Origin of the sequence: Staphylococcus sp. Marseille-Q1834, assembly GCF_916858875.1 — a bacterium.
GTDB classification, from domain to species: domain Bacteria; phylum Bacillota; class Bacilli; order Staphylococcales; family Staphylococcaceae; genus Staphylococcus; species Staphylococcus pragensis.
Genome location: NZ_CAKASN010000001.1, coordinates 1326444 through 1441786, shown reverse-complemented (window position 1 = coordinate 1441786; position 115343 = coordinate 1326444). Strand labels below are relative to the sequence as shown.

Annotated in this window: 97 protein-coding genes, 6 pseudogenes and 1 riboswitch (2 of these 104 cut by a window edge); of the genes and pseudogenes, 42 read left to right on the top strand and 61 right to left on the bottom strand. The window is 34.3% G+C overall.

The window, feature by feature from the left end:
* Positions 1–597 (bottom strand): annotated as a pseudogene (locus LIX58_RS07045) (2,3-diphosphoglycerate-dependent phosphoglycerate mutase); it reaches 90 nt to the left of the window's first position.
* Between the two features lie 381 nt (positions 598–978).
* On the opposite strand from LIX58_RS07045, the gene LIX58_RS07040 reads away from it, so the two are divergent.
* Positions 979–1410 carry a transglycosylase gene (locus LIX58_RS07040; protein ID WP_154837172.1) on the top strand — a complete coding sequence of 144 codons (432 nt, stop codon included), beginning with the start codon at positions 979–981 and terminating at the stop codon, positions 1408–1410.
* Between the two features lie 50 nt (positions 1411–1460).
* On the opposite strand, the gene LIX58_RS07035 is transcribed toward LIX58_RS07040, so the two are convergent.
* The 3 genes from LIX58_RS07035 to LIX58_RS07025 all read right to left on the bottom strand — a co-directional run bounded on the left by LIX58_RS07035 (position 1461) and on the right by LIX58_RS07025 (position 4412).
* Positions 1461–2330, bottom strand: a complete 870-nt coding sequence (locus LIX58_RS07035; protein WP_154837174.1) for a cation diffusion facilitator family transporter — start codon at positions 2328–2330, stop codon at positions 1461–1463.
* Between the two features lie 199 nt (positions 2331–2529).
* Positions 2530–2913, bottom strand: a complete 384-nt coding sequence (locus LIX58_RS07030) for a GtrA family protein (protein WP_154837176.1) — start codon at positions 2911–2913, stop codon at positions 2530–2532.
* 11 nt (positions 2914–2924) lie between these two features.
* The gene (locus tag LIX58_RS07025) at positions 2925–4412 is read right to left on the bottom strand and encodes a hypothetical protein (protein ID WP_154837177.1); all 1488 of its coding nucleotides are present in this window, start codon (positions 4410–4412) and stop codon (positions 2925–2927) included.
* A gap of 106 nt (positions 4413–4518) precedes the next feature.
* On the opposite strand from LIX58_RS07025, the gene LIX58_RS07020 reads away from it, so the two are divergent.
* Both LIX58_RS07020 and LIX58_RS07015 read left to right on the top strand, forming a co-directional pair.
* Positions 4519–5673: a glycerate kinase gene (locus tag LIX58_RS07020; RefSeq protein ID WP_154837179.1), complete on the top strand. Its 1155-nt coding sequence runs from the start codon at positions 4519–4521 to the stop codon at positions 5671–5673.
* Positions 5674–5693: 20 nt separating this feature from the next.
* Positions 5694–6470: a hypothetical protein gene (locus LIX58_RS07015; RefSeq protein ID WP_154837181.1), complete on the top strand. Its 777-nt coding sequence runs from the start codon at positions 5694–5696 to the stop codon at positions 6468–6470.
* Between the two features lie 180 nt (positions 6471–6650).
* Here LIX58_RS07015 and LIX58_RS07010 read toward each other — a convergent pair whose 3' ends face one another.
* On the bottom strand, positions 6651–6746 hold the full coding sequence (locus LIX58_RS07010; protein ID WP_115345419.1) for a type I toxin-antitoxin system Fst family toxin: 96 nt from the start codon (positions 6744–6746) through the stop codon (positions 6651–6653).
* 210 nt (positions 6747–6956) lie between these two features.
* Between LIX58_RS07010 and LIX58_RS07005 the strand changes: the two genes are divergently transcribed.
* The 3 genes from LIX58_RS07005 to LIX58_RS06995 all read left to right on the top strand — a co-directional run bounded on the left by LIX58_RS07005 (position 6957) and on the right by LIX58_RS06995 (position 9783).
* Positions 6957–8159, top strand: coding sequence for a multidrug effflux MFS transporter (locus tag LIX58_RS07005; protein WP_154837183.1), 1203 nt, complete (start codon positions 6957–6959; stop codon positions 8157–8159).
* Between the two features lie 164 nt (positions 8160–8323).
* Positions 8324–8995 (top strand): iron-sulfur cluster repair di-iron protein ScdA, encoded by a 672-nt coding sequence (gene scdA, locus LIX58_RS07000; RefSeq protein ID WP_154837185.1) that lies wholly within the window; start codon positions 8324–8326, stop codon positions 8993–8995.
* Between the two features lie 26 nt (positions 8996–9021).
* Positions 9022–9783: a class I SAM-dependent methyltransferase gene (locus LIX58_RS06995; protein ID WP_154837187.1), complete on the top strand. Its 762-nt coding sequence runs from the start codon at positions 9022–9024 to the stop codon at positions 9781–9783.
* Positions 9784–9855: 72 nt separating this feature from the next.
* Here the strand turns inward: LIX58_RS06995 and LIX58_RS06990 are convergent, their stop codons facing one another.
* A complete protein-coding gene (locus LIX58_RS06990) occupies positions 9856–10332 on the bottom strand; it encodes a GyrI-like domain-containing protein (protein ID WP_226386211.1) in 477 nt (158 codons plus the stop codon).
* 157 nt (positions 10333–10489) lie between these two features.
* Here LIX58_RS06990 and LIX58_RS06985 point away from each other — a divergent pair, with 157 nt between their 5' ends.
* Complete coding sequence (locus tag LIX58_RS06985) at positions 10490–11101, top strand: C39 family peptidase (protein WP_154837191.1); 612 nt, start codon at positions 10490–10492, stop codon at positions 11099–11101.
* A gap of 65 nt (positions 11102–11166) precedes the next feature.
* Here the strand turns inward: LIX58_RS06985 and LIX58_RS06980 are convergent, their stop codons facing one another.
* Positions 11167–11976 carry a metallophosphoesterase gene (locus LIX58_RS06980; RefSeq protein WP_154837193.1) on the bottom strand — a complete coding sequence of 270 codons (810 nt, stop codon included), beginning with the start codon at positions 11974–11976 and terminating at the stop codon, positions 11167–11169.
* A gap of 328 nt (positions 11977–12304) precedes the next feature.
* Between LIX58_RS06980 and LIX58_RS06975 the strand changes: the two genes are divergently transcribed.
* Entirely contained in the window at positions 12305–13705 is a 1401-nt protein-coding gene (locus LIX58_RS06975) for an amino acid permease (protein ID WP_226386210.1), read from the top strand.
* Positions 13706–13927: 222 nt separating this feature from the next.
* A pseudogene (locus LIX58_RS06970) lies at positions 13928–16132 on the top strand (cation:proton antiporter).
* A gap of 52 nt (positions 16133–16184) precedes the next feature.
* Here the strand turns inward: LIX58_RS06970 and LIX58_RS06965 are convergent.
* A complete protein-coding gene (locus LIX58_RS06965) occupies positions 16185–18011 on the bottom strand; it encodes an APC family permease (RefSeq protein WP_226386209.1) in 1827 nt (608 codons plus the stop codon).
* 286 nt (positions 18012–18297) lie between these two features.
* Here LIX58_RS06965 and LIX58_RS06960 point away from each other — a divergent pair, with 286 nt between their 5' ends.
* Both LIX58_RS06960 and yidC read left to right on the top strand, forming a co-directional pair.
* Entirely contained in the window at positions 18298–19437 is a 1140-nt protein-coding gene (locus LIX58_RS06960; RefSeq protein WP_226386208.1) for a serine hydrolase domain-containing protein, read from the top strand.
* Positions 19438–19894: 457 nt separating this feature from the next.
* Complete coding sequence (gene yidC, locus LIX58_RS06955; protein WP_154837197.1) at positions 19895–20752, top strand: membrane protein insertase YidC; 858 nt, start codon at positions 19895–19897, stop codon at positions 20750–20752.
* 58 nt (positions 20753–20810) lie between these two features.
* On the opposite strand, the gene LIX58_RS06950 is transcribed toward yidC, so the two are convergent.
* The 4 genes from LIX58_RS06950 to LIX58_RS06935 form a co-directional block, all read right to left on the bottom strand.
* Positions 20811–21662, bottom strand: coding sequence for an NAD-dependent epimerase/dehydratase family protein (locus LIX58_RS06950; RefSeq protein WP_226386207.1), 852 nt, complete (start codon positions 21660–21662; stop codon positions 20811–20813).
* A 56-nt stretch (positions 21663–21718) separates the two neighbouring features.
* Positions 21719–22192 (bottom strand): DUF1440 domain-containing protein, encoded by a 474-nt coding sequence (locus tag LIX58_RS06945; protein WP_154837201.1) that lies wholly within the window; start codon positions 22190–22192, stop codon positions 21719–21721.
* 141 nt (positions 22193–22333) lie between these two features.
* Positions 22334–23266, bottom strand: a complete 933-nt coding sequence (locus LIX58_RS06940; protein WP_126565572.1) for a 2-dehydropantoate 2-reductase — start codon at positions 23264–23266, stop codon at positions 22334–22336.
* Positions 23267–23450: 184 nt separating this feature from the next.
* A complete protein-coding gene (locus LIX58_RS06935; protein ID WP_154837203.1) occupies positions 23451–24851 on the bottom strand; it encodes an MFS transporter in 1401 nt (466 codons plus the stop codon).
* Positions 24852–25111: 260 nt separating this feature from the next.
* Between LIX58_RS06935 and LIX58_RS06930 the strand changes: the two genes are divergently transcribed.
* The 4 genes from LIX58_RS06930 to lrgB all read left to right on the top strand — a co-directional run bounded on the left by LIX58_RS06930 (position 25112) and on the right by lrgB (position 29090).
* Positions 25112–26866 carry a sensor histidine kinase gene (locus tag LIX58_RS06930; RefSeq protein ID WP_226386206.1) on the top strand — a complete coding sequence of 585 codons (1755 nt, stop codon included), beginning with the start codon at positions 25112–25114 and terminating at the stop codon, positions 26864–26866.
* Entirely contained in the window at positions 26867–27637 is a 771-nt protein-coding gene (locus LIX58_RS06925) for a response regulator transcription factor LytR (protein WP_154837207.1), read from the top strand.
* A gap of 296 nt (positions 27638–27933) precedes the next feature.
* Complete coding sequence (lrgA, locus tag LIX58_RS06920) at positions 27934–28389, top strand: antiholin-like murein hydrolase modulator LrgA (RefSeq protein WP_154837209.1); 456 nt, start codon at positions 27934–27936, stop codon at positions 28387–28389.
* Entirely contained in the window at positions 28389–29090 is a 702-nt protein-coding gene (gene lrgB, locus LIX58_RS06915) for an antiholin-like protein LrgB (RefSeq protein WP_154837211.1), read from the top strand. The genes lrgA and lrgB overlap by 1 nt, the downstream gene beginning before the upstream one ends.
* An 87-nt stretch (positions 29091–29177) precedes the next feature.
* On the opposite strand, the gene LIX58_RS06910 is transcribed toward lrgB, so the two are convergent.
* The 4 genes and pseudogenes from LIX58_RS06910 to LIX58_RS06895 form a co-directional block, all read right to left on the bottom strand.
* On the bottom strand, positions 29178–29861 hold the full coding sequence (locus tag LIX58_RS06910; RefSeq protein WP_226386205.1) for an ABC transporter permease: 684 nt from the start codon (positions 29859–29861) through the stop codon (positions 29178–29180).
* Positions 29861–30805, bottom strand: a complete 945-nt coding sequence (locus tag LIX58_RS06905) for an osmoprotectant ABC transporter substrate-binding protein (protein ID WP_154837215.1) — start codon at positions 30803–30805, stop codon at positions 29861–29863. The genes LIX58_RS06910 and LIX58_RS06905 overlap by 1 nt, the downstream gene beginning before the upstream one ends.
* A gap of 25 nt (positions 30806–30830) precedes the next feature.
* Positions 30831–31466 carry an ABC transporter permease gene (locus LIX58_RS06900; protein WP_154837217.1) on the bottom strand — a complete coding sequence of 212 codons (636 nt, stop codon included), beginning with the start codon at positions 31464–31466 and terminating at the stop codon, positions 30831–30833.
* A pseudogene (locus LIX58_RS06895) lies at positions 31466–32773 on the bottom strand (betaine/proline/choline family ABC transporter ATP-binding protein). The gene LIX58_RS06900 and the pseudogene LIX58_RS06895 overlap by 1 nt, the downstream one beginning before the upstream one ends.
* Before the next feature lie 473 nt (positions 32774–33246).
* On the opposite strand from LIX58_RS06895, the gene LIX58_RS06890 reads away from it, so the two are divergent.
* Positions 33247–34290, top strand: a complete 1044-nt coding sequence (locus tag LIX58_RS06890; RefSeq protein WP_154837219.1) for a 2,3-butanediol dehydrogenase — start codon at positions 33247–33249, stop codon at positions 34288–34290.
* A 755-nt stretch (positions 34291–35045) separates the two neighbouring features.
* Here the strand turns inward: LIX58_RS06890 and LIX58_RS06885 are convergent.
* The gene (locus LIX58_RS06885; RefSeq protein ID WP_154837221.1) at positions 35046–35645 is read right to left on the bottom strand and encodes a YdeI/OmpD-associated family protein; all 600 of its coding nucleotides are present in this window, start codon (positions 35643–35645) and stop codon (positions 35046–35048) included.
* A 188-nt stretch (positions 35646–35833) separates the two neighbouring features.
* Between LIX58_RS06885 and LIX58_RS06880 the strand changes: the two genes are divergently transcribed.
* Together LIX58_RS06880 and LIX58_RS06875 are read left to right on the top strand one after the other, a co-directional pair.
* Complete coding sequence (locus tag LIX58_RS06880; RefSeq protein WP_126565560.1) at positions 35834–37489, top strand: APC family permease; 1656 nt, start codon at positions 35834–35836, stop codon at positions 37487–37489.
* Between the two features lie 105 nt (positions 37490–37594).
* Positions 37595–38941, top strand: a complete 1347-nt coding sequence (locus tag LIX58_RS06875) for a carboxylesterase family protein (RefSeq protein ID WP_154837223.1) — start codon at positions 37595–37597, stop codon at positions 38939–38941.
* A gap of 34 nt (positions 38942–38975) precedes the next feature.
* Here LIX58_RS06875 and LIX58_RS06870 read toward each other — a convergent pair whose 3' ends face one another.
* Both LIX58_RS06870 and LIX58_RS06865 read right to left on the bottom strand, forming a co-directional pair.
* The gene (locus LIX58_RS06870; RefSeq protein WP_154837225.1) at positions 38976–40151 is read right to left on the bottom strand and encodes an MFS transporter; all 1176 of its coding nucleotides are present in this window, start codon (positions 40149–40151) and stop codon (positions 38976–38978) included.
* Positions 40152–40266: 115 nt separating this feature from the next.
* Entirely contained in the window at positions 40267–40497 is a 231-nt protein-coding gene (locus LIX58_RS06865) for a hypothetical protein (protein WP_126565557.1), read from the bottom strand.
* Between the two features lie 151 nt (positions 40498–40648).
* On the opposite strand from LIX58_RS06865, the gene LIX58_RS06860 reads away from it, so the two are divergent.
* Both LIX58_RS06860 and LIX58_RS06855 read left to right on the top strand, forming a co-directional pair.
* Positions 40649–41326 (top strand): response regulator transcription factor, encoded by a 678-nt coding sequence (locus tag LIX58_RS06860; RefSeq protein ID WP_226386204.1) that lies wholly within the window; start codon positions 40649–40651, stop codon positions 41324–41326.
* A complete protein-coding gene (locus tag LIX58_RS06855; protein WP_154837229.1) occupies positions 41319–42800 on the top strand; it encodes a sensor histidine kinase in 1482 nt (493 codons plus the stop codon). The genes LIX58_RS06860 and LIX58_RS06855 overlap by 8 nt, the downstream gene beginning before the upstream one ends.
* A 16-nt stretch (positions 42801–42816) precedes the next feature.
* Here LIX58_RS06855 and LIX58_RS06850 read toward each other — a convergent pair whose 3' ends face one another.
* From LIX58_RS06850 to lnsB, 4 genes are all read right to left on the bottom strand, one after another.
* A complete protein-coding gene (locus tag LIX58_RS06850; RefSeq protein WP_126565554.1) occupies positions 42817–43605 on the bottom strand; it encodes an ABC transporter permease in 789 nt (262 codons plus the stop codon).
* The gene (locus LIX58_RS06845; protein WP_226386203.1) at positions 43598–44260 is read right to left on the bottom strand and encodes an ATP-binding cassette domain-containing protein; all 663 of its coding nucleotides are present in this window, start codon (positions 44258–44260) and stop codon (positions 43598–43600) included. The genes LIX58_RS06850 and LIX58_RS06845 overlap by 8 nt, the downstream gene beginning before the upstream one ends.
* Before the next feature lie 174 nt (positions 44261–44434).
* A complete protein-coding gene (locus tag LIX58_RS06840; protein WP_154837231.1) occupies positions 44435–45241 on the bottom strand; it encodes a CPBP family intramembrane glutamic endopeptidase in 807 nt (268 codons plus the stop codon).
* A 56-nt stretch (positions 45242–45297) separates the two neighbouring features.
* Complete coding sequence (lnsB, locus tag LIX58_RS06835; RefSeq protein WP_154837233.1) at positions 45298–46077, bottom strand: CPBP family lipoprotein N-acylation protein LnsB; 780 nt, start codon at positions 46075–46077, stop codon at positions 45298–45300.
* 181 nt (positions 46078–46258) lie between these two features.
* Here lnsB and LIX58_RS06830 point away from each other — a divergent pair, with 181 nt between their 5' ends.
* Positions 46259–47839 (top strand): FMN-binding glutamate synthase family protein, encoded by a 1581-nt coding sequence (locus LIX58_RS06830; protein WP_226386202.1) that lies wholly within the window; start codon positions 46259–46261, stop codon positions 47837–47839.
* Positions 47840–48117: 278 nt separating this feature from the next.
* A complete protein-coding gene (locus LIX58_RS06825; protein ID WP_154837237.1) occupies positions 48118–49407 on the top strand; it encodes an O-acetylhomoserine aminocarboxypropyltransferase/cysteine synthase family protein in 1290 nt (429 codons plus the stop codon).
* A gap of 39 nt (positions 49408–49446) precedes the next feature.
* On the opposite strand, the gene LIX58_RS06820 is transcribed toward LIX58_RS06825, so the two are convergent.
* Complete coding sequence (locus LIX58_RS06820) at positions 49447–49905, bottom strand: DUF1307 domain-containing protein (RefSeq protein WP_226386201.1); 459 nt, start codon at positions 49903–49905, stop codon at positions 49447–49449.
* A gap of 172 nt (positions 49906–50077) precedes the next feature.
* On the opposite strand from LIX58_RS06820, the gene LIX58_RS06815 reads away from it, so the two are divergent.
* Positions 50078–51154, top strand: coding sequence for a M42 family metallopeptidase (locus LIX58_RS06815; RefSeq protein ID WP_154837241.1), 1077 nt, complete (start codon positions 50078–50080; stop codon positions 51152–51154).
* A 368-nt stretch (positions 51155–51522) separates the two neighbouring features.
* Here LIX58_RS06815 and LIX58_RS06810 read toward each other — a convergent pair whose 3' ends face one another.
* Complete coding sequence (locus LIX58_RS06810; RefSeq protein ID WP_154837243.1) at positions 51523–52341, bottom strand: SDR family oxidoreductase; 819 nt, start codon at positions 52339–52341, stop codon at positions 51523–51525.
* A gap of 263 nt (positions 52342–52604) precedes the next feature.
* On the opposite strand from LIX58_RS06810, the gene LIX58_RS06805 reads away from it, so the two are divergent.
* The 3 genes from LIX58_RS06805 to LIX58_RS06795 all read left to right on the top strand — a co-directional run bounded on the left by LIX58_RS06805 (position 52605) and on the right by LIX58_RS06795 (position 58245).
* The gene (locus LIX58_RS06805) at positions 52605–54149 is read left to right on the top strand and encodes an AbgT family transporter (RefSeq protein ID WP_226386200.1); all 1545 of its coding nucleotides are present in this window, start codon (positions 52605–52607) and stop codon (positions 54147–54149) included.
* Between the two features lie 290 nt (positions 54150–54439).
* Positions 54440–55981, top strand: a complete 1542-nt coding sequence (gene ppx, locus LIX58_RS06800; RefSeq protein WP_226386199.1) for an exopolyphosphatase — start codon at positions 54440–54442, stop codon at positions 55979–55981.
* A 98-nt stretch (positions 55982–56079) separates the two neighbouring features.
* Positions 56080–58245 (top strand): RNA degradosome polyphosphate kinase, encoded by a 2166-nt coding sequence (locus tag LIX58_RS06795; RefSeq protein ID WP_126565543.1) that lies wholly within the window; start codon positions 56080–56082, stop codon positions 58243–58245.
* Between the two features lie 472 nt (positions 58246–58717).
* On the opposite strand, the gene LIX58_RS06790 is transcribed toward LIX58_RS06795, so the two are convergent.
* Together LIX58_RS06790 and LIX58_RS06785 are read right to left on the bottom strand one after the other, a co-directional pair.
* Entirely contained in the window at positions 58718–59959 is a 1242-nt protein-coding gene (locus LIX58_RS06790; protein ID WP_226386198.1) for an acetylornithine deacetylase, read from the bottom strand.
* A 132-nt stretch (positions 59960–60091) separates the two neighbouring features.
* Complete coding sequence (locus LIX58_RS06785) at positions 60092–60787, bottom strand: SDR family oxidoreductase (RefSeq protein ID WP_154837251.1); 696 nt, start codon at positions 60785–60787, stop codon at positions 60092–60094.
* Between the two features lie 185 nt (positions 60788–60972).
* On the opposite strand from LIX58_RS06785, the gene LIX58_RS06780 reads away from it, so the two are divergent.
* On the top strand, positions 60973–61242 hold the full coding sequence (locus LIX58_RS06780) for a DUF1413 domain-containing protein (RefSeq protein WP_154837253.1): 270 nt from the start codon (positions 60973–60975) through the stop codon (positions 61240–61242).
* 157 nt (positions 61243–61399) lie between these two features.
* Here LIX58_RS06780 and LIX58_RS06775 read toward each other — a convergent pair whose 3' ends face one another.
* The gene (locus LIX58_RS06775) at positions 61400–61591 is read right to left on the bottom strand and encodes a hypothetical protein (RefSeq protein WP_126565539.1); all 192 of its coding nucleotides are present in this window, start codon (positions 61589–61591) and stop codon (positions 61400–61402) included.
* 457 nt (positions 61592–62048) lie between these two features.
* Between LIX58_RS06775 and LIX58_RS06770 the strand changes: the two genes are divergently transcribed.
* Positions 62049–63263 (top strand): LlaJI family restriction endonuclease, encoded by a 1215-nt coding sequence (locus LIX58_RS06770; RefSeq protein ID WP_226386197.1) that lies wholly within the window; start codon positions 62049–62051, stop codon positions 63261–63263.
* Between the two features lie 809 nt (positions 63264–64072).
* Here the strand turns inward: LIX58_RS06770 and galU are convergent.
* From galU to LIX58_RS06710, 12 genes are all read right to left on the bottom strand, one after another.
* Positions 64073–64939: a UTP--glucose-1-phosphate uridylyltransferase GalU gene (gene galU, locus LIX58_RS06765; protein ID WP_154837257.1), complete on the bottom strand. Its 867-nt coding sequence runs from the start codon at positions 64937–64939 to the stop codon at positions 64073–64075.
* Positions 64940–65165: 226 nt separating this feature from the next.
* Positions 65166–66524, bottom strand: a complete 1359-nt coding sequence (locus tag LIX58_RS06760) for a gluconate:H+ symporter (RefSeq protein WP_154837259.1) — start codon at positions 66522–66524, stop codon at positions 65166–65168.
* Positions 66525–66566: 42 nt separating this feature from the next.
* On the bottom strand, positions 66567–68105 hold the full coding sequence (gene gntK, locus LIX58_RS06755) for a gluconokinase (RefSeq protein WP_226386196.1): 1539 nt from the start codon (positions 68103–68105) through the stop codon (positions 66567–66569).
* Between the two features lie 22 nt (positions 68106–68127).
* Positions 68128–68808, bottom strand: a complete 681-nt coding sequence (locus LIX58_RS06750; RefSeq protein WP_154837262.1) for a GntR family transcriptional regulator — start codon at positions 68806–68808, stop codon at positions 68128–68130.
* A 138-nt stretch (positions 68809–68946) separates the two neighbouring features.
* Entirely contained in the window at positions 68947–69669 is a 723-nt protein-coding gene (locus tag LIX58_RS06745) for a MerR family transcriptional regulator (RefSeq protein ID WP_154837264.1), read from the bottom strand.
* A 96-nt stretch (positions 69670–69765) separates the two neighbouring features.
* Positions 69766–70638, bottom strand: coding sequence for an alpha/beta fold hydrolase (locus LIX58_RS06740; RefSeq protein WP_154837266.1), 873 nt, complete (start codon positions 70636–70638; stop codon positions 69766–69768).
* Positions 70639–70734: 96 nt separating this feature from the next.
* A complete protein-coding gene (locus LIX58_RS06735; protein ID WP_154837268.1) occupies positions 70735–71439 on the bottom strand; it encodes a GTP pyrophosphokinase family protein in 705 nt (234 codons plus the stop codon).
* Positions 71440–71682: 243 nt separating this feature from the next.
* Positions 71683–72096 (bottom strand): DUF2188 domain-containing protein, encoded by a 414-nt coding sequence (locus tag LIX58_RS06730; RefSeq protein WP_154837270.1) that lies wholly within the window; start codon positions 72094–72096, stop codon positions 71683–71685.
* 79 nt (positions 72097–72175) lie between these two features.
* Positions 72176–74059, bottom strand: coding sequence for an FUSC family protein (locus LIX58_RS06725; protein WP_413470816.1), 1884 nt, complete (start codon positions 74057–74059; stop codon positions 72176–72178).
* 179 nt (positions 74060–74238) lie between these two features.
* Positions 74239–74523, bottom strand: a complete 285-nt coding sequence (locus LIX58_RS06720) for a putative quinol monooxygenase (RefSeq protein ID WP_103329890.1) — start codon at positions 74521–74523, stop codon at positions 74239–74241.
* Positions 74524–74755: 232 nt separating this feature from the next.
* A complete protein-coding gene (locus LIX58_RS06715) occupies positions 74756–74851 on the bottom strand; it encodes a type I toxin-antitoxin system Fst family toxin (protein ID WP_126565520.1) in 96 nt (31 codons plus the stop codon).
* 388 nt (positions 74852–75239) lie between these two features.
* Positions 75240–76520, bottom strand: a complete 1281-nt coding sequence (locus LIX58_RS06710; RefSeq protein WP_226386279.1) for an MFS transporter — start codon at positions 76518–76520, stop codon at positions 75240–75242.
* Between the two features lie 328 nt (positions 76521–76848).
* A riboswitch (TPP riboswitch) is annotated at positions 76849–76958 on the top strand.
* Positions 76959–77020: 62 nt separating this feature from the next.
* On the opposite strand from LIX58_RS06710, the gene LIX58_RS06705 reads away from it, so the two are divergent.
* The 7 genes from LIX58_RS06705 (at position 77021) to LIX58_RS06675 (ending at position 83534) form a co-directional block, all read left to right on the top strand.
* Complete coding sequence (locus LIX58_RS06705; RefSeq protein WP_154837274.1) at positions 77021–77614, top strand: thiamine phosphate synthase; 594 nt, start codon at positions 77021–77023, stop codon at positions 77612–77614.
* A complete protein-coding gene (gene thiO / locus LIX58_RS06700; RefSeq protein ID WP_154837276.1) occupies positions 77607–78722 on the top strand; it encodes a glycine oxidase ThiO in 1116 nt (371 codons plus the stop codon). Before LIX58_RS06705 ends, thiO begins: the two co-directional genes overlap by 8 nt.
* Entirely contained in the window at positions 78706–78906 is a 201-nt protein-coding gene (gene thiS / locus LIX58_RS06695) for a sulfur carrier protein ThiS (protein WP_103297373.1), read from the top strand. The genes thiO and thiS overlap by 17 nt, the downstream gene beginning before the upstream one ends.
* Position 78907: 1 nt before the next feature.
* Entirely contained in the window at positions 78908–79675 is a 768-nt protein-coding gene (locus LIX58_RS06690) for a thiazole synthase (protein WP_226386195.1), read from the top strand.
* Entirely contained in the window at positions 79675–80673 is a 999-nt protein-coding gene (locus LIX58_RS06685; protein WP_154837280.1) for a ThiF family adenylyltransferase, read from the top strand. The genes LIX58_RS06690 and LIX58_RS06685 overlap by 1 nt, the downstream gene beginning before the upstream one ends.
* Before the next feature lie 112 nt (positions 80674–80785).
* Positions 80786–81400: a DedA family protein gene (locus tag LIX58_RS06680; protein ID WP_226386194.1), complete on the top strand. Its 615-nt coding sequence runs from the start codon at positions 80786–80788 to the stop codon at positions 81398–81400.
* A 169-nt stretch (positions 81401–81569) separates the two neighbouring features.
* Positions 81570–83534, top strand: coding sequence for a fructose-1,6-bisphosphatase (locus LIX58_RS06675; protein WP_154837283.1), 1965 nt, complete (start codon positions 81570–81572; stop codon positions 83532–83534).
* Between the two features lie 717 nt (positions 83535–84251).
* Here LIX58_RS06675 and uidA read toward each other — a convergent pair.
* The 9 genes and pseudogenes from uidA to LIX58_RS06630 all read right to left on the bottom strand — a co-directional run bounded on the left by uidA (position 84252) and on the right by LIX58_RS06630 (position 95968).
* Positions 84252–86045, bottom strand: a complete 1794-nt coding sequence (uidA, locus tag LIX58_RS06670) for a beta-glucuronidase (protein ID WP_226386193.1) — start codon at positions 86043–86045, stop codon at positions 84252–84254.
* 25 nt (positions 86046–86070) lie between these two features.
* Entirely contained in the window at positions 86071–86922 is an 852-nt protein-coding gene (locus LIX58_RS06665) for an SDR family oxidoreductase (protein ID WP_154837287.1), read from the bottom strand.
* Positions 86923–86935: 13 nt separating this feature from the next.
* Positions 86936–87979, bottom strand: a pseudogene (gene uxuA, locus LIX58_RS06660) (mannonate dehydratase).
* Between the two features lie 13 nt (positions 87980–87992).
* A complete protein-coding gene (gene uxaC / locus LIX58_RS06655; protein ID WP_154837291.1) occupies positions 87993–89399 on the bottom strand; it encodes a glucuronate isomerase in 1407 nt (468 codons plus the stop codon).
* An 18-nt stretch (positions 89400–89417) separates the two neighbouring features.
* Positions 89418–90833 carry an MFS transporter gene (locus tag LIX58_RS06650; protein ID WP_226386192.1) on the bottom strand — a complete coding sequence of 472 codons (1416 nt, stop codon included), beginning with the start codon at positions 90831–90833 and terminating at the stop codon, positions 89418–89420.
* Positions 90834–90856: 23 nt separating this feature from the next.
* Entirely contained in the window at positions 90857–91867 is a 1011-nt protein-coding gene (locus LIX58_RS06645) for a sugar kinase (protein WP_226386191.1), read from the bottom strand.
* A gap of 4 nt (positions 91868–91871) precedes the next feature.
* Positions 91872–92510 (bottom strand): bifunctional 2-keto-4-hydroxyglutarate aldolase/2-keto-3-deoxy-6-phosphogluconate aldolase, encoded by a 639-nt coding sequence (locus tag LIX58_RS06640; protein ID WP_154837295.1) that lies wholly within the window; start codon positions 92508–92510, stop codon positions 91872–91874.
* Between the two features lie 314 nt (positions 92511–92824).
* Complete coding sequence (locus tag LIX58_RS06635) at positions 92825–94042, bottom strand: AraC family transcriptional regulator (protein ID WP_154837297.1); 1218 nt, start codon at positions 94040–94042, stop codon at positions 92825–92827.
* A 141-nt stretch (positions 94043–94183) separates the two neighbouring features.
* Positions 94184–95968, bottom strand: a complete 1785-nt coding sequence (locus LIX58_RS06630) for a cation:proton antiporter (RefSeq protein ID WP_154837299.1) — start codon at positions 95966–95968, stop codon at positions 94184–94186.
* 259 nt (positions 95969–96227) lie between these two features.
* Here LIX58_RS06630 and LIX58_RS06625 point away from each other — a divergent pair, with 259 nt between their 5' ends.
* Positions 96228–97271 carry a hypothetical protein gene (locus LIX58_RS06625; RefSeq protein ID WP_413470815.1) on the top strand — a complete coding sequence of 348 codons (1044 nt, stop codon included), beginning with the start codon at positions 96228–96230 and terminating at the stop codon, positions 97269–97271.
* 57 nt (positions 97272–97328) lie between these two features.
* Here the strand turns inward: LIX58_RS06625 and mhqR are convergent, their stop codons facing one another.
* Positions 97329–97763 carry a MarR family transcriptional regulator MhqR gene (gene mhqR, locus LIX58_RS06620; protein WP_154837303.1) on the bottom strand — a complete coding sequence of 145 codons (435 nt, stop codon included), beginning with the start codon at positions 97761–97763 and terminating at the stop codon, positions 97329–97331.
* A 256-nt stretch (positions 97764–98019) separates the two neighbouring features.
* Between mhqR and aldA the strand changes: the two are divergent.
* Positions 98020–99447, top strand: a pseudogene (aldA, locus tag LIX58_RS06615) (aldehyde dehydrogenase).
* Positions 99448–99505: 58 nt separating this feature from the next.
* Here aldA and LIX58_RS06610 read toward each other — a convergent pair.
* A complete protein-coding gene (locus LIX58_RS06610; protein WP_413470814.1) occupies positions 99506–100429 on the bottom strand; it encodes a metal ABC transporter solute-binding protein, Zn/Mn family in 924 nt (307 codons plus the stop codon).
* Between the two features lie 218 nt (positions 100430–100647).
* Between LIX58_RS06610 and LIX58_RS06605 the strand changes: the two genes are divergently transcribed.
* Together LIX58_RS06605 and LIX58_RS06600 are read left to right on the top strand one after the other, a co-directional pair.
* A complete protein-coding gene (locus LIX58_RS06605; RefSeq protein WP_154837305.1) occupies positions 100648–100929 on the top strand; it encodes a GNAT family N-acetyltransferase in 282 nt (93 codons plus the stop codon).
* 168 nt (positions 100930–101097) lie between these two features.
* A pseudogene (locus tag LIX58_RS06600) lies at positions 101098–101904 on the top strand (VOC family protein).
* A 144-nt stretch (positions 101905–102048) separates the two neighbouring features.
* Here LIX58_RS06600 and LIX58_RS06595 read toward each other — a convergent pair.
* Positions 102049–102252, bottom strand: coding sequence for an NINE protein (locus LIX58_RS06595; RefSeq protein WP_226386190.1), 204 nt, complete (start codon positions 102250–102252; stop codon positions 102049–102051).
* 179 nt (positions 102253–102431) lie between these two features.
* Positions 102432–103925 (bottom strand): aldehyde dehydrogenase family protein, encoded by a 1494-nt coding sequence (locus tag LIX58_RS06590; RefSeq protein ID WP_226386189.1) that lies wholly within the window; start codon positions 103923–103925, stop codon positions 102432–102434.
* A 484-nt stretch (positions 103926–104409) separates the two neighbouring features.
* On the opposite strand from LIX58_RS06590, the gene LIX58_RS06585 reads away from it, so the two are divergent.
* Complete coding sequence (locus LIX58_RS06585; protein ID WP_226386188.1) at positions 104410–106419, top strand: YSIRK-type signal peptide-containing protein; 2010 nt, start codon at positions 104410–104412, stop codon at positions 106417–106419.
* 73 nt (positions 106420–106492) lie between these two features.
* Here LIX58_RS06585 and LIX58_RS06580 read toward each other — a convergent pair whose 3' ends face one another.
* Positions 106493–107152, bottom strand: a complete 660-nt coding sequence (locus LIX58_RS06580; RefSeq protein WP_154837317.1) for an NAD(P)H-dependent oxidoreductase — start codon at positions 107150–107152, stop codon at positions 106493–106495.
* A 319-nt stretch (positions 107153–107471) separates the two neighbouring features.
* On the opposite strand from LIX58_RS06580, the gene LIX58_RS06575 reads away from it, so the two are divergent.
* On the top strand, positions 107472–108464 hold the full coding sequence (locus LIX58_RS06575; protein ID WP_226386187.1) for a D-lactate dehydrogenase: 993 nt from the start codon (positions 107472–107474) through the stop codon (positions 108462–108464).
* A 65-nt stretch (positions 108465–108529) separates the two neighbouring features.
* Here the strand turns inward: LIX58_RS06575 and LIX58_RS06570 are convergent, their stop codons facing one another.
* On the bottom strand, positions 108530–109327 hold the full coding sequence (locus LIX58_RS06570; protein WP_154837321.1) for a Cof-type HAD-IIB family hydrolase: 798 nt from the start codon (positions 109325–109327) through the stop codon (positions 108530–108532).
* Positions 109328–109543: 216 nt separating this feature from the next.
* A complete protein-coding gene (srtA, locus tag LIX58_RS06565; protein WP_154837323.1) occupies positions 109544–110152 on the bottom strand; it encodes a class A sortase SrtA in 609 nt (202 codons plus the stop codon).
* Between the two features lie 166 nt (positions 110153–110318).
* On the opposite strand from srtA, the gene LIX58_RS06560 reads away from it, so the two are divergent.
* Positions 110319–110813: a GNAT family N-acetyltransferase gene (locus LIX58_RS06560; protein ID WP_226386186.1), complete on the top strand. Its 495-nt coding sequence runs from the start codon at positions 110319–110321 to the stop codon at positions 110811–110813.
* A gap of 42 nt (positions 110814–110855) precedes the next feature.
* Here the strand turns inward: LIX58_RS06560 and LIX58_RS06555 are convergent, their stop codons facing one another.
* From LIX58_RS06555 to LIX58_RS06535, 5 genes are all read right to left on the bottom strand, one after another.
* Positions 110856–111101: a hypothetical protein gene (locus tag LIX58_RS06555; RefSeq protein ID WP_154837327.1), complete on the bottom strand. Its 246-nt coding sequence runs from the start codon at positions 111099–111101 to the stop codon at positions 110856–110858.
* 186 nt (positions 111102–111287) lie between these two features.
* A complete protein-coding gene (sdaAA, locus tag LIX58_RS06550; RefSeq protein ID WP_154837328.1) occupies positions 111288–112184 on the bottom strand; it encodes an L-serine ammonia-lyase, iron-sulfur-dependent, subunit alpha in 897 nt (298 codons plus the stop codon).
* 13 nt (positions 112185–112197) lie between these two features.
* Positions 112198–112884, bottom strand: a complete 687-nt coding sequence (locus tag LIX58_RS06545; protein WP_154837330.1) for a serine dehydratase beta chain — start codon at positions 112882–112884, stop codon at positions 112198–112200.
* 2 nt (positions 112885–112886) lie between these two features.
* Positions 112887–113933, bottom strand: a complete 1047-nt coding sequence (locus tag LIX58_RS06540; RefSeq protein WP_154837332.1) for a PTS sugar transporter subunit IIC — start codon at positions 113931–113933, stop codon at positions 112887–112889.
* 560 nt (positions 113934–114493) lie between these two features.
* Positions 114494–115343: the 3' portion of a hypothetical protein gene (locus tag LIX58_RS06535; RefSeq protein ID WP_154837334.1), read on the bottom strand. 185 nt of this gene lie beyond the right edge of the window; the window shows 850 of its 1035 coding nt (coding positions 186–1035); the start codon falls outside the window, past its right edge; the stop codon is at positions 114494–114496.

Genomic DNA, 115343 nt, shown 5'->3' with positions numbered 1-115343 from the left:
TTCATCAGAAATATTATCTAAATATTTGATAAGCGCACGAATTGAATTACCGTGTGCGGCAACTAACACAGTTTCTCCATCTAATAAATGTTGTGAGATTCTATCAGTCCAAATCGGTACAACACGTTCAAGCGTCGTTTTTAAATTTTCAGAATATGGCATCATGCGGTGGTCTAAATGACGATAACGGCGGTCTTGTAAATATGATTCGCGTTGTTCTTCAGTTTCCGCTGGAGGTTTCACGTCATATGAACGACGTCATTGATGTACTTGTTCTTCACCAAATTCTTTACGCGCTTCGTCTTTATTTAAACCTTGTAATTTACCATAGTGTCGCTCATTCAAACGCCAACTTTTATGAACCGGAATCCATTGTTGGTCAGATTCAGCTAATAAATAATGCGTTGTTTCTAAGGCTCTTGTTAATAATGATGTATACGCCACATCAATTTCGATACCGCTCTCTTTTAATTTACGGCCAGATTTAATCGCTTCCTCTCGACCTTGATCAGATAATTGAACATCTTCCCAACCTGTAAATAAGTTTTTAGCATTCCATTCACTTTGTCCGTGACGGCATAAGATTAATTTTGGCATATAAAACACCTTCCTGTACTGGCTTCGTTATACTCTTTTGAAAAGTAAAACGAGGCTTGAAAATTTCTTCTTTGTGCTAAGTATCTGAGTGCCTCTTTCTCTAATAATTACATTATAAAACTATTTCAATATTTTTCATAATCTTAGCTTTTTATCATCACTTTGGCATATATGTCTTAAAACTGACATGTTTGTTACTTGGCTTACATCTCTGATAATTACTTTTGATATGGCAGTAACCTATGACATGTCTAAAGGTGTTAAAGTATAGTCACCGTAATCGACAGCAAGATAAATTGGGATACCGAGAAATGAGGCTGAGACATTTTATTTTGTCTCTCCTCCTCTTAACATTAACCGATTAACAAAGGAGTTTTTATTATGAAAAAAACAATATTTGCATTAATGACTATGGTCTCGTTAGGTGGGGCCGGTATAGAATCTGGACAAGCACATGCGAGTGAACTTACATCAACTCAATCACAACAACAAAATTATGAATATAATCAATCATCTTCGTCATCGGCTTCAACATCAAGTGTCAATACATCAAGCGAAAGTACGCAATCTGTTTATGAACAATTTATTGCAGCGGGGGGAACAGAAGCGCTTTGGGAAAGCATTGTTCTACCCGAATCTGGTGGTAATCCAAATGCTTCAAATGGCCAATATCATGGCTTAGGTCAAACGAACCAATCTTGGGGATACGGTTCAGTTGAAACACAAACTAAAGGCATGATTCAATACGCCAAAGAACGTTATGGTTCAATTGAAGCAACGATTAGCTTCAGACAAGCCAATGGTTGGTGGTAAAGATAAAAGGTTCACTGTTAAGCTCTCTGCTCAATAGTGAACCTTTTTATTTAATCTAATGTATCCGGTTCTGGATGAACATATACTGAAGAAATACCTACGCTATGTAAATGGGTCTCCACTCTATCGCAGATTTCATGCGCTTCTTGTAATGATAAATGTGCGTCTACCACTATTGTGACATCTAAAAAGATACTACTGCCATGATAACGGCCTTTTACATTTTTTACATCTTTCACATCTTTGACTTCTAATACCTCATTACGATAATCTTCTAAATCCTTTTCATTAAAACCATCGCTTAAAGCAAAGATAGACTCTTTGAAAATACCGAAACCAGTATAAATAATGAGTAAGCCTAATAGTGTGGCTAAAATAACATCGACAATAGATAATCCAAATTGAGTAAATACTAATCCAATTGCTGTCCCAATACTTACTAACCCATCAGACATATTGTCTTTTGCTGCTGAATCTAAAGAACTACTTTTTGTTTTTTTAGCTAAGCGATGGTTAATTGCATAAACACCAAGCATTATGATACCACTGATTAAGCTGATAACAATCGTAATGGCATTAGGTGTGTTATGTTCATGTGTAAATATGCGAGGGGCATTTTCAATTACAACTTGTATCCCTACAAACATAATAATAAATGATACTAATAATGTTGAAATATTCTCAGATTTCAAATGGCCATAAGGATGGTTCTTATCAGCCGGCTTGATAGAAATCTTAAGTCCTACAATCACCGCAATTGATACTATAATATCGGTCATATTATTTAAAGCGTCTGCCCTTACTGCTGCTGAATCGTATACAAAACCGGTAATATATTTAGAAATGGATAGAATAATATATACAACTAAACTTAGATACGCGCCTCTTTGAGCTAACTTTAGATTTTCACTTTGAGACATCTTTTACCCACCTTAAAAGCGTTAATATCAATAGTATGAGCCATGAATTTTTGAATTACAACGTTTTTTTATTTCTATAATTTTTGTATAAATATGCTAATTTATTTTTTAGCTAAGCCTAATTATTCAATTAACCACCGCTAAAAAACGCCCTCTAATGAATCTGTGTTTAGATCATTAAAAGGCGCATGAGTACAATTTATTTATCACGCAATAACCATTTTGATAATATAAATGCAATTGGTATGGTAACAATTAATCCTACAAACGGTGCGATTTCAGATGGAAAATTAAACCATCTTACAAAAACATATAAGAATAATGTTTGCATTCCCATATTCACAACTTGTGTTAAAGGGAAACTTAAAAACTTTTTCAAAGTTGGTTTTACATTATAAACAAAATAACAATTTAAATAGTAAGAAATAATAAAACTCACTACAAAACCTATAATATGACTCAGCATATAATGTACATTAAATAACTTTAATAATATTAAGTACACGAGATAATAATCAAGCGTATTAATCCCACCGACTATCACAAATTTTATAATTTCATAGTGCGTTTTTGTTAACTTCATAATAATTCTCCTTAGTCGTTTGTTTCTATAATTTCAAACGGCATTACTTTTATTTTTTTATTATTAGGAATGTGATGATATTCTTTGAAGTTGTCTTTATCAATTTCACTGGTTGGCGTCATACCACTAAAGTATGTTTCAAATGGTAAATGATGGATGACCAGTTCATTTTTATGCTTACCTATTTGTGTATGTATAGACTCTAATCGTTTATCATTTTCAATATAAAGCGTCGTACAAACAATCATATAAACTACCATTAATAATATATTTAATAATTTAAGTATGTTGAAAATAGTTGTGGTTAGTCTACCTAGTGTAGTTAGAAGAATAACGGCAAGTAGACACCATAAAGTATATATCATAAAGAAATATTGTGGCACTACTTTTCCAATTAAAAATACAGGAATCGCATTAAGAATAATTGAAATGCCTATACCTCCTATAACAACGCGCATATAATGATTTTTAACTATATGGAAACTCGCTATAAACACACTAATATAGAATATAAGGCAGATGATAATATTGACGAAGCCATAGCTATATAAGATAGCCAATTGTTTCAAGTTGAAAGGGTCATAAATCAATATTTTGTATATAGGTAATGCGCTAATCCCAAATATTAACACTAACCGTTTATATTTAGTCCACTCTTTGAAAGCGACATTATTTATCAATAATATAATTAAAACAATAGCAATTACACTTATTAAAAAGATATGATTGAAAAATATGTATTGAGGTAACTGTTCAAATAATGTCAGTTTTATTTTATGAAAGAATCCTAATTCATCTATCTGAGCGCGTAAATTCTCGATATTGATAAAGTAATGAATGTAGGTTTCATTACATAACATGATCAATGTACCACACAACGTTAACATAAAGCCTATTAATAGGTTATAGTTGAGCTTCCGCTTCCAAATGAAGTAAATGAATATTGCGCTCAACAATATCATGACATTATAGAAAGTGAGTGTTTCCGCAAACCATTGACCTATGACACAGGCTATCCAAAATAAACAGACATTCCCAAAGTTGAACTCATTTTCAACAATAAAAGTTGAAATTGCAAAATGTAAAATATAGAGTGCGATGCAAGTCCCAAATACATAACTATAAAATAATTCAAAATTGCCATAGCTTTGCGCAAAAATTGAATCGGGTATAATAAATATGAAGAGAATGATTAAAATGAATGTATTAGTTGAAAATGTATATGTCACGAATTTAAGCAACATTAGGACAAAAAGTATAGAAATGATGCCATATGAGACAACGCGCAATGTTACAGATTGTGTGATAGCAAATGCCAAGACATTACTTATATAATCACCATCAATATATTTAAAATGAGTAATCATAGCTTGCATCCCTTGATGACTGCCCCAAAACCAATCCAAACTATGTAGAGGCATCATCAATGCGATGTAACAGTAGAAGATTAATAAACCTATTAACCAGATGTATAATTCGTGTTGTTTTAATCTAAACATTTCTCTCTCCTTCTTATAACTTAGGAAGACTTATCTAATAAATTTTAATTTTAAATATTACTATATACCATTTTTATAAATTAACCATTATTTAAAGGGTGAGGATATGCCAATCAGTAAAATTGTAATTGCAACTGATTCATTTAAAGAAAGCATGTCAGCTAAAGAAGCTGGTTTAGCCATTCAATGTGGCTTTCAAAAAATATTTAATAAAACAATCAACTATGACATTATTCCTATGGCAGATGGTGGTGAAGGCACCACTGACGCATTAAGGGAAGCATTAAACGCTGAAACATATAAAGTTAAAGTTCATGACCCCCTACATCGGGAGATTGAAGCAAGTTACGCCCGCTCACAAGATAATAATGTAGCAATCATAGAAATGGCAGCCGCTTCTGGTTTAGATTTACTTAAACCTCATGAACGTAATCCATTAAAGACGTCGACCTTTGGTGTAGGAGAACTGATTAAAGATGCGATTGATCATGGCGTTTCAAAGATTATTTTAGGAATTGGTGGAAGTGCGACGAATGACGGTGGCAGTGGTATGCTTGCCGCCCTCGGTGTTCAATTTTTAGATGAAAATGAGGAAACATTACCTTTAGGTGGCGGTTATCTTTCACAACTAGCACATATTGATATCTCTCAATTTGATTCACGCCTAAATCATATACAGTTTGAAGTCGCTTGTGATGTGACTAATCCTTTATTAGGTGATAATGGCGCAACCGCTGTTTATGGTCCTCAAAAAGGTGCGACAGATAAGATGATACCAAAGTTGGATTCCGCCCTAACTACCTATCATGATATGATTGAAAGAGATATTGATAAAAATGTTAAAGATGTACCTGGTGCCGGCGCGGCTGGTGGTTTAGGTGCAGGTATTCTAGCATTTTTCTCAAATGCTTCCCTATCTAAAGGAATCGATATCGTTCTCAAGGAAACTCAATTTTCAAAGAGAGTAAAAGATGCAGGTTTAGTCATCACTGGAGAAGGCAAAATGGATGCACAAACCATTTATGGCAAGACGCCTATTGGTGTAGCACAAGCAGCAAAACAGTATGATATACCTGTCGTAGCGATTTGTGGTAGCTTAGGAGATGGCTATGAAGCAGTTTATGAGCATGGGATTGACAGTGCCTTTAGCATCATCGAACAACCTATGGAGATAGATGATTTATTAACTAATGGGAAACACAATATTCAACGTACCGCGGAAAATGTGGCACGATTACTCCAACAAATAATGAAAAAATAAATATTAATGAGGTGACCAACATGAAACGTACAGATAAATATAAAGAATCTTATAAATACGATGACCAATATCGTCAACCTTCTAAACACAATAAGGATGCACGTTACCGCCAAGAACGTAGACAAAATGATGACAGCTATCGCCAGCAAAATGGTCAACGTCGTCCCGAGTCAGAAGATCCAAGATATCGTGACGACTATGCGTCACGCGATGAATACCGTCGTGATGACTTCTATGATGACCGCGGCGATCGTTATTATAATGAACGTGATTTCCGTCGTGAACAACAATTAGAAGAAGAAAACGAAAAAAATCGAAAATCTAAAAAATGGTTAATTGCGATTATAGCGATTCTATTAGTGATTATTGCTATCTTTGCTACGAAAGCAATTGTTAATCATATGAGTGGCGAAGATGAAAAAGTTAGCAATGACCCTAATAAAGTTTCTAAAAACTATGAAAACCAAGTCAACGATCAAAAAGATATCATTCAAAGCCAAGTGGAAAAAGCTAAAAATGATATCAAAGACAAAATTGATAGCGATTCACGTATTTCACAAATTCAAGATGAGATTAACAAACTGAAGAATAATGAAGAAAATAATAATGATTCTAAATTGACTCAGTTTTATCAAGAGCAAGTTAATAAATTAAAAGAAGCTAACAATGCGCAACAAAACAATGAAAATCAAGGTAAAGTTGATAGCTTATTAAATGATGTGAATACGAAAGTAGACGACATTAAAAATAAATTAGATAGTCTAATTAATGGCGCTAAAGATGCAACCAATCAATAGTAATTTGTTAGACTAAAACCGCATTTCATCTTAACAGGGTACTAATTTTTGCATTCAAATCTACTATGATGTTAGAATACAAGTAACAAATATGATGCTAAGCATGACAAACACCGAGCCCGATAACTACTGCGAATAGTTATCGGGCTCTTTTGTTGTATTGACTATGTCGCCGTTTAATTATTTATCACGCTTATTCAGCCAATAAGAATATGACGTGAGTACAACTCCTACTACTATAGGAGCTATTACAGATACAAATATGATGCTGAACATGATGTCACCTCCTTCCATGCTAATTACAGCACAAAAGTAAAACAACGATTTATATATTATACTATCTCCGAATTTACGATGCCCCTACTTCCCCTACCTATGCAAACTTCAATTTTTTATTCCTCAATTTAATAAAACTATTTTTATAACTTACAAATGTTTAAAAAACAGATATAATGTAATTTACAAATCTTTTCAAGGAGATTCTATATGCAGAATACAACAAGCACGAAACTCCCCTTGTTTTTAATTATTGTTTTAGGTAGCATGACTGCCTTTGGTCCAATGATTATTGATATGTACTCACCTGCATTACCTACAGTGCAACATCACTTTGGTTCTTCTACTTCTGAAGTGCAACTGACTTTATCATTTGCAATGATTGGGTTAGCGTTAGGTCAATTTTTGTTAGGACCTTTAGCAGATGCGTTTGGATATAAAAAAACAGGTATTATCACTTTATGTATCTTTCTCTTAACCTCTGTAAGTTCTATCTTTGTAACGCACCTCTCGTCATTTATTATTATACGTTTGGTTCAAGGATTGACAGCAGGTGGTATTATCGTTATTGCTAAAGCTTTTGCAGGAGAAAAATATACAGGTGACTTACTTGCTAAATTTCTAGCTTCACTCATGGTGGTTAACGGTATTATAACGATTATTGCTCCCCTACTTGGTGGCTTATCATTAACACTAGGTTCATGGAGAATCATTTTCGTTATCCTAACTATTATTAGCCTCGTGATCCTAAGTGGCTTCGCGTTGAATATGCCTTCAACAGTTAAAGATGAAGCTCGTAGATTAAATTTCAAAGCCATTTTCTTAGATTTCGGGCAGTTGTTAAGAAAGCCAGGTTTCGTTATTCCTATGTTCTTACAAGGTTTAACTTACGTCATGTTGTTTAGCTTTTCATCTGCTTCACCATTCATCACTCAGAAGATTTATCATATGACACCTTTGCAATATAGTATAATGATTGCAATTAACGGCATAGGACTTATCGTTGTCAGCCAAAGTGTTGCTATATTAGTTACATATATTCATCGTTATCGTTTGTTTATATATTTAACTTTAATTCAAATTATTGGCGTTGTATTAATTACAATGACCCTTCTTTTACATGGTCCTTTATGGATATTACTAATTGCTTTCTTCTTAAATGTTTGTCCAGTAGCTTCTGTTGGTCCTCTCGGATTCTCTATGGCTATGGAAGAACGTACAGGTGGAAGTGGTAATGCTTCAAGTTTATTAGGGCTATCTCAATTTATCCTTGGCGGCATTATTTCTCCTATAGTTGGTTTAAAAGGGGAATATAATATTATGCCTTATGTTTTAGTTATTACAATCACAGCTATATTATTAATCGTTCTTCAAATGATTTATTTTAGACATCACAATCGAAAAAATATTTAGAATGAGTTTGGCAAAGTAATCTTGATTCAAGAGATTACTTTGCCATTTTTATTTATTCATTATTTTGTTATAACTTTTCGACAAATACATTACATCAAACTGTCTTCTCTCTTTAAAAAAACAATTATTTTATATAATAACTAATGTATAAAGGAGGAATTAAAATGATTAATAAAGATTCAATAGTAGCAAATATTGTCACTCAACAACCTTTAGCAGCGGATGTTTTTAGACAATATGGTATCGATTTCTGTTGTGGTGGCAACATTTCAATTGCGGAAGCAGTTCATAATAAAAAAGTAGATGCTGACACACTTCTAAATAAACTTAATGCTTTACCAGTTTCACAACCTGGAGGTATTAGTGTTGAATATCTCGATGCACCTTCATTAATTCAATATATTCAATCACGTTTCCATCAAACTATACGTGAAGAGTTTAAAAATCTTTCTCCTTACGTTACTAAAGTAGCAAGAGTCCATGGAGAAAGATTTCCATATCTATTAGAGTTACAAGATTTATATCGTCAATTTAGAGACGGTATGTTAGAACATATGGATGACGAAGATGAACAAGCTTTTCCACAATTAATCAAAATTTCAAAAGGACACGAGGTAGAAAACGCTGATCAGATTATTCAGAGCTTAGTGGATGATCATACAGAAACAGGTCAACTACTCCAATCTATGCGTGAATTAACGAATGATTATCAACCTCCACAAGAAGCATGTACGACATGGCGTTTAGTGTATGACCGTCTTGAGAATTTAGAACGTGAAACCCACGAACATGTACACCTTGAAAATCATGTCTTATTCAACAAATTTACAAGTTAACGAAAGCCTAAAGTGAGGTTATCAAAATGGGAAACAAAACATTATCCGGCCATACATTCTTAGCGACATTAGGTAAAAAAAGGTTACGTCCAGGTGGTAAAGTAGCTACAGATTGGCTTATTCAAAAGGGACATTTTTCAAAAGAAAAGAAAGTGCTAGAAGTAGCATGTAACATGTGCACAACGTCAATTGAACTCGCAACAACTTACCATTGTCACATAGAAGGTGTTGATTTAAATAACAGTGCCTTAGAGCAAGGTCGAAAAAATGTCGCAAAACATCATTTAGAACATTATATTCACTTAACACAAGCCAATGCTACGAAATTACCGTTTGAAGACAACAGCTTTGATATTATCTTGAACGAAGCAATGCTTACAATGTCGCCTTTAGCAATGAAAGAAAAAGTACTTCAAGAGTATTATCGTGTACTCAAACCAAGTGGCATTCTATTAACACATGATATTACGATAGTTAATCGTCCACTTAAAGAACAAGTCATCACTGAGCTTAGTAATGCCATCAATGTTAAAGTAACGCCTTTAACTACAGAGCATTGGTATCAACTTTATCAATCAGCAGGGTTTAGCACAATCGAGTCCCATACAGGCAAATTATCATTAATGTCGCCTCCTGGAATGATTAAAGACGAAGGCATTATGGGTACACTTAAGATTATTAAAAATGCCTTAAAACCTACCAATCGACCAATGTTTTTAAGAATGTTTAAAACAATGCGCAAACATAAAAACAACATGAACTATATCGTTCATGCTGTCCGTAAATAATTGATTCATTAATGATTCTATTGTGATGTATCTTTGTATATAAGCATGACAATGGAATCATTTTTTCAATGATTAGCGAGAAATAGGCATCCAAATTTCTGTAATATAATCATCACTTTGAGTATTTCCCGGTAAATAATGTTCAAAAAACGGTGCTCGTTTAACTGTGACATCAAGTTGTGGTAAGACGTGTTGATGAATTTGTGCAATTGACTCTTTAACAGCTTGAGGCACTTTGCCAATAGCGTCAAAAACAATATACGTTTGAGCATCTAACTCTATTAATTCATAAGTGCCCTCATCATCAACGTCTTCATTAGTAGGTACACCAATCATATATTCCATTTCTCCATTGTCTAGTGCACGACAAATACCTAATATTCCTGATAATTGATGGTTGCTTTTTCCAATGATGTCTTCAGTTAATTGTTGTTCGTTTACTTCTTGGCAAAATTCTGGAATGCCATGTTGCATCTCTTTTCCGTTACTGAATCTTCGTTTTATTCCGACAATCTTTAGTTTTTCTAAATTTTCAAAACGGTAGTCCATTTTGTCCTCCTTTTCAAAAAACGAAATTCAAATCCACTTTATTAACTATTATATACCCAGTTCAAATCAATATACGAAAGACCTGCGAGGGTATATAATGAATTTACTTTAAAAAGAACGCGCGCAACATGTTACGAGTGAATGAAGGAGAACCAATATGAAGAAAACCATCTTACCTGTAAAACCGATTAGCCAATTATTTCCTATTCCTATGGTGATGGGATGTGAAGGCGTTTCAGCAGCTATGTTACTTCAATATAATCATCATGACGTTAAGGCTACAGAAATTATGAAACGTTGGCCAACGCATCCGAATAATCCCCATAAAGGTTATGTCGGTCATCAACTATTGATTAAATTTGGACATCATCAAACCATCTTTCCAGATGCCTACGTTCCCTATTTACAAACATTTGATAACCGCTTCGTTGACGGTACAGGTACAGATTTAACTGAGTTAGAATCCATACTTGACCAAGGACAACCTGTTATTATGTATCATACGAGTCTTGGCGATGCACCTGACCGCAAAAAGTTTAAATTTGATAATATAACAACTGAGTTAGTTTCTAATATTCACGTAACGTTGTTAATTGGCTATGACGAGAACTATTACTATTATATTGATCCGTTATGGAGTCATGTATTTCGTAAATTTATCTTTCCTGCTATTGTTCCAAATCGCTTTCAAGTCATTAAGATTGGTAAAGCAACAATGGAACGTAGTTTTAATGAACCTGGTAAGAAGTGTATTTATCTTCAACCATAATAAATCCTCACTAAGTAGTTTTGAATAATTCTACTTAGTGAGGACTTTTTAAAACTTTAAATATGTTAAATATCGAAATCCACTAATGCATGATTCATTTCTGTATCTATATCATCTGTGCGCCATTCACGTCGATAGCCTAAGCAAGGACACATAAAGGTAATGCCTTTATCAACGATAGCTTTACGGAAATGGACGTGGCCCATAATACTATAATGAATAGGATACTTTTGATACAAATTATCAAAATCACGCGTGCCAATAAACGCATTGAAGAAGTCAAAAATTCGATGGGGCGTGGGCACGACAAATTGTGGATGTGTAACAATATGTGTCATTAAAATAATATGTTTATCACTTACGTTAGTTAGATCCTTTTCAGTTTGCAATGCGGCCCATTGAGAAAGCGTTCTATCATCTGTTTGCCAATCAATTTTCACCTTATCTTGCCATGTTGCCCCATAATATTTACCTCGCTTAATACGTTCAAGATCAAACTTATCATCGGCATAACTGTAATCGTACCAAGCTGTATGACCGACAATCGCCCACTCATCATTAATCACATAAGGCTTTCCAATGAGACATTCCGGTTGCTTAGCGTAGAATTCATAAATTTCTTTAGAGGTATTCACATCGTCCGGTGCCCAATAATCGTGATTGCCAGGCACAAATAATACTGGAATAGAAGTATTATGTTTTAAATCACGAATAAACTGATAGCTTTCTTGAAAATGATTTGAAATATCGCCCGCGATTAATAATATATCTATGTCTCGTTTTCTAATAATACGTGTGAGTGATTCCAAATAAGCATGCGCATCTAACTTCGGATGACGATCAATGTGCAAATCTGATATGGCTCCAATTTTCATATAATTGTCCCTCTTACTCTATTATTTATTAAGTTCCAATTATTATGTCATATAAACTTTTAAATTTAAATTATTCTGGTTATTTCATTTTAATAAATATATTTGTATTTCTAAAAATTAAGAGTATAATAAAAATAACTTTTAGCAATGACACATAATTTATTAAAATTAAAAATTAACACTTTTACAAATAACAGAATATTCAAACTAATACATACTACTGTTTATCTCGTTTTACGCTCATCTGTTAAAAGTGACCTTTAAATTACAAAAATAAGAAAGCGTTTTCAAAAAAACATGAACACCATGTATTCTGAGGAGGAAGTATATGGCAAGACAGTTAGAGAGAGAATTAAGTAACAGACACATCCAATTAATTGCGATTGGTGGCGCCATTGGTACAGGTTTATTCTTAGGTTCTGGGCAAACCATTTCATTAACAGGACCTTCATTACTAATTACTTACATGATTATTGGTATGGTACTCTTTGCGTTTATGCGTGCACTCGGGGAATTATTATTAAGTAATACACGTTTTAACTCATTTGTAGATATTGTGAATGAATATCTCGGACCTTTTGGGGGATTCGTTATCGGCTGGACGTATTGGCTTTCTTGGATTGCTTCAAGTATGTCTGATTTAACGGCCATGGGACAATATTTTAGTTTCTGGTTTCCACAAGTACCTCACTGGATTACGGTTCTATTTATTGTACTCATGCTTATTTCATTCAATATGCTTGGTGCTAAGTTATTCGGTGAATTAGAGTTTTGGTTCTCAATTATTAAAATCATCACTATCATTGCGATGATTATTATAGGTCTTGTAATGATCTTCTTCTCATTTAGAACATCATATGGACATGCCTCATTTGGTAACTTAGTCAATCATGGCGGTATCTTCCCTAATGGACCATTCGGTTTCTTAATGGCATTCCAAATCGCCGTTTATTCATTTATTGGGATTGAGTTAATTGGTGTTACAGCTGGAGAAACGAAAGATCCAAGAAACGTTATTCCTAAAGCAATTAATAACGTGCCTGTGCGTATCTTATTATTCTATGTGGGTGGTTTATTAGTTATCATGTCAGTCATTCCATGGAATAAAATTAATTCAGAAAGCAGTCCATTTGTTACGATGTTTAGGTTAATTGGATTACCTTTCGCAGCAGGATTAGTTAACTTTGTCGTTTTAACTGCTGCTGCTTCAGCAACCAACAGCGGTATTTATTCAAATAGCCGTATTTTATTTGGTTTATCTAAACAAGGTTTAGGTCCTAAAGTATTAAGTAAAACTAATCATAATAGCGTGCCATACTTATCTATGCTAGTTTCATCTGGTACATTACTAGCAGCCGCTTTACTGAACTTTATCTTTCCAGATGCCATGCAACTATTTATTTACGTTACAACATTATCAACCGTCCTCTTCTTAGTTGTATGGGCTATGATTATTATTTCTTACATCATCTATGTACGTAAAAATCCTGAAGAACATCGTAAGAATAAATTCAAATTATTTGGTGGACAAGCAATGGCATATGTTGTCCTAGCCTTCTTCTTCTTTGTCTTTATCTTATTGTTCTTTAGCGCAGATACAAGAATGGCAGTTTTCATTTCACCGTTCTGGTTCATTTTCTTATTCTTCTTATATAAAAAATATAAAAAGAATGCAGAAGCATTGGCCGAGCGTACACGTAAACAAGGACGTGAATCTATTAATTATTAAGATAGCGCCTTTATAATTTATCTTAGCGAAATACAATCTTTTCTTATTAGAATACGATTGTACTTCGCTTTTTTAGTTTAAGCCAATATTTTTCAAGGTAAAATATATAGAACAGAATAAATTAAATTAATCATTTTTTTGTATAATAGTTATACTTTTTTGATAGCCTATTTAACATCATGTAAAATAATACTATTATCAAAATTTAAAAAGGAGTTATATATGGAACTATTAGAAGCTTTTCTCTTATTTATTTGTGCAGTAATTATTAGTTCTATTATTTATAATAGGTTCCCTAAAATTCCTACTGCTTTTATTCAAATTGCGTTAGGTGTCTGCCTTTTTATTCTCCCTATTCCAATTCATTTTGAATTTGAATCTGAAGTATTTATGATGGCAGTGATTGCCCCATTATTATTTGTCGAAGGGACACATGTTTCCCGTACGAAACTATTAGAATATCGCAAACCCGTTATTCTAATGGCGATGGGACTGGTATTTACTACCGTTATTGGTGTAGGTTTCTTTATCCATTGGATTTGGCCTAGTTTACCTATGCCTGCAGCATTTGCTATTGCAGCCATTCTCTGTCCTACCGATGCCGTAGCAGTTTCAGCTATTACAAAGGGTAAAGTCTTACCCAAAGGTTCAATGTCCATTTTAGAAGGCGAATCTTTACTTAACGATGCTGCTGGTATCATTTCATTTAAAATTGCAGTGACAGCATTAGTTACTGGTAGTTTTTCAGCTTTTGATGCTATTGGCCAATTCATTCTTTCAACCATCCTTGGCATTTTAGTTGGTATTATTGGAGGCGCATTAGTAGTCCGACTAAGAATTTATTTAACTGCAAATAAAGGTTTGAAAGATAGTAATACATTAACATTTATCCAATTACTCACACCTTTTGCGATTTATTTTATCGGTGAAGAAGTCAATTATCGCTGTCGTTGTAGCTGGATTAATTCACGGCTTAGAGCGTGATCGTTTAATTCGCGCCCAAACTGAATTACAAATGAACTACAACCAAATTTGGAACACGTTAAGTTATGCATTAAATGGATTTGTCTTTGTCGTATTAGGCTTCATTGTACCGGAAGTATTTATGGAAATCGTTCATAAAGAACCTCAAAATATTACTTTCCTTATTATGGTTACATTATTATGGTTACATTACTGATTGCACTTGCGATTTATATCTTCAGATACATATGGGTATATTTATGGTTCAAAGATTTTTATTATCCTAAAAATGTCCAGTCTTACCTTGATGAAGAAGAAGATACGGGACCGCCTAAGCGTAGTCATTATGCTTTTATCATGACGATGTGTGGTATTCATGGTACTATCTCACTTTCTATGGCACTGACACTACCTTATATGATGAATGGTGAACAAGAATTTATTTATCGTAATGATTTATTATTTATTGCCTCTTTAATGGTATTAATTAGTTTAATCATGGCTCAAATTGTTTTACCTATCATCACCCCTTCTGAAAAGGTCTCAGACTTTAAAGGCATGACATATCAATCGGCTAAAATCTTTATGGTTCAAAACGTGCTTGATGCCTTTAAGACAAAAGCAAAAGATAATAAAAATGTAGATTATCGTCCAATTCTCAACCAGTATTTTAATGAATTATCATTCTTAATAAACATGGAACCTGATAATCAAAATACGAAAGAATTGCGTCGTTTACAGGAAATTGCCGAAAAAGAAGAAACTGAAACACTTGAGCGTCTAATTGATAAAGAACGTATTTCTAAAAAAGATTTAACTGACTATCGTAACGTGATGGAATTCAGCCAATCTTATCGTGAAATGTCATTTATACGTAAAGTAAGCCGTCTGTTCAAAATGCTCTTCCTACGCTTCAAAGCTAGAAAAGATTCACGTAAAGAAGCACACAAAGTTCATAAAGAAGATCGTGCACTTATGCGTGAAGAACATAAAGCCACTTCTAAAGAGGATCGCGCATCTATCAAAGAAAAACGTGAAGAGTATAAGCAAGAGCGTCATAAAGTTAAAGAAGAACGTAAAGCACAACGAAATGCCTATAAAAATAGCTTTAATAAAGTACAACAAATTATGCGTGTCGTGAATCACAACATTATTATGAGAATGCGCGAAGAACAAAATAGTTCAAACGTCCTTGAAGTAAGTTTAATTATTAACCAATATCACGCATTATCACATACAATTCGTCAAAATCAAAATAGAAGACAACAAAAAGAAGAAAACAAAGAGATTTACGCCTTAACAACGCAACAACAACATGAGGTTAAACTTGAAGCTTTATACATTCAACGTCAGTTACTTGATGAATTAATCGCTCGTAATAAAGTATCGAATGAAATTGCGACACAGTTGCGTGAAAATATCAACTATAACGAAATTGTGTTAGCACATGAAGCACAACATTAAACAATTAAAAAGCAGGAACGTGAAAAACAACATTTCAAGTTCCTGCTTTTTATTATTTCTGTAATTTAAATGGCACTGTCGCTAAAATGACATTTTTTTGATAGAATAAATGCATTTTCAAGCGAATACTAGTTTGGTTGTGCAAGAAATTGTGCCATGATTTTTTAGTAATAAACTGCGGTACTACTACAGTAATGACATAATTTTTATCATTTGCTTTTTTATTAATTTTATCAATAAAACGTGAAATCGGACGGATAACGCTACGGTATTCTGAATGCAAGATAACTAAACGCACATCTGGGAAATGGTTTTTCCACTTTTCAGCAAAACCTTTGTCCGCTTCTTCGCCAAATGAGACGTGCACAGCAATCACATCATCCGCAATCATCTGTGCATAATATACGGATTTATCAATCGCAGATGTAATTGTACTAACAGGTACAACAGCTAAGTTTTTATCAACAATCGGCATATCTTGTACCATTGCAGTTGATTTCAATTGTTTCGCAATATCTTTGTAGTGATTATTAATACGCAAGAATACATAAACTACAATTGGTAAAAAGATTAAGATTGGCCATACATGTGTAAATTTAGTAATCAAGAAAATCATAAATACGATGAAAGTGATGGTACCACCCACTGCATTTGCAATGAGTTTCGTAGTCCAACCTTTTTCACGTCCTCTAATCCATTTAAGCACCATACCGTATTGTGCTAATGTAAATGGAATGAACACACCTACCGCATATAACGGAATTAAGTTCTCAGTTTTACCTTTGAAAATAATAATTAATAAAATTGCACAAACGCCTAAAGTAATAATTGAATTTGAATAACCTAAGCGATCACCACGTACTCTAAACATACGAGGCATATACTTATCTTTCGCCATACTTGCCGCTAACATTGGGAAAGCTGTAAAACCTGTGTTGGCTGCTAATACAAGGATCATCACTGTAGTAGCTTGTACAAAGTAATAGCCAACATTATGTCCTAAAATATTTGCTGCTAATTGAGATAATACTGTCGTTTCAGTTTGTGGCATAATACCATACCAATAAGCTAAACCTACGATACCTACTAATAAGAAAGCTAAGATACCACCCATAGTCACTAAAGTTTTAACGGCATTTTTAGGACCTGGATCTTTAAAGTTTGTAACGGCATTGGAAATTGCTTCCACACCTGTGAGGGATGAAGCCCCTGATGAAAAGGCTTTTAATAACAGGAATAAGGTCACACCTGGCACGGCCGTACCTACACTTGCGTGCATATGAGGTGTCGCTTGACCTGTCGCAACTTTCCAAACACCAATAATAATCATAATAATTAACCCGATAATAAATAAATAAACTGGATATGATAATACAGTGGCTGATTCAGTTAAACCACGTAAATTCATAATCAAAATAAATAACACTAATAAACATGCAATCAATACTTTGTGATGATATAAAGATGGGAACGCTGCTACAAATGCATCAGCACCTGATGCAATACTAACTGCTACCGTTAATATATAATCGACAAGTAAAGAACCACCTGCAAGTAAGCCCCATTTTTCTCCTAAGTTTGTCTTAGACACCATGTAGGCGCCGCCACCTTTAGGATAGGCATAAATAATTTGGCGATACGATAGAATTAACGCAGCCAATAGAATTAATACCGCACAAGCAATAGGTAACGTATACCATGATGCAATTGCTCCCACAACAGATAATGTAATTAAAATTTGTTCAGGACCATATGCAACGGATGACAAGGCATCGGATGATAAAATGGCTAGCGCTTTGAAATTACTGATTTTCTCATTTTTCAAATCTCTATTTCGTTTAGGCTTACCAATTAAAAGTCTTTTAAATTGAGTGAACATTTAACCCTTACCTCTTTTATATTCAATTTCAATGGATAAAATATACTCCCATTTCTAATAAAAGTATAGCCACTAACATAAGATTTATTAGATATTTATACTCTTAAAGTTACTTTTTACCATTATATTTTTAGGTATATTTTTATAATATAGTCATCTCAAAAATGTTGCTAACAACGTATAAATCTCTTTGTTGAGCTATTTCAAAAAAATGTTGCTATACTTATCACAGTTATACATTTAGGTTGTTCACTATATAGAAAGTTATTTAAAGGGAAAAGAAAGAATGAAAAAGAAATTATTAGTAAGTGGTATTATTTTGCTCATTATTGTCGCTATTATTTCAATAGGTACTAAAATGAAGCCTAGTTATTCTATGTTTAGCCCTTCCTCTCAAATTTATATTGATAAAATGATTACCAATGAAATGAAGGATGATCATATCCCAGGTATGTCGGTGTTAATTATTAAACATAATAAAGTTTTTCTTAATAAAGGTTATGGCTACGCTAACATTGATAAGAAGGTTAAAGTTTCTCCGAAAACACGTTTCGAAATTGCATCTAACACAAAAGCATTTACTGGTTATGCCATTATGCAACTCGTAGAAGATGGCAAAATTAAATTAAACGATAAGATAAGTAAGTACATACCTGGATTTTATATGAAGTACAAAGGTAATAAAGAAGACATTACTGTTGATCAATTAATCGCTCAAACGAGTGGGATTCCTGGCGATATCACCGATAACGATAAAATCACTAAAAAGAATAATAATTTAGCTGGTATAGTCAACAGTATTAAAGGACGTACACTTGATTCTAAGCCTGGCAAACAATTCCAGTATTCCAATATGAACTATGATATGTTAGGTCTCATTGTACAAAATGTTTCTCTTGAATCCTATTCAAATTACATGAAGGACCACATTTTCAAACCATTAAATATGCATCACTCAACTACTAAAGAAAGTAATGAGAAAAAAGCAGATGACGCTCAAGGATATAAAGTGAAATACGGTAAGGCCTATGCTTATAATCCTGACTTCAATCTTGGTGATAACCCTGCTGCTTATATGATGACAGGGACGAAAGATTTAGAACCTTGGATTCGTTTTCAACTCAATGCACATTCTAAGCAAAGTGCATTAATTAAAGAAACACATCAACCTAAAGTGAAAACCGAGGAAAATTCATCGCCAACAAGTTACGGCACAGGTTGGTTCATAGATGAGAGTACTAAAGACACATTGGTGTATCATCCCGGTACATTAGAGAATTACTCATCATATATTATTTTGAATCCTAAAAAAGATTACGGCATCGTCGTGCTCGCAAATGCCTATTCTAAAAATGTCCCAAAACTTGCACATCATTTAGATACTCAGATGAGTGCGAATCAGCATATCACAACACTCAGAATTTAATTAATCAATGGCAAGGCATTATTATTGCGCTTACAGTCATCATAGGATTAGCTATTATTAGTGTTTTAGTGCTCATCTATCGTTTTATCATTGAACATCAACCTGTACAGTTCAGTTTTAGCTCACGCAATATCAAACTAAGCATTTTAATGCTATTAGTGGCTTTTGCGTTGACTTTAGGACTTATTCATTTATTGCCATCGATTATTTTAGCTAACACAGACTGGCAGTTTATTATGTCATGGTTACCTACTTCCGCTAAAGTAGCATTGATGAGCGTACTTATACTTTTAACAAGTTTATTTGCATTGATATTCTTGAACATTATAACTAACACTTCTTACTCAAAAAATAGTGAATAATCAACATAAAAGCGTATAAAATATGTCGATGTGTGTTAAGCTAAACATACTAAAGACTAAGATTATTAAAGACCTCAATGCATAGGAGTAGAGACATGAAAAAGAAATGGTCCTTATTCTTTATGAGTCTAATTGTCTTATTAGCTGGGTGCGATTATTCTCATAAAGAAGATCAACACGGATTCTTTTACACAGTATTCGTTAGACCAATGGATGCGTTACTACATTTCTTAGGACGCTCATTCCATGATAATTATGGTTTAGCAATTATCGTTATTGTGTTAATTATCCGTCTTGTGTTGATGCCTTTAATGTTTGTACAAGTTAAAAATATTCACGTCGTGCGTGGCAAAACAAAAGTAGTTAAACCTGAAATTGATAAAATTCAGGAAAAAATCAAACAAGCTAAGACACCAGAAGAAAGAAGCGCAGCAAATAAATTATTAATGAAGAAATATAATGACTACGGTATCAATCCATTTAAGAATTTAATTGGGACATTACCAATTTTAATTCAAATTCCTATCCTATTAGGGTTGTATACTTGCATTAAATATCCGACAAGTGGTGGCATTATCCAACATCCTCACTTCTTATGGTTTAACTTAATGCATACAGATATCGCTATGACTTGTATCGCTGCCTTCCTATACTTTATCCAACCGTTAGTGAACTCCATTCACTATCCTAAGAATGAACGCAGATCGTATTACGTTATGATGATTTTATCTCCATTATTTATCATTTACGCTTCTTTACAATCCGCTTCAGCATTGAGTTTATATTGGGCGGTCAGTGCAACATTCTTAATTATTCAAATGCATTTTGCACATAGTCATTATGCTAAAGTGGGTAAAGCTGAAGGTGAAAAGCTAAAACAACGTATTGAACGCCAACGTCGTGAATCAGATAAATCATCGCAAACAGAACATACACAAGAAAAAGAACAATAATTCCAAATACAAAAGGGAGCTGAAACCGCAATGTGGTTCAGCTCCCTTTTCGCTCCCATTATTTCAATGGATGCATACCATCTTTCCAAGTGTTATAAATTAATTTTCCGCCTTGAGCTTTAAATTTGTCGTTCGTAATACCTCTTTCAAATGGTTGCGCAGGTTGAATGGTTACTTTAGGATCAACACCTACTTCTTTAGCGTACCATGCCACAAAGTCTGAGCCTTTAACTGGTTCGTCATCTGCCACATTGTAAATACCATTATCAAACGCCATCGCTTGAATAGAAACTTCAACGGCATCATCTAAATGCACAAATGAAGTAACACCATCTGTCATTGTCACTTCACCATCTTTAAATTGATTATAAATCATGCCGTCTTTACCATACCAAGTACCTGGACCATATAACCAACCAAAGCGTAAAATGACATATTGATCCATGCGTGCGGTTTCTTTTTCAAGACCAACCACACTATCAACCGTAATTTTACGGTTTCCTTCATAGTTATAATCAAGAGGTGTTTCTTCAGTTGCTAAACCTTCGCCAGGTTCATACATAAAGCCAATACTTTGCGCTACAACTTTCTTCACATCATATTTTAAAGCTGCATCTGTTAAGTTTTTACCACCTTCAACACGTACTTTTGTGTTCGCCGCCATATCCACATTTTTCAAATCAGTAATTTGATTAATAATGATTTCTGGTCGGAAATCTCCAATTGCTGCGTCAATCGTATCTGCCTTTAAGATGTCGCCGGTGTATGCTTTGACATTAAGACGTTCTAATTTCTCTTTACCTTTTTCAGATGTCGTGAAGCCTACCACTTCATGACCTTCCTCATTCAAACGTTGCACTAATCTTGTACCGATTAATCCTGTCGCGCCTGTTACAAATATTTTGGTCATACTTTATACTCACCTTTCTATTTCTCTTTATTGAAAATGAATATCTAAACTCGTACTTATTGTCCAGAAGTTCGAACGAAATCAATCGTATTCATCCATACAATATGACCTAGCAATTCTGAAATACGCTCTTCAATTGGTAATTCTTTAACTGGAGGCGTCAATTCAAGCTTCGGTAAAATATATTCATGGAATGCGATATGCACGGCTATACCGAATAATGAACCCTTTAAAGCCGTAACCTTTGAACATTTTTCAGCTAATAAACCATAAGCTAATGCATTAGCAACTGAAAAACCATAGTGAATACCCACGACTGTTACTGGAACATCATTCCCGTTATAGTGATACGTAGCATTTTTAACGTTCTCAGGTAAACCTAATTTATTAAGTAATGTCATTGGCGGTGGCTCTTCATCACGTTCAGGTGTTCTAGGAGGTACAAGACCTTCCCATCCCATCTTTACAGCTCCACTCAACAGACCGCCTACAACACCAGTCAAAAGGATACGTTTCGTTGTTTGATTCATTATTATCACAACTCCTATTTTGTTGATCATCTTCTTAATTATTTATAGTTTTACCCCAAAATTCATATTTTAAAAGTGAACATAGTTAAAGCCTTTGAACATCACATTTGCATGTAATTTCAAAGACTTAACACGTTTAGATTATTTCGCGTGACGTTGTTCTTCTTTAGCGTGAACCATATTAGCTACAAATTGATTAACTGGCGCTTCGATATGATGTTCAGCACCTAATTTAGCCACAGCGCCATTAATATAATCAATCTCAGTTAAACGATTATTATTAATTAAATCTTGATACATCGATGGGAAATGAGGACCTACCTTATCATTTAAATCAATGAGATAATTGTAAACTTCATCTGCGTTTAAATGTACCCCATCTACTGTCGCAACTTGAACAATTTCTTGAGTAATTTTATAAACAAGCTTTCTCGCATAATCACTTTCATTTAGATTAGATAAACGACATTCTAGAATCGTACATAATGCATTGGCTGTACCATTTACGCAAATTTTCTTCCAAATAGATTGTTGTAAATCTTCGCTTTTATGAGGATTAAGTTTTGCTTTTTCCAGAATATCAAATACTGTGTCAACATTGGGGTGTCCCTCTTCCACAAGCGCACCGATTTCAACAGGCCCTGCACCCATTAAATGGGTATGTCCTGGAGATTCTAAACCAGCCGTCCAAGTCGTTACCCCTCTTACGATACGCGCTTCATCTACATAGTTTGCAATTTTACGCTCATGTTTTAAGCCATTCATCGTACAAACCATAATCGTTTCGTCATGAATATGCGATTGAATATGGTGTAACATGTCTTGAAGTTGCATGGCTTTAGTAAATAAAAAGACGATATCGTATTTAGCATTTTCTGGGATTTCCGTATCTTGATACATAGGAATATTTAAATGATGTTGTTCTCCATTGATATCAATATGTAAGCCATCATTTTTAACGGCTGAAGCTTGAGGTTCCCAACCATCAATTAATGTAACGTCATAACCTTGACGGTATAACATTGCTCCAAATCCACTTCCTAACGCCCCTGAACCAGCAATCGCTATTTTCATATGTCATAACTCCTTTTTATTAATGATGATTTTAAAATACTACTTCACTTATTGTCAGTCAATACAATACACATAATATTCTTAATTTTTAGATAAATTAATTTATTTTTATTAAAAATAGGAACAATACAGAAATCCAGTTTAATAAAAGATTTCTACATTGTTCCTAACTTTGTATATAATATTAAATTTTACCTGCTTTTTTTGGAACTAAGAATAAAATAATAATGAAAGCAGTTAAAGCAATACCTGCATTGAATATTACCCCAGCTGCGCCACCAAGTTGTAAATTCATTTGTGAAGCGCAAAAACCGTAAATGGTACTAGACATCGCTACGCCAAAGGCATTTCCTAATGAAGACGCCATTTTATAAACACCAGATGCTACCCCAACTTTATCATCAGGTGCTTCAGCAACCGCTGTATCTGTTGAAGGCGTTGCGTATGTACCTAAACCAATACCAAATAATAAGTAACCAACAATACTTGAAATAATATAAGCTACATTTGGTAAAAATGTTAATGATAATAATAGTAAACCAATAAACGTAAAGCCACTACCCATTAATAATGGTTTTTTTGCTCCTAATTTTTGTAATAACTTTTCACCTACACGTATCATGATAAGTACAGCTACAAGATACGTAATAGAAATGAGACCCGCTTGTAACGAGCTAAATCCTAATTGACTTTGATAATATGTGTTAACAACTATCAAAGTACCACCTGCGACACCATTTAACATGAAGTTAGAGAGTGTCGCACCACTGTAACCTTTATTTAAAAATAAATGAAAATCAACAAGTGGATTATCTGCTTTAAGTTCGCGAATGATAAATAAAATTCCAGCCACTAAGAATACTACGCCAAGAGATAAAATCATTGGTGAGAATAATCCACGATCAGAGGCTTGTGTCACCATGACATTAACACTTAATAACGTAATCACAAGCAAGATTAATCCCATTACATCAAATTTAGAGTTATTCTCTGTTTCTTCAGGTCCTGGTTCATACTTTGTTTCAGGCGTATGTTTAATTAAGAAAAAGGCTAAGATAGATAAAGCGATAGACACAATAAAAATCCATTGCCAACCAACTTTAGAAGCCATAAGTCCACCAAATAGTGAACATATACCACTACCGCCCCAAGAACCGATTGACCAGAAACTTACAGCACGTTGTCTGTCTTTTCCAATGTAATATTCATTAATAATCGCAAGCGTTGATGGCATAATGAACGCACCTGATAGTCCCTGTAATGCACGTCCAATTAATAATAACCAAGCAATTGGTGCAATAATTAATAATAATGATCCTATAATATTTAAAGCTAAACCTAAATAGGTCATCTTGACGCGTCCAAATTTATCAGCAATATCCCCAGCACCAACAATAAATAACCCTGAGAATAATGCAGATAAACCTATTGCAATATTGATTGTACCCATATTTGTATTAAATGATGATTGTAGCGTTGGTACAATGTTAACGAGTGATTGCGCAAACAACCAAAACGTTAGTACACCTATAATAATACCTATGAGTAGTTTATTATCTCCCCTAAACTCTTTTGAAGACTCCATTTTGAAAAATTCCTCCTAATATACCCTAAAAACTATTTAAAATAGTTTATATTAAAAACCTTATCATAATTAAGGTTAATTGACTTAATAAAATACTTTATTTTATGAAATATTTCTTATTAAAATAGTTAAAAATATCTTAAACGACTAATTCTAAAATAACTGGTAAATATAGTTATTAATTTTAATCTATTAACATCAAATTTTCCATATTATAATAAACAGTATATTTAAATTTTCTAAAATTAAGGTGTCTTAATATGTTTAACTTATTTATATTATTGCTTGAGCGCGTAGGTTTAATCATTATCATTGCCTACATATTGATGAATGTTAATCATTTAAAAAAAATGATGGGTGAACGTGAGAAGTTACGCTCTCAATGGCAATTAACAATTATTTTCTCTCTTTTCGCGATTATTTCTAATTTCACAGGAATTGAGATTGAAAATGGCAAAATTATTTCTAGCAATATTTATTATCATTTGAATGACAATGCTTCGATGGCCAATACACGTGTGTTAACCATTGGCATGTCAGGTCTGATTGGTGGACCGTTTGTCGCTATTATTGTTGGTATTATATCTGGTTTATCACGTTTATTTATTGGTGGTGCAAATGCCTATACTTATTTAATCTCCTCTGTAATTATTGCCTTAATATCAGGAGTATATGGTTACCGTACGATGCGTCGTTATACTTACCCTACTATGCTTGTTGGCGCAGTAATAGGAGCATTAAATGAAGCCATTCAAATGATTTGTATTTTTGTTTTTGCTGATGATGCAACAGCTGCTTGGTCATTAGTTCAATTTATATCAATACCTATGATTTTAATTAACAGTATTGGTACAGCTATTTTCTTATCTATCATCTTATCGACGCTCAAACAAGAAGAACAAACACGTGCGATACAAACCCATGACGTATTAGAACTAGCGAATAAAACGTTACCCTATTTTCGTTCGGGATTAAATGAGAAATCAGCAAGGCCAGTAGCTGAAATCATTTTAAAGCTAATGAAAGTATCTGCCGTAGCGATTACTAATAAAACAGACATCCTAACACATGTGGGAGCTGGGAGTGACCACCATGTTGCGAAGAAAGAAATTATCACTCATTTATCTAAAGAAGTGATTCGCACCGGGCAATTGAAGGAAGCCCATTCAAAAGAAAGTATTGGTTGTAATAATCCGAATTGTCCTTTAACGGCTGCGATTGTTATCCCCTTAATGACGAATAATGAAATAGCTGGCACTTTAAAATTTTATTTTACTGAAGAACGTGACATCACAACTTCGACTAAACAACTCGCGCGTGGTTTGGCAGACATTTTCTCAAGTCAATTAGAACTTGGACAAGCTGAGATGCAAAGTAAGCTCTTGCGTGATGCCGAAATTAAGTCATTACAAGCACAAGTGAATCCTCATTTCTTCTTTAATGCGATTAATACGATTTCGGCGCTTGTACGTATCGATAGTGAAAAGGCCCGCAAATTATTACTACATTTAAGCCAGTTCTTTCGATCAAACTTACAAGGGGCGCATAATAATACGATTACTTTAGAAAGAGAATTACAACAAGTAGAAGCGTACTTATCATTAGAACAAGCAAGATTTCCAGACCGCTTCACGATTCATTATCATGTAGACCAAGATTGTAAAAATGTATTAATTCCACCTTTCATTATTCAAATATTAGTTGAAAATGCAATTAAACATGCGTTTAAACATCGACGCAAAAATAACATTATTGAAGTCAATGCCCATTATGAACAACAAGCGCTTAAAATTGCTGTAAGTGATAACGGAAACGGTATTGATGCAGAGAAATTACCATTGATTGGTCAAATGAGTGTCATGTCTGAAACAGGTACAGGAAGCGCATTGGAGAATTTGAACCGTCGTTTAGTAGGAATATATGGTTCTATTGCTCAACTTCATTTCAATTCTAATGACCAAGGTACTACTGTGAGTTGTCACATCCCTTATCATCATTTAAAGGAGGAAGACTAAGTGAAAACGCTAATTGTAGATGATGAACCCCTAGCACGTAATGAATTACACTATTTATTAGACGAGATGGGTGGATTCGAATTAATAGAAGAAGCTGAAAATATTGAAGAGACACTTGAAAAATTGCTTTATGAAACGTATGACCTTGTCTTTCTTGATATTAATTTAATGGATGAAAGTGGCATTGATTTAGCTGGAAAAATTCAAAAAATGAAACAGGCACCTTTTATCATTTTTGCCACAGCACATGATACCTTTGCTGTAAAAGCATTTGAACTCAACGCACTAGACTATATTTTAAAACCTTTTGAACAAGAACGTATCGCGCAAGCCGTTCAAAAAGTAAAACGTGCCCTATTACTTCGTTCAAATACGACAGAATCGTCTGATTTTGCACAAAAAGAAAACCCTATGCCAAATGATAAGTCAACTACCGCTTCACCATCTGTTATTCCTATCGAGGTCGATGAACGTATTTACGTTATTAACTTAGCAGACATCGTTGGTGTTTCAGTTAACAATGGTGTTACAACCATATCTACAATCAAAAGAGATTATGAATCAACAGAACCGCTCAATTCTTATGATAAAAAATTGCCAGAGGAACAATTCATTAAAATTCATCGTGCCACGATTATTAATAAACAACACATCGATAGCGTAGAACAATGGTTTAACTACACTTATCAAGTGACGATGACAACTGGCATTAAATATCAAGTCAGTCGTTCTTATATGAAAGCATTCAAGCAAGAAATTGGTTTAAAATAAATACGTTTACGTATCATCATACTAAATCTAAGCTTTTAATCCATGGAGAGCCTTCAAATTCAGCTCGCTAAGATGAGATTAAAAGCTTTTCTTTTTTACCTCTAACTCTCTGAAAAGTAACTATGTGTTAACTCTTATTTAAAGTAGCTAAGAACTTCTTTTCCCTTATTGATAGTCACCTTTCAAATAATGCATCTCACAACACATTTTTTGTAACTCGCCTTTTAATCTCCCAAAAGTAACCGCTTCAATAATAAACTGAACTTAAGAGAAATAGAGAGAGGGAGCGAAAAATAATGAGTCAAGCAAAGACGCAAGAAACGCGTAGTCATGGAAATGGCAAAGTTGAAAAAACATATAGCTTTTTCCAACAAGCTTTAACCATTGCAGTCGTTTTATTAATTTCAAAAATTATTGAAAGCTTTATACCATTTCCAATGCCAGCATCGGTTATCGGACTGGTATTATTATTCATATTATTATATACAGGAATTGTAAAATTGGGACAAGTTGAAGGTGTCGGTACAGCACTAACAAATAACATTAGTTTCTTATTCGTACCAGCTGGGGTTTCTGTAATTAATTCATTACCTATCTTAAGTCAACATCCGATTTTAATCTTATTATTAATCATTATTTCAACATTATTATTACTTATTTGTGTGGGATTTGTTTCACAGTTATTCGTTACAAAATCATTATTCCCATCTAAAGAACAAAATGAAAACACAAAACTTGGGGAGGGTAAATAATGGCAGAGCATTTAGGTATCACTACACCATATTTTGGGATATTAGTCTCACTCATTCCGTTTGTTATCGCACAATACTTTTATAAAAAGACAAATGGTTTCTTCTTACTTGCACCACTCTTTGTGGCAATGGTAGCAGGTATTGTTTTCTTAAAAGTTACAGGCATTAGCTATGAAAATTATAAAATTGGTGGCGACATCATCAACTTCTTCTTAGAACCAGCAACAATCAGTTTCGCGATTCCTTTATATAAAAAGCGTGACGTATTGAAGAAATATTGGCTACAAATTTTTGGCGGTATCGCAATCGGTACATTAGTTGCTTTAATCTTAATTTACTTAGTAACAATCCTTTTCCGTTTAGGAGATCAAATCGGTGCATCAATGTTACCACAAGCTGCTACAACAGCAATTGCTTTACCAGTTTCTGAAGGTATTGGCGGTGCGAAAGAATTAACATCATTAGCCGTTATTTTAAACGCAGTCGTAATTTCTGCATTAGGTACTAAAATTGTTAAATTATTTAAAATCTCTAACCCTATCGCACGAGGCTTAGCGTTAGGTACTAGCGGACATACATTAGGCGTTGCCGCAGCAAAAGAATTAGGGGAAACAGAAGAATCAATGGGAAGTATCGCAGTGGTTATCGTAGGTGTCATTATCGTAGCCATCGTTCCACCACTTGCTTCAGTATTATTCTAATAATAAAAAGCGTTGTTACCGTGAAAGCGCACTATTATAGTGCAACTTCACGCGTATACAACGCTTTTCTTATTTATCTAACACTTATTAATTAATTTTTTGAACTTGTTTATTCTTTTTACTTTTATGAGTTGGGTCTAATCTTTTTTCTAAACCGCGTAACCCTAAATCAATAATAATCGCAATTAAAGCAATGGGAATAGCTCCGGCTAAAATATAAACCGTACCATCTGTTGAGTTCGTACCACGAATGATGATATCACCAAGTGTTGGTGCACCAATAAATGAACCAATAGCCACAATACCAATAGCTACAACTAGCGCGATACGAATACCTCCGATAATAACAGATAATGATAAAGGCAGTTCAATCATGCGCATAATTTGGTTACTTGTCATACCCATACCTTTACCAGCATCCTTAATGTTAGCATCCACTTCTGTAATTCCAGTATACGTATTTTTTATAATAGGAAGTAACGCATATAGGAACACAGCTACAACTACTGTTGTTGGCCCTAAACCTAAAGCTAACATTAGAATAGCTAACATAGCGATAGCAGGTACAGTTTGAATAATATTCGCTATCGTGATGACCGGCCATGCTAATTTAGAATATCTGGCAATTAGTATTCCCAATGGTATTCCAATAATACACGCGAATAACACACCATAAATCGACATTAATAAATGTTTGAAAAATAACTCCATAAGGTAGCCAAAGTTCAAGGTATAATATTCATAAAGCGAGCTTAATAAGTTACCTTTCATTATTTTTGACCACCTTTCTTATCATCTTCGAAATAGTTATGTTTTTTCACATACTCTTCAGCAATAACGGCAGGCTCTTTACCTTTACCATCCGCTTCATAATTTAATTTCTGCATTTCTTTTGTACTAATTTTACCTTCTAATTTCTTTAATGCTTTATCAATTTCTGGATTGTCTTTAATTAACTTCTCTGTCGCTAACGGACTACCATCATACGGTGGGAAGAACTTGCGGTCATCTTTAAGAATTTTTAAATTATACGCTGCAATACGTCCATCCGTTGAATAACCTACAGCCACGTCTAATTTTTTATTCTTTAGAGCGTCATAAACTAAACCAATTTGCATTGGACGTGCACTCGCAAACTTAAAGCCATAATCTTTTTGGAATGCTGGATAACCATCACCCGCACGGTTCATCCATTGCGTATCCATACCAAGACGTAATTCATCTTTATATTTTTTTAAATCCGAAACCTTTTCAAGATGATATTTATCAGCAACTTCTTTTGTCACCATAAATGCATAAGTATTGGCAAATCCAAATGAATTATAGAACTTTTGATTATATTTCTTTTTGAAAAGTTTTTGCGACTCTGCCATCGCCTTTTTCGGATTTTTCGTCGGTGGCGCGTCTAAAACACTTGTCAATTCAGTACCTGTATAACGTACCGCTGACATATTCACATCACCACGTTGTAACGCGTTATGTTGAATGATACTAGATCCTAAGTTACCTATAATCGTTGGTTTAACCTTGTCATGTGTGTAATGTTCAATCATTAATTTCTCAATATTTGCCATTATCTTCGTTTCACTAGTTTCTGTTGCAGTGATTTTTACACTGTCTTTCGCATCGCCATCGCCTAGACCTGGTAATCCGCATCCAGATAATACAACGAGGGACAATGCCAGAAGTATGAAAGTTAATTTAAACTTTTTCATAAATTTAGAAATCCTCCCTTTTCAATTATCTAGATACTTTAAGTCCTTTAGGCACGGCCCACTTTTCAACTAAAGAAAGCAAGAAGTCAACAATTAAAGCTAAACAAGTAACAAGAATAGCAGCGCTAATAATCATTGGTGGTTGATATAAGTTCAGACCATTGAATACAAGGTCACCTAAACCACCTGCGCCGACATAACTTGCTAATGTCGCCCAAGCAATAACATACACACTTGATAAGCGAATACCACTAATAATTAACGGTAACGCAAGTGGCAACTCTACGTCTTTCATTAATTGAAAATTCGTCATACCCATACTCGTTCCAGCTTGAATAATATTTTTATCAATATTTTGTACACCAAGTACGGTATTATTTAAAATGGGTAACAATACGTAAATAAATAAAGCAACAATCGCTGGTGTCTTACCTACACCAAAGATTGGAATCATAAGTGCTAAAACGGCTAACGTCGGTATCGTTTGAAGCACACCCGCAATCGTTAACACTACATTCGCAGTTCGCTTAGTTTTAGATAATAAAATGCCTAACGGTACCGCTACGACAATCGCAAGCAATAACGCGATCACTGATATGTAGAAGTGTTCGATTGTTTTCGATACGAGTTGGCTTCCATATTCTTGGAAAAATTCTTTCATTAACGATCAACTCCTGAATTATGCGTATCATCCAAATTCTCTGTATCAAAACGATCCGTTACGTCTTGTTGTTTATGTGTCGCATCTTCATGTTGGTGTTGCGCTAGGTCCTTTTTCTCTTGATTACCAATTTCATTCTCACGTTCTACATCGTTCATATGTGAATCTGATAATTCCATTTCTTCATCACTTTCGCCCCAAATTGAGTCGTATACGATATCTACTAAATTAGCACGTGTAATTAAACCAATTAGCGTATTATCATTATCAACAACTGGAACGTTTCTCACATTTCGTTTAAGAATTGTGCGAACTGAATCTTGTAATTTTGAATCTATATGTACTTTATAAACATCACGCTGCATGGTATCGATAAGTTCTTTATCTTGGCGTAAACCTTGGTTAATATCTTCAATATCTAAGAACCCTAATAAGCGATTATGATTATTCACCACAAAGATAGTGTCAACACGTCTTTGTCTCATAACGTTAACTGCATCATTCAACGAATCATCTGCATTTACAGTAACAGGTGTAATCATTGCATCTTCCACAGTTCTCATATTAGGACGGTCTTGAATCAATCTATTTTGACCAATAAACTCTTTAACGAAATCATTCGCTGGATTTCTTAAAATGTTATCTGGCGTATCATATTGCACAATTTTACCTTGTGACATAATACAAATGCGGTCTGCTAATTTAATCGCTTCATCCATATCATGCGTTACAAATATGAATGTTTTCCCTAACTTTTGTTGTAATTCTTTCACTAAATCTTGCAAAGTATCTCTTGTAATAGGGTCTAATGCACCAAATGGTTCATCCATTAAGATGATATCTTGCTCGGCTGCTAATGCACGTACAACCCCGATACGTTGTTGTTGACCGCCTGATAATTCAGATGGATAACGATCCAAATAATCTTCAGGTAAATCAACTAACTTAATTAATTCTTTCGCTTTCGCATCTTTCTTTTCTTTAGACTATTTTAAAAGTTTCGGTACTAACACAATGTTTTCATGAATAGTCATATGTGGCATAAGCCCAATTTGTTGAATCACGTCACCAATACTACGACGTAATTCTACTGGATTCATACTTCGTACATTCTTCCCATTCATTTCAATAGTTCCGTCAGTAGCTTCAATCATACGGTTAATCATACGCAAAGCTGTCGTTTTACCACTACCACTTGTCCCAATAAAAGCAATAAACTCTCCAGATTCGATATCTAATGAAATATTATCTACCGCTTTTTTATTCCCTGAATAAATCTTGGTTAAGTTTTTAATACTTAGCGTCATTAGCTTTCTCCTTCCTATTTAAACCCTGAAGAAAAATAAACGAACATAAAAAGGCCATTAGTCCCGTTGTTAAACAAATGTGTCATAAGTCAAACAAGGGTCTCATGACCTTTGCTCCATAAAATTTTAGTAAATTCAATTTCAATGAAATTCGTTAATTTTTCATCATTTATTTATATATACCCTATATAATTTTTTGAAACGTTACATTTTTGAAACTATTAAAAATTTTTCACAATTTAATTTTTATGCTTATAACGTTAAAGCAACCTTACAATTAAGAAAACTTCAACAATACTTTTAAAACAAAAGAAATTAAATACTAATAAATATTATTGTCATCAACAAAGTTCATAGAATTGTCGAAATCTTCAAAATCAATAACGAAATTTTATTAGGAAAAATTGAATTCCCAGAACGTTAGTATTAATCTAAAGATGTAATAAGTATTTAACGAAGGGATGTTTTACTTTATGAAAGCAGCAGTATGGTATGGTCAAAAAGATGTTCGTGTTGAAGATCGCGAACCTAAACAATTAAAAGATAATGAAGTGAAAGTTAAAGTATCTTGGGCTGGAATTTGTGGTACTGACTTACACGAATATTTAGAAGGACCTGTATTTATCTCTACAGATAAACCTGACCCATTCTTAGGTCAAAAAGCACCTGTAACTTTAGGTCATGAATTTGCTGGTGTGGTTGAAGAAGTTGGTAAAGATGTAACTAAATATAAAAAAGGCGATCGCGTAGTTGTTAACCCAACTGTTTCTAAACGTGAAAAAGACGAAAGCGTAGATTTATATGATGGTTACTCATTCATCGGATTAGGTTCAGATGGTGGTTTCGCAGAATTCACTAATGCTCCTGAAGAAAATGTTTATGCTTTACCTGAAAATGTATCTGACAAAGAAGGTGCATTAGTAGAACCAACAGCAGTAGCAGTTCAAGCTGTTAAAGAAGGTAATTTATTATTCGGCGACACTGTAGCAGTCTTTGGTGCTGGACCAATCGGTTTATTAACTGTCGTTGCAGCCAAAGCAGCTGGCGCAAGTAAAATCTTCGTTTTCGACTTATCAGAAGAACGTTTGGCTAAAGCTAAAGAAGTAGGCGCTACTCATATTATTAATTCTGGTAATGTTGACCCAGTTGAATATATTAACGAACACACTGAAAATGGTGTAGACGTTACTTTCGAGGTAGCTGGTGTAGGTGTGACATTAGCACAATCTGTTAAAGTAACACGTCCTAGAGGTACAGTCGTTATCGTTTCAATCTTTGCGCATGAAGTGAGCTTCGATCCAATGTTATTAACTAACTCTGGTATCCACTTAGCTTCAACTATCGCTTACTCACCTACTACATTCCAACAAACAATTGATTTAATTGCGAACGGTAGCTTAAATGTTAAGAGCGTAGTTACAGATGAAATCGAATTAGAAAACATCGTTGAATCTGGTTTCGAGCAATTAGTAAATGATAAATCACAAGCTAAAATCTTAGTTAAATTAAACGGTTAATCTATTGATTAATTGATTGATAATATCATTCCTTAAAGGCCCCTCCATAATCCACTTTATGGAGGGGCTTATTATGTATTCAATACTTCGTATTTCTAGCTAGTATTTCTAAAGTGGTTCTTAAATGGATTTCCATTACACTTAAGTTGAGACGCTTGCCTAGGGTACAGTTTCAGCCAGAAATTTCTCACAGATAAATCCGGGGAAGTTTCTAAGGTCTTCAACTTGTACTGTTCCCTCAGGCGTCGCTCAACTACGTTCCATTATCCATTTTAGAACTATATAAGTACTTAAACGCTTAAATTCATTAAAATTATAATACTTATAAAATTCTCGCTACAACACTAAAAATCTTTATATATATTTAATAAACACGGTACTTCAATATAATTTATTTCATAGTTTTAAATGAGGATTATGTAAGACATTCTAAAGATAAACTACGAATACTTTTGTGTGATGCATGAAAGAGTTAGAGTTATTAATGAACATAAGTGCTATGCACTTATGTAAGTAGTTCTAAGGTAGATTACGCAGTGTAGTTGTGACGACTCCTAGTGGAAAAGAAAGTGTCGAGTGACTACAGGCACGAGCCTTTCCCACAGGAAAGCGCACAACTTAAACAAGTAAATATCTACCTTAGAACTGCTTTAGAGACAGCCCACCTGGGAAGCATCGCAACAAAAATAAGTAAATGTTTATCTAAGAATTTCTTTACAACTTAAACGAGTGAAATTTGATCTTAGAACTACATTTTACTTATCATACATGCCTTTGCCTTCTAAGATATGATTAAAATATTTCTCCACTCTACTTTGTCTTGTCTGACTGCGTTTCGCTTGTGAAATATGATAAATATATTGATGTTGACGTCCCGGGGTTAAATTATAAAACGCCTCGTTAAACTCTGGCACTTCATCAAGTTTACTTTGTAATTCTTCAGGTATGTCGTAATCCTCTGTCTTCTTCATTTCTACTTTCTTGCCAGCTTTTTCCACTTTAATTGCTTCATTCACATAATAAAGAATTTCTTCACGACGCGCTTTAATCTCATCTAATGTTTCAAACCTTAATTGTCTCGCTGCTTGAACCTTCTCCGTTTGTTGAATTAATGTATGATATTCATCTTCCAAGATGGCACCTTTGTGAAAGAGTAACGCTACATAATGTTTAAAGCCATGGATTAATACGACATTTGCGTCGTTTAATGTATAACACGGATGCATCCATTTATAGGTCTCTTCTAATTCAGTTTCTTCAAATATTAAATCTCTAAGATATTGATAGGCTTCCCTCCATTGACCATCCTTTTCCAAAAAAGCTAAAACTTGATCATTGGCTTGTTTATGCGTCATCTTAAACACCTTCTTATTAAATAATTTGATAACAATACAGTTATTATATTATTTAAGTTTAAAATTAACTATTGTTAACACAATATTTTGTAAATTTACTAAAATGTAAATTGACTAATTATACGATTGGCGTATAATTAAAAGTGTCATTTTAAATGAATATTAAAACAATATTAAAAGGAGTATTTATGGGAAACAACAATAACAATAGTAATAAAATCAGTTTGACACAATTAGTACTACTTGGTCTAGGTAGTTTAATTGGTTCTGGTTGGCTCTTTGGTGCATGGGAAGCGTCTTCTATAGCGGGCCCAGCTGCCATTATTTCGTGGGTTATTGGTTTTATTGTAATAGGTACAATTTCTTACAATTACATTGAAATCGGAACAATGTTCCCACAATCTGGTGGTATGAGTAACTATGCACAATATACGCACGGGTCTTTACTAGGATTCATTGCTGCGTGGGCTAACTGGGTTTCACTCGTAACGATTATCCCAATTGAAGCGGTATCTGCTGTTCAGTACATTAGCTCTTGGCCATGGGATTGGGCAAAGCCTACTAGTGCGTTGATGCATAATGGAACGATTAGTACGATTGGCTTATTTGCTGTATATATTATTATCATTATCTTTTCTTTACTGAATTACTGGTCAGTAAAATTATTAACGTCATTTACAAGTTTAATTTCAGTCTTTAAATTAGGTGTGCCTTTATTAACAATCATTATGTTAATGCTTTCTGGTTTCGACACTAGTAACTATGGTTCATCTATGGGCCAATTTATGCCTTATGGTAGTGCCCCAATCTTTGCGGCTACAACTACTTCAGGTATCATTTTCTCATTTAATGCATTCCAAACGATTATTAATATGGGATCTGAAATTAAAAATCCTGAGAAAAATATTGCGCGCGGTATCGCAATTTCATTAACATTAAGTGCCGCATTATACGTTATTTTACAAAGTACGTTTATTACTTCTATGCCACAATCAATGATTCATGAACATGGTTGGCACGGAATTAACTTCAACTCACCATTCGCAGATATGGCGATTTTGTTAGGTATTAACTGGTTAGCGATTTTATTATATATTGAAGCGGTAGTTTCACCATTTGGTACAGGTGTTTCTTTCGTAGCGATTACAGGTCGTGTCTTAAATGCGATGGAACAAAATGGTCATATTCCTAAATTCTTAGGTAAAATCAATACAACTTACAACATTCCACGAGTTGCGATTGCATTCAATGCCATTATTAGTATGATTATGGTTACGTTATTCCGTGACTGGGGTGTACTTGCGGCGGTTATCTCAACAGCTACATTAGTAGCTTACTTAACTGGTCCAACAACAGTAATTGCCCTACGTAAAATGGGTCCTAAATTACATCGTCCATTCCGTGGTACGTTATTGAAAGTGATGGCACCTTTATCATTCGTTCTCGCTTCATTAGCGATTTACTGGGCAATGTGGCCAACAACTGCTGAAGTTATTTTCATTATCATTTTAGGTTTACCAATTTATTTCTTCTATGAATATAAAATGAATTGGAAAAACACTAAAAAACAAATTGGCGGTAGTTTATGGATTATTATTTACTTAATCTTATTAGCCACTATGTCATTTATTGGTAGTAAGGAATTTAAAGGAATCAACTTAATTCACTACCCTTATGATTTCATTGTGATCATTGTATTAGCATTAATCTTCTATAAAATGGGTACTACAAGCTATTTCGAAAGTATCTATTACAAACGTGCTAAGAAGATCAATAAGCAAATGAAAAAAGATACACTTGCAGAAGCGAAACGAGAAGCTAATCAAGAGCAAGCAGAGAAATAAATTTAATCCATACCAAGCGTGAAAGTGACTTCACGTTTGGTATTTTTTTCGGCCATTTTTAGTGCTATAGTTAGCTTGAACGGAGTGAGAGGAAGGTGTTGCAATATGGTTACAGTCACTACGACTAGCGGGAAGATACATGGTATAAATGAAGACGGCATCGCTCAATTTTTAGGTATTCCCTATGCTTATCCACCTACGCGTCATCGTCGTTTTAAACATTCTGAGTTATACACATCTTGGGAGAATGATATTGAAGCCACCCATTTTAAGTCTATTCCTCCTCAACCCTATAATAAATTGGAAACTTTCTTTTCTTCTGAAAATGTAACTTTCCCACAAAGTGAGGATTGCTTATATTTAAATATCTGGATGCAAAATAATAAGCATACGCACAAACCAGTCATTATCTATTTTTATGGTGGTGGATTCGTGAATGGACATGGTTCTGCAGAATTGTATACACCTGAATCTATTGTCCAACAACATGATGTTATCGTCATTACATTTAACTATCGTTTAGGGGCTTTAGGCTTTTTAGATTGGTCTTATTTCAATAAAGAATTAGATAAAAACAATGGCTTATCGGATCAAATTAATGTATTGAAATGGGTTCAATATTATATTGAAAGCTTTGGAGGAGACCAGCAGAATATTACATTGATGGGTCAATCTGCTGGAAGTATGAGTATTATGGCATTAATGCAAACACCTAAATTAGATAGTCTTTATCATAAAGTAATGTTACTCAGCGGTACTTTGAGACTTGATAAAGAAGAAACTGGCTACTTAAAAGCACAACATTTTCACAAATTGATAGATACTCATTTCCCAAATAAAGAGCTAGAAGATTTAACAGTGTCAGACATATTGGAATTACAAGCGTTAGATGAAGCTTCTCGTGGTAAATCCAAAGGTTTAGAATTAATTTATACGCCTATCGAAGACGACAGCATGACGCGTCCACTGTCACAGTTCACAAAACCTATCGTCGTAGGTGTGACTAATGATGAAGGAGATTGTTATATTCGCAACGAGTCTCGTAAATTAGATCCTTCACGCTTTGTAGATGTCATGGCGCTAAATGATATTAGTGTAGAGGAATCAGCGTCACAAACAGGTAAGCAACAAGCGCAACTTGTCACCGACTTATATTTTAAAACGCCTACCCTGCACTTATTAGATACCTTACCTCATGCAAAGCGTTGGTTTTTACGTTTCGATTGGTACTTACCAACTTCTTCTGATTTCAACAGTGCCTATCATATTCTAGACCTTGTCTTTTGGTTTGGGAAAATGAATATCCTAAAGGCACACGACATTAAAAACTTAACTTCAGAAACTAAATTAAGCGAACAAATGATAAGTGATTTAGTTACTTTTGCAACATCTAATACAATGCCATGGCAACCTTATAATTTAAACAATAAAAATCCCCACATATACAACTAAGGCGTATCGCAAAGATTACGATACGCCTTAACTTTTAGTTCTTCGCATAATGCATATTTTTAAGAGTAAGAACGATAATTAAACCTAATAGTCCTATAAATGCACTGACAAGCGTGACCGCTTCGACAGACATATTAGAAACAACTAAGCCGCCAATAATACCACCAAAGCCAATGCCGGCATTAAGACATGACATATTCCAACTCATCACTTGGCTTGTGTCACCTTCTACGTGTTCAATAATCCCACTTTGAATCGCAGGGTTTGTACTCCATTGAACAATGTTCCATATAAATAAACCAACTAATAATAGAAGTGTAGTTGATAATATTAAGTTAATAATAATCATCATAACGATAAAGACTGAGAAAGCAATAATTAACCAACGTTTACTTGTTAGTTTATCCGCAAGTACACCTCCCATTGAAGTACCTACGACACCTGCAACACCGTTAACTAATAATGCTAATGAAACATAGCCCATGTTGTGTCCATTTTCCAAAATAAGCGGGTTAATATAAACAAATGTCACAGAGTTAGCAATTAAAATTAACAATGTAATCGCTAAATATTTCACGATTTCGGCTGGTCTCAAAATGTGAGACGTTTGCTGACCACTCTCATCAATATGACTAAACTGTTGATTAGCAAAATTGAGTTCTGAAGTAGTCGGTAAATATTTAATCATTAATAATCCGGCAATCAGACTCACTAAAATAATAAAGACAAATGTAAAACGCCAACCAACCCAGTCACCTATCATTGTACCAATCGGAACGCCGAAGACATTCGCGCCACTAAATCCTGTATATACCACACCAATCATCTTTCCACGATTTTTAGGGATAGTAAGCATAGCAGTTAAAGCAAGTACTTTCACAATAATTAATGAAGCAGCTGCAGAAGATATAATACGTCCAATAACTAAAATAGTAAAATTCGGGGCAATTGCGATAATGACATTCCCTACAATAAAGACAACTAAAGTCCAAAGCAATACTGGACGGGCCGCAAAGCGATTAGTCAGCTTAACTAATATAGGGCCACAAATCGCAAATGTTAGCGCATAAAGCGTTACGAGTTGTCCAACGACAGCTTCAGAAACGCCTAAATCGTCGCTCATTAAATTCATAATTCCAGCGACCATCATTTCAACCATTCCAACGATAAAGACGCTAATGATAAAGGTTGCTATACGCATGATAGACATGCAGAAATCTCCTTTCCTAATTATTAAATTTTTCATAAAAAAACAGCTACTCGCTATTTTTTAAGCTTAGTAACTGTTTTATTATAATATTCATTTTTATTTTTGTACAAAAAATTTAAGATAGGTCGTTTCTATTCTCTAAATATTGTTCCACAAACGTTTCCGCAATCATCAATATAATTAATACAATCATAGTGCCATAAGTTACATAATTGTTATGGAGTAAGATATCGATTCCAAAGTTTAAATTAAAATGATTTTCTACTAAGCTAAAAACCAAGCGCAAAATGTTATATAGTCCAAGTACAGTAATAAGAAATCCGATAATATAAGATAATCTTTTCATTTGTACAAACCCCTTTTATGTCGATTTAACTTCATGCTAAATTATTGTACTTAATTGCTTCTTATCGTTATCTTAAATTTTCCTTAAATTATGGATACAACAATAGTGAAATATTAAAAAATTTTATAAGATGAATGATGAGGTGTTCGCAATGAATGAGAATGTTCTTATTATTGAAGATGATAAAGATATTAATGAACTAATGAAATTATCATTAACTACTAAAGGTATTGATACAGTACAATCTGTATTTAATATTGAAGAAGCTAAAAATGAATTACTGAATAAACATTATCAGGTAATTCTTCTAGACTTAAATTTAAAATCCGAAGATGGATATCAGTTATTAAAATATATCGATTTATCTAAAACTGCGGTAACCGTTGTTACAGCGAAAACCACTCATATTGATGTTTATAAAGGTTTTGAAAATGGTGCCGTTGATTACATTAAAAAGCCATTTGACCCAATGGAACTCTATTATAGAGTGTCTCTTCATTTAAACAAGAAGTCTAGTCCAATTTATACATATCAAAATTTAAAAATTAACTTCGATAGCATGGAAGTGTATGTAAATAATGAAATAGTTAATTTAACTAATCGTGAGTATCAATTATTAACGTATCTCATTAATAATAAAAACCAGGTTCTGACTAAGAACCAACTTTACACAAAAGTATGGGGTTATGATACGGGCGTTGATGATAATACATTAATGGTCCACATACGTACATTACGTAAGAAAATTGAAGCTTGCCCAAATGAACCTAAAATGATTAAAACCGTACGTGGCAAAGGCTATATGTTTAAGGAAGATCATCATGAATAAACGATTCACTTTAAAATTTTTAAAATATATTGCTATATTTTTTATTATTAACTTTATTTTTTCTCTAATTTTTATTGGATTAATGACATTTAATCTCGTAACTAACCTATACACGTCTTTAAGCGAAGTTGGTCCTGAATATTTTGAAACAACTAATATGAATGACACTCCCAATGATAGATTACGAAAATTAGCTAAAAGAGAAAATGCTGATTTATATTTTACAAAAAAGAATGGAGACATCCTTTATCCAAACCATTTAAGAGGACAAAATATTAAACCTAAAATTCTTGATAATATTTATAATACAAACACTATTAATACTCAACACAACACTTATTTTATTTACATTTATCATAAGAAAGTTAAGTCTCCTAACATAACTAATGATAATCAGATCAAGACATCTCAATTATTAAATAGTTTGTCGATTCAAGATTTTAACCAATACAATTTTAATATTAATAATGGTAAACTTTCATTCGTAAAAAATTCTAGTTTTAGAGATTATGAGAACTCTTATGATTTAGGTTACAACTTCCATGACGCAAATAAAAATTTTCTAAAAATAACACTCGTATTTATTATATTTAACATTCTTTTAGTTGCGATTACAGCTTTCCTAATATCGAAGCGTTTAACCAAGCCTTTAGCCTATTACATTGATTGGATTGGTAATTTATCTGAAGGTAAGTTATATCAACCTACATCTAAACAAAAACGGAAGCGTAAGAGAAAAAGAACAAAACGTAAAACGTATCCGGAATTGGATCACTCGTTGAGTCAATTAAATCAACAAATGTTATCAGACAAGTTTTATCATAATCAGATTAATTACTATAAGACGAAATGGATAAACCAAATTTCTCATGATTTGAAATCACCTCTCACAACGATTTACGGCTATTCGAAACTAATCCAAACTGATGAAGCATCACAGCCTTATGTTCAACTTATTTCTGAAAAAGCTACTTTCATGAGTGACTTAATCGATAGCTTGAATCAATCGTTTGATTTAGAAACCCAACAAATGAAACAGGACAAAGAGAACTTCCCTACAAAAGCAACAGTGGAACGCATTGCATCTATCATAGGGTATCAACAGCTATCCTTATCATTTAATCTAGGTGACGAGTCTCAGTTTTACGGTAATAAATTGTATTTTGAACGCCTACTCATTAATTTAATTAATAACAGTATTGAACATAATGATAAACACCCAAATATCACAATTGACTTTACTCGAGAAAGCAATAAATTAATTATCGACTATATTGATGATGGACAAGGTTTGCCTCAATCAAATATTGATGACCTTATTAAACAGTCATATACTTCTAAAAAAGATAGCGCTCATCATGGTATGGGGTTGTCTATTATTCAAGATGCTGTTCACTTTCACGATGGAAGTATTAAAGTGTTACCTACTGATACAGGCGTTCACTTTCATATCTCACTTGTCGATAAATCTTAATCATATATACAAAAAATTATTTATCGTCTTCATCATCTTCTTGGATATCGTTATTACGTGCTATGAGTTGATGACGGGCATTGAAGAATTGATTATAGCTTAGATATGTTGCAATTAAGGCAGACATAATGGTTGCGGTAGTATGAATGAATACGACTAATAGTTGGAATTTAATCGCTTGTAAAGGCGGCACACCACCGATAATTAACCCAGTCATCATACCTGGAATAGAGACTAAACCGTATGTCTTCACTGAATCAATCGTTGGGACAATCGCCATACGGATACTTTCTCTAATCGCATCCTTAGAAGCTAACTTAGGTGAAGCGGCGAGTGTTAATTTCGATTCAATATCACCAATATCTTTGACAAAGGCGCGATCTAAATTCTGATATGCTAAGTTAATCGCAATTAAACCATTATTTGCTAACATACCACCAATTGGAATGACTTCATTTGCTTTGAAATCAATCGCTCCAGCTAAGACTGTGGCAGCTAAAGGTAACGCTGTCCCTATAAAAATTGCTACAAAGGAAATAATAAATACATGGTGCATTACTGGTGACGCACGGTTAATCGTATTCCAAGAGGCATTAATAATAATAATTAATACCGCTAATATTAATATCCATGCTTCATCAATTTTGAAGATATAATTAAGCACAAATCCTAAAATCAATAATTGGATAACTGCACGAAGAGAAGCAATTACCAAATCTTTAATAATATGTAAGCCTTCTTTGTAGGAAATAATAATTGGGATTAATAAAAGTAAGGCAGTTAAACAGAGGGCTGTATTACTCATTATGTTGTAAGTCCTCCTCTTTCGTTATTTCACCATCAGTAATGGTAATTCTTTTTTGAAAATGACGCATACTTTGATCATCACTATGTGTAATCCATAAAATAGCGACACCTTCATCTGCTAGTTGAAAAATCATTTTTTCAATTTTTTCTTTATTTTTTGTATCTAAGGCACTTGTAGATTCATCAAGTAACAATATTTCAGGTTTATACATCAATTGACGTGCAATTGTAATTCTTTGACGTTCCCCACCTGATAAATGTTCAATTTTTGAATTTAAAGAATAGTCCCCTAAATTCACCATTTCTAATAATTTTTTAGCTTTTTCTTTATCAAATGTGTCGTTATGGGCCATTGCTGGAAATGCCATGTTGTCTTCAATGGTTTCTCCAAATAGCTCACTTTGTTGCATAAGGTAACTAATTTGCGAACGCAGTGTTTCTGGCTGATAATCGCTATACGGCTTTCCTTTAAAATAAAGTTCCCCTTTCGTAAGGCTAATTAAATTGTTGATTTGTTTTAAAAACGTACTTTTACCACTACCTGAAGGGCCTACTATAGCAATCGTTTCGCCTTTATCAACTTGGAAGTTAATATTATTTAAAATTGTACGGCGAGATGCTTTATAACTTAGATTTTTAATTTCTAATAACATCGAGTTCTAACCTCCTTATTCCTATCCTACTACTATTTATCAAGTATTTAAATTTAATTTTTTGCAAAAATTAATTTAATTATTTATTGAAAATCTTATTTATAAAACAAAAAAGTAAGACGTTCAATTTCAGTACACTAACGTCTGAATCACGTCTTACTTCTTTATACCCTATTATTTACCTGCAATAATAGGAACAATAATTGCTATAAAGGATACACAATTATTAATCATATGTAACGTTATAGTTGTTGCTAAATTTCGCCCACTAAGATGATAGGCAATCACGAAGCCAGTAGCCATAATTAAATAGGGTCCTATTTCAAATGGTGATGTCGCACCAAGTACGTGTAACCCAGCAAAAATTAAAATAGAAATAACATACATTGCGCCATACGTTAATTTCTTACCTAATTCATGAATGATAAGATGTCTAAATAATAGTTCTTCTACAATTGGCGTAATGATGACGATATCTAAAAATAGAATTGGCCATAACCACTTAACTGTAAATAATTGTTCAATGGCTTTATTGTTAGCTGTATCATCGAATTGATATTTCTCAGGTAATAATTCTATAAAAAAGCCATAAACGCCTTGTAATAAATACATTGCTACTAATACGACAATAATTAGTACAATGTGTTTCTTTAAATCTTTAAAACGTTGAATAGCTAAGGGAATAAGCGTTTTATAATGCATTAAATAGAACAACAATAAGATTAGGCATTGGCCAATTAAAGTGAAAATTTGTCCCCATGCCATAGAATTGCGTTCAAATTCATTTTCAGTCATATGTCCTGCCACTAAAGCCACGCCTATCATAGTAATCGATACTAATATAATAGGAAACAGCATATTAAATCCTAAATAGGCAGGTATAAGCCAGAAATCTCTTTTCACTACACGTTTAGAAGCAAATTCATTCCTCAATGGTGGTCGTTCATTTGTTTGTTGCGAATCATTATATTTCGAAGTCATCTGTCTCTCCTTATCTTCTGATTCTTGGAAAAGTAAGCGATATTACTTTTCAAAAATTAAAAAAGCCTCTCAATCATTGTAATAATAAATATGACCAATTGTACAGAGCTATGATACAAGAAAGACGCTGCTAAGTTCTTACCGCTTCTTAAATAAACAATGATAGCACCGAGTGAGAGTATCATATATGGTAAGATTTCTAGCCAAGATATTAAGTCGTACACATGTGAGCTAACTTCGACAACTAAACTAAATGCGACTACAAGACCTAAGTTAAAACGTTTACCTAATTCATGGATGATTAAATGTCTAAAAATGAGTTCTTCTATTAAAGGTCGGAAAATGACCATCGTGATAAATGTAAAGAATATGCCACTAGGATGAGTAAACAATCCTTCCAAGCGAATTTGAGCTTGCGTCTTGTCATAACCTAAAGGTGATGAGAGCATCGATGCAATCATGTTAACGCCATAATAAGCGATTAAAGCAATGATGGCTGTGACCACAATCATACTTATATAATGTTTAGCATAATAGAATTGACGACGTGCAACATCCGCAATATAAAATTTATGCAAGGCAAAAAACGTTACAATCACTATGAATTGCGCAACAATGAAACTAATACTCAATGTTAAATTATAAAAATATAATGGCGGTGGATCTTGAGTAATCATCGCCGTTACCCCTAACACACCGAACACAATAATAATTGGCATCAATATTTGAAAAAATATAAAAATAGGAATAAGTAGGAAATCTTTTTTTACTATTTCATTACTTCCCCATCGATTTCTAGGTACTACATATTTAATAACTTCTTTCTCTTTCTCCATATGTCACCTCAAACTTACAACACTCATATTTTACTATTTTAAAATAACCTTATCATTAAGACCAATTGATTTTTATTAAATTTGTATTTTTTATAATTTATAAAAAATTTAAATGTTTAATTGTAAAAAATAATAAATACTATATTATTGAGATATAAAGGGGAAAAGGGGGAAAAATATAATGAATGAATTACTTACTACCATGCAATTTATAGTTAATGTTATGATTTTCATCATCATTATTGGCTTACTAGTACTTGCATTCATTTTCTTATTGAAAGATCGTAAACAAACACAACATAGCGTATTACGTAACTATCCAGTATTAGGTCGAGTGCGTTATTTTGCTGAAAAAATCGGCCCAGAATTACGTCAGTATTTATTTGCGAACGATACAGAAGGAAAGCCATTTTCAAGACAAGAATATACAGACATCGTACTATCAGGGAAATATAATTCACGTATGGCAAGTTTCGGGACGTTAAGAGAATATAAAGAAGGATTCTACATACGCAATACAATGTTCCCATTACAAGCTAAGGAGTTACAAGTAGACAATAGCCAAATGATTTCTACATTTCTGTATAAAGTAGATAATCAAAAATTATTTACACGTGATGAACATCGTGAGAAACAAGACATTGATCCATTTTATTTATCTGATGAGAATGCAGTTGTTCTAGGGGAAGAGCTGGCGCATCCATTTAGAATCAAACGTCTTGTCGGTCAATCGGCAATGAGTTATGGTGCGTTAGGTTCTCATGCAATTACTGCTTTATCAAAAGGCGTAGCACGCGCAGGAACGTGGATGAATACAGGAGAAGGTGGTCTATCAGAGTTCCATCTTAAAGGTGGCGGCGACATCATCTTCCAAATTGGACCAGGATTATTCGGGGTACGTGATAAAGACGGTAACTTTAGCGAGGATTTATTCAAAGAGCTAAATCAACACAAAGAAATTAAAGCATATGAACTTAAACTTGCTCAAGGTGCTAAAACACGTGGCGGTCATATGGAAGGTAATAAAGTTACAGAAGAAATCGCTAAGATTCGAAATGTTGAACCTCATAAAACAATTAATTCACCTAACCGCTTCGATTTTATTAATTCACCCGAAGAGTTATTAAAATTTGTTGATAAAATTCGTGGGATTAGTCAAAAACCAGTCGGCTTTAAAATTGTAGTTAGCAAAGTAGATGAAATTGAAAAGTTAGTACAAACTATGGTGAAACTAGATATTTATCCGAGCTTTATCACTATCGATGGTGGCGAAGGTGGTACAGGGGCTACTTTCCAAGAACTTCAAGATGGCGTAGGTTTACCTTTGTTTACGGCTTTACCTATCGTTTCTGGAATGTTGGAACGCTATAACGTGCGTGATAAAACAAAAATTTTCGCATCAGGTAAATTAATTACGCCAGATAAAATTGCTATTGCTTTAGGCTTAGGTGCTGACTTAGTTAACATCGCACGCGGTATGATGATAAGTGTGGGATGTATTATGAGTCAACAATGTCACTTAAATACGTGTCCAGTTGGCGTAGCAACGACTGACCCTAAAAAAGAAAAAGCATTGATTATTGATGAAAAGCAATATCGCGTGACAAATTATGTGACAAGTTTACATGAAGGTTTATTCAATATTGCAGCTGCAGTCGGTGTTAAAAGTCCAAACGAAATTACAAAAGATCATATCGTTATTAAACGAGACGATGGTACGCTTCAAGATATCGCAAATTATAAATTAAAATTAATCAGTTAAAGCACAGAGGTCTGGACAAAAGCGTTTAGGATTTGAGCAGAACCGAACGATGAGCAAAATTGTTTCTCAAATTTTGTCGAGTCGTGATGGTCTCTGCCGAAAATCCTGCTTTTGGGAAGCCGTTAATTAGTTTCCCAGAAGATTAGCTTTCTTGTCTAGTCTCTTAATTTATATTATTTTTTCAATCCCGAGTAAATCAGTTTGATTTATCCTCCAACTTCTGTATAATATATACAAATATAATTATCTGAAAATTCAATTTATTGGAGGTCCTCACCATGTCAGAACAACGCCCAAATTGGAAATTTGAAACTCAAACGATTCATGCAGGTCAAGTCATCGATGAATTCTCTAAATCACGTGCAGTACCGATTTATCAAACATCAAGTTATGTTTTTGATAATACACAACATGCTCAAGATTTATTCTCCCTTGCCCAACCTGGAAATATCTATACACGAATTATGAACCCTACGCAAAATGTCTTCGAAGAACGCGTCACTCAATTAGAAGGTGGCGTAGGTGCGCTCGCTACATCTTCTGGTCAAGCAGCCATCACCCTCGCCTTACTCAACATTGTTGAAACTGGCTCAGAGATCGTTGCCTCTTCAAACCTTTATGGAGGTTCTTTCAACTTATTAAATATTACTTTTAGAAAATTAGGCATCAAAGTCCATTTCGTTGATCCAAGTCAGCCGGATAATTTCAAAAAAGCAATTAATGATAAAACACGTGCGATTTATGCAGAAACAATTGGTAACCCTGCCATTGATGTATTAGATATCGAAGCTGTCGCAAAGATTGCTCATGACAACGGGGTTCCATTAGTCATTGATAATACCTTTGCCTCTCCTTACTTATGTCGTCCATTCGAACATGGGGCAGACGTGGTCATTCATTCTGCCACTAAATTCATTGGCGGTCATGGTACTTCTATCGGTGGTATCATCGTGGATAGTGGTAAATTCAATTGGGACAACGGCAAATTCCCTGGTTTAGTTGAACCCGACCCTAGCTATCACGGTATTTCTTATACGAAAGATGTTGGTGAAGCTGCATACATTACGAAAGCGCGCGTTCAGTTATTACGTGATTTAGGTTCAGCCGTTTCTCCTTATAACGTACATGAATTCTTAATCGGTCTTGAAACACTTCATTTACGTATGGAACGTCACTCTGAAAATGCCTTAAAAGTAGCCCGCTTCCTTGATCAACACCCTAAAGTGACATGGGTTAATTATCCAGGACTTGAAAACAGTAAATATCATCAACTTGCAAATAAATATTTACCTAAAGGCCAAGGCGCTATCTTAACATTTGGTGTTGATGGTTCAATTGACGATATCGCTCACTTCGTTGATGAATTACAATTATTCTCACTACTTGCAAACGTCGGTGATTCAAAATCATTAGTCATCCATCCAGCAAGTACAACACATCAACAATTAACTGAAGAAGAACAACGTCAATCCGGTATACTTCCAGAAATGGTACGTTTATCAATCGGTACTGAAAACGCTGAAGATATTATTAATGATTTAGACGCTGCATTAAATAGTATTTCATAATTTAAAAAGGAGCAGGCGAAAATGCCTACTCCTTCTTTTTTAGTCATCTGTCATATTCGATTTTTGTTTAAATCCTAAATGTTTTAAATAACGTACTGACCCTTCCATATTCACTTTTTTACCATTCTTAGATAATGTAGCGTACGGAAGTTTTTTTCCAATTTCTTTAAGATTAGCTTTTTTGTAATCAATCTCAACATTTTCAACCCATTTTTCATGGTTATCTTCTAATTTATACGATACGCCTTTATAATCTTTCAGCGAACGATTATCATTAAATGCTTTTTTACCTTCTTCTTTCGACATACCTAAATCATTATATTTTAACGTACTAATTGTGTTTTGTTTTAATACTTTATTTTTCTTATAAGTCAAAGTCGTGATGACATGTTTACCATCAACATCACCTTCATATGTCTTGGAACGCTCTTTACTACAAGCACTTAACAGGCTTACACTTAATACAACAATGCCCACTAATATTAAGAATTTCTTCATGATATGCCTCTACTTCCCTTTTATTCATCTTTACAATAAATTATAGCACTTACTTATTGAGGATGTGAGATTTTTCAATTCTTTTTATATTTTAAACCGCTATTTTTTCAGAAAATTAAGTTTAATCATGCTACAATGATTGTAATTACATATATTAGGGGGTCACGTACATATGAAAGAATCAATCGAATTACTCAAGTCATTGACTGACGTAAATGGTATTGCAGGTTATGAGCGCAAAGTTAAAGAAACAATGTGTCATTATCTAGAACCTGTGAGTGATGAAATTATCGAAGACGGTTTGGGTGGCATTTTCGGAAAAAAAGAAAGTAAAACAGGCACAAAATCATTAATGGTTTCAGGTCATTTAGATGAGATTGGCTTCATCGTGACAAGCATTGATAATAATGGTTTCATTAAGTTCCAACCGATTGGCGGCTGGTGGAATCAAGTGATGTTATCACAAAAAGTAACGATCACGACGGACGATGGCAAAGAGATTCGCGGTATCATTGGTTCTAAACCGCCTCACGTCCTTACACCAGAAGCACGTAAGAAGCCAATCGATATTAAAGAGATGTTTATCGATATTGGCGTGCGTAGTAAAGAAGATGCAGAACAACATGGCGTAGAAGTTGGTAATATGATTACGCCATATAGTGAATTTGAACAACTTGCGAATGGTAAATATTTAACAGCTAAAGCCTTCGATAACCGTTATGGCTGTGCGCTTGCTATCGATGTTCTTAAGAATTTAAAAGATGAACAGATTGGTATCGACTTATATTCTGGCGCAACTGTGCAAGAAGAAGTTGGTTTACGTGGTGCTAAAGTGGCTGCCAATAAAATCAAACCTGATTTAGCCATCGCAGTAGATGTTGCTGTAGCATATGACACACCAGGCATGTCTAATTTAGGTAGTGAAACAGCTATTGGTAATGGACCTGTAGTTATATTAATGGACGCTTCAAATGTAGCACATCAAGGGTTACGTCAACATATCAAAGAAGTAGCAAAGAAACATTATATTACCGTTCAATGGGACACAACGCCAGGCGGTGGTACAGACGCAGGTAGTATTCACGTCGCTAATGAAGGTATCCCTACAATCTCTATTGGTGTCGCATTACGTTATATGCATTCAAATGTGTCAGTGTTGCATACAGATGACTATGAAAATTCAGTACGACTTGTAACTGAAATCGTCCGCTCACTCAACGATGATGCTTATGACAAAATAAAATGGTAACTTACTAGTTAAAAATTGTATTTTTATATTCATTTATGGTATATTTATCTTAACGAACAGTATCGTCATATAATGACACCCCCAGTCTATGGCAGTAGACTGGGGGTTTTAAATGGTGTATTGGTGTTAGTCGTCTTTATGTTTCTTATATTGTTCAAACCAATAGTCAAACAATATATTGAGCCACCGATTAAGTAACGGGGCTATTACTAGGACGAACAGCATCGTCATAAACTCCACCTCCCTTAAACGAATTACCGTCTAAGGAAAGACGACAGCTATATTATATCATTTTTATAAAATATATAACGAATCAAAAAAAGCCGTTCTAAATTAATAGAACGACTTTTTTTACCACAATTCATTTTTTATTCTACTGTATTTTTCCAATTATTATCGCTTAACATTTCGCCAGGCCATGTGTATGCCATCACGCCACCATCAATACGAACTGTTTCACCAGTAATAAATGAACTATCATCTGACGCTAAGAAGGCTACTAGCTTGCCTACTTCTTCTGGTTTACCTAAGCGGCCCATAGGTGTTACCCATTTTTGATTTTCACGGAATGTTTTACCCGCTTCATCTTCAGACGTACCTGCTAAGTTATCTACCAATGGTGTTTCAATTGTACCCGGTGCAATTGCGTTAGCACGGATATTCTCACGACCATATTCAATCGCAATAGATTTCGTAAAGTTAATGACTGCACCTTTCGCAGCGTTATATCCTGAACGATATAGGTCGGCTGCTTGCCCTGAGAATGAAGCCGTATTAATGATAGAACCACCATTATCCATCATTAATGGAAGTAAGAACTTCGTTACTAAGAATGTCCCTCTCATATCTACGTTCATGATGTTATCAAACACTTCCACTGGATATTCGTGAATACGACCTGCGCTGTGGTCCACACCTGCGTTATTAAAGATGACGTCAATACGTCCATATTCTTCTTTCGCTGTCTTCGCGAAATCTTGAACTTGTTGATCATCCGAAATATCTACTTTATAAGCCGTCGCTTGTCCGCCATTTTGTTTAATCTCTTCGACAGTTTTTTCCAATTCATCAGAAATATCTAGTGCTAAGACATGCGCACCTTCTTCAGCTAATGCTTTCGCAGACGCTTGCCCAATACCAGTGCTTGCCCCAGTAATCACTGCGATTTTATTTTCTAAACGTTTCATAACTGTTCACGCTCCCAAATTGATTTCTACTCAACTTTATTGTTTTATACTTCATTCTTTTTCCACAAAATGAAGCACCTCAAACGCAAGCGAATGAATGATAGCGCTTAACCCAAAAAATTTTAAACCTCAATTTAACAATTCATAAATTTAAATAACTTATTCAAGTAATAAATAATTCTTATATTTAAATTTCTGAATATTGCTATATTTTAAAAATTAGTTTGTTATACTTTACGTTATCTAATAAAGGGGGCCATTTCATGACCACAAATACAAAAGATAAACCATCTTTACTTACAAAGTTTTTAAATGGCGTTGAAAAAGTGGGTAATAAATTACCCGATCCAGCAGTACTCTTCTTTCTTATGTGTGTCGGTTTAGCTGTCATCACATGGATTGTTTCACTATTTAATATCTCAGTTAAACATCCCGGTACAGGGAAACTCATCCATGCTAAAAGTATTATTAGTACAGATGGCATTGCGATGATTATGAATGATGCCATTAAAAATTTCTCTGAATTCCCAGCACTTGGCTTAGTGCTCGCTGTAATGATTGGTGTTGGTGCCGCTGAAAAGACTGGCTACTTTGATAAGCTAATGATTTCTGTTGTGAACAAAGCCTCTAACAAACTGATTTTACCTACGATTATTTTAATTGGTATCTTAGGTAGTTTAGCGGGAGACGCAGCCACAGTGATTTTACCACCACTTGCCGCTATGCTTTTCATTAAGATTGGCTACCACCCTATCGCAGGTTTAACAATGGCTTACGCTGCAGCAGTTGGTGGCTTCGGTGCCAATCTATTAATTGGTATGCAAGATGCACTCGTGTATGCCTTTACTGAACCAGCTACAAAAATAGTTTCAGATAACGTTAAAATCAATGTCGCAATGAACTGGTACTTTATCGCAGCCAGTGTATTCTTAATACTACCCGTGATTTATTTCGTGACAATTAAGATTGTGCTGCCTCATCTAGGAAAATATGATGAAAGTCAATCAGATTTAGATGAGGAGGATGAAACATCATCTAAAGTAACACCTACTGAAAAGAAAGCACTTTTATGGGCAAACATGTCATTTCTTATCTTAGTGATTGCGCTCATTATTTGTTGTATTCCTGAATCAAGTTGGCTGCGTAATCCGAAGACAGGTAGTTTAATAGATGATTCACCGTTAATTAACGGTGTCGGATTAGTTATCTTAGTCCTATTCTTAATTCCTGGCGTCATTTATGGCGTTATGAGTAAACAAATTAAAAGCACAAAGGATTTAGGTACTATGGTTGCAGATTCATTAGGTTCAATGGGTTCATTCATCTTAATTGTATTCTTCGCAGCTCAATTACTTGCCTTTTTACAATGGAGTAACTTAGGCATTATCGTCGCAGTTTATGGTGCTAAATTATTACAACATCAGAATGGTATCGTGCTTATTATCGGTATCATCTTATTAAGTAGTATAGTCAATATGTTAATTGGTAGTGCATCAGCTAAATGGGGTATTCTCGCTCCAATATTTGTACCAATGATGATTTTAGTTGGCTTCCACCCTGCTTTCACGCAAATGATTTATCGTGTGGGTGACTCAGTTACCAATCCTATTACACCAATGATGCCTTATATGCCATTACTGCTTTCTTATGCGCAAAAGTATGATAAAAATATGAAACTTGGTTCATTACTTTCAAGTCTCATGCCATACACCATTGCTTTAGGTATCGCCTGGACCATATTCGTGATTGTCTGGTACTTACTTGGCATACCACTAGGACCAGGTGGCCCTGTTAAAATACCTAAATAAATGGATACAAGAGTTTGAAAATGATTAAATACCACAGTCTAATTTTATAAAGTGATAGTAACTAACTGAATTGAAAGTGTGCTTATATTAAGCATTTTCAATCCCAGTCATCCTTACAGGGAGTGAGACTACGAAACTTTTTCATCAAAGATTTCTGTTTCACTCCTTTTTCATATTATTAAACTAAGATTTCCTTTTGCTCCCTTTTTCAATCCCCAATATTACGGTAAAATAAAAGTATAAATAAGTAATAAAATTCAACACATATTCTAGTCATTGAGGAGGACATGATGGAAGAACGTATAGGTTTAATCGATATTGGTTCAAATACCATCCGATTAGTAATATTTAAATTCGATAAAAATACAGGTCTTAGTGAATTGCTTAATATTAAAACCCCTGCTCGTTTGAGTCAATATCTCACTAAAGATAATAAAATGAGTAAAGAAGGCATACATGTCTTAATCGATGCATTACACAGTTTCAAATCTGTTTCAGATCGATTCAACGTTACAGAGTTGCATCCGATTGCGACGGCTGCAATCCGTCAATCAAAGAACAACGATGAAATTGTAAAAGAAGTGAAGAAAGAAGTCGGTCTTGATATTAAAATCGTACCTGAAAAAGATGAAGCATATTACGGTTACTATGCGATTACACATACGACTGAAATTGAAAATGGTGTCTCAGTAGATATCGGCGGTGGTTCTACAGAAGTCACTCTATTTAAAGACAAAGAACTATTTGAATCACATAGTTTCCCATTTGGTGTTGTCACTTTAAAACGCAAATTCTTTGAAGGCAAAGATCACAATGATAAAAGTGCCATTAAAGATATGGAGAAGTTCTTATCTCAACAGTTTGATACATTAGATTGGTTAAAAGATCAAGAAGTGGCATTAGTTGGTGTAGGTGGTTCTGCGCGAAACGTAGCACGTATCCATCAATCAGAGCACTCTTATCCTATCGGTGGTGTACATAACTATACAATGTCTAATAAAGATATTGATGAAGTGTATGACATTATCCGTAAAAGTTCACGTGATGATTTAACTAACCTAGATGGGTTAAGTCGTGACCGTGTAGACATTATTCTACCGGCTGTATCCGTCTTTAAAACACTTTATAAAAAAGTAGATGCAACACAGTTTACATTTTCAAGAAACGGATTACGCGAAGGCTATGTCATTAAACAAATTCGTGAAAGCTATCCAGATGTGTTCAATAAAAATAATGTGCGCAAAGAGTCCATTCATTTTTTAGCACGTGAATATCATATTGAGGATGTGAGTTCACAAGCACGTTTAAAACTAGCTAAAACTTTACTAGCGCAACTTATTGAGATGCGTGATTTAGATATTAGTGATAACGACCAACGTCTATTTGAAGAAGGCGCTTATATTTATTATCTAGGTAGCTTTATTGATTCAGACTCAAGTTCACCACATACTTACTATATTATCGCGAACTCAATGATTAATGGTTACACACATAAAGACCGTGTGAAACTTGCATTACTCGCTAGCTTTAAAAATAAATCGCTACTTAAGTTTTATTGTAAAGAAACAGAATGGTTTAGTAGTAAAGAAATCGACACGATTCAAACATTAGGTGGCATCATTAAATTCATCAATGCGCTAAATATTTCACACACAAGTTTTGTTGACGATGTGGAATTGAAGAAAAATAAAAAAGGTGAAGATGACTACGAACTAACTGTTTATTACACAGACGGTGAACCTATTGCTGAAGAATATCAAGCGAATAGACAGAAAAAACATATCGAAAAGATACTTAAAGGGAAAGTTTCCATCATCTTTACAAAATCTTAAAATTAATATGCTATCTTAGAATTAGGTCATTCTGCCATTGACTATTAAATCACTATAAATAAAGTATATTTGAGGAAATGACGAGGTGTATTTGGAATATGCAAACTCAATTGGGAGAAAATGATATCAGTTTACCACAATACTACAATAACCGCGAATTAAGTTGGTTGGATTTCAACTATCGCGTACTTCAAGAATCATACGATAATAACAATCCACTACTCGAAAAATTAAATTTCGTGTCAATTTTTAGTTCGAACTTAGATGAATTCTTTATGGTTCGTGTCGCTGGTTTGAAAGACCAAGTAAAAATGGGCTATGACAAACCAGAAAACAAAGCGCAAATGACACCACAAGAACAAGTTGATGCTATCCAAGAAAAAGCAAAAAGATACGTTGATAAGCAATACGAACGCTACAATGAATTAATTGAGGAATTAAAAGATTACGACATCGTGATGTGCAAACCGGATGAACTATCTGACACATTATTAACTAAGTTAGAAAGAGATTTCAAATTAACAATCTTACCAACTTTAACGCCACTTGGCATTGATGCGTACCATCCTTTCCCAAAACTTAATAATAAAAGCTTAAATATCTTCGTTGATATTGATACTGAGGATGCAATTAATTCAGCTATTGTCCAAATTCCTTCACTCATTCCAAGATTCTTAACTTACAATGAAGGAGCTAAACAATATGTAGTTATGGTCGAAGACGTAATTACGTATTTCATTAATTATTTATTTACTGGATATGAGGTTCTAAATACCTTTACTTTCAGAATTACAAGAAATGCCGATTTAACTATCCACGAAGATGGTGCAGAAGATTTATTAATCGAAATCGAACGTTTCTTAAAAGAACGTAAAAGTGGTTCAGCCGTACGTTTAGAAGTAGATGGACGCACAGCTAATCCAGATGATTTAGACTGGTTAATTGAAACACTTGAAGTTGATAAACAAGATGTGTATTTCTTAAACGGTCCATTAGATTTAACATTTATCTTTGGTCTAGTTGGTCATTTATCACATAAATTAAATTATTTAACTTATGAGAAATATACACCACAAATTCCACGTTCTTTAGGCAATAACAATGTGTATGACCTTGCATTAAAACGTGACATCTTCTTCCATCATCCATACGAATCATTCGAACCTATTGTTGATTTCATTCGTGAAGCAGCTGATGATCCAAACACAGTAGCGATTAAACAAACATTATACCGTGTAAGTAAAGATTCACCTATCATCAATAGCTTGAAAGAAGCTGCTGAAAAAGGTAAACAAGTAACTGTACTTGTAGAATTAAAAGCACGTTTCGACGAAGAAAACAACGTTCATTGGGCACGTATGTTAGAAGATGCCGGCTGTCACGTGATTTATGGTATGACACACTTAAAAACACACAGTAAAATCGCTTTAGTTGTTAAACGTATCGGTAACGAATTAACATCATTCGTACACTTAGGTACAGGTAACTATAACGATAAAACGGCTAAACTTTATACTGACATGGGTATCATCACAACAAATAAAGAAATTGCAGAAGATGCGATTAACTTCTTCAACTATTTAAGTGGTTACTCTGTTAAACCAGAATACAATAAATTAATCGTAGCACCATTCGATATCCGTGATGTCTTTATTGATCGTATCGATAAAGAAATTAACAGTCACCTTCAACATGGTAACGGGAAAATCATGATGAAGATGAACTCATTAACGGATAAAGCGATTATTGAAAAGTTATTCGAAGCATCACAAGCTGGTGTGAAAATTCAATTAATCATTCGTGGTATTTGTTGCTTAAAACCAGGTATCCCTGGCATTAGTGAAAATATAGAAGTGGTAAGTATCGTAGGACGTTTATTAGAACACTCACGTATTTATTACTTCCACAATAATGGTGACGAACGTATTTACTTATCATCTGCAGACGTAATGACACGTAATATGATTAAACGTGTGGAAATTCTATTCCCTGTGGAAGATAAAGAAATTGGTAAACGTTTAGTTGAATTTATGGATTTACAATTATCTGATAACCAAAAAGGTCGTTATCAAGATCAAAATGGTGAGTATCACTATGTTGAAAATAATTTATCTCCATTAAACTCTCAAGTTTACTTAATGCAAGAAGCGATGAAGTACGGTCAAGAGTTAAAGAAGCGAGCTGCGCAACCTTCAGGCATGCCCGTCGTTTCTAAACGTCGTGCTGGCTGGATGAACCGTATCCGTCACTCATTTAAGAAATAGTCTTCATACTATTAAAGGCAATGGTCCTTAACCGGGCCATTGCCTTTTTCATTTATCTTTATAGTCGTCTAAGATAGATACTCACTCGTTTAAGTTGTTTCGCGTTCCAGGGGTGCTGTCTCAGCCAGAAATTCCTCACAGATAAATCTGTGGGGATTTCTAAGATCTTCTAAAGCAGTTCTTAAATGAATCACCATTTCACTTAAGTTGAGACGCTTGCCTAGGGGGCTGGGTCGAGCCACTGTCTTGTAAAGTAGTTCTTAGATAGATATTCACTCGTTTAAGTTGTTCCGCTTTCCAGGGGTGCTGTCTCAGCCTGTAGTCTTCGACTAGCACTGCTCCCCTAGGAGTCTGCACAACTACACTTCGTCATCTATCTTAGAACTACTTACGTAAGTGTGTGAGCACTTACGTTCATCTATAATCTAAATCCTTCGAGCGTCACACAACTTCAAACGATAATTCTTCAAATCTATTTCTCTGGATGTTGGTACCAATGTTTTAAAAATGTGTAGAGTACGTCGCTATAGGTGTTTAGCTCTTCTGCTTCTATCTTCTCATCTACGCTATGGGCTTCTTCTAAGCTACCTGGACCATACAGTATCGTTGGTATACCGAAATGGGCTGTCCAACCGCCATCTGTAACTGTCGTGCTCATACCATGTTGCATGTCACTACCATGAATATGACGGTGTGCCTCTTGTAATTGTTTGAATCCAGGGTGATCTAAAGGAATCGTAAAGCTTGGGAAGATTTCGCCTTTATCTTCAATCATAGATTCGCCACCCCATTCAAATTGTAATGGGTTCTCGCGAAGCCAAATATCTGCTTCTGCTACACGGTTTAAGTAGTCTTCAATTTCAGCGACAACCTCTTCATAGCTTTCATTAGGTAAATAATGCACCGTTATCCATAAACGACATTCGTCTGCGATAAACGCTGGATGACGTCCTCCTTCAATAACAGCAGGGTTAATCGTATTCGCACCCGGTGGCATTCCAGGACTATGTTTCATCACTGACCAATGCTGTTCTAGTTCATTTAACGCTTGAATCACTTTCGTCATTTTTTCAATCGCACTCGCACCAAATAATCCACCACCTGCATGAATCGTTTGACTACGCGCACCATCGTGAATGGTATTCTTACTTTTCACCGTAATCCAACCAGTGATTACGCCACCTTGCCCTAGCGCCATATTCTCACTCGTATCTAACACCAACGCTAAATCGGCTTTAGGTCCTATTTCACATGCCAATTTCGTACCCGCTTCGCCGACCTCTTCACCTACGACCGATTGCACAATAATATCACCTTTAGGCTGGCGACCTTCTTGATGCAACTTTTCAAGAACATAGAATAACGATGCCATACCGCCCTTCATATCACTCACACCACGACCATATAACCAACCTTCATGCTCAGTGAGTTGAAACGGCGGATACTCCCAATTCGAGTCATCGTCCACAGACGCCACATCCACATGACCATTCAAGATCAATTTCGGCGCCTCAGGATCCTCACCCTTCAACGTCGCCACAATCACACTATCATTGTCATACAGACGCTCACGCTGAATCTCGAAACCTAAATCACGCAACAACTGCTCAATCTCATTCTGCAAAGGATCCGTATTACGCCCCGGCGGACTCTCCGTATTAAATCGCACCAATAAATCCAATAACTCATAAAGACGTTGTTCCATCTCAGCCACTCCTTCTTTGAAAATGAATACCCTATTACTGCCCTTCACAATAAGTGTATCATTTCAACGCATCACATTCCGTACATAAACAAAAAAGATGCTTCTTGTTCTCCAACAAGAAACATCTTCATTAGTTCTATATTAAACAGGTCGTACTGTAATTTCGTTCACATTCACATGATCCGGTTGCGTTAACGCATAAATCACAGCGTCTGCGATGTTTTCAGGATCAAGTTTCTTACGTCCACCGAAGTCCGTATTCTCTGTCATAGGTGTTGCCACCATGCCAGGATGGATACTTGTCGTTTTGATACCTGTGCGAGCAAGTTCTTTCTCTAGACCATTGAATATCATTAATGCAGCTGATTTAGTCGCACTATATAATGTACTCTCTTTAGATACTTCTGTCGCAGAAACAGAAGCTAAGTTAACTAAATGGCCTGAACCTTGTTCTTCAAATTTAGGTAATATGGCATGGACGCCATATAATAAACCTTTAATATTTGTATCAATCATCGCTTCCCATTCATCTATATCATATTTCGTAATACGTGCTGAAGTATTGATGCCAGCACAGTTTACATAGAAATCGACTTTGCCGAATTTTGCGATAGCATTTTCAACTAAAGCGTCTACGTCATCTTTAAATTTCACATTTGTTGGTGTGATTAGGAAGTTGCCCTCTTCCATGTCTTTAGCTACGTCTTGTAATTTCTCATCGCTACGTCCAGCGAGTACAACTTTAACGCCTTCTTTCGCAAGTGATTTAGCGATAGTTGCGCCAATACCACTGCTCGCACCTGTCACAATTGCAACACGGTCTTTTAATTCTGTCATGTTTACGTCACCCTTTTTTCTAGTTTCATTGATTACCTTTCCTAAATTTTCAAATCCTAAACCCACTTATACCATTCTTTTTGAAAATTCTCAGAGAAAATCACGCGAGTAATTGTAAAAAACATTAAAACGTAATAAAGTTAATATATAGCAAAGTATTGGGCATATAGATAGGAGGATATTCCATGAATTTTGAAGAACGTATTCAAACGTTACGTGCTGAAAAAAGTAGAACAAGTTTTTCATTCCGCTTTGAAGACTTATTTACAGAAGAAGAATGGTTAGACATGTCGGTGAAACAACGTACACGTCAAGAAAGAGAATTTATTTTACGACTGGATCGTATTCCAAATGTGAGAATGCCATTTTCAAGCGAGGATGGAATTAAATTTAAGTTATATAATCAAGAGTATGACTATAACGAAGTTAAGAAGAATTTCAAAGATCAATTTTAAATCATTATAAAATAGAAGCCCGTGTCTCAATTGGTAAGACATGGGCTTTCAACACATTATTCCAGAATGATTAGGGGTATATTTATGTTTATGCCCTCGTTTGCTCACCCGAGGGCATGATTTACTTGAATGTATAGGAGGCCATTCAATTTTGGTGTTAGCTTGTGACTAATGATTTACGTTCGAGTCCGTAGTAATAAAGGCGTTCGGCATCAATGTATGGAATAGAATCGATAGTTAAGTAGCCATCTTTAATATCACCGATCATTCCTTGGTTAACGCCAGTTTTTAAATAAATTTCATAGCTGCCTTCATCAGAAAAAATAACTTCTTCAATCACTTTTCTCATTAGTATCACTCCCATTAATTATTACTCATTCCTTACATTCTTAATAATACACCCTTTTAATAATTTTTAAAGTATTTTGTGATACTTTTCACAAATAGTTCACTTTTTGAAAATAAAACCTAATAAACGTTTTTATGTATATAGTAAATATTTTTAAGATAGATTCTCACTCACTTAAGTTGCTACGCGTTCCTGGGGTGCTGTCTCAGCCTGTAGTCTTCGACTAATGAGCCAGAGTACTAGTTAGGAGGCGTTTATTATAATAATAATTTTTAAAGAACAGAAAAATTATTCATATGAGCAATTAAAAGATAAATTTAATAATATTTCAACCGAAGAATTTGAAGTACTATTAAATAAGTTAATAGATAGTAAAATTATTTCATTAAAAAGAAATGAATCTTCTAAAGAATTATATGAGGACTTTTTAACTTTTGATAATGATGTAAATAAAAAATTGAATGATAGGTATATATTTCGTTTTGTAGGTCTTATTCAGTCTTTCAATAACAATATTATAATTGTTTATCCTAAGTACATTAATGAAAAGAATATTGAAAATGATTTTTATAAAAATAATCAAAAAAAATTAATACAAATTATGAAAGTGATTTCTAAATATAAAAATCGCGTTAATCAAAATCTTATAAGTCCTAATAAAATTGAAGAATTAAACTTTAATAATTTAGGGACAAAAATAAAAATTCTCAATACTTATTTCACTACTGGTCTTTACACTAAAGAAAAAGAAATTTTTAATAATAATGGCCGGGGACAAATATTATGGAATAAGACTGTGAATATAAATACTGCACATATTATAAATGATATCCCTATATATTTAGATTTACAATCAGTCGAAAAAGATATTGACTCTTTTAATATTGTTAGAAATATTCAAATTAGTATTTTAAATTATATCTCTATCCAAATTTCTCCAATTTTAGAAATTTTAAATATACCTAAAGTTATCCTAGATACAATTGAAATTTTTGATAAATCTAAAATTGATTATTATTTGTACATATTGAATAATCAATTAAAAAATGAATTTGTCACTTCCAAACAAAATATTATTGAAGAGTTAATAATATTTTTAAAAAACGAAAGTAAATACCTTACTGATACAATCGAAATTTTTGGTACTACTAATTTTGAATTAGTTTGGGAAGATGTATGTAGTCATACTTATCACAATCATCTTAATTTTTCATTAAAAAGCTTAGGACTTCAAACGAAAAAATCAATTAGTTCTAATTGCAAGTTAAAAGATTATATTGAAAAACCTAAATGGTTAAATAATCAAAATTGTTGGGTTCAGTCTGAAGCTACTTTAGAATTAGATGTTTTAAATATAAACAAACCTTATTTTATTATTTATGATGCAAAATATTATAATATTGAAATAACAAATAGAAGAATTAATAATAAACCCGGAGTAGCGGACATAACCAAACAATATTTATACCAATTAGTATTTGAAGAATTAATAAATACTAATTCATTGATCCCTTATAATTTTTTTATAGTGCCTAAAGATAATTTAGACGAAGACAAGTCAATTTTAACATCAGTATATTTTGATATGTTTGAAAAAATAGGTTTAAAGGCAATTGATGTAATAGGTAGAGATTGTGAAAAAATTTTTGAAGAATACCTTGCCAAAATTTAAATTATTAAATATAGCGAAATAATTGCTTATTTTTATAGTAAATTGTAAGATGATAATGAGTTAGAATATCTCTAACTGATTTAAATTGGAATTTTATTTGCTTTAAGACCTCCTAATTTATACCGAGTTTTATCTTAAATATTATGAATTCACTTTACGTGGTAAAACGAGCTATTAACATAAAATTAATAGCTCGTTTTATTAATATTTTCATAAAATTTCTTATACTAAGACCCAGATTACTTATTTAATCAAAATATTGATATTTTTGGTTAAGAATTTGCTATTAGTTACTCTTTTTAATTGTGACTAACTATAATAAAATGAAATTGTAATAGTTTAATGCACTAATACAATTCAGGGGAAATAGGTTGGATCAATTTCATAATTATTGAGTTCTTCGAAATTGAATACTCCTATAAGGCTATAGTTTTTAACTATTATACAGTTTAAGACTATAGCTTTTTTATTTAAAAATAATGAAAAGATTAAAAAGTGATATTTTTGGTTAAGAAATTGCTATTGGGTAGGGTATTTTAATTAATTTTTATATATTATAATTTATGTATATTAGATTTCGATCTAATATATAGTGAAGGATTTATATTTTAGTGGGATAGATACATAGGTATTAACTCCCTGAAGGCTCATCTTAGCGGAAAATGAGATGGGCCTTTTATTTGAATTTGTATTAAGAATGTTTTTATATTTTAATCCTCAACTTAGTCTTTTATAAGATGAGCTATTTTTAACAATAGGAGAGCCTAAGACATTTAATGCCTTAGGCTCTTTTGCTATAAATTTATTTTTTATATTCCTAGTTCTTTAATGAAATGGATGAGTTCGTCTTTCATTTTTGGGTCTTTTAGGGCATATTCGATAGTTGTTTTGACGAAGCCGAGTTTTTCTCCTACGTCGAAGCGATCGCCGTCAAAGTCGTATGCATAGACTTGTATGTCGTTGTTCATACGTTCGATGGCGTCGGTTAATTGTATTTCATTGCCGGCGCCTTCTTTTTGTGTTTTAAGGTAGTCAAAGATTTCTGGTGTTAAAATGTAACGCCCCATGATTGCTAGGTTTGATGGTGCGGTACCTTGAGCAGGTTTCTCAACAAATTGTTTAACTTCGTAACGGCGTCCATCTTTGTCTAAAGGATCGATAATGCCATAGCGATGTGTAACGTTCTCTGGTACTTCTTGAACGCCAATCACTGAGTGACCTGTTTCTTCATATACGTTCATTAATTGTTTGATAGCGGGTTCTTCTGATTCTACAATGTCATCACCTAGAAGGACCGCAAACGGTTCATCACCGATAAATTGGCGAGCAGTATAAATGGCATGACCTAATCCTTTTTGTTCTTTTTGACGAACATAAAAAATGTTGGCTAAATCTGTTGAATATTGAACTTTTTCAAGTAGATCTGTTTTTCCTTTTTCTTCAAGTACCATCTCTAATTCTTTTTGATTATCGAAGTGGTCTTCAATCGCACGTTTATGTTTGCCAGTTACTATAATAATATCTTCAATTCCTGCGCGAGAGGCTTCTTCCACTATGTATTGAATGGTTGGTTTATCTAAAATAGGAAGCATTTCCTTAGGCATCGCTTTGGTTGCTGGTAAAAATCTCGTTCCTAAACCAGCGGCAGGTATGATCGCTTTTTTAATCTGTTTCAAACTCAAGTAACTCCTTTGTACATTCTGTCTTTTATATCATTTGTTAGTTTATCATTCTTTGGAATTCTTTCCTAGCAATAGCTTGTTTAATTTAACTATGGGTGGTACAAAAGCTACTCTAGTAGTTCCATTTATGGTTGTGTGTCCACTATTTTGTAAATAATCATTTTGTTTTGATAAAAAGACACTCACTAATATTGGTAGTGAGTGTCTTTTTAATATCTTTTTATACAAACAAGCTTATGAATAGGATGAAGATAATGCCTGATACTGAGATGATGGTTTCGAGTAGTGACCATGTTAGGAATGTTTCTTTGATTGTTAGTCCGAAGTATTCTCTGAACATCCAGAAGCCTGCGTCGTTTACGTGTGATAGGATAACGCTTCCTGCTCCAATTGCAAGTACAACAAGTGCAACGTTAACGTCTGAGTGTTGTAATAATGGTAAGACGATACCTGTTGTCGAAATGGCTGCGACTGTTGCTGAGCCTAATGCGATACGCAATACGGCTGCAACTATCCATGCAAGTAAGATGGGTGACATTGTTGAACCTTCAAACATTTTCGCAATTGTATCGCCCACGCCACCGTCGATAAGTACTTGTTTGAATGTACCGCCACCGCCGATGATGAGGATCATCATGCCGATTGGATAAATCGCATCTGTGACTGATTTCATGATGTCATCCATTTTTCTACCGCGGTGTAAGCCCATTGAGAAGATGGCAAAGATAACTGAAATTAACATTGCTGTGCCAGCTGTACCAATGAAGTAAATGATTTGTTCAAATAGATTTTTAGCTTCTTGATGGCCAGTAATTAATTGAACGATAGTTGATAGTAACATTAAGAGCACTGGCAAGATGGCTGTAAAGATACTTAAGCCGAATCCTGGCATTTCAGAATCTTTAAATTCTCTTTGTGAACCTAAAGCCGAAATGTCGCCTTCACGTGTATAAGCTGAAGGGATGATTTTTTGTGCTACTTTGTTGAAGATTGGTCCAGCGATGATAGTGACTGGAATAGCGATGATGATACCGAATAATAATACTTGTCCTATATTGGCTTTTAATTCTTTAGCGATCACGACTGGTCCTGGATGTGGTGGTAAGAAACCGTGTGTTACTGATAAAGCTGTCACCATTGGTAAGCCAAGTTTAAGTGGTGATACTTTCGCACGTTTGGCGATAGTGAATACTAATGGAATTAATAATACTAAGCCCACTTCGAAGAATAGTGCGATACCGACGATAAAGGCTGCAACTAACATTGCCCATTGAACGTGTTTCTGTCCGAATTTGGCAATTAATGTATCTGCAATGCGGTTTGCTCCTCCGCCATCTGCTAGTAATTTACCTAGAATAGCACCAAGTCCAAAGATTAATGCGATGTGACCGAGCGTACTGCCCATACCTGTTTCAATCGTACTCATGACTTTATTTAATGGCATACCTAACAGAATCGCTGTAACAACTGATGTAATGATTAATGAAATAAATGTATTTAATTTTAAGAAAATGATTAATGATAAGAGTAGTAATATCCCAATAACCACGCTAATAAGTGGCCAAATCTCTCCAAACATTGTAAGTCCTCCCTTTGTCTCTTTAAGTTGTGATGTAATGATTTAATTTAAATGCTTACGTTGGAAATCCGCAATTTCTGCGTAGCGTTCTTCTAATGAACGACTAAGATTAATAAAGATTGATACTAATTGTTGATATACTTTAACGGTTTCTTGGTTTGGTTGATGTGCGTTAGTTGTTCCTACCATCTGTTCAATGATGGAAAAGTCTTGAATTTCCCCTAATGCTTTAAGACCTAAGACACATGTACCAAGGCAAGAACTTTCGTAGCTTTCTGGCACAATGAGATCTGTATCAAAGATGTCTGCCATCATTTGACGCCATACTTCACTCTTCGCGAAACCCCCTGTTGCTTTAATCGTACTAGGCGTTTCATTCATCACTTCAACTAATGCAAGATATACCGTGTAAAGGTTGTAAAGTACGCCTTCTAAGGCTGCACGAATCATGTGTTCTTTCTGATGTGATAGTGTTAAGCCAAAGAATGAACCGCGTGCATCTGCGTTCCAAAGTGGCGCACGTTCCCCAGCTAAATAAGGGTGGAAGATTAAACCTTCTGCGCCTGGTTTAACGCGACTTGCGATTTTTGTAAGTACGTCGTATGGGTCTACGCCTAAGCGTTTGGCTGTTTCAACTTCGCTTGCCAAGAGTTCGTCTCGTAACCATCTAAGAATGACGCCACCATTATTCACTGGTCCGCCAATAACATAATGGTCTTCGTCTAACACATAACAGAAGATACGTCCTTTGTAATCTGTACGTGGTTTATTAATGACTGTGCGAATGGCGCCTGATGTACCGATTGTGACGGCAACTTCTCCTTTTTTAAAGCTGTTAACACCAAGGTTTGAAAGTACGCCATCACTTGCACCAACTACGATTGGCGTATTTTCATCAATACCCATTAATGTAGCGTAACGTTTTTTCATACCTGTTAGGATATGCGTAGTTGGAACAAGTTTAGGTAATTGGTTTCTTGAAATTCCTAATAAATTGAGAGCTTCTTCATCCCAATCTAACTGTTCCAAATTAAACATGCCTGTTGCAGATGCCATTGAATAATCGATGACATATTGCTCAAACAGTTGATAGAAAATATATGTTTTGATATCAACAAACATTGCCGTTTGATTATAAATTTCAGGTTGCTCATGTTTCATCCAGAAGATTTTAGATAAGGGAGACATAGGATGAATCGGCGTGCCTGTGCGTTGATAAATTTCATGCCCATTATGTTCTTGAGTGATGCGTTCGGCGTATTTACTTGCACGGTTATCTGCCCACGTAATACTTTCTGTTAATCTTGAATGTTGCGCATCTAGAGCGACTAAGCTATGCATTTGTGCACTGAAAGAAATCAGTTTAATATCTTCTTTCTTAACACCCGCTTTTCGCACAACATATTTCACTGTCATTAACACCGCATCAAATAATTCATCTGGGTTCTCTTCTGAAACATCTACATTTGGCGTATGTAATGGATAGCCTATATTATGTTTCATAATGAATTGTCCATTCTCGTCATATAACACTGATTTTGTACTTGTTGTACCAATATCAACGCCAATCATGTATTTCATAGTATTCCTTCTTTCCTTCTATTTAACGTAACCAGAAACTTTCGATATCTTTCCCCACGTCATCGAAGTTTAAGTGAAACGCCTCTCTTAATTTATCTGAATCGTTATGTTCAATGGCTTCAATAAACACTTCGTGATTGCTGTGAATACGGTCAAAGTCTTCTTTATTATGTGCCATGCGCTCTCTCATTGAGAGTAAGACTAAAGATTCTATAACCGGTTTCAAATGGTTCCAGAACGTGAGTAAATATTGATGATTCGAAGCTTTTATAGTTGCTTCATGAAATTGTATATCGTGTTGCGTAAATGCTTCAGCATCTTCAAATTGTACAGATACTTTCATCATTTCAAGGTGCTTGCGCATTTCTTTGACTACAGGAATACGATCGATATATTTCATTTTTGAAAATGCGAACGACTCGAGCATCAGCCTCAAATCATACAATTCTTTCTTTTCTTGTTCGCCAAATGATAGTACTTTAGCTCCCATACGTTCGAGATGTATTAATTGATCGGTCTGTAATAATTTGAAGGCATCGCGTACAGGAGAACGACTGACGTCAAATTGTTTTGCGATTTGATTCTCGGTAAGTAAGGTATCGCTCTCAATCTCTCCATTTACAATTTGTAAGCGAATTTCAGCAGCTACACCTTCCCCTTTGGTCATACCTCCAAGCCATTGTTCTGGATATCCTTGATTCACAACACTCACCTCTAATTACTACTTACTTCAACTTGTATACAAGTATGTTAATATACTGTTCTTATTTTTGCAAGCGTTTTCTTTTTTATAAAAGAATAAAGCATCCTAGCTTATTCATACTAGGATGCAGTGCTAACGTTATTTATTATCGCTTGCGACTTCTATGCAATAATGTGTTTCGTGACATTTAGGGCATTGAAGTTTGCGTGTTTTAGTTGTGTGTGTTGCTAAAACGAATGATTTTAATGATGGTTTAAAGACGTGTTGGCAATTCGGACATAGATAAGAGATATGCTTGAAATAGAAAGTAGTTAACCCTATAGCATACGTTACTAGAATGGGTAACACTGTTACGAATGGTTTCGCTGAGCTTCTTAACAAGCTAATCACTAATCCAGAATATTGTATGAGTCCTATTAACCCTGCACTAAGCCAAATTTTACCTTTTACTGTGTTGAGTGTTTGAGATTTTTTCATAACATTATCTATGTCAGTTAAATGATTGATTGAAGAACTAGATTGTTCTGAAATATATTGTTGTACCGCATTGATACGTTTTAAAGTCTCAGCTTGATGTTGCATATCTTGCTCAATTGTTTCTTTATGAAGTTGAAGCATCATTTTCAAAGTTTGTAAGTCATTATCTTCATAAAGTAATGTTTTAATTTCATCTAATGTACAGCCAAATTTTTTCAAGATTAATATTAGTTGAAGTTGGTGTCGTTGTGTGTCTGTATAATAGCGTCGGTTAGATTCGTGATGACGTTCAGCGGTTAATAACCCTTTGCGATCATAATATTGTAATGTTCTGATTGTGATGCCACTTTGTTTGGCAAGTTCTCCAATTGAATAATGTGACATAGCCTTCACCTCCTAGCTCTAACATAGCTAATGACGCTACGTCATGAGCAAGACCATTTTCAAAAAAAGATAACTAGCAGTCTCCCCTCTGTCTTATTAAGATTCAATCCAGTCTTTTATATGGTCAATAATCCCTTCTGTACCATTGGGTAGCTTCTCTAAAACGGAAGGAAAATCAATATGGCCAATACCTGGGTAAAGAATACCTACTGTTTCGCCACCATATTTCTTAAATTCTTCCATCGTTGCCTGGGAATCTGTGTAAGGAATCACGTCATCATCTTCTCCAGCGATAAATAATAGCTTAGGAAATTGTTTAATTGATTCAATATCAGGCATATAATCGGCTTTCACCGTATAAATGAGGTCAGTAATAATTGTTCTTAATGGTGCGACAAAGGATAAAATACTAACGCCGTTCTCTTTACGTGCATAGACTGTCTTCTTCAAAATGTATTGTGGCAAGTTCTTAATCGCAACAAGTTCGTCTTTTAAATGTTCACGTTTCCTATTCTTTGTAAATAAACGTGACACCATACTCGCATTAGGCGAAATCTTTGCTGCACTACTTAAATAGACGAGATGCGAAATTGGAAGTTTATTAAATTTTAATAACCGCGTACCAATCATCCCGCCCATAGAGTAACCAATAATCATCATTTTATCTATATCATGCTCTTCTACAATTTGTTCTAGCACATCTTCAATACGTTCAACATAATCATCTAAATTATGATGTTCTCGTTCAATTTTTGAACTTTTGCCACGGCTAGGGCAGTTGATAAATATCATTTTATATTCTCTGAAATAGGGCTCAAATAGTGTCATAATGCGGTATGTCATTAATGCACCATGTAGAAATACAATTGTTTTATCTGTGTCCATATTCCCTGCATATGCCACTTCGCTCTGTTCATTTTCATAATTTTTTAATTGATAAATTTGTGTCTTAAAATTTCGTTTATCCATAATCAACCTCAAAATTTAAAATAGTACTAATCAATTATTCTATCACAAATTTATCTATTCTAGGGCATAATTAAAAGGGGTTCAATTCGAACCCCCTTACTCCATTTCTCTATTCGATATTTCTGAATGAATGGCTTGCATTTTCGCTTCAATATCTGTAATTTCAAGTGCACATTCTTTCAGTCTATCTTTATAATCTTCTGTATTTGTATTATTTTTATAGCGAATTTTGTGTTCCAAACTTGCCCACATGTCCATACCTATCGTACGAATTTGTATTTCAACGGGCGTTACTTCAACACGATCAGCTAAAAAGACAGGAATCGAAACGACAAGATGTAGACTGCGATAGCCATTTTCTTTCGGCTGTTTAATATAATCTTTACGTTTTAATAGTTTAACGTCTTCTTGTTTTAATAACATCTTTTCAATAACATAAATATCTTCTAAGTAATTACAAACGACACGAATACCAGCAATATCTAAGATGTTCTCTTTCGCACTTTCTGCACTGACAGGTAAGTGTTTACGTTGTAACTTCTTAACTAGACTATTCATCTCTTTAACGCGACGTTCCATATGATGGATTGGATTATGTTTATACACATGGTTAAAATTATCATCTAAAATATCTAATTTCGTGCATATTTCTTTTAAAGCAGATGAATATAAATGGTCAAGTTCCACGAAGCCAATCAATCTATCAAAGGCCTCATCCCCATCTTTGAAATGATTTAAGCTGTCTTTAAATTCGCTTCGCAATTCTTCTATATACAATGATGGTTTTCTTTCTACGTACATAGCTGTTCCCCCTTGTTCCTTAACCTCCATTATATCGAATTGCAAAATGAACTAAAAACAATAACCATCCCATTTAACCTAGGTAATTAGACTGAGTTATATAACTTTTGAACGAGTCGCTTGCTTAAGTTGCTCGCGTTCTTGTGGGAAAGCGCACAACTTAAACGAGTGAATATCTATCTAAGAACCACTAAAAAATCCCAAACAAGCTTTTGAACTTGTTTGGGATAAGTGGATTAATTATTATTCATCTTTTTTGTGTTCGATAACTTTAGTATCTCGATTGTCGGCGATTTCTTGTGCACGTTGTTTCGCGTCTTCTTTCTTATCGAATGAATCAGAAGCTTGTTTCGCGCCGTCTGTTTTCACTTTCCACTCATTATCTTCAAAGTATACATGTACATTTTCTTCATTTAATTCTGGATTGGCTGAATCATCTTTTTGATGTTGCGTTATGTGTTTATTTTTTAACTCTTCTAATTCATCTTTGCTAGCGTTTTTATACCAATCTTCCGCTTGTTTTGTTGCGATTGGAATAATGTCGCCTTCTTTATAGCCATCTTTTAACATGGCATTACCGATATCAATTGCTTTTTTACGTTCAAGTTCATCAAAGTTCTTCCAAGTATTTGGATAATCGTCCATTGTCCAAGGCATAGTGTCACACTCCTCTTATTTATCTTAATAAGGTTTTACCACGTGACTTGAAAATGAAACGCCTGCCTGTAAACAAACTTTATGCTTCAGTAGCTGATTTCACTTCAGTATCATCGACATCTTTACGTGATGCGACACAGTTGCTTTGTAGTTTCATTAGCACTGATTTTAAATAATTATACTGTGGTAAATCTGATAATTCTTTAACATCCAAACTACTTTGAAGTTCGAAATGTTTCGCTACATTTTCAAATGTTACTAAGTATTCGCCCATTTGTGTATCTGAAATATGTTGGCGATCCTTATTTTGCATGGCACGCATTAACATAAAGTTGATTTCTTCTAATGCGAAAATACTTGGATAATAGTAGCGTAAAACGGCTTTATTAGAGAATAATTCACCACTCGCTGAATTATAAGTCTGAGTCATATTGCTCATTTTAACGGATAATTCAAAACTTTCCTTTCTTTCACGTTTTGTATCTTGGTGTGCATTTTCAGAGAATAAATAATGGAACAGAATCGCTTCTTTACGTGCTACTTCAGCAATTGTACGTGGTAACATAGCTGAAGCTGTTTGATGGTTAATGAGTAAGATACCTACGATGGCAATCACAATTCCGATGAGTACATCAAAAATACGTGTATACGCAATGGAAATAGATAGATTATGTGATGCTAAACCGTTTAATAAGATAACTTGCGTCGTGATGAATATAACGGCAAAGGCATAGTTTGAACCTACAAACGCTTCTGTTACCATTGCGGCTAGGCCCATGATAATGACCGCTACAACGAGATGTGGATTAAAGAACAGAATACCTGATAGTAATAAAGTTCCTAGGATAGTACCTAAACCACGGGCAACGGAACGGTCTAACATGCGTCGTGTCGTCATACCTAACATGATTGTGTGTGCCGATAATGGAATCCAATACGATTTCTGAATATTAAAGGCTAATGATACGAAAATCGCTGCTCCTAATATCACAGCATAGATGAGCGTATTACGGAAAACGATAGAATCCAGTGTTAAATTATGAAGAATACGTTGACTATATAATGGCTTTCTAACGCTCGCTTGATGTTCAATTTGATTTGCATTTAAATTCGCAATTTCATCAATTTTTAGAATGTGCTGTAATAGATTGTCGAACTCATCACTCACATGCACTTCTTTCGTCCAATTCTCACGCTTAGCACTATGACGGTATGCATTACGCATTGTTACATCCATCATATCTATTAAATCTTGAGGTAATGGACGAATATTTTGTTCATGTAACTCAAGCAATTCAGAGTAAATCCCTTGCGCTGAGGTATGGAGTAATAACAAGCGTTGGAAACGTGAATTTAATTTCGATTTTGCTCCTGCTGTGGCAGTAATCAATAATTCATCTGAGTTTTTAAATGCAGTTACTGCAGATTGCGACACTTCTTTAAACTTTTCAGGGTCATTAAAGTGATGCATTAACTCATGAATCATTTTAAAGTCTGATGTAATCGCACGATCTTCAACTTTCTGCTTTTGAAAAAGAATCATCAATAGCACAACAAATGTTGCAAGGGCTCCCCCACCTAAAATAGCCAAACCACGAAATAGCGCTTGGTCAGGTGCGACAGGTAAGTTACTAGGTAAACAAAATGTGACCAAGAAGAATGTAGAAGACGGGCCAGCAATCTTTAATGCACTAAAAATGTAAAACGGTATGACTGTTACTAGGAGTAATATAAAACCGTAAAGAACAGGTTGCGTCACCGTTAATGTTCCGAGCATCATACAGATGGCAAAAGAAATCGAGCATAGAATCACGGTTCTAAGCATCGATTGAGGGGATCCTTTGAAAACATAAACATGCGCTAAGGTCCCTGTTGATACTAATAAACCAATATTAAAGTCTCCTAATAGATAACCTACTAAGGCTGGGATAATCATGAGTAAACCTTGACGGAGACCTTTCATTGGGTCAATCTTAGTCGTATCAAACGTAATAAGAGAATGTAATACATTTCCCAATGTTATCTTTCCTTTCTATGAAACATACATGACTATGATAACATGTTTTAATCTCTCATATTTCTAGGTTGTTTTATTTAAAAAACTTACCTAGCAAAGACTAGGTAAGTTGGTATTTATGAGATTTATTTTGTTTCGGCTACATCAATGACAGGTTCTTCGGTAATGTACTTGCCGATATTTTCACTAAATACTCTAAAATGTTCTGAATGGTTATGTGTTTCAACTGCTTGTTGATCTTTATAATTCTCAACCACTACAAATGAATTACGTTCATCTACATCTTCATAATGGCTATAGAATGTATTGCCTTCTTCTTGACGAGAACTTTCTACTAACTTTTTCATTAAATCTAGATAGTCATCGCGATAGTCCTCATTTACTTTTAGTTTGGCATTAATAATAATCATGCAATCACCTTCAATAATTAGATTTACTTTATTTTACCATTTCTTCTTATTGACTAAACAGTTATATCTCTTTATAAGTGGGTGAAAGTGCATTTGATATTCATGCCTTCGTTTTGCATTTTCTTCTACGCTAATGATATAATCAAATTAACAAGAATATCTGCATTTAATGCACCAATCCCCCCACTATGGCAGTAGTGAGGGGATTTTTTGGTGTGGCTTTGTCGCCTATTTACTTATTATCGCGTTGTCGTAGCCAATATGAAAATAACGCAACAATACAACCACTTATGACTGTGGTTACGATGTGAACAAGAATATCTGTCATCTAAGCACCCCCTCTCTACGTCAAGATAGACGCCCGAGAGATAGGCGACCTTTATATTATAGCATCTTATTAAATTGACATAGCCCACTATATATTTAAAGATAAACTACGAATGTTGTTGCGCGACTCTTGCGGAGTATTTTAATAATGAACACAAGTGCATTAGCACTTGTGTAAGACGTTCTAAGATAGATAACGAAACGTAGTTGCGTAGACTCCTAGGGAAGCAGTGCCAGTCGAAGACTACAGGCTGAGACGGCGCCCCAGGAACGCGTAGCAACTTAAGTGAGTTAATATCTATCTAAGAACTGCTTTAGAAATAGCATCCCAAGAAATATGTCAATAAAAAAAGTGAGCGTTTTGCTCACTTTTCTATGAATCAAACCTATTATTTTAACTTTTTACTTTCATCTTTAATCAATGGTTTATCTGGTGAAACGAAGAACCATAAGATAACTGCAATGACAGCTGGAACGATAAGTAATTGGAATGTCATTGACCATCCAAGAGATGTTACTACTGCACCAGCTAAGAATGGACTAACTAAGGCACCAATGTTACCCCATAAGTTCATCCAACCAGAAACTGTACCGGCAAAGTTACGACCAATATCATTTGCAGCAGCCCAACTCATACCCATTGAGATACCCATACCACCTAAGCCAAGTGATAACCAGAAGATCGTAATGTATAAGCTTTCTGTATGAACTGCGAAGAAGATTGAAATCGCAAACACAATGAATCCAGCAATCGCAATTAATCCTCTTGATACAAAGCGTGATTGACCACTACGTAAAATTTTATCTGAAATGGCACCTGCAGATAAAATTAAGATAAACATAATAAACCAAGGTAATGAACTGATTGTCATATGTTTAAACTCTACATGATATTGCTCTGTTAAGTATGTTGGTAACCAAATTAAGAATAATGTAATAATAAATTGAACTACAAAGTATTGACCTGCGATAGCATAGAAACTTACGCGACGGAAGAATTGATTCCATGGTGGTAAAGATTTGCTAGTTTGAACTAAGTCACGATTTTGCATAATAAAATGTTTTTCCGCTTCGTTAACCATACGATGTTGCTCTGGAAGGTCTTTTGCGATGATTCCCCATAAAATCGCAATTAAGACACCAACCGCACCAAAAATATAAAAGACAGCTTGCCAATTAAATGCATTTACAATGGCGATAGTAATAATTGGTGCTAGTACTGGTCCAAAATACGAACCTGCTAATAATGCACTAGATGCTCTTCCCTTTTCATCTTTCGCAAACCATGTTGAGTTGAAAACTGCATTTGATGGATACATTGGTGCTTCCCCTACACCAAATAAGAAACGCACTAAGAATAATAAACCGTGATGTTTAATCATTCCTGTAAAAATTGTAAAAGCACTCCACCATACTAATGCGATAGTAATCATTTTACGTGGACCAAACTTTTCAGCTAACATACCTGAAGGTACTTGCATTAATGCATATCCTAATGAGAAGAAGGATGCTAATAAACCAAATTGCTGTTTATTCATATGTAAATCTTGCATCATTTGTGGTGCAATATATGAGATATTCGATCTATCCATATATGCAATTACTCCGATAATAAAAAATAGTAATGCGAACATCCAACGGACATTACTTTTCCTTTGTCTTTGAACCATATTCTTTCCTACTTTCCTTTTTTGTTGATTCTTTTTATGTTGTCTATTAATCATGAAGACTCCCTTTTGCTCTAATCACTTTCCACCTTTCAAGCCCTGTCATGATAGGCTTAATCACTTATTTTTTATCATATTACCAGGTATTGCAAACGTTTACAATATCTTTACAAAAGTTTTTTATTAAATTGCGCTTGTTTGTGTTGTTATACTACTTTTCGAAAAGTAGTGTCATATTTATTTTTATTTAAGATTTGAACTCTAATCAGAAAAACTGTAAAATGAAATTGAACTGAAACGCTATTAATTAATTTATAAATGAATAAAATTTATCATCCACTGGAAGTGCCTTTGTTTAAGGCTGAGAGTAAAGAACGAACTTTATAATTCCTGGAACCTGATCCAGTTTGTACTGGCGTAGGAAAGTGGCGTAAAGGATATCGTAAAGTTGAGCTAAACGCTATTTCCCTACGAGGGTAATAGCGTTTTTTATTGTTCAAGGGGTGAGGCATATATTTATTGCAATAACGACTTACAAAGATTTAACAGACGAAGATTTACAGCATTTCTTAGCTATAGCTGAAGGGATAGACGGACTACTTTTTCGTACCCCTATGTCACGTAAAGCGTTATTTAACTTCATCACACAACTTTTAGATGCAGGCTTTCCAAAAGAGAAAGTAATCATTCATAGTGATGTTAAGTTACTAGAATCATTGAGCCTTTCACGATTACATTGTCGTGAGATGGATAAGACTGCGTTTGATTACAAACAACGATACCCTCATGTCGAAGTCAGTATGTCGACCCATTCTAAAGAATCTGTGAAGCAAGCTTATGAACATGGTCTTGATTATGTGTTTTATGGCCACATTTTCACAACGCCTTCTAAACCAAATCAACAGCCACGTTCACAAGAAGAGGTCAATGACGTTTTACGTTTGCCGATTCCTATTTATGCTATTGGTGGCATCACTAAAGAAACGATTCACCAATTACCTAAAGGGTTTACTGGTATATGTGCAATTTCTTTCTTTATGAACGCATCTTTACAACAAATCGAACAGTTACGAAAGGAGTGGTTGAAAGATGCATGACGTTCTTATTATAGGTTCAGGCGTGATTGGCATGTCTATTGCGCGACATTTAAGTCAGTCACAAATGGATGTCGCTATTGTCGATAGAGATGTTCCTGGTAAACATGCTTCTTACAAAGCAGGCGGTATGCTAGGTGCACAAAATGAATTTACTGAAGATAATGATTTATTTAGACTTGCGCTCGAATCGCGCTCACTTTTCCCAGAACTGTGCGAAGCTTTGCAAGATGAAACAGGTATCGATATTCAATATCAGTCATCGGGATTAATCAAAGTGGCGAATCGCCCTGAAGATGTTGAAAGTTTAAGACAGCAATATGAATTCTTAAGTTCCATGGACCCTAGTGTAGTGGAATTATCTGAAGAAGATTTAATTGATTTAACGCATGGTCATGTCACATCAAGTGAAATGGCAATTTACATTCCAAATGATGGACAAATCAATGCGAACCATTATACGAAAGCACTTTTCAAATCACTACAGCAACGTAATATTCATCGTTATTATCAAACTGAAGTGCTTAACGTTGAACGTCAAAATGGCTATTACGAAGTATCTACATCAAGAGGTCAATTAGTTGCTAAGAAAGTGATTGTCGCTGGAGGAGCTTGGACTTCGAAATTATTAGAGCGCTACCAACTTCCGCGTAAAGTAGTTGGTGTTAAAGGCGAAGTATTATTGATTGAACATGACGACTTAGATTTAAAAGAAACGATATTTATGACGAATGGTTGCTATATCGTGCCGAAACAACCTAATCGTTTCCTTATTGGCGCGACAAGTGAGTTTGATAATTATTCTGTCGGCAATACCAATCAAGGTGTCTCATGGCTACACCAATACGCGAATGAACGCATTCCTGAATTAGCACAAGGTAAAGTCATTAAGCAATGGTCTGGCGTGCGCCCTTATACTGATGGCGAATTGCCTATCATGGATCGTATAGATGATGGTTTATACGTCATTACAGGTCATTACCGTAACGGTATTTTACTTTCACCTGTCATAGGCCGTGATATTGCGAATTGGCTATTTACTGGTGTTAAACCACGCAATTATGAGTCATTTAATGTTTCAAGGAGGTCAAATAATGAAGTGTATCATTAATGGTGATGCGTTCACATTCGACGCAGAACAGTCGATTACTCAAGTGCTTCACTCACTTGAATTAGACCCTGAACGTGTCATCGTCGAGCATAATAAGACATTAATTAAACAAGAAGAGTATGATAATCATACTGTACGTGAAGATGATCAATTAGAATTATTAGAATTTGTTGGAGGCGGATAATATGTTTAAAATTGGAAATTTAGAATTACAATCTCGTTTATTATTAGGTACTGGTAAATTTGAAAATGAAGACATTCAAACAGAAGCGATTAAAGCGTCAGAAACAAATGTTCTTACATTCGCAGTAAGACGTATGAACTTATATGACAAAAACTTACCTAACCCACTTGCGAATATTAATTTAAAAGATTTCATCACTTTCCCAAATACAGCAGGTGCTAAAACTGCAGAAGAAGCCGTTCGTATCGCTGAAATCGCTAACCACGCAGGCGTATGTGACATGATTAAAGTCGAAGTCATCGGTGATGATGAAACATTATTACCTGATCCTTTCGAAACATACGAAGCTTGTAAAATATTATTAGAGAAAGGCTACATCGTATGCCCTTACATTTCTAACGATGTTGTCTTAGCGAAACGCTTAGAAGAATTAGATGTACATGCCGTAATGCCACTTGCTTCTCCAATCGGTACTGGCCGTGGTATTAACAACCAATTAAACCTTAGCTACATTATTAAAAACGCTAATGTCCCAGTTATCGTTGATGCTGGTATTGGATCAGCTAAAGACGCTTGTCACGCAATGGAATTAGGTGCTGACGCCATCTTATTAAATACAGCTGTTTCAGGCGCTAAAGACCCTGTTAAAATGGCTGAAGCAATGAAATTATGTATTGAAGCTGGTCGTTTATCTTATGAAGCTGGACGAATTCCAGTGAAATATACTGCGCAAGCGTCAAGCCCAACTGAAGGATTAGAATTCTTATAATGCAACGTTACAATCGTCAAATGCGTTATCATGCTTTTGGTGAAAATGGGCAACACGCCCTATCGAATGCGAAGATTTTAATACTTGGTGCTGGTGCATTAGGTAGCCATGTAGCAGAGCTATTAGCTCGCATGGGCGCCCATCACTTGGCCATTGTTGATATGGATATTGTGGAAACATCAAATTTACATCGCCAAGCATTGTATACAGAAGATGATGCTACCAACATGGTGCCTAAAGTACACGCCGTTAAAGAAAAATTAGCGCATATTAATTCCAACGTAGAAGTACAAGCGTTTTATCAAGAAATTGACTCTACGAATATTGAAGATATTATGAATAAGGTGCAACCTGACATTGTGATTGATGGCATGGATCATTTTAAAATTCGTTATCTCATTAACGAAGTATGCCATAAGCATCATATTCCTTGGGTATATGGTGCTGCAGTTGGCAGTAAGGGCACCGTCTATGGCATCGACTTTGAGGGGCCTTGCTTAAAATGTTTATTAAAACGTATGCCTTCTACTGGCGAAAGTTGTGCGATTAATGGCGTCTTACCGCCTGTCATTACACAAGTGGCAAGCTATGAAGTATCAGAAGCTATTCGCTATTTATCTGGAAAAGGCTTTTCCAAAAAATTACTTACCATTGATGCTTTCGAGATTAACTTTAAAGCCATGAATGTCGATATCTTGAAAGACAATGACTGTGAAGTTTGCGAACAACAACATTATGAATTATTAGAAACAAAGCAACAGCAACACATTGAAAGTCTTTGTGGTAAAACGTATCTCTTTAGATACCAACCTGCTGTCTTTGAACACGCTGAACATTTCCCAGGTGATATGGTGAAATCCACGTCATTTGCGAAACTAATTCAAGATAAGGATTATGAAATTACCTTGTTTAAAGACGGACGTATGAATGTCTATGGTATCGAAGATGATGAAGAAGCTACTCAACTGTATCATCGTTACTTAAAGGCTTTAAAATAATAACCTTTTAGGTTTATACAAGCAATTCATAGTAAATTTTATTATAATGAATTTACTATGAATTTTTTATTGTAGTTATAAAGCTTAAAATTAAAGGAGTTCTTAATTATAAATGGAACAGTTAATTACCGATTTTATAAGTAAATGGGGCTACGCAGCCATCTTTATTCTTATCTTATTAGAGAATGTGTTGCCTGTCGTCCCTTCTGAGATTATTTTGACGTTTGCAGGATTAATGTCTGTTAAATCAGGCTTATCGATTCCCGTCTTATTCCTTATTTCAACTATCGCTTCATTTATAGGATTATTAATTTTGTACTATATCTGTCGTTTAATCAAAGAAGAAAGTATTTACCGTTTTGTTGATAAACATGGGAAATGGTTCAAACTAAAAGGTAAAGACGTCAAGCGTGCCAATGATTGGTTTAAACGCTATGGCCCATGGGCATTTTTATTATGCCGCTTCATTCCGGTTTTACGTGTACTCATTACCATTCCTGCTGGTATCAATAAAATGAATGTCATTACATTTACAGTCTTATCATTATTAGGTACAACGATTTGGAACTTTGCCCTTATTTTATTAGGCCGTTTATTAAGTGATAGCTTTGACGTATTAATGGCTGGTTTACATACTTATTCTTATATCATGTATGTCATTATCTTCTTAGCAATCTTATACCTACTATATGTTATATTCATTAAAAATAGAAAACGTACACGTTAATTTTTCAACCCTTCATCTAGCATGAAGGGTTTTTTCATATTTTAATTTCGACAATTTAAGCATCACCATTGAAAAAATGCTACTTTTTAAAGATAATTTATGTAAGCGGTTTTATATTTTACTGCCCTTTTCAAAACAAATGACAATCCCACACAGGAGTGAAAAATAAATGACGCAAACGACTGAAAGTGAATTAAGAAAGAAATATTTGGATTTATTGTCTCAACAATTCGATAGCCCAGAAAAACTTGCTACCGAAATTATTAATTTAGAATCTATTTTAGAATTACCTAAAGGTACAGAACACTTTGTGAGTGACTTACATGGTGAATATGAATCTTTCCAACACGTGCTACGCAATGGTTCTGGTAACGTGCGCGCTAAAATCAATGACATCTTCACAAATAAATTATCTCAAAGAGAAATTGATGACCTAGCTGCCCTTGTTTATTATCCTGAAGAAAAATTAAAACTTGTAAAAAATAACTTCGATTCTAAAGGTAAATTAAACCTTTGGTATATCACTACAATTGAACGTCTCATCGAACTTATTACTTACTGTTCTTCAAAATATACGCGCTCTAAGTTACGTAAAGCATTACCTGAAGAATTTACATATATTGTGGAAGAACTCCTTTATAAAAGCAATGAATTTAAAAATAAAAAATCTTATTATGAAACACTTGTTAACCTCATTATTGAACTCGAACAATCAGACGATTTAATCATCGGATTGTCTTATACTGTACAACGCCTTGTTGTAAATCACCTTCACGTTGTGGGTGACATTTACGATCGTGGTCCTCAACCAGATAAAATTATGGATACTTTAATCAATTATCATTCAGTCGATATTCAATGGGGTAACCATGATGTGTTATGGGTCGGCGCCTATGCAGGCTCTAAAGCTTGTCTTGCTAACTTACTCCGTATTTGTGCACGATATGATAATTTAGATATTATCGAAGATGCTTATGGTATTAACTTACGTCCTTTACTCACATTAGCTGAAGAGTATTATGATGGCGACAACCCTGCCTTTAAGCCAAAGAAACGTCCTGACAAACCTGCTGGCTTATCTAAACTCGAAGAGAGTCAAATCACAAAGATTCACCAAGCGATTGCAATGATTCAATTCAAATTAGAAATGCCAATTATTAAACGTCGCCCAAGCTTTGAAATGGACGATCGTTTAGTTCTTGAAAAGGTCAACTATGATACGAATGAAATTACAATTTACGGCAAAACATATCCTTTAAAAGACACATGTTTTAGTACAGTTGATCCCCAAGATCCAGGCAAACTATTACCTGAAGAAGAAGAAGTCATCGACAAATTGTTACTTTCTTTCCAACAATCTGAGAAATTAAAACGCCATATGGCTTTCTTAATGCAAAAAGGTAAACTTTACCTACCTTACAATGGCAATCTTCTTATTCACGGTTGTATTCCTGTCGATGAAAACGGAGAAATGGAATCATTTGAAATTGAAGGTGAGTTACATAAAGGCCGTGACTTACTTGATGTTTTCGAAAAACATGTGCGTTTAGCATATGATAACAAGGAAATTACTGATGATCTTTCAACTGATTTAGTATGGTATTTATGGACAGGTAAATATAGTTCACTTTTCGGAAAAAGAGCAATGACAACATTCGAACGTTACTTTATTGAAGATAAAGCCTCTCATAAAGAGCCTAAAAATCCATATTACTATTTACGTGAAGATGTGGATATGATTCGTAAGATGTTGAAAGACTTTGGCTTAAATCCAGATGAGGGACGTATTATTAATGGACACACGCCAGTTAAAGAGATTGATGGTGAGAACCCTATTAAAGCAGATGGCAAGATGATTGTGATTGATGGTGGTTTCTCTAAAGCCTATCAGAAGACAACAGGTATTGCAGGGTATACATTACTTTATAATTCATTTGGCATGCAGTTGGTGGCACATCAACATTTTGATGCGAGAGATAAAGTACTTTCAGATGGTGCTGATGAATTATCAGTACGTCGTGTAGTGGATGAAGAATTACAACGTAAGAAGATTAAAGACACAAACGAAGGTAAAGAAATGCTAGAACAAATCCGCATTCTTAAATTATTAATGCATGATAGATATTTGAAGTGATTTTACAATTATAATTATTATTTTTCTAAAATGGATGGTTATTTCACTTAAGTTGAGATGCTTGCCTAGGGGATGGGTTGAGCCCTGGTCTTGTAAAGTAGTTCTTAGATAGATATTTACTCGTTTAAGTTGTTTCGCTTTCCAGGGGTGCTGTCTCAGCCTGTAGGATTCTAAAGAAATTCTTAGATAAACATTTACTCATTTTTGTTGCGACGCTTTCTTGCGGGAAAGTCTCAAGCCTGTAGTCATGTAAATGCGTTTTTAGATAGATATTAACTCACTTAAGTTGCTACGCATTCCTGGGGTGCCGTCTCAGCCTGTAGTCTTCGACTGGCACTGCTCCCCTAGGAGTCTACGCAACTACGTTTCGTAATCTACCTTAGAACGCCTTACGCAAGTGCTAATGCACTTGTGTTCATTATTAAAATACTCCGCCAAGAGTCGCGCAACAACAATCGTAGTTTATCTTTAGAATTTCTTACATAAGTGCATAGCACTTATGTTCATTAGTGATTAACATAGGAGTCTTCACAACTACACTTCGTTATCTATCTTAGAACGCCTTACGCAAGTGAATTGCATTGATATTTCTTTATCAAACATGCAAAATGTTTATTTGATATTAAGTTAAGAATTTAAAAAATATAAAGATATAAAAAACTGTCGACAAGGTCTTGTACTTTGTCGACAGTTTTTATTCAAGTTTTAATTAGCGTACTATTTTTTATAATTAAAGTTTGGGATGTCGTGCCAACGTTGTTTGAAATAATGTGCGATTGATTTTGGTCTTCTATCTCGAGTGAAGATACCTTTTTTATTACCTTGAACACGGAATAAACCATCTGCAGTTTCAAAATCTGCAAAGTTCCAAACTTGCTCACCAATAAATGTAGGATATTGATCTACAATTTCATGGTTCGCTTTATAGTAATCTACTTGGAATTCTTCAGTAAACATTTGTGTTGCTGCTGAATGGAAGCCAACAATTGTATCAGCACCGTACTCTGTAAACATAATAGGTTTACCAGGTTCGATTTCGCCCCATTTATCTAATTCTTTTGTTAAGGCATTTTTAGCACTTTGTAAATCTGCCATTTGCGTGTACCAACCATAGTATCTATTTAAGCAAATCACATCTACAAGTTCATGGACTTTATCGACATCAGGTTGTGCTGTTAATATTAATACAATAGTGACTGGACGATTTTGAGGGTCTAAATCACGTGTTAAGTGTACTAATGGTTCGAAGTATTCTTTAGCGCCATCTTCCATAGAAGCTGGTTCATTGGCAACTGACCACATGACTACTGAAGGATGGTTTTTATCTCTAGCAATCAATTCTTTAATGACTTGTTCATGTGCTTCTTTCGTGTTCAGACCTTCCCAAGTATTAGGTTTTTCTGAATTATCATTGTTCAACAATGCAGTAAAGCTTAAATGAAGACCTACCCCAGTTGTTTCATCAATGACAACAATTCCTTGTTGGTCAGCTAAACGCATCATTTCTTCAGAATAAGGATAATGAGATGTTCTGAATGAGTTTGCACCTATCCATCTGAATAAAGCGATATCAAGCACGTTAGCACTTTCATTAAGACCACGACCATTGTAATAAGTATCCTCATGTTTACCGAAACCTTTGAAATAGAATGGTTCGTTATTAATTAAGAACTGGCCATCTTTCACTTCTACTGTACGGATACCGAAAGGTTCTTCATAACTATCAATTAATTCGTCCTCATCATAAATTTCTACTTTTAATTGATACATATAAGCATTAAGTGGTTGGTTGACTGTGATTGTCCCTTCAAAGTTTGACTCTGAAGCGACTACTTCTCCGTCTTCATCAATCACACTTACTTTAATTTTTTTATTGTCATCGAAGTTACCTTTTACAGTATAATCTACGACACCCTCTTGTTCATTATTAATATCAGTAACAATAACGATATCTTCGATGTATGACTTAGGCGTTGTATAAATTTTGACAGGTCTATGTAAGCCTGCATAATTAAAGAAATCAAAGTTAGGATTATTTTTTCTCACTACGCTTCCATCATCTCTTTTTTCTTCAGAATAATTACCTACAGGAAGTGTAGAATAATCTAATATATTATTTACTTTCACAGTTAAACGGTGTTTCCCAACCGAAGCAAGTTCGTCTGTTAACTCAACTTCGAAAGGTAAAAATCCTCCTGAATGTTTAACTACTTCTTGACCATCTACATAAACTGTCGCATGATGTGTTGCAGAAGCGAAACGTAAGACTACTCTGTCTTCTTTAAATGTCTTAGGAATGATGAACTCACGTTCATACCATACATTTCCGACATGAGCTCTAATTTCATCAACAACACCTTGTTCATTATAAGAGCCAGGTACTGCCATAACATATTCAGTCTCTATTGGTGTCTGAACATCATTAGGGTCATTTTCTCTTTCTAATTTAAAGTTCCAAACACCGCTTAAATCAACGACTGTTCTTGTTTCAGTATTTATTGGATATAACATATTATACGTCCTCCTGTAGTTTTATTTATACACCTGAATAAGCGTTAAATCCTCCGTCAATTGGTAGTACGACACCATTTACAAAACTTGAAGCTTGTTGGTTGAGTAAGAATAATAATGCGCCAACTAATTCTTCAGGTTCGCCAAATCGACCTAATGGTGTTGAATTAATAATTTTTTCTGCACGTTCAGAATAAGAGCCATCATCGTTGAGCAATAATCCTCTATTCTGATCAGTTAATAAGAAACCAGGTGCGATGGCATTTACTCTAATATTTGTACGTGAGAAGTATACGCTTAACCATTGCGTAAAGTTACTAATTGCTGCTTTAGCACCACTATATGCTGGAATCTTAGTTAAAGGTGTGAACGCGTTCATAGAAGAGATATTGATAATACTAGCAAAGTCTTGCTCGACCATATCTTTACTAAATACTTGCGTAGGAATAAATGTCCCTTTGAAGTTTAAATCAAATACAAAGCCAACACTTTCTTCATCCAATCCATAAAAGTCTTGAATCGATTCTTCATTATTGTTGTCATAATATTCATCATCAGTCGTACCTTTAGGATGATTTCCTCCAGCACCATTAATTAAAATAGATATTTCACCATACTTTTGATTGATAACTTCTTTTACTTTTTCCATATCCGTGCGTGACGTCACATCACCCTGGAAGAACTCGGCTTCACCTTTAGATGTAGTGCCATTTATTTCTTCAATTAAGCTTTTTCCCTTATCTTCATTCAAGCCAATAATCGCTACTTTAGCACCACAAGCGACTAAAGCTTTAGATAATTCTGAGCCTATGACACCTGATCCTCCAGTAATAACAACCGTTTTTTCACTTAAATCTACCTCAAAAGGTAATTTCATGTTATAACACCCCTTAGTTTGATTTAGTTACCGCTTCATATAATCCAATTAAATATGTTGCACCTAATGCACGGTCATATAAGCCATATCCTGGTTTACCAGTTTCGCCCCAAATCATGCGACCATGGTCAGGTCGAATTGGTCCATGATAATCAAATTCAGCAAGTGCTTTAATGATTTCATACATATCTAAAGAACCTTTAAACGATGGATGTGCAGATTCTTGGAATGAAGAGGTACCAGTGTGCTTAATATTACGCGCGTGCACAAAGTGTACACGATCTTTCTTACCAAAGTAACGTAACATATCGACGAAGTCATTGTTTTGATCTGCTCCTAATGAACCAGAGCACATTGTAAGACCATTATGTTTTGAATCATATAAATTGATAAAACGTTCTAAGTTTTCTTTGTTAGTGATGATTCGAGGTAATCCAAAGATATTTCAAGGTGGATCGTCCGGATGAATTGCCATCAGAACATCTTCTTCTTCGGCAACAGGTATTACTTTTTGAATAAAGTATTCTAAATTCTGCCATAATGACTCTTCATCAACATCATCATATTCATCCAATAAGGCATTTAAACTTTCTTTAGTATAGCTTGAATCCCATCCAGGTAACGCTAGTTCCCCACTACGAGGATTCATTTTATCAACATCATTTTCATCATAAATTAAGCAAGTTGAGCCATCTTCAAGACGATACTCTAATTGAGAACGTGTCCAATCAAAGACTGGCATAAAGTTATAACATACTGTATGAATACCCTCAGAAGATAAATTTCTTAACGTTTGACAATAATTTTCAATATATTGGTCACGTGTTGGCTTACCAAGTTTAATGTCCTCATGTACTGGCACACTCTCAATCACTGATAATTCTAAACCAGCATCCTCTATTTCATCTTTTAGTGCTTTAATCTTTTCTCTCGGCCAAACTTCCCCGACTGGCACATCATAAATAGCACTTACAATACCTTCCATGCCTGGTATTTGGCGAATGTTCTCTAACGTGATAGGATCGTCTGACCCATACCATCTAAACGACATTTTCATTAGAATACCCCCATTAGATTAATTTAAAATATTCATAAGCATTGTTATAGCAAATGTTTTCGATTAATTTTTTCAATAATGCTTCATCATTAGGAATTTCTCCATTTTCTACATATTCACCAATAAACGTACATAAGATTCTTCTGAAATAATCATGTCTTGAATATGAAATAAAGCTTCTTGAATCTGTTAGCATTCCAACGAAATTCATTAATAATCCTTGATCTGCTAATGAAGACATTTGACGAATCATGCCACGTTTAGTGTCATTAAACCACCAACCTGCACCATGTTGCACTTTACTTCTAATACCAGGTTCTGTTTGGAAATTAGCAATCGCAGAACCAACGATATCGTTATAATTAGGATTTAAATTATAAAGAATAGTCTTAGGTAAATGGTTCTCATATTCCATCATGTCGAGTAATGAGTTTAAATGGTAAGCGATATTTTCTTGATCTAAGATAGAATCGAACCCTGTATCTGGACCTACTTTTTCAAACATTTGCGTGTTAGCATTTCTTAACGCACCAAAGTGAATTTGCATTGCCCAGCCATTCTCATGATATTTTTTACTTAATTCATTTAAGATGAACGTTTGGAATTGTGCTTTCCCTTTGTCATCAATTTCCTTATTATTTAAAGCATTTTCAAAGATGCTATCAATTTCTTCTTTTGAAAATGGTTCATACTGAAGCACTGAAATACCATGGTCAGATAACTTAGCACCTTTAGAATGGAAGAAGTCAATACGATGATGAAGACCTTTAACAAAATCAACTACATTATTGATTTTAGTGTCTTCAACTTGTTCAAGTTTCTCTAAAAATGTTAAGAAAGCTTGATCTCCTATTTTGAATACCTCATCAGGTCTAAAGGTAGGTAAAACAGCTGTATCAAAATCATCCAATTGTGCAATTTGATCGTGATATTTTAAATCATCTGTAGGATTGTCAGTAGTACAAATCACATTCACATTTGAATCAGTGATTAAAGAACGTGCACTCACTTGATTGTCTTTTAAGAATTGATTTGCTTCATCGTAAATTTTCTCTGCATTGTCTGCAGTCAATAATTCATCAATGTTAAAGTACATTTTTAATTCTAAATGTGACCAATGATATAATGGGTTTCCTACACAATTTTCAACCGTTTCTGCCCATTTAATAAATTTCTCTCTATTACTTGCATCACCAGTAATATAACGCTCTTCAATACCAAGCGCTCTCATTGCTCTCCATTTATAATGATCTCCACTTAACCAAATATCAGCTATATCTTCAAATTGGGTATCTTCTGCAATTTGTTGTGGACTTAAATGACAGTGGAAATCATAAATGGGTAAATCTTTAGCATAGTTCTCATATAATTTTTTCCCTGTTTCATTGTTCAACATAAAATTTTCATTAATAAATGCCATAACAATAAAGCCTCCTATTTATAATTCATCTCTTAAAGTTAATTCTTTAACAATTTGTTTATGTCGCTTATCTGTTAGTGGATAAGTTAAAGCGAAAATAACAAGTGCTAATAAACTGATGCTTCCTGGTATAACGAAGAATAAAATTTTAAGACCTTCTAAAGTACCTTCTGTCTGCGCTACATTAGGTTGATAACCAATCATAGTTAATGCTAAACCAGGTACAAACCCTACTAAGGCTTGTGAAACTTTACGTGTAAAGCTATAACTTGAATAAATAATCCCTTCTGTACGTTTACCTGTCTTCCATTGTCCATACTCAACCACATCAGCGATAAACGCCCAAGAAACAGTCGTCGGTATGACTAAGAAGAAATTAGATAATGTATTAGCGATTAAAAAGCTGATGTAATGTTCGCCAAAAATAAAGTAATTTAGAAACTCGAATGTAACGAAACCTCCGAGACCTATCACTGCGGTCATTTTCTTACCAAACTTTTTACTTAAAAATGTTGTTAATAATAATCCTGGAATTAACATGATAAAGTTTAATGCACTCACTAATCCTACTAAGTTAGGCTCATTTAAAACATATTGGAAATAATATAATTGAGATGATTGTTTTAAGAACATCGCCATGATACTTAGTAAAGTGAAAATAGCTAAGGCAGCAAATGCCCCATTTTTAACAACATTCATAAATGCGTTAGTATCATCATTTCGCTTAACCTTTTCTTCCTTTTTATTATCAACGACAACATGACGTTCTTTGACGTTTTTATAACAAATAATGTGAAGTAATACCCCAATGCCAGCAAGTAATGCAACAACAACTGGATAACCTAAGGCATGATTATCAAATATATCTACCATAGGCACGACCACAATTCCTGCAACAAATATCGCACCTTGAGAACCTAAATTCCTAAATACTGATAATTGCGTACGGTCATCAGCATTCAAAGTCATTGAAGCTGATAATGAACCATAAGGGATGTTAACCACTGAATACGCTAGGTTAAATAACATATAAGTTGCAAATGCCCATACAATCTTACCCGTATCTCCCAAATTAGGTGATAAAAATGTAATAATAGTCATTATCGCTAAAGGTAATGTACCGTAAAGAATAAATGGTCTAAATTTACCTTTAGGTCCAATATTCTTTCGAGAATCTACGATGGTTCCTACGCCAGTATCCACAAACGCATCGAAAATTTTAGAAATTAAGAATACTAACCCTCCGTAAAAGGCTGAGATTCCTAAAATGTCTGTGTAAAACTTAAGTAAATAAATTTGACCCATATCAAACATTAAGCCATTACCTAAATCTCCCAAACCATAAGAAAACTTTTCTTTAAATTTTAATTTAGGTTGTTCAAGTTCTTTAAACTTTTGAACTTTTGGCTTGCTACCATTAATTTCAGAAGTCATATTCTCCCCTTCTTTCTAATCCCCTATCGTTTAATGTCTTGTGTATCGGGTTGGATAGAATTGATAACTTCAAAATTAGAAGGTGTGTGATCACCCTCAACTGTATGCTTGTATAATGCATTTTTAATCCCAAATTCAACCGTCTCATCTTTATCAAGTCCATTGATGAGACCATAAATAATACCTACACTAAATGCATCTCCAGTTCCAACTCTATCGATAATTTCAACTTCATATTGTTTTGATTGATACACTACATCTTCTGTATACAAGAATCCTTGTAAGCGGTTTCTTGTACTGCTAAAATTTTTTCTCTGTGTAAACGCGATATACTTAATATCATATTTTTCTTGAATTTCTTTTAATATTGGCTTTAATTTTTCGATATTAGCTAATCTATCCAAACCATCTTTTTTATCTTTATTTTGATCATCGGGTAGCGACAATGGTTCGTAACCAAAGATTAAATCAACGTTAGGTAGTAACTTAGACATCTTAAGTCGTGCAGTTTCGAAGTCCCATAGAGCTGCTCTGAAATTCAGATCACAACTAACGAACATCCCTTTTTTCTTAGCATGTTCCAGTGTTTGTTTAACTAAGTCAAACATATCTTCATTTAAAGCTGGAGTAATTCCAGTAAAATGAAACCATTGATGGTCTGCTAATGCTTGCTCAATGTCATAATCGTTAAATGTCGTATTTGAGAATACGGAGTTTTGACGATCATAAATAACTTGTGACGGTCTTACACTGAACCCTTTCTCCAAGAAATACGTTCCTAAGCGTCCATCATTTCTTTCGACAAACTGGGTATCGATACTATGTTTTCTCAAATTCATGATGACAGTGTCACCTAATAAATTCTTCGGTAAAGCCGTTAGCATCGAGCACTCAACACCTAATGAACTTAGTCCTACTGCGACATTCATTTCTGCGCCCCCATAATTGACATCGAATCGCTTGGCATCCGTTATGGTTCCAAACCCTTCAGGGGACAAGCGCATCATGATTTCGCCTAGCGTAATAAATTTCAAAGTCTCACCCTCTTATTTCATTAAATTTTTGTACGAATTGTTGCGTGTTCTCTTTAACGATGTTGATATCGGAATTCGCCTGTTTCGTCAATGCGCTTCCTATGCCTACCGCAAACGCACCTTTGTCATACCATTCATTCATGTTGTCTAATGAAACACCACCTGATGGCATCATTTCAACATGTGGCATAGGGCCGTGCACGTCTTTAATGTATTTAGCGCCTAATAGATTACCTGGGAATAATTTAACGACATCAACGCCTGATTTAAGGGCTTCAGTAATTTCAGTAACAGAGCCACATCCAGGTAAATAAGGTATCGTGTATAGATTGCACATTTCTGCGATTTGAGCATCAAAATGTGGACTGACAATATAAGAAGCTCCATGACTAATCGCAATTCTAGCTGTGACAGCATCTAACACAGTACCAGCGCCTACGACAACATCGTGTTCTTTATATTTTTCTAATATTTCTTGAATGACGAGTTCCGCTTGTGGTGTAGTGAAGGTCACCTCTATATTAAGAATCCCTCCTTTAATAATTTGTTCAATATAAGCGACGGCTTGTTCTTGACTGTTACCTCTTACAACAGCTACTAAATAATTTTCATGTAAACGATTTAAAGTCTCATATTTTTTCAACTTTCTCGCCCTCTCCTCTTTTTTCACTTCCATTATTCTTTTTTTGAAAAATATGGTCAATTTTCCATTTATGATCATTTTAAAATAATATAAAAATACAAAAATAACGCTTACAACACAATGGCCATAACCATTGTTTTGTAAGCGTTCTCTTAAAAATATCGACAAAATGTGACAAATTAAAATGATTCTTAAATATTTAATACAAAGTGTATAAACTCACCATTTAACTTAGCTATTTTTAATTTAATTGTCTTTTCTTTAAAAATTTTTACTTTTTTAATTTTTCAGTTTAATATTTTTAATAAATCCGACTACAGCATACCTTCCTTTTTCAATCTTCTATACTTCTTTGGTGATACGCCATAATATTGTTTAAAGCAAGTCGTATAATAACTTTGATCTTTAAACCCTACATAATGAGCAATATACTCAAAGTTCATGTCTGTATTAGCAACTAAATCTTCACTCTTCTTAACCCGTAATTGCTTTAAATATTGTGATATAGTCTCACCCACTTCTTTCTTGAATAAGCGTGATAAATATGCGGGTGTTAAATTAACAGCAGCAGCCAAGTCGTCTAAATGAACCTCATAACTTAAATGTAGTTCAAGGTATTGAATCGCTTTATTAATTTTTGAACTATATTTAAGTGTTTGTGCATACATTGAAGCATTCGCATATTCAGTAATTAAATCACGTGTTAACTGAAATATACCTTCAACACTTTTCTCACTATCAATTAAAAAAGCATACTTAGTAGATAAAGCATCTACGGTTAATAAGTTAACCCCGCTTCGTTCAATCACTTTTCTACATAGGGTATTCATTAAATAGGCTAAATATTTTTTAGTGACTAAGGCATCCTTTCCCCTTTCAATTCCAGAAATAATTGCAAATGTTTGTTGGAAAAGTGACAATGCTTTTTCTGAATTACCATTAGCAACTTCATTTAAGAATTGATTTTCTAAATTATAGCGTTCTTCCAATTGATTTAATGTGAAATTAAATTCATTTATACTCTCACTAAATGATTCTTGCTTAATATGAAAATTAAATTCTATAGGTTGAATCGTGTCATAATTCGCTTTACCTTTTAAAAATTTCACAGCTAAGCGTGCTGTTTTTTCTACTTGCACTTGTTGACACAAAGGAATAGATAACATGTATTGCTTAAAATCATCTAATCTATCTACCCCCATATTTCTTTCTTGGAGTAACTCATGACATTCACTTTCACTTGGTCTTGTGATAAGAAATGGTCCAATAACAATTAGTTGATTATGCTTATTAAACTTGAATAATAGATAATTTACTTTGAAACTATTTGTATATTTATAAATATACTTACTTTTCATATTTTTGATTAAATGGCTCAACTCACTTTTAAACGATTGACTCCTCGTGTTAGTAAAAGGAGTTTGAAGACATTTTCCAATACTTTTCACATCATAAATATGAAAGTTTCTAATTTGTAGATTAAAGAATTCTAGTGCATGCGTTTTGATTATTTCTAATTTCTCTTTATCCATAAACACACCTCTCCCTCATTATAAGGCGCTTACATAAATTTGATAAATGGAAAAGTAATTTTAATACATGTAGTCAGACTTTAAATAAAAAAATTGCCTAAAACGTCAAATGACGTTTCAGACAATTTTTAAAACGTTATATTATTCATAGACGTCTCTTAAGATACCATACGTCCCACTGTCTTGCTCTGGTAGTGGCTTACTACTTTTATTAAATGATACGACTTTGTCATCATCAATGTGATAAATAATCATGTCATGTTCAGTAATATGCTCATATTCTTCTGCGTGAACTTCCACAATATTTTTATTCGTAATGGTATTATCGAACCATCTTGGGCTATGATTTTCATCAAATAAAATATGATTACGTAATGGACCGTTGAGATTATTTCTGGCTTGTTCATCGGTAAATGACACAGGCATCATACTGACATTATTCAAACCAAACTCTGGCACTAATTCGTTAAAGGCTAAACTGTTGAAAATAAATGATTTCGTCATGAGTAAACACTTATTGTAACGAATTAAATCAGCGTAGATACGGTCACTACTTGAAAGTAAGTTACCTTTAAAGATTTCAAAGCCGTATTCTTCTGCTTTCGTCGATGTGTTCTCAAATAAATTGAAGACCATTACTGGAATATCATGCTCACGAAGTTTACTACCTAGATGGAAAGAGAATTCACTCTCACCTACGATAATCACGCCTGGTGGCTCCGTACTTGCTAAACCAAGTAATTTACTTATTGGTGTAAAGCTAAAGCCATAAATCACTACAGTAATAAATACTAATCCAAATGTCACTGGTGTAATATAGCTAGCCATTTTGACATGGTCATTCATAAATAACCCACCAAAGAATTGAGCTACCGTAAGAACGACGATGCCTCGCGGTGCCATCATCGCAACAAGTAAACGTTCTTTTTTCGTGATTTCAGTACCTATTGTTGATAGTAGTACTGACACAGGACGTACAAGGATAATCATCACTATCGCGAAGACAAGTAATTGCCATGATAAGACATCTATTAATACAGATGAGGTTAATGATGACGTAATCAGAATAAACACAGTTGATACTAATATTGATGAAGCATTTTCAACGAAATGATCTGACTCTTTGAAAATTAAGTCATGGCGTTTATAGCGTGCCATCATTAAACCAAAGATAGTTACGGCTAATAAACCAGATTCCTGTAAGATTTGGTCACATATACTAAATACCAATAGGATAAAGACGAGCTGAATGGATGGCATTAAGTTTTGTGGAATCATATCGCGTTGGATTAACCAATTGAATATGAATGATGCGCCAAATCCGATTACAGCTGTGATAACAATTTTAAAGATAAATAGGAAAATAACTTGAAAACCAAAACCTTGTTCCATGATTTGATAAACATAAAATGCGGTTAAAGCTAAAATTGGACCAATAGGGTCTAAAATAATACTTTCCCAACGTAGGATAGAATCCACACTCTTGCGCACTTTCGCTTGCTTGAGCAATGGCTGAATCACTGTTGGTCCAGTAATTAAGAATAGTCCACCCATCACGACAGAGACGGATAGTGGGAAATCTAAAATCTTGTTTAAGGCAATTGCACCTAAAAACCATGAAATGACAGCGCCAATCGTAATAATACGAATAACCGCTTTGGAAATACCTTTTAATTCACGGAAATCTAAGTTACTACTTCCTTCAAATAAAATAATTGCTACGGCTAATGAAACGATAGGACTAAATACTTCCGACCCCAACGTATGTTGAGGATTTGCTAGTCCCAGTATTGGCCCTACTAATAGTCCTACAATCGACATGACGACGATTGAGGGCCATTTGATACGTGTCGCTAACCATTGGCTAAAGATACCTAGCGCTAAAAATAGCACAATGATAAGCATGACAGGTAAATCAAAAGACATGCCTACACCTTCCTCGATTAAAAAATTCATTTTCTACTTTTTACTTAATACTGTGTTATACTATCAAACTTTCTTTAAGACTGCATTACTATTATGTGTCGTTTCTTTAAATGACCTTTGTACAAAGACAGTGTGCACTTCATGTAAACTTTAGTATTTATTTTTGTGAGAAATTTCGTTAAAATAAATAATTGTTTTTATTAATATTTTTAAAGTTTGAAAGGATTTTTCAGAAGTGCAGTTTTTTAAAGAGGCGATTATGGTCGCGTTTGCGTTTGTTGGTGTAGTCGTAGGTGCTGGTTTCGCGACAGGACAAGAGGTTTTTCAATTTTTCACAAGTAATGGTAGCTATAGTATTCTGGCAATTCTTATTACAGGGATTATCGTGACATTAGGTGGCATCTTTGTTTTACAAACGGGTTATCGAATAAAATCACATAACCATTCTGAATCGATACGGTATTATTTACCTTCTTGGATGGCACGTTTATTTGATATTATTCTTACTATTTTTCTATTTTCATTAGCGATAATTATGACGGCTGGAGGCGCATCGACTGTGCATGAAAGCTTTGGTTTACCTTTCTGGATAAGTTCCCTACTGTTAGTGCTCTTTATTCTAGTAACATTATTTTTAAATTTCGATCGCTTAATTGCTGTGTTAGGTGTGGTAACCCCCTTCTTAGTCATTGTAGTGACGATTATCGCGATTTATTACTTTATAACGGGCGATTTAAACTTCACGGCTGCCAATGATTATGCTCATCATCATCACGGGTTATCACTTGGTTGGTGGTTTGATGGTTTAAATTATGCAAGTCTACAAATTGCGGCTGCGTTTAGTTTCTTAAGTGTGATGGGTGGCCGTTTGAAACATCGCCAATCGGCAGTTTGGGGCGGTTTATTAGGTGGTCTCCTCATTACGTTTTTACTATTGATGATTAATTTAGGCTTAATTACAGAGTTTGAGCATATTCAATCTGTGGCGCTCCCTACCCTATTACTTGCGCGTCATATCTCTCCATTATTAGGTACGATTATGTCGATAATTATGATTTTAGTAATTTACAATACGGTCGTTGGGTTAATGTATGCCTTCGCTTCTCGTTTTACGGAACCCTTTTCCAAAGGCTATTACATGCTAATTATCGCTATGGCTATTGTCACGTTTATATGTACGTTTATCGGTTTCATTTCTTTAATCGGAAAAGTCTTCCCAATTATGGGCTTGTTCGGTTTCATACTCCTTATTCCAGTTATGTATCGTGGCTTTATTCAAATAATATCTTCAAATCATCAATAATACGAAAGGTTCTCACAGATACGTTACAAGTATCCATGAGAACCTTTTATATTATATTTATACTTCGGCTGATTGATGACTTAACTTTCTACATGCATGTTGAAGCGTAATTAATTCTTCTTCTGTTAATTCTGAGAAAGCATTTGTCAGTGTCGTAGCATGTTGAGGAAAGATCTGCGCCATAAATTGCTGTCCTTTATCAGTCAAAGTTGCATGATAGACGCGTTGATCGTTAGGATCTTTGTCTCGCGTAATCCAGCCCTTATCCTCAAGTTGACTCACCACATAAGAAATACTGCTACTAGCGATGAGTACTCTATCTCTGATGCGTTGAATTGGTTGTGGGCCTTTATTATAAAGTAATTCCAAGACAGCAAATTCTGTAACATTTAATCCGTAATTTTGAACATCTTGCTTAACTACTTTCTCTAATGCATCTAATGCCCTATGTAACCCTATAAATGCTTTTAATGATCCTTGTGTGCGATCCATTTCCTTACCTCACATTCTAGAATTTCATTTCGATTTGGAGATAAATTATACACTTTCTGTAGTTCATCGTCAATTTGAATACTTTTGTTTATTATGGTTGCATGATGACGTGTTGTTTCTCACTTTCTATTCTTGATATTTCGTGACGTATTTTACTGTTGAAAATGAATTTTCGTATACCTTATAAGTTTCTCTGACTTTTCTAAAAGAATAAAATAAAAGATTTCGGGGAATACTATGATTGGAGGTGTCTTAAGTGACCAATCAACTATTTATTAATAATGAATTTGTAGAGAGTAAGTCAAATGAGACGATGGATGTGATTAATCCTGCAACGGGTGAAAAGATTGATACAATTACGTTTGCGACGGAAGAAGAAGTGAATGAAGCAATTGAGAAATCGAAACATGCGTAACGTGAATGGGAGCGTGTGCCTGCGCCTACACGTGCAGAGCATGTAAAATTATTAATTCCCTTATTAGAGCAAAATAAGAATGAATTAGCGAAGTTATATGTTGAAGAGCAAGGTAAGACGCTTGCGCAAGCTGAGGGAGAAATTGATAAAGCGGTACAGTTTATCGACTATATGACAAGCTTAAGTATGAGTAATAAAGGTGAAGTATTGCAAAATAGTGTAGCGAGTGAAACGATTCAATTAACGAAGAAACCTATTGGTGTGACGGCAGGTATTGTGCCATGGAACGCGCCAATTTTGGTCTTAATGCGTAAGGTTATTCCAGCAGTGGTAACTGGTTGTTCTGTAGTTATTAAACCAAGTGAGGAAACAACATTATTAACATTGAAAATAGCGGAATTATTCCGTGCGTCAACTATTCCTGCTGGCTTAATTCAAATCGTACCTGGTACTGGTGAAACGGTTGGTACGCAACTTGCGACACATAAAGATATTCAATTAATCTCACTAACAGGTAGTATGGATGCTGGTAAAGCCGTTTATAAGAATGCGGCTGATACTGTGAAGAAAGTGAATCTTGAGTTAGGCGGTAACGCGCCAGTCTTAGTTACGCCACATGCTGATTTAGATAAAGCAGTAGAATATATCGTAACAGCGCGTATCAATAATGCGGGGCAAGTCTGCACATGTCCTGAACGTATCTTCGTACATGAAGATGTGCATGATGACTTTATTGCTAAAGCAAAAGACCACATGAGTCAACTTCAAGTGGGTGATCCATTTGATAACAATACAGATTACGGTGCAATCATTAATCAGAAACAATTAGATAGCATTGATGAGAAAGTTCAAGAAGCATTTAAAAATGGTGCTCATCTTGTGTTAGGCGGACATAAAATGGACCGTGCTGGTTTCTTCTATGAGCCTACAATTATTGATAATGTAAATCCTAACGATAGTGCATTCAAAGAAGAAATCTTTGGACCTGTGCTAGCTGTAACGACTTATAATGACTTTGATGAAGTGATTGACGCGGCGAATGATACAAATGCCGGTTTATCTTCATATATCTTCTCTGAGAATTTAAAAGAAGTGATGGAAGCGACAGAACGACTTAAATTCGGTGAAGTGTATGCGAACTGTGAAGCCGAAGAAGTGGTAAATGGTTATCATGCTGGATGGAGAGAATCTGGTTTAGGCGGTGCCGATGGTATTCACGGCTTTGAAGAGTACTACAATACAACGGTAAGTTATATTAGATGGTCTTAATCATATAAGATAACCCCCTTATTCCACGTTCTGGGATAAGGGGGTATTTATTAATATGCTACTGATTTAATGCTTTATCGAGCGCTTTAATATTTTTCTTCATGATAGATTGGAAGGTTAATGCGTCGTCGTTGGCTTGTGCTTTAGTTAGGACGGATAAGTTATTGAAACTTACTGGTTGAGCTTTTGTTTCATCTCGAATGACATCAGTGATTTTAGACGTAATATTTTGTTCATATAAGATGTACGGCTGATGTGTTTGCTCAATTTGTTTAATCATCGCAAGAATGTCTTTCTGGCTTGGCTCTTCATTATTCATGCCACTCACGCCTTCTTGCTCAAAGTGGTAGCGATGCGCTAAATAGCCTAAGGAATCATGAGAGATCACTACTTTATCACGTTTAGGATGTGTCGTGATTTGAGTTAATTCTTTATCCAAGTGTGTTAAATCTTGATTTAACTTTTGAAAATTATGTTCATAATACGCTTGATGTGATGGATCTCTTTTTACTAAATCATCTTTAATCTTCTTAGCAAATTTTTTATCTAATACTGGATCTAACCATACATGAGGGTCATGCCCCGCTTCAGCATGGTGATGTTCATGTTCATCATGATCATCGTCTTCGGTTAATAAGTCACTATGACTAAGCCCATCTGCCACAGCTAATTTCATATTGTCATTGTTCATTGATTTCGTAATTTTAGCTGAGACTGGATCTAAATCATCGCTCGAATAAATAAACAAATCACTTTTAGCAATATTAATCATATCGCGCTGACTTGGTTCGTACGTATGCGTGTCCGCGCCTGGAGGATAAATGGTATCCACATTCACATATTTGCCACCTATTTGCTGTGTAAAGCTTTTGAATGCGAATACAGTCGTATAGATGTCGATTTTATTTTTGGTTGTAACTTTCTCTTTCGTATGCGTACTGTGTGTTGTGCTACACGCTGATAAAGCAATACTTAAGCACATAACGAGGATCAGTACAGACGCCCTTTTCAAAAACAACTCAACCCCTCCAAAACGTAATGATTTCGTTCTCAACTATATCGGTTCTGTTTAAAAAAAGCAATATCTCTGTTTATAACAATTTCTATAATCTTTATATTCTAAAATTTATTTATCGAATGTTTTATTTTTCTGAAAAAGTGATACATAGTACTATGACATTATTAAAGGAGTGACGTAACATGGCTGAAGAAATTAAACAAGGTAATAACAAATTTTACGTTGGTGAAGATGAGAACAATCCTCAAGCAGTAATTACTTACAAGCAAGTTGATAATAACGAAATCGATATTGATCACACTGGCGTTTCTGATGAATTAGGCGGTCAAGATTTAGGCACTAAATTAGTAGATGCAGTGGTTCAACATGCGCGTGAAAACAACCTAAAAATCATCGCATCTTGCCCATTTGCGAAAGACGTATTAGAAAAAAATGAAGATTATCAAGATGTTTACTTCGGATAATTCATTATTTCGAAAGTTAGTTTACTCAAGGAGATATTCATTCTTCTTGAGTTTTTTTATGTGTGAAAACAATTATCTTGAGTATTTATTATTTATGGAATATATTTATTATACTTAATATAAATAATAAACAAAGATGATTAATTTCATCCTGGGAGGTACGTTACTATGACTTCATTTCACACAACTGAAGCAACACAAGTTACAAATATAACTTTAAATGTTCAAGATTTAAAAAAAATGACTGATTTTTATTCTAATATTTTAGGATTTTCTATAAAAGAACAACATACTCAATCTGTTACGTTTAACGTCGGTGTGCATGGCCATACGTTAACTTTGAATTTGTTAGAAGACGGACGTCGCCCTGCGTTTAGAGAAACTGGCTTATTCCACATTGCGTATCTTTTACCCACTCGCACAGATTTAGCGAACTTCCTTTTCCACATGAGCCGTATGAATATTCCTGTTGGCGGTGGCGATCATTTAGTGAGTGAGGCACTATATTTCAATGATCCAGAAGGCAATGGAATTGAAGTATACCAAGATCGCCCTACTGACACTTGGCAATGGTCTGATGGTTTTGTGAAAATGGATACCCTAGAAGTAGATGCCGATGATTTAATTGCACAACGTTCAGAAGACGGTTGGCAAGGTTGGCCTGCAGAGGGCAAAATTGGACATTTACATCTTAAAACACATGATTTAGGTCAAGCGCGTGAATTTTATATTAATCAAATTGGGTTAGAACACATTTCTCAATACCCACAGTCATTATTTATGTCTACGCAAAACTATCACCATCATATCGCCGCAAATATTTGGCAATCTAATTAAGTGCGCTTAGACAATGAACATACTTATGGTTTAGCTCACTTTGATATTTATAAACCAAATGTTGAAGAAACACATCTTACTTCACCAGAAGGCTTCGACATCACACTTCACAGTGATATAAGCGTAGTGCCTGGATAAATATTAAAACAGGATAGTCTGACGACTACCCTGTTTTTATTATTGATTATTTTTCATTAAATTAACTTCTTGCATAGCTTGTTGACGCACTCTATTTTCATCATCTCTAACCCATCCTGGAATTAAAAATGCATCAACAATTAATCAAATGGCTGTAATAACCCCAAATGTAAACCAAGTAACAAAAAATGTTATTAATAATATTATTATTCCTGTACCTATTTTACCGTGGTAAAAACGATGTACACCTAAACTCCCTAAAAAGAACCATAATAAATAAGAGACAAGCATTGTTTTTGAACGGTTAGCCACTTGTTGTTCAACGTACGATTTTTCTTCTAAATTCATAAGTATTATCCCTCCCTTTTATTTCATATCTTATTTTATCACTAGGAATTTTACAATTAAATATATAAAACAAAATATTTACATCAATATTATCATTAATTAAAATACTAAAAATAATCATATTTAGACATAAAAAAACAGGGCGCTTAGAACGCCCTGTTTTTTATGATCTATCTATTTTAGTATAAACCTTTTGTTTGGTTGCTAGTGTCGATGAAGATATTTTTAACTTGTTGATAGTTTTTAATTGCATCTTTGTATACTTCGCGACCGATACCTGATTTTTTATATCCGCCAAATGGTGCACCAGCTGGAATTTGGTTGTAAGTGTTAATCCAAATACGACCAGTTCTCATTGCTTTTGATACATTTAAAGCGCGGTTGATATTTGTAGTAAAGATACCACCTGCTAAACCATATTCTGAGTCGTTCGCAATTTTAACCGCTTCTTCTTCGTCTTCAAATTTTTCAACAACTAGCACTGGACCAAAGATTTCTTCTTGCGCTAATTGATGACTGTTGTCTTTCAGTTCAATAATTGTTGGTTCGAAGTAATAACCTTTATCTAGACCGTTGTCTGTAATTCTATGTCCACCAGTTAAGATGTTTGCATTACTATCTTCTTCAGCTAATTTTACATAGCTTTCAATTTTCTCAAGTTGTTCTGGACCAGTTTGAGCACTCATTTTCGCGTCTTCATCAAATGGGTCGCCGACTTTAATATTTTCAAAAGCTTCTTTTAATTTAGGCATTACTGTATCGTAAATTGAAGATTGCACTAATAAACGAGAGCCTGCACTACATACTTCACCTTGGTTGAATAAGATACCTAATTGAACACCTTCAACCACTTGGTCTAAGTTGGCATCGTCAAAGATGATGTTTGCACTTTTACCACCAAGTTCTAATGTCGTTGGTACGATACGTTCAGCACCTGCTTTAGCAACACCATAACCTACATCAGTTGAACCAGTGAATGATAATTTATCTACACCTTCATGATTAAAGATGGCGTCACCTGATTCTGAACCTTTACCTGTTACGATGTTTACAACACCTTTAGGTAAAACGTCTTGGAAGATTTTTGCAAGCTCGATTAAGCTTAATGGTGTTGATGATGATGGTTGAATTACGATTGTATTACCTGCAGCTAATGCTGGACCTAATTTCCATGATGCTAATAAGAATGGGAAGTTCCATGCTACAACGGCACCTACCACACCAACTGGTTCATTAACAACTAAACTCATTGTATTTTCATCAAGCTCATTAACAGTACCTTCGTCAGTTGTTAATACACTTGCAAAATATTTGTATTGGTTCGCAGCTTGAGGAATATCAATTGTTGATGTTTCACGGTAAGGTTTACCGTTTTGTAATGATTCGATAGTCGCAAAGTGTTCAGCTTTTTCATGAATACGACGACTAATTTCTAATAAATAGTCTGCGCGTTCTTCTTTAGAAATCTTGCTCCAACTATCAAAAGCATCATGAGCTGCTTGAACTGCTTTATCTACGTCAGCTTTATTCGCTTTAGCTACTTCTGCTAAATCTTCACCATTAGCAGGATTTGTCACTGTTAATGTTTCTCCACTTTCACTAGGTTGAAATTCTCCATTAATGAATAAATCATATTTCTCATCGATAAAATCTCTAACATTAACTTTACCCATAGTCATCATCCTTTTTAAATGTATTTAAAAATGTTTGTGAATAGCTTTATATAACATGATACACAGAATGTAAGCGTTTACTCATTCTGCATCTATTTTACTCTAAATTTAAGAATAAACGAAACAAGTTGCTCGAACTCATTTCGTTTCATCGTTTATATATTTATTTTACCCGCTCATATAAATTTTATTCACTAAACGTTAAACCCATTGAATAACAATTTTAGCTTACTGATGAAGTTTACCTTAAGATGTTTCACTACGATGACTTGAAACAACTAAATCAAATATTCAAAATTTATTAGTCTACATATTTTTGAAATTCACTTCAAAAATACATGCAATTAAAATCATTTACAAAAATTATAAAAATATTTTTTTATTACACTTCGTTTATTCACGCACTGCTATAGTGTATGATTATTTTAAACATATTATAAAAATTTTATATAAATAAATCTCATTATATTAAGGAGTGATTTTATTGGTTTTCAATAATAAACAACGTTTTGGTATTCGTAAGTTCACTATAGGAATTAGCTCAATACTTTTAGGTAGTATATTGTTTATCGGGGTGGACTCAGTCGCCCATGCCTCAGAATTAAATGATACTAACAATTCTTTACCTACTAACTCATCATCTACAAGTAATCCAAATGATAACAATCAAACTAATGAAACTAATCAATCAGCCCCTCTAATAGATTCATCTGCTAATGCAGCCAATAACGATAAAGAATTAAATAATAATGACCAATTGAATTCTACTAATAATTCTCAATCTATAAACCATAGTGAAGACACATCAGATTCATATAATGCTAATACAGATAATAACAATAACGAATCAGATTCATATAATACTAATACAGAAACAACTAATTCAGATTCTAATCTATCACCGATAAACAATAATCAGCAAAAACATCTTATAAATGCAAATAGATTTCAACGTCCCCCAAAAAACCCTAATTGGGATGTGAGTTCTCTTTTGCCTATAGGTGGTGGTGTTGATGTCACACCAGGCTTATCCACATTTAAAGATGATGGTAATGTAAATTATAATTTCACTGTATCTTTAAGTCCTATCAAATCAAGTGATCATATGCAAACAGGTAAAACTTTTGGAATAACCGTACCTAAATTTGTTCAAAATGTGCAATTCAAACTCATAGGTACACGAGAAGAAAAAACCTTAGTTCCTCATAATGTTAATTTAACTTTAGGTCAAATCTCTGAAGAAGACTATAAAAAGACTAATAAATTTAATCTCATCCCTACATATGAAGAATATTTGAAATTGAAAAATGCAGGTAAGAATGAATTACCTTCATCAGTAATAAAATATGATGAATCTAACAATTATTTTAGTGGCGGAACTTATAATCCCGATTATGCTAAATCATATGGTGTAAGCACTTTAATAGATGGATCGATAGGATTAAATGTTAGCTTTGATATCACTAAAGAACAATTTAAAAAAACGCCTTATCTGCCACTCGATGCTAGAATAAGATGGAAATCAATAATGGAAAATTATCCAATTGATTGTTTTGAAAATGGATCGCAACCATTAGATAATTTTAGACATCATATATCAACTTTTTTCAATCAAGATGAAAAAAGTAGACTTTCTTCATATACATTTATAGAGCATCCTGAATACATTCATGAAGATGATTTTGATGAAAACGGATTATATCTTGAACCATCAATAGGTGTAACCAAAAAATTACATGATTGGACATTAATTGGTAATGATATTAGTCATTCTAGCTTTTATTATTGGATGACTTTTGCATCAGGTGCAAATTCATCTGTTTTATATGAAGTAGCTGATAACGAAGATTATGCTGATGTTGCTGTAGCTAAAGTAACTGAACAACCTAAAACACCGGAACAACCTAAGACGCCGGAGCAACCTAAGACACCAGAACAACCTAAGACACCAGAACAACCTAAATCGCCAGAACAACCTAAATCGCCAGAACAACCTAAATCGCCAGAACAACCTAAATCGCCGGAACAACCTAAAACACCAGATAAATCTAAAACACCAGAGCAACCTGAATCGCCAGAGCAACCTGAATCGCCAGAGCAACCTAAATCGCCAGAGCAACCTAAATCGCCAGAGCAACCTAAATCGCCAGAGCAACCTAAATCGCCAGAGCAACCTAAATCGCCAGAGCAACCTAAATCGCCAGATAAATCTAAAACACCAGATAAATCTAAAACGCCAAATAAACCGAATACATCAGAAAAATGCCATGAATCTAAACATGCTCATAAAATAAGCAATACTAATGGTTCAAATGAAAAACACTTGCAATCCCATCATAAAAACACTCATCAAGATAAGATTGCAGACACAAAAGATAAACTTCCTTTAACTGGAGAAACTAAACAAAATAATAATATTTTATTAAGCATTCTTACTACAATATTTGGATCTTCTTTACTTTTATTACGTCGTAAAAATATGAAGAACAAATAACAAGTATTGTAAAATAAATAGAGCTATCTATTTCATCCACTTGAAATAGATAGCTTTTTTAAATATATATAAATTATTCAACCCATTGAATGACGTCATCAGCAGATTGACGTACCTTCTCTTTAGGCTCTTCTTTACGATAACCGAATGCAACCATCACTGAAGGCGCAAATTCATCAGTATTTAGAATGCCTTCTTCAGATAAGATTTCAGTGACTTTGTCTAAGTCGAAACCTTCCATTGGACATGAATCAATGCCTAACAATGCTGCAGACGTCATCATATTAGCTAAGGCAATATATGTTTGTTTGCTCGCCCAATCTAACAATGTACGATCATTATCATTAATATGGAAATTAGTCTGGAATCCATTTACTTTATCATTAAACGCAGGTAACGTACTTTCTTCGTATTTTTTAACATTTTTAACGATTGATTGAACGTAATCAGAACTAGGAGTTACATTCTTACGGGCTAAGATAATTACGAAATGACTAGCCGTTTTCAATTGTTTTTGAGCACCTGAACTATACGGAATTAATTTATCACGTAACTCTGAATTTTGAACTACGACGAAGCGCCATGGTTCTAAACCTAATGAACTTGGCGATAATCTTGCTGTTTCAAGTATAGTATCAAAGTCAGAATCGCTCACTTTCTTTGCTGAATCAAACTCTTTTGTTGCATGTCTAAAATTGAATGCCTTTAGAATCGTATCTTGCATTTCACTCATAAACATATCCTCCTAAGTTTAGTATCACTCAAATTATAAATGACTCACCCTTCACACTAAAGATATTAGCTTACAAATTTCTTTCTTATTATTTGAAAATTAATCCCAAAAGACTTTTTTATGTGAAATTTTTAACATTTTAAACAAAAAATTGCTAAAAACTATTGATTTGTGAATTAATTCACAATATAATGTATTTGTAAGTTAAGTAATAGAGATGTTTCCAATCATTATTTTAATTACACATACATTTCTATAGACAACTTCAGTCTTATTTATTTATTAATATATTATTACTATCTGAAATGGGGTTATTATAATGACACAAATTATGTTTTTCGGAACTCGTGACTACGAGAAAAATGACGCTTTAAATTGGGGTAAAGCTAACAACGTTGAAGTTGTAACTTCTGAAGACATTCTAAGCGAAGATACTGTAGATCAATTAGAAGGTTTCGATGGCGTAACTACAATGCAATTTGGTAAATTAGCAGATTCAGTTTATCCTAAACTTGAAAAATATGGTATTAAACAAATTGCTCAACGTACAGCTGGTTTCGATATGTACGATTTAGACCTTGCTAAAAAACATGGTATTGTGATTTCTAACGTACCAAGTTATTCACCTGAAACAATCGCTGAATATTCAGTATCAATTGCATTACAATTAGTACGTAAATTCCCAGCTATTGAAAAACGCGTTCAAGAACATAATTTCAAGTGGGCTACACCAATTATGTCTACACCTGTTAAAAACATGAAAGTTGCTATTATTGGTACTGGTCGTATCGGTGCTGCTACTGGTAAAATCTATTCTGGATTCGGCGCTGAAATCGTAGGTTACGATGCTTATCCAAACAATTCTTTAGATTTCTTAGAATACAAAGATTCAGTTGAAGAAGCAATTGATGGTGCAGATATCATTTCATTACACGTACCAGCAAACAAAGAAAGCTTCCACTTATTCGACGCTGACATGTTCTCTAAAGTGAAAAAAGGTGCTGTATTAGTTAATGCTGCTCGTGGTGCTGTAATTGATACACCTGAATTAATTAAAGCAGTTAACAACGGTACATTATCAGGTGCTGCTATCGATACTTATGAAAATGAAGCAGACTACTTCACTTATGACTGGACTAATAAAGAAATTGAAGATAAAACATTATTAGAATTAATTGAAAATGAAAATATCTTAGTTACACCTCACATCGCATTCTTCTCAGATGAAGCTGTAAGAAACTTAGTTGAGGGTGGATTAAACGCTGCATTATCTGTTATCAACACAGGTAAATGTGACACTCAATTAAACTAAGATAATACTCAATAAATTATAAAAGCTGAACTCTCAATTCTTTGAGACTTCAGCTTTTTTCTCGCCTATTTTAATACTTCTTGTTCAATAATTTGTAAAACACCTTGTTCATCATTACTCGGTGCTACAGCACTTGCAATATCGAATAAAGATTGATCTTGGCTATTTGCCATGACATAGCTGTATTTTGCGAATTCAAGCATATCTTTATCGTTATTCGCATCTCCAAATGCCATTAACTCTGACGCATCCATATTCCACTCACTTAATAATCGTTTTAATGCTTGTCCTTTCGTCATGTTAGGCATGATAATATCAATACTATTATGACCACTTGAAACAAGTTTAATAGTATCGCTAAACTTTTTCTCTAAATCAGTATCTAATGTTAAATGTGTATCACGATTAATGTTTAGAGCGATTTTGACATATTCATCCTCTGGTAAAGGTTGAAATGAGTCAATTTCTTCTAATTGATGATAATAGAAATGCGCATCTTTTTTAAAAGCCTCACTTGTATCTTTTAAAATATATGCACTTTTCAAACCACATACGATAAATTCATCAATGTTTCTTTCAGTATTTAAATAATTGACTACTTCGGTATAATCATCTTGATTAAAACTACGATAATTGTATAAGTCTGTCCCATGATAAATGACTGCCCCATTTTCAGAAATAAAGAACATATCTCTTTCCCCAAATATTGATTTCAGTTTCGCAAATTGGTTACCACTTGCAGCAATAAATTCTATGTTACGTTGCTTTAACTCTTGAAAGATTCTTTCAAAACGGTCTTTATCATATTCCTTATTCGAATCTAAAAATGTGCCATCCATATCCACAGCAATTGCCTTAACCATAAAGGTTCCCCCTTGAATTTAACGTCTTATTTAAATTAATTATAGCTATCCCATTTTTGTGATTAAAGTTTAGTAAATAAGGTTGAAACTATATTCATATTTAGAAATTAAATTCAGTGATTAAAACTAATTATTGGTGTATTTATCCTTATAAGAATAAGTGACTGAAAATAAAAATCCTCTTACTCATTGATAAAGTAAAAGGAAATTAAAATATTAGTTTATTTGTTTGGCGACGAAGATTTTGCGTTTTTCCCAGACACCTGTTTGTTCGTTGTAATTGTCGCAAGTGATTAGGGTTAATTGGTTGGTTTCACCTTTATGTTCATCTAACACTTTAACCTCGTCTGGGTTGACGTCGCGGATGCTAGTCATTTTATATTTACGTGTTTCATTGCCTACTTTAAAGTAAACTTTACTTCCTTTTTTGGCTGCTTTTAAGTTAGTAAATTGATAATGTGGACGGTCAATAAAGGTATGTCCAGCTATTGAGATGTTTTGATCGTCTAATTTTTCATTTTCTTCTGCGAAACTTACACCACGATTTAATTGTTCTGGTGTAGCTGGGCCAAGATAGACTGGTTCTTTAATTTCTGCATCTGGAATGGATATGTAACCTGCCATTTTGGATTTATCTTTAGGAATGGTTGGTGTCTCCTTTTTCGACGCTTCTTTTTTACCATCATTATCATATTGTTCAATTTTATTATCATTATCTTTTTCATGCAGATAATTATCTATATGTGGTTTAGCAAATAAATATATTGCCACTAGAATTAAAATGACGCCTATAATTGTCATTAAATGACTTGTCCAATTTTTCATTATGTGGGGCTCCTTTAAGCTAGTCGTTCTTTGCTCATAGTATATCACTTTTAAATCACTATTTTAATTTAATTTCTCTATTTGAGTGTAAGGTTTAATTACAAACATTTGCCTCGTATAGGTTCAAACTTTTAAAATAAGAAAAAATACTAAAGTAGGTGGCAATTTGATTAGAAACGCTGAAAGACAAGATTCACCCGCAATATTAGAGATTTATAATGATGCAATTTTAAATACTACGGCAGTTTACACATATGACGCACAAACGATGAAAGAACGTGAAGCTTGGTTTGAAGCTAAGATACTCGCGAACGAGCCTGTCTTTGTTTACGAAATAAATAAGAAAGTAGTTGGCTTTGCGACCTATGGACAGTTTAGAAATTGGCCAGCATATCTATATTCAATTGAACATTCGATTTACGTTGATAAGGATTATCGTGGAAAAGGCATTGCCTCGCAACTACTAAGTCATCTGATAGAAGATGCCAAACAAAGAAATTATCGCACTATCGTGGCAGGAATAGATGCTTCAAACGAAGGTAGTATTAAATTGCATGAAAAATTCGGATTTACTCATGCAGGTACAATTAAAAATGTAGGATATAAATTTGAACGTTGGCTTGATCTTGCATTTTATCAATATGACTTATTTGATAAATAGTTTATGTCACATATTTTCTAGAACTAAAAAACAAGTGAACGATTATTCGTCCACTTGTTCTTGTTCCACTTGTTTTTGAAATGTATAAAATCTTTCTTTTAATTCTTCTATTTTTTTCCTCTTTTTCTCTTCAATAACAAAACTCACATAATGAAACAGAAATACTAAAATCATGCTTAATGACATTGATTCAAATAAGAGATTCTCCCAAGTTCCCTCAACTGTGAAATAATGTGTAATCGTTGTGTTAATGACGAATACTAAAAAGATGATACTTAATCTAAGCATACCATCAGCCCCTTTGGAGTTATTTTATACACGGAGGTGAAATTTTGCAATAACTTTTTTAATTTTCTGTAAATTATTATTAAAGTTTTATATATTGGGTCTGCCTTTTCAAAAAAAAATAAAAAAACCATCCTCGAATGGATTCATCACATTCGAGAATGGTGAGTTATTTGAATTGATTATACTTTAGTTTTTAACTGGATTTTCTTCAGCAGCGAAGATTTTTTTCTTAATTGCTTCGCCTGTTGGTGTGCCTGCTAGACCACCAAGTCCAGTTTCACGAAGTTCTGCTGGTAAGCCACGACCTACTTTATCCATTGCTTCAATCACTTCGTCAACAGGAATTCTGCTTTCAACGCCAGCTAATGCTAAGTCAGCTGAGATTAATGCGTTACCAGAACCAATTGCGTTACGCATTACACATGGAATTTCAACTAATCCAGCAACTGGGTCACAAACAAGACCTAATAAGTTACTGATAGCTAATGCCATTGCATGACCTGATGCTTCTGGTTCGCCACCTGTGATTGATACTGCTGCCGCTGCTGCCATTGCTGATGCAGAACCAACTTCCGCTTGGCAACCTCCTGTAGCACCAGCAACACTTGCATTGTTTGCTACAACACGACCGAATAATGATGATACAAATAAGAAGTCAATCATTTGGTCTTCTGTTAAATTATGTGTTTTTTCTAATTTGAATAACACACCAGGGATAGTACCTGAAGAACCTGCTGTTGGTGTAGCACAAATAATTCCCATCGCTGCGTTAACTTCGTTTGTTGCTACGGCACCTTTAACAGCTTCCATCATTTCATAGCCAGATAAGGCATAGTTATTTTCATTATAGTCACGAATTTTTGCCGCATCGTGACCTGTATAACCTGTTACACTTTCAACACCGTCGCCTGTTGTCCCTTTTTTCACGGCGTCACGCATAACTTCTAAGTTTTGTTTCATTGTTTCTCTAACTTCTTCGCGAGATTTACCAGAAAGCTCCATCTCTTCTTTAATCATAATATCCGCGAAAGACATTTTGTTTTCAACTGCGTAGTCTATAGTTTCTCTAATTGAATCAAACATCTTTAATCCCCCTCTATTTTATATAGGATATGTTTAAGTGACTATATTTTTCTTTAATTTGATTTAACGTTGATTCAGGTAATGCTTTAGTTAATGGTAATACCGCTAAACTATGATCTTTGCCCGTTTCGATCATTTCCTCATCAATAGATGCACCAAGTTCACTAATATCATTTAAGAAATGATTGACTTCTGATTTGCCAATTTTGCCGTCCATTTCTAAGATAGGTAAACCATGGTTAAAGTTAACTTCTAGTCCTTCAACACTAATTCTTTTTAATTTAATTGTACCGCCACCAATTGAGTTACCGATAACTTCAATATGGCGACCATTAGCTTCAGCGATTAAGTAAGCACAGTTAGGGTGCTCACCAATGCTTGGGCCGTCTTCTTCTATAATATCAATATCAATATTTTGATCTTTTGCAATCGTTATAGAGTCTTTGATACGACTGTCAAATGTACTATAACCCATTGAACCACCGATTACTGCTAAGTCAGTACCGTGACCTTGGTGTGTTTTTGCGAAAGATTCGTAATAGTGAATTGTTAATTTTTCAGGTTGCATATTGCCTAATACTGAATAGGCAGCATTTCCAATTTTAACAGCGCCTGCTGTATGAGAACTTGAAGGTCCCATCATGACAGGGCCGATGATATCAAATGCACTTTGATAATCGTAGTTTTTTTTAGTAACCATTATTAAACACTCTCCTTAGGTTGTTTCTGTTTACTAGGCAATTTCATACTCATATTCATTAAATTGAATTTTTTGATTAACGTACTGAAAACAAATGCTAAAATCACACTTGTGATTGCAACTGCAATAATTGTAAGAATTGATTTAGTCGCATTATTAAAGCCGAATAATACGATTGCACCTGCGATTGGTGTTGCCATACCTTTAACATTTATTACTAGTCCACTAAATGTTACGATACATGCATTTACCACACCGATGATGGCATTTGTTCCGTATAATTGTAAAGGATATTTAGCAATTAAATCGATTTGTGTTAATGGTTCAATGAAGACAGCAAATGCTTTTGATTTACTACCACCAATGTTAAGTCTGCTAAATAATACAGCGTTTACGAATGAAGAACCAGTACATGTTAATGCACCAATCGCCATTGGAATTCCAGTTAGTCCTAACAAGCTTGTTAATACCATTGAACTTAATGGTGTCATACCTGTTACTGGAATTACTAGTCCTAAAATAACGGCTAATGCATATGGATGACTAGCACCTACAGAAGTAATCGCGCCACCAATTTGATGTAATATAGCCATAACTCCTGGGCTAATCACTTTCGCTAATCCGAATGCAATCGCTGGTGCTAATAAAATAACAACGATTAAATCTAAACCTTCCGGAACTTTCTTCTCGATAAATTTAATTCCGAATGCAATTAAGTAAGCTGCAATGAAAGCTGGTAATAATTTGAAATCATGTAGTACTAACCCTACAATAACAGCAAATACAGGTGAAACGCCAAGATTTATACATGTTAAAATCCCAACTGCTACTCCCGCTAAACTTCCTACTAAATCACCAATTGTTTGAAAAAATTGGATATGAAATACGCCACCAATAGCGTAACTTAAGAACGCTTGTGGTAAAAACGTTGCACAAGCAGCCCCTGATAATGCTTGTAGTCCTTGTTTACCATATGGCGCAAAGTTTAAGAATAGCGTCATAACGATAAGCACTAATACAAGGGTGCCCACTCCTAAAATAATATTCATTCCCCAAAACCTCTTTCTATTTATTTGTTAACCATGATTATGGTACACCCATTGGAAAACGATTTCAATACATCTAAAGAGTTAAACAAGACTAAATTGTGAAATAAATCATATTTAGAAACTTTTTGAGGAACAAAATATTTTAATTTTGCTAAAAATTGTTAACAAGTGATTAATTGTTAACATTTTACACTGTAAAAAGTAACTTTGTAAACTACTTATCCCAATCCCAAAATATTTGTAACAATGCATAAATTATGTAGTTATCTTTGAATGCATTTACACCGTAACGTCATTTTAGATTAGATACTATTATTTTGCTCACATAAAAATAGCAAGCGAGAAACTAAAATCTTTTAAGATTTTAGTTTCACACACTTGCTACATTTTTAATCATTTCGTTTTTTTAATATAAATATTTTAACTTAATGAATGGTCTAACATAAGTGTTATTACATTATACCAAATTTTACCAATTACTTATTAATTTAATTCACTCTTTATTTAACTCGTTTTGTAATAGAAAGACTATGGAGGTGGTCTAATGAGATAATATAGATTTATGACGAAGCTCCCACCAGTATTTCAATTAATTCATGATATTGACGCTTAGTTATAAATTCTGTCGGTTTATAATTTTTATTGAAAAGTTGATTATATAATTGAAATGCAGTATCTCGAGGAATTAAGTTAAGTGAGTGAGTCGTTTGCAACCACTCTAAGAAAGAATGTTGTACATTGTCTCGTTTATAGGAAATAATAAGTTGTTTAAAGGTATCGAAATTAAACAGAGGTTGTTTGGGATATAGATTGACGCATGACTTTAAGTTTTGAGAAAGCAATAAATTATGTTTAGTTAGGCGGTACTCTTCTAAAATTAAACTTTCAGGAAATTTAAGTATGATGAGGAATAATTCTAATAAAAAGGATTGTTTAGAAGATTGATGATTTAAAGATTTACCTATTTCTATTGTAGGGGCATATTTACAGTAAGCGCTAAGATGTGCTTCTAATACACTTTCATTATTATGTGTCGAAGTTAATGTACTTAACGAAAGCTCTATTTTATAATCTTCTAATTCACAATATAAAATATCATTTTTAATCTTTATTTTAAATTTTTCTTTTTGAAGATGTGTACAAAGTACTTTAAATAAAAGAAGAAAATTTGAATACAATGAAGCACTGATATTTAAATTTTCTAGAAGTGGTTTAATTTGGGAATCTGTAAATGAAAAGTTGCGTTTTTGCAGTGTCTTAGATTTTAAGTTAATACTTTGAAGATAATAATAAGAAGTAATGATCTGATCATGTATTGTTTGAGGATACACATTAAGAAAGTATAAATCGTCGAGTGTGTGATTAAGTGGTGGTTCTTCTTTCAAAGAAACGAGTAAGGAAGGATCATCT

What these genes read in the sequence shown, in the direction of transcription:
- LIX58_RS07040 (WP_154837172.1), top strand. Translation starts at nt 979, where the DNA reads ATGAAAAAAACAATATTTGCATTAATGACTATGGTCTCGTTAGGTGGG.
- LIX58_RS07035 (WP_154837174.1), bottom strand. Translation starts at nt 2,330, where the DNA reads ATGTCTCAAAGTGAAAATCTAAAGTTAGCTCAAAGAGGCGCGTATCTA.
- LIX58_RS07030 (WP_154837176.1), bottom strand. Translation starts at nt 2,913, where the DNA reads ATGAAGTTAACAAAAACGCACTATGAAATTATAAAATTTGTGATAGTC.
- LIX58_RS07025 (WP_154837177.1), bottom strand. Translation starts at nt 4,412, where the DNA reads ATGTTTAGATTAAAACAACACGAATTATACATCTGGTTAATAGGTTTA.
- LIX58_RS07020 (WP_154837179.1), top strand. Translation starts at nt 4,519, where the DNA reads ATGCCAATCAGTAAAATTGTAATTGCAACTGATTCATTTAAAGAAAGC.
- LIX58_RS07015 (WP_154837181.1), top strand. Translation starts at nt 5,694, where the DNA reads ATGAAACGTACAGATAAATATAAAGAATCTTATAAATACGATGACCAA.
- LIX58_RS07010 (WP_115345419.1), bottom strand. Translation starts at nt 6,746, where the DNA reads ATGTTCAGCATCATATTTGTATCTGTAATAGCTCCTATAGTAGTAGGA.
- LIX58_RS07005 (WP_154837183.1), top strand. Translation starts at nt 6,957, where the DNA reads ATGCAGAATACAACAAGCACGAAACTCCCCTTGTTTTTAATTATTGTT.
- scdA (WP_154837185.1), top strand. Translation starts at nt 8,324, where the DNA reads ATGATTAATAAAGATTCAATAGTAGCAAATATTGTCACTCAACAACCT.
- LIX58_RS06995 (WP_154837187.1), top strand. Translation starts at nt 9,022, where the DNA reads ATGGGAAACAAAACATTATCCGGCCATACATTCTTAGCGACATTAGGT.
- LIX58_RS06990 (WP_226386211.1), bottom strand. Translation starts at nt 10,332, where the DNA reads ATGGACTACCGTTTTGAAAATTTAGAAAAACTAAAGATTGTCGGAATA.
- LIX58_RS06985 (WP_154837191.1), top strand. Translation starts at nt 10,490, where the DNA reads ATGAAGAAAACCATCTTACCTGTAAAACCGATTAGCCAATTATTTCCT.
- LIX58_RS06980 (WP_154837193.1), bottom strand. Translation starts at nt 11,976, where the DNA reads ATGAAAATTGGAGCCATATCAGATTTGCACATTGATCGTCATCCGAAG.
- LIX58_RS06975 (WP_226386210.1), top strand. Translation starts at nt 12,305, where the DNA reads ATGGCAAGACAGTTAGAGAGAGAATTAAGTAACAGACACATCCAATTA.
- LIX58_RS06965 (WP_226386209.1), bottom strand. Translation starts at nt 18,011, where the DNA reads ATGTTCACTCAATTTAAAAGACTTTTAATTGGTAAGCCTAAACGAAAT.
- LIX58_RS06960 (WP_226386208.1), top strand. Translation starts at nt 18,298, where the DNA reads ATGAAAAAGAAATTATTAGTAAGTGGTATTATTTTGCTCATTATTGTC.
- yidC (WP_154837197.1), top strand. Translation starts at nt 19,895, where the DNA reads ATGAAAAAGAAATGGTCCTTATTCTTTATGAGTCTAATTGTCTTATTA.
- LIX58_RS06950 (WP_226386207.1), bottom strand. Translation starts at nt 21,662, where the DNA reads ATGACCAAAATATTTGTAACAGGCGCGACAGGATTAATCGGTACAAGA.
- LIX58_RS06945 (WP_154837201.1), bottom strand. Translation starts at nt 22,192, where the DNA reads ATGAATCAAACAACGAAACGTATCCTTTTGACTGGTGTTGTAGGCGGT.
- LIX58_RS06940 (WP_126565572.1), bottom strand. Translation starts at nt 23,266, where the DNA reads ATGAAAATAGCGATTGCTGGTTCAGGGGCGTTAGGAAGTGGATTTGGA.
- LIX58_RS06935 (WP_154837203.1), bottom strand. Translation starts at nt 24,851, where the DNA reads ATGGAGTCTTCAAAAGAGTTTAGGGGAGATAATAAACTACTCATAGGT.
- LIX58_RS06930 (WP_226386206.1), top strand. Translation starts at nt 25,112, where the DNA reads ATGTTTAACTTATTTATATTATTGCTTGAGCGCGTAGGTTTAATCATT.
- lrgA (WP_154837209.1), top strand. Translation starts at nt 27,934, where the DNA reads ATGAGTCAAGCAAAGACGCAAGAAACGCGTAGTCATGGAAATGGCAAA.
- lrgB (WP_154837211.1), top strand. Translation starts at nt 28,389, where the DNA reads ATGGCAGAGCATTTAGGTATCACTACACCATATTTTGGGATATTAGTC.
- LIX58_RS06910 (WP_226386205.1), bottom strand. Translation starts at nt 29,861, where the DNA reads ATGAAAGGTAACTTATTAAGCTCGCTTTATGAATATTATACCTTGAAC.
- LIX58_RS06905 (WP_154837215.1), bottom strand. Translation starts at nt 30,805, where the DNA reads ATGAAAAAGTTTAAATTAACTTTCATACTTCTGGCATTGTCCCTCGTT.
- LIX58_RS06900 (WP_154837217.1), bottom strand. Translation starts at nt 31,466, where the DNA reads ATGAAAGAATTTTTCCAAGAATATGGAAGCCAACTCGTATCGAAAACA.
- LIX58_RS06890 (WP_154837219.1), top strand. Translation starts at nt 33,247, where the DNA reads ATGAAAGCAGCAGTATGGTATGGTCAAAAAGATGTTCGTGTTGAAGAT.
- LIX58_RS06885 (WP_154837221.1), bottom strand. Translation starts at nt 35,645, where the DNA reads ATGACGCATAAACAAGCCAATGATCAAGTTTTAGCTTTTTTGGAAAAG.
- LIX58_RS06880 (WP_126565560.1), top strand. Translation starts at nt 35,834, where the DNA reads ATGGGAAACAACAATAACAATAGTAATAAAATCAGTTTGACACAATTA.
- LIX58_RS06875 (WP_154837223.1), top strand. Translation starts at nt 37,595, where the DNA reads ATGGTTACAGTCACTACGACTAGCGGGAAGATACATGGTATAAATGAA.
- LIX58_RS06870 (WP_154837225.1), bottom strand. Translation starts at nt 40,151, where the DNA reads ATGTCTATCATGCGTATAGCAACCTTTATCATTAGCGTCTTTATCGTT.
- LIX58_RS06865 (WP_126565557.1), bottom strand. Translation starts at nt 40,497, where the DNA reads ATGAAAAGATTATCTTATATTATCGGATTTCTTATTACTGTACTTGGA.
- LIX58_RS06860 (WP_226386204.1), top strand. Translation starts at nt 40,649, where the DNA reads ATGAATGAGAATGTTCTTATTATTGAAGATGATAAAGATATTAATGAA.
- LIX58_RS06855 (WP_154837229.1), top strand. Translation starts at nt 41,319, where the DNA reads ATGAATAAACGATTCACTTTAAAATTTTTAAAATATATTGCTATATTT.
- LIX58_RS06850 (WP_126565554.1), bottom strand. Translation starts at nt 43,605, where the DNA reads ATGAGTAATACAGCCCTCTGTTTAACTGCCTTACTTTTATTAATCCCA.
- LIX58_RS06845 (WP_226386203.1), bottom strand. Translation starts at nt 44,260, where the DNA reads ATGTTATTAGAAATTAAAAATCTAAGTTATAAAGCATCTCGCCGTACA.
- LIX58_RS06840 (WP_154837231.1), bottom strand. Translation starts at nt 45,241, where the DNA reads ATGACTTCGAAATATAATGATTCGCAACAAACAAATGAACGACCACCA.
- lnsB (WP_154837233.1), bottom strand. Translation starts at nt 46,077, where the DNA reads ATGGAGAAAGAGAAAGAAGTTATTAAATATGTAGTACCTAGAAATCGA.
- LIX58_RS06830 (WP_226386202.1), top strand. Translation starts at nt 46,259, where the DNA reads ATGAATGAATTACTTACTACCATGCAATTTATAGTTAATGTTATGATT.
- LIX58_RS06825 (WP_154837237.1), top strand. Translation starts at nt 48,118, where the DNA reads ATGTCAGAACAACGCCCAAATTGGAAATTTGAAACTCAAACGATTCAT.
- LIX58_RS06820 (WP_226386201.1), bottom strand. Translation starts at nt 49,905, where the DNA reads ATGAAGAAATTCTTAATATTAGTGGGCATTGTTGTATTAAGTGTAAGC.
- LIX58_RS06815 (WP_154837241.1), top strand. Translation starts at nt 50,078, where the DNA reads ATGAAAGAATCAATCGAATTACTCAAGTCATTGACTGACGTAAATGGT.
- LIX58_RS06810 (WP_154837243.1), bottom strand. Translation starts at nt 52,341, where the DNA reads ATGAAACGTTTAGAAAATAAAATCGCAGTGATTACTGGGGCAAGCACT.
- LIX58_RS06805 (WP_226386200.1), top strand. Translation starts at nt 52,605, where the DNA reads ATGACCACAAATACAAAAGATAAACCATCTTTACTTACAAAGTTTTTA.
- ppx (WP_226386199.1), top strand. Translation starts at nt 54,440, where the DNA reads ATGGAAGAACGTATAGGTTTAATCGATATTGGTTCAAATACCATCCGA.
- LIX58_RS06795 (WP_126565543.1), top strand. Translation starts at nt 56,080, where the DNA reads ATGCAAACTCAATTGGGAGAAAATGATATCAGTTTACCACAATACTAC.
- LIX58_RS06785 (WP_154837251.1), bottom strand. Translation starts at nt 60,787, where the DNA reads ATGACAGAATTAAAAGACCGTGTTGCAATTGTGACAGGTGCGAGCAGT.
- LIX58_RS06780 (WP_154837253.1), top strand. Translation starts at nt 60,973, where the DNA reads ATGAATTTTGAAGAACGTATTCAAACGTTACGTGCTGAAAAAAGTAGA.
- LIX58_RS06775 (WP_126565539.1), bottom strand. Translation starts at nt 61,591, where the DNA reads ATGAGAAAAGTGATTGAAGAAGTTATTTTTTCTGATGAAGGCAGCTAT.
- LIX58_RS06760 (WP_154837259.1), bottom strand. Translation starts at nt 66,524, where the DNA reads ATGTTTGGAGAGATTTGGCCACTTATTAGCGTGGTTATTGGGATATTA.
- gntK (WP_226386196.1), bottom strand. Translation starts at nt 68,105, where the DNA reads ATGAAATACATGATTGGCGTTGATATTGGTACAACAAGTACAAAATCA.
- LIX58_RS06745 (WP_154837264.1), bottom strand. Translation starts at nt 69,669, where the DNA reads ATGTCACATTATTCAATTGGAGAACTTGCCAAACAAAGTGGCATCACA.
- LIX58_RS06740 (WP_154837266.1), bottom strand. Translation starts at nt 70,638, where the DNA reads ATGGATAAACGAAATTTTAAGACACAAATTTATCAATTAAAAAATTAT.
- LIX58_RS06735 (WP_154837268.1), bottom strand. Translation starts at nt 71,439, where the DNA reads ATGTACGTAGAAAGAAAACCATCATTGTATATAGAAGAATTGCGAAGC.
- LIX58_RS06730 (WP_154837270.1), bottom strand. Translation starts at nt 72,096, where the DNA reads ATGCCTTGGACAATGGACGATTATCCAAATACTTGGAAGAACTTTGAT.
- LIX58_RS06725 (WP_413470816.1), bottom strand. Translation starts at nt 74,059, where the DNA reads ATGAAAGGTCTCCGTCAAGGTTTACTCATGATTATCCCAGCCTTAGTA.
- LIX58_RS06720 (WP_103329890.1), bottom strand. Translation starts at nt 74,523, where the DNA reads ATGATTATTATTAATGCCAAACTAAAAGTAAATGAGGACTATCGCGAT.
- LIX58_RS06715 (WP_126565520.1), bottom strand. Translation starts at nt 74,851, where the DNA reads ATGACAGATATTCTTGTTCACATCGTAACCACAGTCATAAGTGGTTGT.
- LIX58_RS06710 (WP_226386279.1), bottom strand. Translation starts at nt 76,520, where the DNA reads ATGGTTCAAAGACAAAGGAAAAGTAATGTCCGTTGGATGTTCGCATTA.
- thiO (WP_154837276.1), top strand. Translation starts at nt 77,607, where the DNA reads ATGCATGACGTTCTTATTATAGGTTCAGGCGTGATTGGCATGTCTATT.
- thiS (WP_103297373.1), top strand. Translation starts at nt 78,706, where the DNA reads ATGAAGTGTATCATTAATGGTGATGCGTTCACATTCGACGCAGAACAG.
- LIX58_RS06690 (WP_226386195.1), top strand. Translation starts at nt 78,908, where the DNA reads ATGTTTAAAATTGGAAATTTAGAATTACAATCTCGTTTATTATTAGGT.
- LIX58_RS06685 (WP_154837280.1), top strand. Translation starts at nt 79,675, where the DNA reads ATGCAACGTTACAATCGTCAAATGCGTTATCATGCTTTTGGTGAAAAT.
- LIX58_RS06680 (WP_226386194.1), top strand. Translation starts at nt 80,786, where the DNA reads ATGGAACAGTTAATTACCGATTTTATAAGTAAATGGGGCTACGCAGCC.
- LIX58_RS06675 (WP_154837283.1), top strand. Translation starts at nt 81,570, where the DNA reads ATGACGCAAACGACTGAAAGTGAATTAAGAAAGAAATATTTGGATTTA.
- uidA (WP_226386193.1), bottom strand. Translation starts at nt 86,045, where the DNA reads ATGTTATATCCAATAAATACTGAAACAAGAACAGTCGTTGATTTAAGC.
- LIX58_RS06665 (WP_154837287.1), bottom strand. Translation starts at nt 86,922, where the DNA reads ATGAAATTACCTTTTGAGGTAGATTTAAGTGAAAAAACGGTTGTTATT.
- uxaC (WP_154837291.1), bottom strand. Translation starts at nt 89,399, where the DNA reads ATGGCATTTATTAATGAAAATTTTATGTTGAACAATGAAACAGGGAAA.
- LIX58_RS06650 (WP_226386192.1), bottom strand. Translation starts at nt 90,833, where the DNA reads ATGACTTCTGAAATTAATGGTAGCAAGCCAAAAGTTCAAAAGTTTAAA.
- LIX58_RS06635 (WP_154837297.1), bottom strand. Translation starts at nt 94,042, where the DNA reads ATGGATAAAGAGAAATTAGAAATAATCAAAACGCATGCACTAGAATTC.
- LIX58_RS06630 (WP_154837299.1), bottom strand. Translation starts at nt 95,968, where the DNA reads ATGTCTTTTGATTTACCTGTCATGCTTATCATTGTGCTATTTTTAGCG.
- LIX58_RS06625 (WP_413470815.1), top strand. Translation starts at nt 96,228, where the DNA reads ATGGTCGCGTTTGCGTTTGTTGGTGTAGTCGTAGGTGCTGGTTTCGCG.
- mhqR (WP_154837303.1), bottom strand. Translation starts at nt 97,763, where the DNA reads ATGGATCGCACACAAGGATCATTAAAAGCATTTATAGGGTTACATAGG.
- LIX58_RS06610 (WP_413470814.1), bottom strand. Translation starts at nt 100,429, where the DNA reads ATGTGCTTAAGTATTGCTTTATCAGCGTGTAGCACAACACACAGTACG.
- LIX58_RS06605 (WP_154837305.1), top strand. Translation starts at nt 100,648, where the DNA reads ATGGCTGAAGAAATTAAACAAGGTAATAACAAATTTTACGTTGGTGAA.
- LIX58_RS06595 (WP_226386190.1), bottom strand. Translation starts at nt 102,252, where the DNA reads ATGAATTTAGAAGAAAAATCGTACGTTGAACAACAAGTGGCTAACCGT.
- LIX58_RS06590 (WP_226386189.1), bottom strand. Translation starts at nt 103,925, where the DNA reads ATGGGTAAAGTTAATGTTAGAGATTTTATCGATGAGAAATATGATTTA.
- LIX58_RS06580 (WP_154837317.1), bottom strand. Translation starts at nt 107,152, where the DNA reads ATGAGTGAAATGCAAGATACGATTCTAAAGGCATTCAATTTTAGACAT.
- LIX58_RS06575 (WP_226386187.1), top strand. Translation starts at nt 107,472, where the DNA reads ATGACACAAATTATGTTTTTCGGAACTCGTGACTACGAGAAAAATGAC.
- LIX58_RS06570 (WP_154837321.1), bottom strand. Translation starts at nt 109,327, where the DNA reads ATGGTTAAGGCAATTGCTGTGGATATGGATGGCACATTTTTAGATTCG.
- srtA (WP_154837323.1), bottom strand. Translation starts at nt 110,152, where the DNA reads ATGAAAAATTGGACAAGTCATTTAATGACAATTATAGGCGTCATTTTA.
- LIX58_RS06555 (WP_154837327.1), bottom strand. Translation starts at nt 111,101, where the DNA reads ATGCTTAGATTAAGTATCATCTTTTTAGTATTCGTCATTAACACAACG.
- sdaAA (WP_154837328.1), bottom strand. Translation starts at nt 112,184, where the DNA reads ATGTTTGATTCAATTAGAGAAACTATAGACTACGCAGTTGAAAACAAA.
- LIX58_RS06545 (WP_154837330.1), bottom strand. Translation starts at nt 112,884, where the DNA reads ATGGTTACTAAAAAAAACTACGATTATCAAAGTGCATTTGATATCATC.
- LIX58_RS06540 (WP_154837332.1), bottom strand. Translation starts at nt 113,933, where the DNA reads ATGAATATTATTTTAGGAGTGGGCACCCTTGTATTAGTGCTTATCGTT.